Here is a 115343-nt window from a genome sequence, read left to right as displayed (position 1 = left end):
TCTGCCCGAGATATTGCGTCAGCTGGAAAGATGGTATGATGTCGATTTTAGTGCAATACCAGCGGAAGCAGAATCTGACCGAGTATTTGGTATGATAAAAAGGGACGTGCCACTTCATGATATACTGAGAAGTCTGGAAGACAGTTATAATATGATTCAATTTAAGATAAATGGAAGGAGGGTTATGGTATCAAAAAAATAATATACGCCAATATACCATTGCCTGATAATAAATAACCGGAGGTGCTACGAACACTCCCGGTTGGTGTCAGGTAATATAAAAAGATGTATCTACTAAATTTTAATAAACCTAACAAATACAAAAGTATGAATAATATTGTTTATGCTATACCCATGCCTGTACGGAATTTTTGCAAGCATTGGTTGGGCAGCCTACCAAAGATAATATGGCTAATTATGAAGTTGACTTTATTCTTTATCCTACTGTTTACTTTTCATGTTCAAGCAAATGCCTTAGCGCAAAAGATAAACCTTGATCTCCGGGATGCTTCTTTTCGTAACATTATGGTTCAGATTCAGCAGCAAACGGATTATTCCTTCGTTGCAAAAGAAGGCTTATTAAAAAAAGCAAAACCTGTATCTATCCAAATTAAATCGAAGGATATTATTGAAGTATTACCCCTTTTATTCGAAGGGCAACCTTTTACCTATCAGATCAATGGTAGTGTTATCACTCTGAGAGAAAACCGTTCTGCCCCGAAAAAGGAGGAACTATCTCATTCCATGAAAGTTTTCCAAAAAACACTACGCGGAACCGTGACCGACGAACAAGGAAATCCATTGTCCGGTGTGAGTGTCGTTGTGAAAGGAACGACGACGGGCACCAGTACCGATCAAGAGGGGCGGTACGAAATCGAATTACCCAGTGCGAGTAGCGTACTTGTGTTCAGCATAATAGGTTACACACCACAAGAGATACCAGCACAAGGAGATACAGAGCTATCTGTAGTGTTGAAAGAGCAGCTCGGCGATTTAGAAGAAGTAGTCGTGGTAGGGTACGGCACACAGTTAAAAAGAGATTTAACGGGCGCCATTTCAAAGGTTGAAGGCAGTGATTTAAAAAATATGCCGATTCGAAATGCGGTAGAAGGATTGCAAGGTCAATCTGCAGGTGTGCAGGTCACTTCTACCGGTGGCAGTCCGGGAACACCGCCAGCGGTGCGAATTCGCGGGATTGGTACCGTAAACGATAACAATCCACTATATGTAGTAGATGGGCTACCTCAAAACGATATCGGATGGCTGAACCCAAATGACATTGTCAGTATGGAAATCCTAAAAGATGCTTCCGCAACTGCAATCTATGGTTCTAGAGCGGCAAACGGAGTCGTTATGGTAACTACGGCAAAAGGAGATCAGCGTGGTGACCAGCTCAGCAGTATCATTTCATTCGATAGTTATCTGGGGTTTCAGAATCCGATAAAAACCTATGATATGATGAATGCCTCGGAATTTATGGAGTATAAAAACTTAGCAAATATCAATGCGGGGTTAGATCCTTATTTCTCCGAGCAAGACAAAGCTGACGTATTAAAGTTTTTAAGATCGAACACAGGGTCAGAAGAAGGAACAAACTGGTGGAAGGAAATCAACCATAAAGATGCCCTCGTACAGAATTATGATATCGCTCTTTCTGGAGGAACCAAAGATTTGGCATACCGAACCAGTCTTAGTTATATGGATCAAGAGGGTATTATCAATGGTTCCGACTATGATAGAATATCATGGAGAACCAACTTTAACCATAATATAAGGGAATGGCTGACTTTCTCCGGGAATTTTGGACTGATCAGTGAGGGGCGGGGCAACGTATTAGAAGGTAGCCCAGGATTCAATACTGCCTTCATTGCTTTTGCAGCCGATCCAATTTCCCAAGTATATAGGACGAATCTTACAGATATTCCTGACTTCCTGCTCGATGGATTCTTCTTAGATCGGATCGATCCAAATAATCCGTGGTCGATGTATGGGCCTATACTCATGACAAATAAAGAAAATCCGGTTGCGCAGACTGACATCTACAAGAATAACCGTTGGAAAGGTATCGGGATAAAAGCAAGTGGGGCTGTTGATATTAAAATTATGCCTTGGTTAAAATACCGTAGTAGCTTTGGAATTGATTTAGGACGGGGGGTGTCCAATTCCTTCCAACCGAAATACTATTTAAATGGAAACCAATTTAACAACGATGCTACCGTTGGTGTATCTAACTCATTGAACAACTATTATGTTTGGGAAAATACGTTGACATTCGAGAAAGAAATCGATGATCATAAAATGTCCTTAATGGCCGGAACTTCTGCGGAACAGTGGAGAGGAGAATCATCAGGAGCATCTAAGCAGGGGTTGGTGTCCAACGACCCGAGCCAATGGATTATCGATGCCGGTTCCATCAACCCGCAGGCGTCTGGTACAAAGTGGGAGGATGCCTTAAATTCTTATTTCGGACGCGCGTTCTATTCCTATAAGAATAGGTATATGGTCACCGCAAATTTACGCCATGATGGGTCTTCAAATTTTGGAGAGGGCAAAAAGTGGGGGACATTTCCCTCGGCATCTGCTGGATGGAATTTTTCCGAAGAAGATTTTATGGAGCCGGCATCTTGGTTAGATGCGGGTAAGCTACGTGTAAGTTGGGGGATGATAGGAAATCAGAATATTAGCCGCGGAGCTTATTTAACAACTTACTCGGGCAATATGGGGTACTATCTTTTTGGACCACGAAATCCTCAACTGATCGGTGGTAGTAATTATATCGGTAATCCATATATCCAATGGGAGCAAACCGAACAGTTTGATATTGGTTTAGAATTAGCCTTCTTACAAAATAGATTACATTTCAACTTTGATTATTATAAAAAGACCACGGATGGCATGTTGCTAAATGTACCTTTGCCGGCTTATCTAGGGTTTCCGAACAGCCCTTGGTCTAACGCCGGAGGAGTACAGAACTCAGGTCTGGAGTTTGACTTAGCTTACAAAGATAAAGTAGGTGACTTTGGTTACTCGATTGCAGTAAACGCTTCGACCGTGAAAAACAAAGTGCTTAGTCTAGGTGGTGGCGAACCGATTACCGGAGGTGGCTGGATATCCTACTCCACGACGTTGACCGAAGAAGGTAAGCCTATAGGCTATTACTACGGCTTCAAGACTGATGGTATATTCCAAAGTCAGGCGGAAGTTGATGATTATTTCCAAGAAGGAGCACGTCCCGGCGATTTACGTTTTGTGGATATCAATGGCGATGGAGTCATCAATAACCTTGATCGTACCGATATCGGTAATCCGTTCCCCGACTTAATGTATGGTTTTCGTTTAGGAGCGGATTATAAAGGGTTTGATTTACAAATTCTAGGACAGGGAACCCTTGGTAATGATATTATGAACATAGCGAAAATTGATATGAAATCCGGCGTGGGCTGGTACAATGCTCCTAAAGATTTAATGGCTGAAGCGTGGTCTCCTACGAATCCTAGTAACTCACAGTTTAAAATTAGTGCGGCAAATCAAAATAATTTGCAGGTATCGGATTGGCTTGTCGAGGACGGTTCGTATTTGAGGATAAAGAGCATACAGTTAGGCTATACGCTACCATCCACGTTGTTTAGAAATGCGCAGTTTGACCGGTTGCGTATTTGGGCAGGAGCTTACAACTTGTTCACCTTTACGAAATACACGGGACTAGATCCGGAAATCGGTAGTGGTTCGCCACTGAGCATGGGAGTAGACCAAGGGTATTATCCTATAGCAAAGTCATATATGTTTGGTGTTAATTTAAGCTTTTAAGTGATGAAAATAAATATTATAAAAGCCTTGGCTCTATCGGCTTTATTAATACCGATAGGGTGCAAAAAAGATTACCTTATAAGAGACCCTTATGGTGTCGTGAATCAAAGTGAATATTTTAGAACAGATGGTGCCGGCCTAAAATTACTAACCAGTTGTTACCAACCTATGTTAGACACTTGGGGATATACGATCAATAAAGTTGCCATCGGAGACGAGGTTGTTGATAATGCAGGAGCAGGCGGCTCTGATCCGGGCGATCGGCCGCAGACCACAGAGGTGGGGCGAGGAAGGCCATTAGCGTCCAACGCTTTACTGTTTGAAACATGGGCCAATCGATATAAGGGAGTAGGCAATTGCAACATTGCTTTGGAGGGCTTTAAGAATGAAGGAGAAAATCTTATTCAAGACGGCAATCCAGTCCCGGAATCGACCGTTAAACGCTACGTTGCGGAGATCAAATTTTTGAGGGCTTGGTACTACTTCGATCTGATTACAGTTTTTAAGGAGGTGCCGCTAGTTATTCAAGTAGAGGAACCCTCGGTGAGGAAAGAAAAAGCTTCCCTTGCAGAGCTTAGGACACAGGTCTACCAAGATTTGGATGAGGCCATAGCGGAAAGCAACCTTCCTAGAAGTTCTGCGCTAACGAGTGCCGAAACGGGTAGGGTAAGTAAAGATGCGGTATTCGCGTTAAAAGCCCGGGCGGCCCTGTTTTTCGCGGGATTGATGGAGCAAAACATACTTTCAGGAAACGCAAAAGAAGAGTATGTACTTGCAAGGGATGCCGCGGGTGAAGTGGTGAAAAATGGAGGATTGAGTTTATTGCCCGATTTTCAGGATTTATTTCGGGGCGATTATCAGGTAGGACCGTTCTCCGATGAATGCATATTGGGCGTCATGAGAAAGTATGATCCTGGCTTTGGCTTGATCGGAGATGCGTTTGTCATTATGAATACCGGCAGAAACAATGTAGGAGGGTGGGGTGGAAATACGCCGACCAAAGATCTTGCCGCATCGTATGACCCCGCAGATCCTCGAAAAATGTTCACCATCATTAGCCATAATGATATTTTCAGAACATCTGGAGGGGGGCAGGAAGTACATAATTACCGGGGATATTTCAATGATTTTGATTTACAGCATAGCAGAAAAGCATTTGTTCCTCAGCAATACCGTCAGGACAATGACCTGCAACGCACTAATTGGCAGCCCTATTGGATACGATATGCCGAAGTACTTTTGGTATACGCCGAGGCGATCATCAAATCAGGCGGCAGCAGCGCAGAAGCACTGCCCTACCTTAACGAAGTACGAAAACGTGCATACGTCACCACATCAAAAACAGATGAACCGGCTGTCTTCCGTTTATTTGGCGAAGAACTGAAGCCTATTTCAGAAGCCGAATTCAATAGTACTTATGCAATTAAAGCTTCTGATGATGTTCTGGAAGCAATCAAAAAGGAGCGGCGATTCGAGTTAGCTTTGGAAGGATTTAGGCTATATGATCTTATCCGCTGGGGAACTTATGCAAATACGATGAAAGCTTTTTATCAAAAATATGGCTTTGCCGATAAAGGACGGGACGCCAATGATAGAAGTTGGCCATTTCCTATTCCGCAAATAGAAATTGACAGATCAAATGGCGTGTTAACGCAAAACGAAAATTATTAGAAATGGATAGAAGAAACTTTATAAAAAATACTGCGGTATTTACGGGGTTCAGCATTGTTTCGAGCCACGTATTAGGAAAAGCGTTAGGACACGTTGCGCCGAGTGACAAACTGAATATTGCCGGAATTGGTGTCGGTGGTATGGGTAGACGTAATCTCGCCAATATGAAAACTGAAAATATTGTTGCTCTTTGCGACGTCGATTGGAAATATGCCCAAAAAACGTTTGGTGATTACCCGAAAGCTAAACAGTTCAAAGACTGGAGAGAGATGTTCGACGTGATGGGAGATAGTATTGATGCAGTTATGGTAGCCACACCTGATCATACACATGCCGGTGTGACAGCGCATGCAATAACATTGGGAAAACATTGTTATACTCAGAAACCACTTACGCATTCCGTATATGAATCCCGTCTGCTGACCAACCTTGCAAAAAAATATAATGTAGCCACGCAGATGGGAAATCAGGGTAATTCCTTTGATTGGTGTCGACAGATCGCTGAGTGGATTCAGTCAGACGCTATCGGGGAAGTTTATGAAGTACATTGCTGGACTGATCGGCCTATCTGGCCACAAGGTTTAATGAAGCCCGCAGATACTATGCCCGTTCCCGATAGCCTAGCATGGGATCTTTTCATTGGACCCGCCGAAAACAGATCGTACAACAGTGTATATACTCCGTGGAATTGGCGGGGTTGGTGGGATTTCGGTACAGGTGCATTGGGCGATATGGCATGTCACATTATGGATCCCATTTATTGGGCTTTAGACTTGAAATACCCAACCCGAGTAAACGGCAGTTCGACATTGAGTAACCTTTATTCTCCACCCCATGCACAAATGGTACAATATACCTTTCCTGCTCGCGGTAAAAAAGGAAAAGTCAACATGCCGGAAGTAAAAGTATATTGGTATGATGGTGGCTTACTGCCCGAACGGCCAGAAGAGTTGGCTCCCGGCCAGATGATGGGAGACGAAAATGGTGGAATTATTTTCGTTGGCAAGAAGGGTAAAATCATGACCGGTTGCTATGGTATGAGCCCCACGCTATTACCGGTAACGGAAATGCAACATTTTACTGAACCAACTCCATGGATTCCACGTGTTGCGGGAGGAAATGGTGATATCTGGAGTAGCAATGCGCATGAGCAAGATTGGATTCGGGCGGCCAAGGAATCACCACAGAATAGAAAAGAAGCCAGTTCGCACTTCGGTTTTTCGGGGCCATTCAATGAAATGGTCGTTATGGGGGTATTGGCAGTTCGATTACAAGGACTGCATCGAGATTTATTATGGGATGGAGACCGGATGGAATTTACGAATATTCAGGAATCTGACAAAGTGAAGATTGTTTCTGTCGACGAGTTTAGCGTAATCGATGGCGATCCAAGATTCAATCGTCAGTTTGTTGAGTTAAATGCGAAGAATGCGGCCGAAGAATGGATAAAACACACCTATCATAACGGCTTTAGTTTGCCCGATATGCCACAAGTTTAACAATTATGGAAACAAACAGAAGAAAATTTATACAACAGCTCGGCATTGCCAGCGCTGGAACGATTGCTTTTTCTATGACTTCTGCACCCGTTTTTGCACATCAAAAAGTAAAGAAAATGGGGATTATAGGATTGGATACCTCCCATAGTGAAATGTTTACAAAAGACATTAACGAGGGGAGCTTAAAAGACCGAGGCTATCGCGTGGTTGCAGCCTACCCGCATGGAAGCAAGGACATCCCGTCTGCGCTGGATATGAAGCCTCGCATCATCGATGCGGTTAAGAAGATGGGCGTAGAGATTGTAGATTCAATTGACGAACTTTTGAGACAGGTGGATTACATACTATTGGAATCCAACGACGGGAGGGTACATCTGGAGCAGGCGGAGAAAGTAATAAAAGCTAGGAAGCCTTTATTTATAGATAAACCTATGGCGGAAAATCTGCTGAACGTGCAAGCAATTTTTGTGTTGGCAGATAAATATAATGTTCCCGTTTTCTCGTCCTCTTCATTGCGTTACGACAAGTTGGTTCAAGAGGTGAAAGAAGGCAAAATAGGTAAAGTTCTGGGCGCCGATGTCTATACGCCGGCAGAAATAGAGCCTAACCACATCGATCAGGCATGGTACATGATCCATGGGGTAGAGATGTTGTTCAGCGTTATGGGTACTGGATGTCAGGAAGTATTTAGAGCTTTTCACCCAGATTTTGAACAGGTTGTGGGGATATGGGAAGACGGCAGGATCGGATCGGTAAGGGGTATCAGAAAGGGAGCGGCGAATATTGCAGGAATAGCATTTGGCGAAACTGGGATATCTCCTCTAGGGCCGTTCGCCGGATACGGCCCCTTGGTAGCCGAAATTCTAAATTTCTTCGACACAGGTAAGGTTCCTGTACCAGCAATAGAAACCATCGAAATTTTTAAATTTATGGAAGCCGCTCAGCGCAGCAGTAGAACAGGTGAAAAGATACGTTTGGATACAGTTTCTTGAGCGTAGGTATCACTTTTTGAGATAAAGGAGACCCTCAATGGAGCGATCTAATTCGATAAAGAACTTACGATTGCTCCATTTTAATTACTTTTATACTTCGCAAAAGAAGATAATCTGAATATATATGCCAAAAGCTAATCATTTTGATGCTATTGTAATAGGTTCGGGGATTTCTGGTGGTTGGACGGCTAAAGAATGCTGTGAACAGGGGCTTAAGACCCTTGTTTTAGAGCGCGGAGAGAATGTTGCACACATCAAAGATTACCCTACAGCCAATCTCGATACCTGGCAATTTCCACATCGTAACCGTGTTCCGTTGGATATTTTGAAAGAAAATCCAATAGCGTCCCGATGTTACGCCTTTAGGGAAGACGCGATGCATTTTTTTACGAAGGACAGCGAGCAACCTTATATACAGGAAAAACCATTTGATTGGATCAGGGGGTATCAAGTCGGGGGGAAATCCTTAATTTGGGCGAGACAGGTACAACGATGGTCGGATTTCGATTTCGAAGGTCCCGCACGGGACGGTTTCGCAACAGATTGGCCTATTCGCTACCATGATCTCGCTCCTTGGTATAGCTACGTAGAAAAGTTTATTGGTGTATCCGGCAAAAAGGAGGGAAATCCGGCAATGCCAGATGGTGAATTTTTACCACCATTTGAACTGAATGCAGTAGAACAAGCAATTCAGGACAAAATCAATTCTTTTTATTCGGACAGGCAGGTGATCAGCGGACGTTGCGCACATATCACCGAACCAAAGCCGATACATCTTGCGCAAGGACGAACATCATGTCAGGCACGTTCTTTATGTAGCCGTGGATGCCCTTTTGGTGGGTATTTCAGTTCAAATGCATCGACACTGCCTTGGGCAGCAAAGACAGGGAATCTTACATTGAAATCAAATTCTATTGTCGAATCTATTGTCTACAATGATGAAAAAGGTAAAGCCACCGGAGTGCGGGTTGTCGATCGTAGAACCAAAGAGGTAATCGAATATTTTGCTCCAGTAATATTTGTCAATGCGTCTGCTTTAGCTACGAATCTAATCTTATTGAATTCGCGGTCAAAGCGGTTTCCCAATGGCCTAGGCAATGATAACGACATTCTCGGTAAATACATTGCGTTTCATAACTATATGGGGACGCTATCGGGGGAAATGGAGGGATTTGAGGACAAATATCACTATGGAAGGAGGCCGACCCAGCCTATAATACCAAACTTCAGGAATGTAGTTAGACAAGAAACTAGTTTTTTACGCGGATACGCATCTTTTTTTTCAGCTTATCGTTCCCAAGGCTATCCTCCAGCGGATACATTGGGTGCCTCTTTTAAAGATTCACTTTTGATTCCCGGAGGGTGGAATGTCAGTATGATGATGCAAGGAGAAACGATACCAATAGCTGAAAATCACGTCCGACTGAGCGATACTCAAATAGATTCTTATGGTGTCCCTCAATTGGTTACTTCTATAGGCTATCAAGAAAACGACTATAAAATCCTGGAAGATTTTTTAGATCAAGGCGCGGAAATGATGGAGGTATCGGGGGTGAAAAATATAACCAAGATGCGGACGAATAAGAATCCAGGCTTGGACATCCATGAGATGGGGGGTGCGCGTATGGGAAATAATCCCGCTACATCCCTCGTGAATAAATGGAACCAGCTACACGCTTGCTCCAACGTGTTTGTAACAGACGGTGCCTGTATGACATCCACAGGAACACAAAATCCCTCGCTAACATATATGGCACTTGCAGCTCGAGCCGTTCACCATGCTATTCAGGAGCGCAAAAAAAAGAACTTGTAATCCTCCGTAAATACACACGGAAAATCTGTATTTATTCATCTTGTTGTTGCGCATAAGCAACCCGCGTCTTGGATAAACTTTCTGGAAATTGGGTTCGGATATAGTCAATCATCTGTTCCCGGACAAAACATCGGAGGTCGAAAGCCTGCCCCGAGTTACGGCAACTCATCAGACATCGGATTTCCATCGTACGTTCTTTAAGATCCGTGACTTGTAAAACGTTGACTTTCCGATCCCATAGTGGATGGCCTTCAAGAAGTTCGGTTAGTTTGTCGCGCAGTTGCTGTACCGGAACCGTAAAATCGGTGTAAATAAAAACAGTACCCAGTATTTCAGCCGTTGTTCTTGTCCAGTTTTGAAAAGGCTTTTCAATAAAGTAATTAATTGGAAGCACTAAACGGCGCTTATCCCATATATTGACGACTACATAGGTAAGGTTAATTTCTTCAACTCGACCCCATTCGCCTTCTACGATTAATACATCATCCATGCGGATAGGTTGCGTAAATGCTATCTGAAAACCGGCCAAAAGGTTACCTAAAGATTTTTGTGCAGCAAATCCTATGATAATACCTCCTATACCTACTCCGGTCAATAGGCCAGCGCCGACCTTACGCATGCTCTCGAAACTAAGAAGGATAATCGCTAGCGTAACAATGATGATAATTGTTATAACAAGTTTTCGAATAAAAACGATCTGTGTTCGTATTTTTCGTTCGCGAAGGTTATTTTCCTTGTTTACGTCGAACCGATGGTATAGATAATCCTCGAACACCTTGATAGCCCGTATTAGGATGATAGCAAAACAAACAATCAGAAAGATCTCCGTAGCAGTAGATACGATTTGATGGGTGGTCGAATTCAAGCGCGCAATCGGTAGCAGGCCGTTGAAGAAAAGTAAGGGGATGAAAACACTCAAGATCTGGTTGAAGTGCTTTACAAACGATCGGAATAAAGAATATGATGTCTGGGCAACCGCTGCCTTTCGGACGAGTGGAATGAGGAGCGCCTTGATGAGGAATCCGAGAAAGATCGACAGTAAAATGAGTATAAAGTTCCATAACCAACTAGGCATTGTTTGTGAAAGATGGACCAAATTTTCTGTCATCATGTTGCTTAACGATTTTATAGATACTACCATAGTGTTACACTGAATAGAACGGTGGTATCCAGATATCGTTTCCTTTATCTTTTATTTCCTATCCAACGTCCGTCGTTAGCTACCGCCAACCCAACTCAGGCGCCACATGTTCTAAAATGGCAGAAAGCACGTGTACGTTATAATCTACTCCTAATGTATTGGGAATAGTTAAGAGCAGAGTGTCAGCTTCTTGGATAGCCTCATCCATGGCCAGTTCTTTGATCAGTTGATCTGGTTCGGCGGCATAACTTCTTCCGAAGATAGCCCGTTTGTTGGGTTCGATCATACCTACTTTATCTTCCCTATTAGCTTCATGACCAAAATAATACCTGTCTTGATCGTTCACTAGTGCAAAAATTGAACGACTTACAGACACCCTAGGTTCTCGTGTATGCCCGGCTTCTTTCCATGCCTTTTTAAATAACCTGATCTGTTCGGCCTGTTGTATATGAAACGGCTTTCCGCTTTCGTCGTCTTTTAATGTAGAACTTTGGAGGTTCATGCCTTTTTGAGCAGCCCAAATAGCGGTAGCGTTTGAACCTGCTCCCCACCAGATGCGATCGAGCAATCCTTCCGAATGAGGTTCTAAACGTAATAGTCCGGGTGGGTTCGGAAACATGGGGTTAGGATTAGGTTGAGCAAACCCAATACCTTTTAATTTTTCTAGAAATTCTAAACCTTTCTCACGCCCCATGTCGGCATCAGTTTCACCTTGGTTGGGCTCATATCCGAAATAACGCCATCCATCGATTACTTGTTCCGGTGACCCTCTGCTGATACCCAATTGTAAACGACCACCTGAAATTAGATCAGCAGCTCCTGCGTCTTCGATCATATACAAAGGATTTTCGTAGCGCATGTCGATTACACCAGTGCCAATTTCAATCTTGTGGGTTCTGGCGCCTATGGCGGCCAATAGGGGGAAGGGGGAAGCCAACTGCTTGGCAAAATGATGTACCCGGAAATATGCTCCATCTAAACCGATTTCTTCTGCTGCTACAGCCAAATCTATAGATTGGAGCAAGGTGTCGCTCGCCGTACGGGTGCTATATGCTGGATGGTTGTCCCAATGTCCAAAAGATAAAAAACCTATTTTTTTCATGATTCCACGGTGGATTTAATGAGGTACTAAAATAATAAAATAACTTGTGGGATGATGAAGCTAGAATAAAAAATCCTGAAGCGGGGAGCTTCAGGATTTTTACTAACTAACCAATTATTAACCTAAATTATGAATTACCAAAATAAGTGCAATTCCTGTGCCTAAGCTGTCGACATAAAGTTGATTTAACATATCTTAACAAAAATCAATAGCTATCTATAAAATGCCCTTATCATTTTAACCTCGACATTTATTTTTACTATCGTTTCCTGAAAAGTCGTCCTATCAATACCGCTCCCAAGGTAATCAACGCTATTTTTCCAAATGATAATTTTGTTTTCGCCTGAGCTTGGCCATCTTCAGCCGATACCCATGCGATTGCTTGTTCCAATTGATTATGACGGAATCCACGTGCTTCCCCAGGAGCTACAACACTGAACATATCTGTGAATTTCCGCACACCTTTCTGATCGGTCACAATACCTATTTTTTTCCATTCGGAAAGATGCTTTATGCCAGCAAGCATATCCTGTATCCATGCCGATGTAGTAAAGTTCTTTACGTCGGTATCCAAAACGAGGAGGTAATGGATTTTATTGAACTTGTGTGACAGCTCTTCCAAACCCGGAAACAGTACTGTTTTAAGGTCTTCGCCTGTCACTTCACCCTTAGCTCTCACTCCGAAAACATGTTCGGGCAGATCGTTTATTTTTTCTAACATATTGATCCTTTTGTTTTTAAACTAACAGTTGGCGAGGATAAAATGTTTCGATAAGCTATGTCAAAAAATCCTACAGACTCTTTTCTCTAAGTAGTAGTAACGGAACCTCTACCTTCTCCGTAAGCCGCTTACTAACGCTTCGATGGAACAACCCCTCGAAAAAACCATAGCTTTTCGGAACGGTAATCACTAGATCCGCATCCTTATCTTCAGCAAAATCTGCAATCTCTTCAACTACGTCTTCGCCTTCCTCATAATGGTACTCGGGCTTAAAATCATCCAACAGCTTGTGCATTTTATATTGTTCCGGGATTGTATCTGGATTGAAGCGTTTTCCTTCCAATGCCACATTAAGCACCAATAGCTTGGCACCCAGATTTTCAAGCCACCAACCGATCTCAGATACCGGTGTGGTTCTCGTCACCTGTTTAAGGTCACAGGCAAACACGATCTTTTTTACACCTTCAAACTCAGCATCTTTCGGAACGATCATCAATGGCGCCGGACAGGATGATGCAAGGCTCACTGTATTGCTCCCTACTATAAACCTTTCCAAACCGCTTTTGCCCGTTGTGCCTACCACGACCAATCCAGCATGCCATTGCTCAGCAAGCTGTTCCACCCCAAGCTCCAATGGTAGCCCGTTGGCGAACAATTCTACCGCTATCCCAGACTCGCTTCCTAATATCAGCCTAATTTCCCGTTCCACAATCTCAAGTGCTAGCATGCTACCCTCATGCGCAAGTATTGTATCCGTTTCAGCCACAGGAATATCCGTGGCTGTGGGAGCATTGTCATATGAATGGTAGAGTAAAATCCGTGAAATCCCAATTGATTTGGCTAGCCCTGCCGCATACCGTGTAGCAGTCATCGCTGCCTCGGAAAAATCTGTAGTGATAATAATTGTATCCATAGCTGTTAATATTTTATTGTCCATTTTCTTTCATCACTTCCTTCCCTTCGTCAACTATATCGGCTCTTGATGTTTTTATTTAGCAGATTTTCACTGAATAAAGTTACTTTCCGTTTCTTACTCTACGGTATATAAAACGTTAAATTTGTGTAAACAGCATATAGCCAAATAGAACCACGTATATTTGTATAAAAAACAAAATTTAAATGGAGACTTAACATGATAACATTTAAACAAGAAGAAGATCAACGTAGAGGAAAGTTTGTCATTTTGGAGGATGACATTCCTGCAGGAGAGATGACCTACGTATGGGCTGGTGAGAATAAATTCATTATTGACCATACGGAGATATATGAGGCATTTAACGGTAAAGGCTATGGTAAGCAGTTGGTCATGAAAGGAATAGACTACGCTCGAGAAAAAGGGGTAAAAATCTTACCGCTATGTCCCTATGCGAAGAAACTTATGGAGCGTGACGACAGTCTAGATGATGTAATTTTTCGATAGTATACTAAACCCAGTCTGGAATTTACATCTACGAAACCAGAATAAATAAATCCGGAGACGAGAAGTCTCATCAGTATGTGCTTTTGACATACGGGCAACCATGTTCAGGGATAATTTTTATACCTTTAACGGAGTATTGCCAAAATTGGCCTCCTTTAATTTAAATAATCATACCATGTCCATATTATTTAGTCCGATAACCATCAAAGGTGTAACATTCAAAAATAGGATCATTGTGTCGCCGATGTGTCAATATTCCGCTGTTGATGGCTTCGCCAATGACTGGCATTTTGTTCATCTAGGAAGTTTTGCAGTAGGAGGGGCAGCCCTTGTTCTTGTAGAAGCCACTGGTATCTCCGCTGAAGGTAGGATTTCGTCTGCGGATCTAGGGTTGTGGAAAGACGACCATATAGATAAACTGACGCAGATAAATACTTTTATCAAGCAGCAGGGCGCCATCCCTGGAATCCAGTTAGCACATGCCGGCCGGAAGGCTAGTACGATGATTCCTTGGGAAGGTCGGGATGAAGTAAAACCAGAAGCCGGCGGCTGGCAGACTGTTGCTCCGTCTGCCGTTCCTTATTCCGAGAATTATCCAAAGCCCCTAGCATTGGATTTGGAAGGGATTCAAAAGGTTATTTCTGATTTTAAGAAAGCTACCGAAAGAGCTCTAAGAGCAGGATTTGAAGTAATTGAGATACATGCTTCCCACGGTTATTTACTCCACCAGTTCTTATCTCCGTTAGCGAATCGGCGTACCGATTCCTATGGAGGTAGCTTTGAAAACCGAATCCGACTGTTGCTCGAAGTGGTGGAAAGTGTTCAATCTGTTTTACCTCGGAAAACTCCACTTTTCGTGCGTATTCCAGCAACGGATTGGGCAGAGGGTGGATGGACGCCGGAAGATGCTTCGTCATTGGCAAGGATCTTAAAGGAAAAAAATGTCGATGTCATGGACGTGACGAGTGGCGGTGTCGTGAACCATCAAAAAATTGCTGTAGGGCCTGCATATCAAACGCCTTTTGCCGCAAAAATAAAAAGAGAAACCGGCGCATTGACTTCTACGGCGGGACTGATCACAAACGCTATACAGGCAGAATCTATTTTGGTCAATGGAGAGGCAGATTTAGTTATGCTCGCCAGGGAGTTTTTACGAGATCCACATTTCCCGTTACGGGCAGCACACGAATTAAAGGTAGATATAAGCTGGCCAGTGCAATATGAACGAGCTAAGTGGTAGCAATAAACGGTATACGAAGTCGATGTATCAGACGGCTATGCAGGAATAGGAAGAAAGAGCAAATCATAAAAAAATCCTGAAGCGGGGAGCTTCAGGATCTTTTAACTAACTAACCAATTATAAACCTAAATTATGAAAAGTAATATTACATAATCAACCTCCGTGCCTCTAATATTTATGACAGCTTGGTTTAACAACATTTTAACAAATTAACCATTTCCTTGACATATTCTTTTGTGATACAGCCTCTCCAACTGTCAATATTTCTTGTCATCAAGACAAAAATACAGATGGTGGCATTTTTTGTCAGGGACGCTGGGGAATCTTCACAACCACTTTATCGTCTAAGCGGTTGCTGGTTTTAACCAAAAGACCGTCTACCCAGATGCACAATGCACTTTGATCTCCTTCTTTTTGCAGATCCCAATCTTTTTTCCAGATGATGTCGATTGTTCTGCCGTGGTAGGCAATGTTGCCTAAGTAAAAATAAGACCAAGTATTTTCAGGCAGTAGCGGCTGTATAATAAACTGGTCTTGATGCAAGGGGTTAAACCCCAATAGATCCGCTATGATGATATCCGGAAACGTCGAGTGGAAGTAATCTTTCTCACCACCGAATGTTCCCCGTTCACTTGGAATGTACCATTCCCCGATATTTGGTTTTTCGCCATGCGTAGCTACTAATTTCTGCACGTAGTCGTAAAGCAATTGCCTATCAATCTCTGTAACCTGCTTTTTGTAATTTCTCAGATAGTTGGCATACGCCTTATACACGACCGAATTTTGAAACGGCCAACCACGTCCATTCCAGGCATAGGCCTGTTCGTTATAATAAGGGTGTTGCTGTTCGGCGGTAGTCATACCTCCGGTATTGTGAAAACCTTTTTCAGAAGCGAATATCTGCCAAGCTCCTTCGTATTTTCCATTATCCGAAAATGGGATCATATTGAAATACCAAGGCGTATAACCCACTGATTCGCGAACGCGTGCTTCGAAGTCGCGTGCACCAAATTTATTGTCTCCAGCGGTATAACTATAGAAAAACTGATCCTCTTCATTCCACAGCACGTCGAGCACTTTTTGTTGAATATCCTCCGCCTTTATTTTATATTCCATTGCCATTTTTTTGGCTTCCCGATCAGCAAAATTATGATGCGTTAAGGTGTATAGGTTAGATAGCGAACGTAGATTGGCATAAGCATAAGCGTTTAAGGTAGGCCTTACCATATAAAAATCTGGATAGCCACTGCGATAAGCCTCGGGATACTGTTTGGCATGCGGAGACTGAGCGGCATTTTTGGTTGTTCCCCAACCTAAATAATAGTTACGCCAATTGGCATCGGTATAGAGGCTATAAGCGCCATCACTCTCTATAAGTCCAAGTACCGTAGATAGACTGAATTCCATACCATCGTAGAGATCTAGAAATTTGTACATACCTGCCGTTTTTGCATGTGGGTCAGTTACCGTAAACAGCGTATCCCAGACCTGTTGATGAGCAGCCAAGTGGGGCAGGATGCCATACAGCCAGTCATTGTCGGGATGCACTTTAAGAAAAGCCTCTATACCATTGACCATCCAACTGGAGTAATGGTGACTTTCTGGACGCGACGTATAGGTCAGGAAGTTCGCGTTTTCCCGCTGGTTTAGGCGGGAGGCTGATCCCCGCATATAGTAATCTGCGTAAGATTTTAAAAATTCCGGATTCCGAAGCCAGCGCACATCGTAAAACTGATGTCCAGCGGGGCAGGGGATAGCACCGCTGAGCGTGGCCCAAGGTTTATCGCCGAAAAACTCTGTAAATACCCAATATGTTTGTTCATCATAAGGGTCAACATACGCCTTGAGGTGTTTGGAAATCATCCACCAGCGGTAATTATAGACTTTTGTGACGTTGTTATCCGAACACAAAAACAGTGGAATATTATCACGGAGAAACGCCCTGTTATTTTGCTTGTCGATATGTCCATCAGAAGCAGGTCGGCCAACATAACTGTTAAACTCGTCGATTTGCTTGTCCAGTATGCTGATTGCCAAATTTTTACTGTTTTTTAGGTCTGCATATGTTGATTGTCTGGCTGTGGAACAGGCTGATAGGAATAATGCAAAGATCAGATATACGAAATAGTTTCTTATCCGTATTAATGCTTTAAAGGTTTTATTCATGGTGTCTTACGTATTTCCTAACAACAGGATATCGCTAATATCTCAATTCTTGGTAAAATACGCAAATATCATCCGTTAAGAATAACTACAGCAGACTTTACATGAATTCGACATAGGCATCTCACTGCATGTTCCATATTGAAACAAATTTCTTGACCTATGACAAGTTAAACAGCGGCAGAAATCGTTAACTTGTGATCTATCTTAGAATATGTAAACTATATGCTTAAAATAAATGTAAAAACAGACTGTGGACATTCTCCGAAACGCACGTTTCTCCGAGATTTTAATATAGCTTTCGGAAAAGGAGATGCTAAATTTATTATTGCCCAAGTGGCAGATGATATCGTTTGGGAGGTAATGGGCGAACGAGCTATTGAAGGAAAAGACAGCTTCTCCAAAGCGATTAACGAGATGAAAGGGAAAGAGGTTGTCGAAATAACCATAGAGAAAGTCGTAACACACGGTAAGGAAGGTGCCGTGAACGGTATGATGAAAATGAAGGACGGCAAACAGTATGCTTTTGCAGATTTTTATGAATTTAAAAATACGACGAGCACAACCATTAAGACCATGGCTTCTTATGTGGTCGAAATATAGTCGTTAGCACAAATCCACCATTGCACCAATCTTCTGCAATAGAAGTAAACGGTCAGGTATCATTTGTTTGGAAGTCATCTTGATGGCTGGGCAAAGTAGGTGAATTTATCTTTCGATTATGATATTATACTTCGATAGCAGCCCGGAGAGTCCTCCAAGCGAAAATTTAGCTTTCTTGATACGGTTTGCTTCCGGATCTATTGAATAATTGTATGCTGTCCTGAAGTCAGCCTTTTCTAGTACTGTTCTATCGAACGAAGTATTTGCCAGATCGCAATTGTCAAACACAGAATCTGTCAAATCGCATTCTGCGAAATCAGTTTCCCGTAATTGGGAATTACGGAAAACGATTTTTCTGATTTTCGTTTTGAAAAAAGAAGAATGATCCAACAGGCAGTTGTCAAACGAGAATGAGAGGCCAAAATGGTTACAGGTGCCAAATTTTAACCCCAACATTTTGCAACCTACGAATTTTGTATGCTGGAACGACGTTGCTTCCAGTGTCACCAAACTCAAGTTACAGTTTTCAAATGTACAATCTATAAACCTAATTCCACTTAGTGTGCTTTCCGCAAAATTACAACTGTTGAAAATGCAATTTTCATATTCGCCTTTGTTTAACGAGGCATAGGTAAAATCCTTTCGCTCAAAGCTTTTGTCGTTCGTATATATATCTTGCATTTACTGTTCCAAAGTATGTTTTCAAAAAATCTTGCTGACCAAATATAGATAGAGATTTTTTATTTAACGAATGTGGAAGAACACACGGGAATTAATGAAACGGAATATGTTACCGTGATGGTTTTTTATTTTAGAAATATAATTCTATTTTTGGCGACATTATTTATCTATACATTTCATAAATCAATGAGAAAAATTTTACTTATGCTGTTCGCAGCGACTTGTTTGGCGGCAATGTCGCATGCACAGGAATTTAACTTTCAGAAGGGGGATATACTTCTGGAAGGAAACGCTGGATTGTACTCCACGAAGAGAAAAGGAGATTCGCAGTGGAAAAGTACTAGCTTAACCTTAAATCCTAAAGTCGGATACCTTTTAACCGAAAAATTTGCAGTGGGACTTGACTTAGGATATCGGCTAGATAAAAATATAATGTCGGGCGAAATGTCGGGTGATAGCAAAACGCAATCATACCGGTTCGGGGCATTTGGTCGTTATTATTTCTTAGAATTAGGGAAACGTTTTAAAACTTATGCGGAGGGAGCTGCATCTTATGGCTTTACCAATTACGATAATTATACTAATTATGATTATGATAGGTTAGATAGCTATGCCGCCAGTGCAGGTATCGGTGCAAACTTTTTTATTACACCTAAGATAGCTATCGGTTATTCGTTCGCAAATCTGATTTCCTATTCTATAGACAAACCAGATATGCCTGATGCTGATAACGTCAGCAGGTTTAACGTGAATGTGAATTCATTTCGTAATTTTTTTGAATCCGGTCAGTTTTCCTTGACTTTCAAGTTCTAATTATCTCATATTTTATAGACACATGAAGAAATTTACAATTATATTGGTGGCTTTGATGAGCTTTGTCGCTATAGTGAAAGCGCAGGAGTTTAATTTCAAGAAAGGTAATTTTTTGGTAGAAGGTACATTGAGTGCCTCGGTACAAGAGGGAGGGATGGAAAATTATGACAAGCGCTCCGCTTTTGGGTTCCAACCACAAGCAAGTTATTTTCTAACAGATAAGCTAGCTCTGGGTTTGTCTTTTGGTATCGGCAATGGGAAGTTTGAAGAGAGCATTGACGCTACCGAAGGAACAATCGATTATAACCATTATTCTGCAGGAGTTTTTGGCCGTTATTATTTTTTGGATCTTGGCACACGCTTTAAGACTTTCACGTCGCTGGAGGGTCATTTTATGGATATGAGCTATAACGATGATATTTTTGATTTACCTAATACCAAACAATACGCTATTAGAGGTGGTATCGGGATGAACTTCTTTATCACAAGAAATGTCGCTATAAATTATACTTTTTCGAATGTTGTTGGATTCAGTTCCTTAAAATCGGGCGAGAACTCAACAACGAACAGTTTCTCTTTAAGCTTGAATGATTTTCAAAACTTCTTCAATTCTGGATCCTTCTCTTTAAGTTTCCGTTTTTAAGTCGTAAAACCCTTCTACATTTGACTCTTGTTAACAAAAAGTAGAGGGGAATAAAAATCAAAGCCTGCATATGCAGGCTTTGCTAATTTTTTGATTCTCGCGGTCCATTTCCTTTTCATCACGGTATCGAGCCTTACAGATTCCTGTAGAGAGACTGTTTCCGAGCATCGTCCAGAGTTCGACCCCGGTGTCGGCACGGGGATTTTATTTCAGAAACTCAGCATACCAATGTCCAGACGCTTTTACGATCCGTTGTTGTGTAGAAAAGTCGACATATACAAGTCCAAAGCGCGGGACGTATCCTTCTGCCCACTCAAAGTTGTCTAGAAATGTCCATACGAAATAACCCTTAACATTCACACCCTCTTGTTTGGCGCGTAATACTTGCTGAATCGCGTCCTGTAGGTATTGTTTTCTCTTCGGGTCGTCTATTTTGCCGTTCACCACATTATCAGGAAAAGCTGCGCCATTTTCGGTTATGATCAGTGGAGGAATGTTGTGATATGCACTAAATTTTTTTAAGGTATGGTAAACCGATTCGGGATACACTTCCCAGTTCATTGCTGTTGTTTCTACTGCACGGTTTTTAGCGTTGACGATTTTCGCCTGTATATAAGGTACAAAGTAAGAATGCTTGATGATTTCCCTGGTATAGTTCTGTAGACCTATAAAATCCATATTAAATTTCAAATCCTGTTCATCGTTCTGTTGCATATATTTTTCAATCCTATTTAGTACTTTAATGCTACCTGTAGGGTAGCCTAGACCAAGTAATGGCTCTATAAACAGCCTGTTGAGCAGCAGATCTGCTCTTTCAGCAGCAAGGGCGTCTTTTTCGCTGGCGGAGAAAGGCTGCACATGTGAACATGAAAATGTTGTGCCTACGTTGCTGTCTGTTTGCAATGATTTGATTACCCTTGCTCCATGTGCTTGGGCAAGTGCCGTGTGATGGGTAGCAGCAAGGAACGTGTCAAGACCGTTTTTGCCAGGAGCATGAATCCCGAAAAAATAACCAGCCGCACAAAAGACGGTAGGCTCGTTCAGAACGATCCAGTCTTTTACCCGGTCACCGAAATGTTTTACGCAGATTGCTACGTAGTTTCCGAACCATTCCTTTACATCCCTATTCGTCCAGCCACCATTTCTGTCCAACGCGTGAGGTAGATCCCAGTGATACAGCGTGACCCACGGTCTTATTCCCAGTTCCAGCGATCGATCGATCAGTTTATTATAGAAATCGATCCCTTGTTGGTTGATCCGGCCGTTTCCTTCAGGAAGGATCCGGCTCCAGGCAATGGAAAACCGATGGTTATATATGTTCAGTTTTCGCATCAAAATCAGATCGTCTGTATATCGGTGGTAAAAGTCACATGCTATATTGCCATGTTGACCGTGTAATAGGCTTTTTTTCTTCTGTACAAAAACATCCCAGATAGAGGGGCCTTTGCCGTCTTTGTTGTGTGCTCCTTCAATTTGATAAGCAGCTGTAGAAATGCCCCAGATAAAATCATCATCAAAGGCTTCCTTTTTTAATGGCGCCATCTACCGATTCTGTTTTAAATACATGCTATCTCTCTTTTTATATGCCTAATCTTGATGGGATCTGAGGGGAGAATAGAAGGATCTAAACTGAGGGATCAGCAGTTGGAAGATAAAACGTTGAAAGAAGTTGAAGATAGTTCTCATAATATGATCGTTTTGCGTTAAAAACTAACTTAGTATGTATAAAGCTACTATAATGTTATGATTTGGAAGTTAATGTTATATTAAATTTTTGCAAATATCCTTAGATAGTTATAAGCATGTAAAGATGGCAGGAATATAAAAATGGATCGAAATTTGGTCTTATGGGATTCGTGTTAATAAATTTATTCGTTCAATGGTACTACAAAAACTGAAGTATTTGGGAAAAGCGTTGGCGCTTTTCAAGGTTTTCAAAACATATAGTCTTACTAATAAAGATATAGCCGATGCCGATAATTTAGCGGAACATCTTTCCGATAGAAAAGCGGAATTTAAACTTATTTTAGCGATGGCTAACGATTCGATTAAAGGCCGTTACAAAATAGGTAAGCTAAATCTTGGAATTATCGTAGCGACTGTTGTGTATGTTATTGCTCCACTTGATGCCATTCCTGATGTCGTACCGGTTTTAGGATGGGTGGATGATGTCGCTATTATTGGCTACGCGCTCAGCAGGCTGAAGTCCGAAGTAATCAAGTATCAAAAATGGATCGCAAGCACGGAAACAGGAATAGATCGTTCTATCAACCGTGTTCGCTAGATATTACGGTAGCAAACTCATCGCAGATCAGGCGCCCATTAAGTGCTTAGCCCCATATGCAATAAATTCTTGATTCACTTTTATTTAAAGTCAAATAATAGTCGTTAGAACAATTTGCTTAAGCTGTTGTTTTCCAATTATGGAAAATATAAGACAATTGGTAGAGAAAATCAACCGGCTTTTTGTTGAGGGAAATATGGAGGGCTTCATGGACTATTTAGCGGAAAACGTAGTTTGGGAAATGTATACTTCGTCTTCCGGACATACGATAATCAATGGTAAAAAAGAAGTGTTTGACATGGGCGGTAGCAATATGCCTGAACATACGAGCTTTGAATTCGGCACTATAGTAATCGAAGGTGACAAGGCATCTGTGCAAGGTCAGAGCACAGGCAAACTGCAAGATGGTACTGAATATAAAGGGCATTTTTGTGATGTTTACCATTTCAGGGATAATAAGATATCTAAAATCGAATCTTATGTTATCGATAACAGAAAATCGTAGGCGAACTTTACAACGGAAAGGATAGAAGTGGAGCGAAAATTCTCTACCTCTCGAAAATTCCTATTTCAGTGGAAGTTTCGCTTGCTTGGAGCGTTGGCAGATCAAGGTTTTAGTACTGTGTTTTATGTTACGAGCTCCACACTTTATTCTTGCAAACTCACACTTTTTTTTCGATGTACGACTGTGGAAATTCTTATTAAACCATTTTTAGGTTTATCGGTCATACCGTTAGTTATTGGTTCTTTAATTATTTTCCGTAGGAAATCGTTCCTCTTTTTATGTGCAATGTTGGCTTTTATTGGCAATGTATCTGCTCAAATCATCAAACTTGGGTCTGACAACCAGAACAAAGATCAATTACTGATCATCCAGAAAGATAAATTGAAAATGTTGATAGATTCCAAGGGAAATATTCAAGACAGGAATCTTCCTTTCTTGAACAACGGGGTCAACACAGTAAATGACAGGTCAATTGATTATGACAGTCGTGGGCGGGTGCGTGAGATCGGAGGTCTACGGGTTTCTTACGATATCCACGACCGGGTGAGTCAGATTGGGGACGAAAGAATAAGCTATAATATCCATGGACGCGTTAGCCAAATAGGGGATGATCGCGTCAGTTACGATATCCACGACCGGGTGAGTCAGGTTGGGGACAAAAGAATAAGCTATAATATCCATGGACGCGTTAGCCAAATAGGGGATGATCGCGTCAGTTACGATATCCACGACCGGGTGAGTCAGATTGGGGACGAAAGAATAAGCTATAATATCCATGGACGCGTTAGCCAAATAGGGGATGATCGCGTCAGTTACGATATTCACGACCGGGTGAGTCAGATTGGGGATAAAAGAGTACACTATGATATCCATGGACGCGTCAGCCAAATAGGGGATGATCGCGTCGATTATGACATCAGCGGTCGGGTCGTTAAAGGTGGAACGAATAATTCCTTCCTGCTTTATAAATTGATTGAGAAATATAATCACAAGTAAACTCAGAGAGAACCATCTAATATATTATAGGTTTTTAAAGTATATGCGCTAAAGTTAAGAAGAATAGGCTATCGTTGCACTGCGAAAGTGTTTTTTATTATTACGATTACCGTCTACGTAAAAAAATCCTGAAGCGGGGAGCTTCAGGATTTTTAACTAACTAACCAATTATAAACCTAAATTATGAAGTACAAATATAACGACAATTGCCTGTATTTCGTTTCTTGTAAGTGTATATTTAACACATATTAACAAAGATTTCGTCATTTATACAATATTTCCTTTACTATCGGCAAATCCGCTTCTATGCCACCTGGGAACTCCCATTTCAATGGTAGCTCATTTTTGATCTCACTATTCTCATTCGGGATTTTGTAATTGGATACGAATATAAAAATTATTAAGGAAGATTTGACTGAGAACAAAAAACCAAAGCCTGCATCCGCAGGCTTTGCTAACTAAACTAAACATCGGGAGATATCTCACGACATGTCCCCCTATTGAAACAAAAATCTAAAATTCTTTTATGGATAAGTCGTTTCCACTTTGCTTACTTTCCAGCCATCCTTTCCCTGATTCAAGGTAATGTAGTCTACGCGGGTGAAGTTATCAAATGCCATTGTTGCTTTGGCCACGCAGACCTTTCCATCCTGCGATAGGATCTCGTAGCTGCTCTTGCAGTCATATTTGTTACCCCTGTTGACCTTCAGGTATTTGATGTATTCCTTTTTGCCCGCGCGGTCGTTGTTGTTCACGTTGCGGTATTCAAAATCATCTGCAAAAAGGAACTTGTTCAGGTCGATGCTACCCACTGTAACAGCATCCATATAGGAGCCTATTACCATGTCCGATTCCACGTTTTTTAAAGGATTGGCTTTTTCCGAAGCAAAGGAGCTTAGGGATGTTACCATGATCAATGCTGCTGCGATAGTTTTCAATGTCGTTTTCATGTCTGTAGTTTTTAATGTGATGTATATATTATTTTTTCTATTTCTTATTTGATATCTCAAAGGTAATGCGGTGGGCAGATTTACCGAATAACGATTAGACCAAGCTCCGGCATTTCTCGGTAACTGCGGTGAAAAAATCGGTGAATGCGCTATGCATATATCTACTTGTCTGTTCATGCCAAAAGGATTGCAAGCCAGTTGCCAAAGTATTCAATGCGTTGTTTTAAAGGTGTTTGTGTTTTTTAGGGGGATTTCAGGTTGTTCACTGGCGGACAGATAGTGTTCGGTAATGAACAAAAAAAATCCTGAAGCGGGGAGCTTCAGGATTTTTAACTAACTAACCAATTATAAACCTAAATTATGAAGTACAAATATAACGACAATTGCGTGCCTTTCGTTTCTTGTAAGTGTATATTTAACACATATTAACAAGTGTTTCGCCCTATGTTAATAATTCTCTAACAATAGGCATATCCGCCTCCGACCAATCGTAGTTTTTAAGTCACCATAAGAAACCCGGATGGTCTGCGTGTACTCCGGCAATAGCTAACGAACCACCTGCCCATTTACAAAGAAAAGGGTAGAGGTAATCTCCCATTTCAGGGGAAGCTTGGTTTGATAACAAAGGCATAATCTACTTCCTTTTGAACAAGAATAGCATATAATTATAATTTGTCGATGGAGAAAGTGGAACACCTAGTTTCAAACTGTTTTTGGTCAATTCAAACACATCTAATACGACGATTTCATTTCCGCTTCCGAGCGTCAATTTCTTTGTCGCCACATCGTAAAAGTAGTTCTGGTTTTTTGTATTTAAGACAAGGTCGATACCGTTTTCGCATAGAGTTCCGTTATCATTGATCGTCAAGCGGTCTTTTAAAAAGATGAACGAATCATCCATGTGGCAATCTCGCCACGGGTAATATATGACGTTGATGCCAGGTGCTGCAGGAGGGTTGGTGCCTGGATTGTCATCGGTCATTGTCGCTATCCAGGTAGTGTTAGATAAGTCGTCTTCAGGGGTGTCTTCGTTATCATCCTTAGTGCAACCACCGAATAATAATGCGGCGATGGATAAATAGGCTATGTATTTAAACGGCATTTTAAAATTGTGCTGTGATATCATTTTTGATCTCATTATTCTAATACGGGATTCTGTATTGGTCATGTTTAGTTTTGTCCTGAAAATATATTCGTAATTGGATACGAATATAAAGATTATTCAGGAATATTTGAGCGACAACAAAAAAATCAAAGCCTGCACTTGCAGGCTTTGCTAACTAAACTAAACATCGGGAGATATCTCACGACATGTCCCACTATTGAAACAAAAATCTAAATTCTTCTACGGATAAGTCGTTTCCACTTTGCTTACCTTCCATCCATCTTTGCCCTGGTTCAAGGTAATGTAGTCTACGCGGGTGAAGTTATCAAATGCCATTGTTGCTTTGGCCACGCAGACCTTTCCATCCTGCGATAGGATCTCGTAGCTGCTCTTGCAGTCATATTTGTTACCCTTGTTGGCCTTCAGGTATTTGATGTATTCCTTTTTGCCCGCATGGTCGTTGTTGTTCACGTTGCTGTACTGGAAATCGTCTGCAAAAAGGAACTTGTTCAGGTCGATGCTACCTACGGTAACAGCATCCATATAGGAGCCTATTACCATGTCCGATTCGACGTCTTTCAAAGGATTGGCTTTTTCCGAAGCAAAGGAGCTTAGGGATGTTACCATGATCAATGCTGCTGCGATAGTTTTCAATGTCGTTTTCATGTCTGTAGTTTTTAATGTGATGTATATATTATTTTTTCTATTTCTTATTTGATATCTCAAAGGTAGTGTGGTGGGCAGATTTACCGAATAACGATTAGACCAAGCTCCGGCATTTCTCGGTAACTGCGGTGAAAAAATCGGTGAATGCGCTATGCATATATCTAATTGTTTGTCCATGCCCAAAGCATTGCAAGCCGGTTGCCAAAGTGTTCAATTTGCTGTCTTAAAGGTGTTTGTGTTTTTTAGGGAGATTTCAAGTTGTTCGCCGGCGGACAGCAGGTGTCCGGTAATGAACAAAAAAAATCCTGAAGCGGGGAGCCTCAGGATTTTTAACTAACTAACCAATTATAAACCTAAATTATGAAGTACAAATATAACGACAATTGCGTGCCTTTCGTTTCTTGTAAGTGTATATTTAACACATATTAACAAGTGTTTCGCCCTATGTTAATAATTCTCTAACAATAGGCACATCCGCCTCCGACCAATCGTAGTTTTTAAGTCAACGTGAGAAGCCCAGATAGCCTGCGCGTGTTCGGCAATAGCTAACGAACCGCCTTTCCATTTCGCGTTTAATTTTATACAGGCGCTACTCATCCTTACAGATGTCAACATCATTAAGCTATCTAGCTAATAGTACAAAGATTAACGCTAAAATTGCAGGGATTCCCTGTTTCAAAAGGATACTTTTTGAGGCCGTGGCTGCACCATAAAGAGCAGCTACAATAACGCAGCTAAGAAAAAACACCCTGATATTGAAGGACCACGCCGGATCTTGGATCAGAAACGACCAGAGAAGCCCGGCCGCAAGGAAACCGTTGTATAGGCCTTGGTTGGCCGCCAGTTTTTTTGTAGGCGTAAAAAGGTGATCCGGTAACGACCCTCCGAAAACCTTTTTTCCGGTAGTTTCCCAGGCAAACATTTCTAACCACATGATGTAGATATGTTCTAAAGCTACTATAGCTGTGAACACGGTTGCGAGTATTTCCATTTTAATCAACTAATTTTCAACGTTATCAAAATCTTTCTGAGCTGCCTGCATTGATGCTATATCCCATGTCGCTCGACGCTATACAAATGTATATAATAAAATAACAGTATTATCTTGAGGACAGATCAGGGAGATTATTTCTTTCTCATCTTCGTCTTCCTGATATATTTGTAAGTAAGACGCAGCTCAATAGCGAACTGGTGATATTGCTTTATATATAAAGCATAAATTATGTAAAATTGCTTTTTAAAAGAACCAAAATCGACATCTCTGTAGTTTTCCAACCGTTCTGCAAACTTCTGAGGTGCCTTTATTTGCTCCTGGAACCGAACGGCCGTAATATGTGCAGGTATGTGCCAAAGTATTCAATGTTTAAAGGTAAATTGGTTGCTCCCTCAAATTTTCTTATATTTATCGATAATCAATGCCAACTATCTCATGACAAATAAACATTCAGAACAAACTCTTAAGTACTCTATCGTTTATCGTGTAGTTTTGGTTTGTCTGCTCATTAGTTTATTGGCCGTGATATTCTTCTTGCTCATGCCCATATTCGGATATCCAATGTGGGCATTCACAGGCTCCAAGTTTATAGCCATCTTACTTACGGTGCCGTTATATAAGCTTTTCAACTACACCCGTTATGTTTTCCGTTGGCGTGCGGTTCTGTATCCAGGTGGAATCGATATTTTTGATCCGAAGAGCGGAAAACTATCTTATAGCTGGGGCACAGACTTGGTGAGCATGGGAGATTTCAATTTGAATCTGCTCGTCATCTTTCGTAGAGGCGATAAAAAGCGGGATTATTCTTATAAAATTAGTAAATGGGTAAGCGGGCAACGGTTAATTGTCCAATCCAACATCGTGTATGCTACGAACGGGAAGAACGAAAAACTCAGAATCAGTGAGCAACAGCGGAAAGAGGCGATGGAGGAGACGCAGCAGATCTTTGATGATTTTTTTAAAAAACATAAGTATAATTTGCTCTTTCTAGCATATTGTTTTTCATTGGGCACGGCAGGTCTCGCATGTGTCTATATCCTAATCGATATCGTATATTTTGAAGTATGCACTGCCGCTGTTTTATGTGTGGCGGTAGCACTGCAAATTACGCTTGTCATCCAATATAGGAGTCTATTCACTCGGAAGCCGTTAACGAGGCTTGTGGGTGCAGTATTTGTGTCTGTAACTGCTTTTACGTTCATCATGTTTGATAATGTGCACGCCCAGCGTGAATTATTCTTTTTCCGATGGGGTATCGTGTTCGGCTTAGTCGTTACACTATTTATTATAGGTTTTGTACTGTATCACGATATCCCCATATACTTGAAATACGATTGGATATTATGCTTAGGCGTGTTTATATTATTCAGCCTATACAGTACTTCTGCTTTAAAGCTTGCGAATATGTTTAATACCGGGAAAACTTTGGGATGGGAGCAGGGAACGGCACATTCGGCATCTTCTCTTCGTATTATTATACCCGGAAACGATCCTGATTATATCAAATTTGATAATACTGTTTGGGGAACGAGAGACATGGGGTTGTTCTTTTCAGATGAGATTAATGAAAGTGTGACCGATGCTCGGGTCGAAATACGGGTATTTGAGGGCAGGTTTGGCATACCGTGGTTTTATAAGAATTATCACAAAGATCAGAGCGATAATATAAGGTTAATAAAGTAATTAGAATTCACAATTCACAAAGATAGAAATGTTTAGTGAATTATGAGAAACTATATCCTTCACCTTCGCCTTCTTTATCTTCTACCCTAAAACGCACCGAATAATGCTCTTCTGTATCCCTATTTGGAGAAAGATTTCCTGTTACAGTGTTCCTACGGGCAACACTATATTCGAATAATTGATTGTTCTTTAAATTAATCTCCGGTTGCCATGCGTGCTTTTGGATTGTTTGACTGCGTGTATAGATCAAACAAACACTTAAGGCTAGGATGAATATAACCAGTTTTAGTTTCATATTGAAAATTCCTACTTTGATTTTTACGACCTTTTATAAAAGTGCAGGGATATTATCGAGTTCATTGTTCTCGTCAGGAATCTCAGCTAGAACAGCCTCTGCTTTCGCATATCTTCTCACTATCTCGATTGCCAGAAGTGCGAGCGGAATGCCAATCAAACTAGTTACTATGCCAAGTGTGGTAACGCTGAATATATCCTCTATAGAGTCGATATTTCTCGACATACGAAATGAAACTTGGCCAAGGACATTATTGACAATCCATAATATCCACCAGAATGTGATAATATTTAAAGAAAGCTTTTCTTTAGTCTCAGGGTGATGATCTTCTAATAGATAACCCGTATTTCGATACATTTCTTTCATGATCTGGTACGGTTTGTAAAGGTTTATAACAGGTAAAAACCAACAGATACCGGTATCCTTATTGGAGTGCGAAAGATATTCATCTTTTTGACTTAAATTATAATAAGCTCTCCTAAACCACCTAATGAACATCACTGCTGATACGATGAAACAAATTAAATATGTTACCCCAAAGATTTGTTGTCGAGTATCGTTCGTGTTTGCAGCTTCTTCAGATATTTCAGGAGAAGACAGTAAAGCATATTGCAAATAATCGAGGAAAATGGAAACGAACTCGAGTATGAGGATAATCCATAACAATGTGATGGCATTTTTGGCTCGCTTTGCATTCGGGCGGAGCATACCGCGCGTTTCCGTTGGTTCGGTTAATGTATTGGTCATGATTAGATTGTCTTGAAAATATATTCGTAATTGGATACGAATATAACAAAAAAATCAAAGCCTGCACTTGCAGGCTTTGCTAACTAAACTAAACATCGGGAGATATCTCACGACATGTCCCCCTATTGAAACAAAAATCTAAAATTCTTTTATGGATAAGTCGTTTCCACTTTGCTTACTTTCCAGCCGTCCTTTCCTTGGTTCAAGGTAATGTAGTCTACGCGGGTGAAGTTATCAAATGCCATTGTTGCCTTGGCGACGCATACCTTTCCATCCTGCGATAGGATCTCGTAGCTGCTCTTGCAGTCATATTTGTTACCCTTGTTGGCCTTCAGGTATTTGATGTATTCCTTTTTGTCCGCATGGTCGTTGTTGTTCACGTTGCGGTATTCAAAATCATCAGCAAAAAGGAACTTGTTCAGGTCGATGCTACCTACGGTAACAGCATCCATATAGGAGCCAATTACCATGTCCGATTCCACGTTTTTTAAAGGATTGGCTTTTTCCGAAGCAAAGGAGCTTAGGGATGTTACCATGATCAATGCTGCTGCGATAGTTTTCAATGTCGTTTTCATATCTGTAGTTTTTAATGTGATGTGTATATTATTTTTTCTATTTCTTATTTGATATCTCAAAGGTAGGGTGGTGGACAGATTTACCGAATAACGATTAGACCAAGCTCCGGCATTTCTCGGTAACTGCGGTAAAAAAATCGGTGAATGCATATATCTCATTAGGGTATACACCTTCGTCAGGCGAGGTATTTTAAGAACTAATATGTTATTCAATTGTTATAACAAGAAAATTAAGAAATGGCATTACAAGTAATACGAAAAAACATATTTTTTAGACCCGACTCAAAACGGGTTTTGGCGCGCTACTTTAACCTCGGTGCGGAACGCGCGACTAGAATCATATCGCGTATACTGAATTCCACTAAACAGCAAAAAACGGATTTGTTCAATCAATTGCTACGTAACTTTTCAAAGCGTCATCGCAGTATTGTCAGTATTTGGGAAAAGAGTTTTTCTTACACGATGGAGCTTTTGCATGATTCGCCGCTAGCTTCAAAAACATACACATATCAAGATAAGCTACTTATCGGAGCCTATTTCACGATGGAATATTCCATAGAAGCTGCGGCTTTTTTCAATCCGTCTATTGTAGAATCCCCAGATCAGACACAACTTAATGAAGGGGAGAAGCGCGTTATCATTAGCTTTAGAGCCACAGGAGAGGGCCACGTGTCCTCACTTGTCTTCCGGTCGGGTGTAATCGATAATAATATGGACATCCACATGGACGATGTTGGCGTATTGCTTGAAAAACCGAAGTCATTTAAAAATTACCGCTATCAACGGGAGGACTTTATGGAGAAGCTGTCACAGATACACGATCCAACGGAGGAGATGGTGTCCATCTTAATGTCAAAATTTACGGAAAGCTTTACCTACGAAGAGTTAAGGCGTTATATCACGGAGATTAAAGAGGAAAATCAACTGGACGTCGAAAATATGATATTAATGGATCATGTTGCCTGGTTGGCTTCCTCACATTATGAAATTACGTTTTCATTGGATACGGCCATCTCCGAACGTGTGATATTTCCAATTTTGGGTACGGAAAAAAATGGTATTGAAGACGCACGCTTTGTTAGATTTATTTGTGACAAAGGTAAGTGTACCTATTACGCTACATATACGGCGTATGATGGTATTACCATTTTACCGAAGCTGTTGTCGACTAAAGATTTTATCCATTTTAAGATACAGCCCATTAACGGTAAGATCGCTAACAAAGGAGCCGCATTATTTCCTCGTCAGGTCAACGGAAAATATGTCTTATTATGCCGGGTAGACGGTGAGAGTAACTATATCGCTTTTTCGGACGATCTCATTAATTGGCACCAAGAAGTGACACTTTTATGCGAACCAACATTGCCATTGGAATACGTGCAGCTTGGAAACTGCGGATCTCCTATAGAGACCAGCAAAGGGTGGTTGGTTCTGACGCATGCCGTCGGGCCTATGCGCGAATACACCATTAGCGCACTTTTGTTGGACCTGGAAGACCCAACGAAAATCGTCGGAAAACTTCAGCGGCCGCTAATCTTTCCAAATACCGAAGAACGGGAAGGATATGTTCCTAATGTGGTGTATTCGTGTGGACAGATCGTGCACAATGGTTACCTAATCATCCCTTACGCTATGTCCGACCATACCTCTACTTACGCTATAGTTAACTTGAATGAATTACTGCAAGAGTTGACAAAAGGATAAATCAATCAAAAGACGTACATAGATATAAAAATGCTTTCCAAAAACTGATGGTGCTCTCTGCCCCTTGGTTTTCATTTATCCCGTATCTTTCCAATCCATCCGAACAGCCTTTGCTAACAGGATCATAAAGATGCAAGCCGAGATCATTTCCACCAAAAAACCATTGAAACGTCTGTATCATTCGGTTTTTGTAATGCTCATCATCCGTTAAAAGGTATATCTGTTTATATAAAAGCAGCATGGATGGGATCTCAATAGGTTGCTGGCCAAATTTACTTTTGCCCTCCCGGTATGGATACCAATTCGAATTACCTACGGTAGAAAGATGGCCCGATGAGAAAAGCAGACTGTCTAAGAACAGGGCTGACGCCATACCGATTTTATTTGCTGTTTCGTTTCTGAGAACGGTTGCGGCGCGTAACAAACTTAAAGGCATAACAGCATTATCGTAAGCAATGATTTTTTCGAACCACTGCCAGTCTGCAGTGCTGGCCTCATTAAATTCTTCCTGAAGAAAAGCGGACAATACCGCTATATGATTTAATACACCAGGATCTATTGCACTATGTTTTTCGTAATAGTGGAGTAATCCTAATAAACAATAGGCTACAGCCCTGTTAGAACGGAGTTGCAGGCAATTTGGAAGCGCTTTCAGAAAAATTTCCTGTGCCAACGGCGCAAATTCGCTATGAGGATCGATTTTTAAAAAAAAACCCAATGCCCATATAGTGCGCCCATAGCTATCTTCCGAACCTACTTTATCCAAAAACGTATTGTCGAAAGAAAGAAAATTGCGGAATTGGCCATTCTCCAACTGCATGTATAGCATATAAGCCAGATAAGTGTTAATCGATTCCCGTAACGCCGCAGTCGGCTGTTGCTGATAAGCCATTGTGACGAGAATAAGCGCCCGTGCATTGTCGTCCAGACAATATCCATGATGATAATTTGGAATGGTATATTTAGCATGCTGTATGATTCCCACCTGATTTGTCAGCCGTTGTATATGAGAGAGATCAAGTTGCGGAAGGGCAGGGATAAGTTCTTTTAATAACGACCAGTCCCATACTGGATGATTCGGTGTTGCAAATTCAGTTAGATAGCCTTTTTGTTGCATAATGTACAATGATTAGTATCAGTAAGATAATTTCTTTTGCGTAGTCGTCAACATTGCCGAAAGTTTTTCAGGAAGATCGGAAAAAGTGACACTGGGCTGCGTTTCTGTCTGTTTATCCAATATTTCTTGCAACAGCACCAATTGTCGGAAACCAATAGTGCTCCAGCTCATTTTTTTTCCATATTGAGCAGCATTTTTTCTGTAAAAGCGTAACAAGTCCGGGTTGTCCAGTAACTGATTGATAATTTTTGAGAGTCCTTGCGAATCTCTGAAATCGAATAAAAGTCCGCGTTTGTGAGCCAACAGATCTTTAGCATACCAATAAGGAGTTGATATTACGGCTGCACCCGCTCCCAAAGCAAACGACAACGTGCCACTGCTAATCTGTTGTTCATTGGGATAGGGAGTTACATAGATATCGCACGCGCTTAAATACTGTACCAACAGATCTTCCGAAGCGAAGCAATTGATGAAGTTTATTTTACTTCCGATACCCAATTCTTCAGCCTTTTGTTGTAATTGCTCGCGATAGCTTTCCCCTGATTCTTTAAGTACATTCGGATGGGTCGTTCCCAAGATAATATATTGGAAATCTTGGTCTTTCACGTGTGAAACCGCTTCAATAGCTGTTTCAAATCCTTTATTTTTTCCGAGAAAGCCGAAACTCAACATGATTTTTTTATCTGTGAGTCCGAGTGCCCGTTTTGCTTTTTCCTGTTGATAATCAAATGTCGGCACACCATGTGGAATATGTGCGATTTTATCGCCTGGAATCTCATAGATTTGCTTCAACATTTTAATTGCATATTGTGTCATGACGGTGATTTGCTGGCTCACGCGAGCAAGTTGTTGCAAAGTCTTTTTCTCTTCTTTACTGGGTTCTTTTAATACCGTATGAAAGTTGCAGACGATAGGGATATCGAGTTGCTGCGCCAGCGTGAGAATATGGCTTCCGGCTTCTCCACCAAAGATGCCATATTCGTGTTGTATAATGCATATATCAAACGTATTGTTGATGAATCGCGCTGCTTCTATATAACTATTTAATTGATCACGTAGGATAACATGCTTAACTTCCGAAGGAAAAGAAGATTCACTGCCATCTGCTATACTAACAACAGAAGGATAACAGGCTCCAGTCTGTAGCAAAGATTTATAGGTATCATGTGTAAAAGTGGCGATGCCACACTGTCTAGGAGGATACGTTCCGATTATGGCTATTTTCATTATTTCCAGTCGATTTATGAGGTAATATTCTATAAATATAGAACAGGTGTTTAGTTAAATATGTTCTTGTAAAACAGATAATAACAAACAAATGCCGTATAAATACATGTAATTACGTATAAGTCCTAAAAAAAAGACGCCTACGAAAAAAAAAATCCTGAAGCGGGGAGCTTCAGGATTTTTAACTAACTAACCAATTATAAACCTAAATTATGAAGTACAAATATAACAACAATTAGCGTACCATTTGCATTGCTTAGTGTAGGTTTAACACATATTAACAAATGGACGACTTTTATACCATGCAAATACTTTGGCGCCGATTTTGATATGAACTAATCGAAAGGAGAAGCACAACTCATCCCAGTTAAATGAAAGCGTTATAAGCAATATAATACCTGATGAAAATAAACCATAGTCTAGCACCATTAATTTTGTCTGCACTGTTTACATTTTCATGCCATAACAGAACTATTGAAAATAATATCATAAGGATAGATTCTGAACAAGAATGGCTACAAGAATTAGACGGAGAATGGGCTGTTCAAAATGACTGGCGCGATAGCACATTGACGTTCAGCAACACCAAAAATAAAAATTTTAAACAGGAAATTTTTCCGGCTTACAATACAATAACATTCAACCATAAGAATAATACAATAGAAGTGAAAACTTATGGCGAATTTGGCTGTGGAGTAGGGGCTATTCAAAATTTGACAATAAGCAACTCAAAATGGAATTTGAAAAAGGGTGTATTGAATCTGAAATTTGATTACAGTGATTATTCCGGCCAACATCACCTGGAAAATGCGTACAGTATAGAAAGAACAGAAAACCAACTGATATTAAAAAAGGTAGACAGCATTCATTTAGACACGAACAAAGAGATTTCCACTGCTCAAACAGATTTGTTAGCAACACTTCCTGTACGGGATTTTCCTATTACCGACAGTACAAACTTCGACAATTTTAAAACATCCGGGATGCCTGATAAGGGTTTTTTAAAGCGGATCAATTTCAAAACCAAACATACAGATGCAAAAAAATTCAGGCTAAACTATAAAATCCCTTACGCTGAAAACTTTACTTCAATTGTGGTTGGTTATCAAAGTGGCGACCACGAGCTATTTGCATTATTGATTACGCTAAATAAAGAAAACGAAATAATAGACATGCTGGAAATTGCTTATGATGAAATTGCTGAATCCGCATTTAGGAAAACGAGTAAAATTGAAAAAGACAAAATAGTGGTGACAAGCTGGAATTGGATGGGCGAGGAACCTGTTGCTGAAACCGAAACGTACATTTTACAAAACGACGGTAGGTTTAGACTTCTCTAAAGAAAAAGTCGATTAATTGTTTAAGATGGTATCCCCGTAGATCAAAAAACATCCACTAGATATTTGTTGTAGTATCATGATATTAAATTCTTCTCACATTCATTCTATAAGATGTCAACTAATAGTTATAATGCATTGCATTTGGGTACTACTCAACTATATAACAAACGGGTCGTATATAATCACAAACGCCGCCTTAGTATTACCTTCTGTCTGTCGAACAGCGACAAAGATTCAAAGAACGTTACCTAGCGACTAAAGCCCTTTACTATAATGAACAGCCAGATATCGATGTGTTAATAAAACGAATTGGTCAATATATAGATAAACTGTAATACTAGCGGACACAAAAAAATCAAAGCCTGCACATGCAGGCTTTGCTAACTAAACTAAACAAAAATCTAAAATTCTTCTATGGATAAGTCGTTTCCACTTTGCTTACTTTCCAACCGTCCTTTCCCTGGTTCAAGGTAATATAGTCTACGCGGGTGAAGTTATCAAATGCCATTGTTGCTTTAGCCACACATACCTTTCCATCCTGCGATAGAATCTCATAGCTGCTCTTGCAGTCATATTTGTTACCCCTGTTGGCCTTCAGGTATTTGATGTATTCCTTTTTGCCCGCATGGTCGTTGTTGTTCACGTTGCGGTATTCAAAATCATCAGCAAAAAGGAACTTGTTCAGGTCGATGGTGCCCACGGTAACAGCATCCATATAGGAGCCTATTACCATATCCGATTCCACGTCTTTCAACGGATTGGCTTTTTCCGAAGCAAAGGAGCTTAGGGATGTTACCATGATCAATGCTGCTGCGATAGTTTTTAATGTCGTTTTCATGTCTGTAGTTTTTAATGTGCTATGTATATTATTTTTTCTATTTCTTATTTGATACTTCAAAGGTAGGGTGGAGGGCAGATTTACCGAATAACGATTAGACCAAGCTCCCACATTTCTCGGTAATTGCGGTAAAAAAATCGGTGAATGCGCTATGCATATATCTACTTGTCTGTTCATGCCAAAAGGATTGCAAGCCGGTTGCCAAAGTATCCAATGCGTTGTTTTAAAGGTATTTGTGTTTTTTAGGAAAATTTCAGGTTGTTCACCGGCGGACAGCAGGTGTTCGGTAACGAACAAAAAAAATCCTGAAGCGGGAAGCCTCAGGATTTTTTATTTAAGGATTTGCAATAGGATACATAAATGATGTATCACTTAATCTTTTGATTATTCTTTTACCCCTATTATCTTGATACAAAAAAGAAACACCCCCGCTTGTTCCATAGAGGTCAATTTTGTTGAGCAACTCTATATCCAATCCAAGCCACATCGCATTAAATATACTTAGTGTATCGCCATGAGATACGATGATTATATTTTCTTCCTCATTAGTGATGATCTCTTCATAGAACGGTAGTAATCTTTTCCAAACATCATATCTCGATTCCGCATCAGCGAAGCACTTATCATAAACCGTCAATTCTTCTTGTTCTATATTGTCCTTGAGCCATTGTACAGATTTGCCGATAGCTGCTCCAAGCCCTCGTTCTTTTAGCGATGCTGTTAATTTAGGAAACAGCCCTAATTTTTTTCCTACAATTTCAGCTGTTTGTACCCCTCTCTTCAGAGTAGAAGAATAGATAACGAAGTTTTCATGGTGAATCGTTTGCTTCAAGTGACTAGAAATATTTTCCGCTAAGCGCTTCCCTTTTTCAGAAAGTTCCCAATCCGTCCATGAACCAACCATTCCATTGGTATGATGCACAGATTCGGGATGTTGAATAGTTATAATATTTTTTCTTTTTATAGCTGTCGTGTTTGATTGCATTTTCTACTCATGTTTTAAACGATGAATCACAATGTAGTGAATTTTATGTTTATGTTTGTTTATTTATTAACAAACGTTGAACTATGGAAATTAAAGAACTCGATCTTTCTAATATTGATCATACTATTCGCGAAGAAATTATAGCATTATATAGACAGCTAAGTCCGGGAAAAACGTATCAGGATATATCCCAAGTCTTGCGGGCGGACAATGGCGTTTATCTCATAGGAGGTTTTCAAGACGGGAATCTAGTTGGTATTGCGTCAATGGCTGTCTATTGTGTTATATCCGGACATAAAGGTTGGATAGAAGATGTCGTTGTCGACAATGCATACCGAGGACAAGGTATCGGTAGGAAATTGATAGAATATCTGCTCAAGTATTCTAGAGAAATGAATTTGACGGAAGTGCTTTTATTTACAGAAAGCCACCGTATTGCAGCACGTAAGCTTTATGAAAATCTTGGGTTTAGAATAAAGGATAGTTCTATTTATGTACTGAAGCATTAATACGTACATGCAAAAGTGCTCAAAGCACTGTTCACCGGCGGACAGCAGGTGTCCGGTAACGCGCAAAAAAAATCCTGAAGCGGGGAGCTTCAGGATTTTTAACTAACTAACCAATTATAAACCTAAATTATGAAGTACAAATATAACGACTAAAGCACCCATTTCGTTTCTTGTAAGTGTATATTTACCACATATTAACAAGTGCTTCGTAGTATATGTCGTATTTCCTTTACCATAGGCACATCTGCCTCCGCCCAATCATAGTTTTTTAATTCATCGTGAGAAACCCAGATTGCCTGCGCGTGCTCGGCAATAGTTAGCGAACTACTTAAGTAACTATCTCGTTACCTCATAAAACTTAACTAGCCTCAAATAAGCCGGGCATTTTGTTATATCTTTCTTCCACAAATCCACTTCAATAAACTGTATCCTTAGAAATTGCTCTACGTCCTGCAGTATCGCATGCGGTTCTAGTTTAACGGGCGCGGTGAATTGCTTACCCTGCAAAGCCTGTTTTAATTCATCTATTGTCATGACGTAAAGGTAATCGAACCTACTGACATTTTTTAACATTTTTGCTACCGCATAATTACTAAAATAATTAGTAATTTTGAAGAATGAAAGAAAAAGAGATTACTATCAGGGGTAAATCTACCGTTATTCAATATGAATTAGTATCCAGAAATGGGTTTGTACAATCTGTGGTAGAATGGGGAAACGGTAACCAGACGACATTTTATAAAGGAATGTACACTCCAGGAGTATGGTTTGCGAAAGATATACCTCAAGATCTTATTGATCTAATGGCGGAGATATTCGATAGTGAAGAAGCTACTGTAAGTAATGATTATAGGTTTGGCTATAGAGAATAAACCCTCACGCCGGGCAACATCCTTTAAAACCAAAAGCTAATTTGGTAAATTTATTGTTTCAGACCAAATTGACTATTTCGGATTTGCTTTCATGATGCTATCGGGTATTTATCTTTTTATCCTTCGGTATATACCCAAAATGGCTTTAGATTATGTTGTGATTGAACAATACTATCGGTATCACGTTCAATGTGAAAGACAGATTAAATAAGGGTTTGCAATTCATAGTTCAATTAGACGACGTGATGTCGGTTTACACTCAGAGCAGGAGGAAAATTTCTCCTGCTCTTTTTCCAAAGCGAACCCCATGCCGGGCGACACGGGGTTCTTAACGCCACCCAGAGATAATTATACTACGCTGTTTTAGGGCGGCGCTAACCGAATTGTTTAAATTTATTGAATATTTACAGAAAATCAAAACGTCGTGAAATTTTTATGGCTTGGGAAAAGAAGAACCCCACGTTCGGTAGACATGGGGTTCGGTGTGTCGCCTGACACCTACATCAAGCGACTACATTTTTTACCTGCTCTAATATAGAGATAACTTATTTAAGTCGGAAATATGTAATATAAATAACACCCCCAACATCTGATGTAGCTCTTCGTGGATTTCTCTTTTCAAGCAATTTTCTTTGCTTTCGCCATCCTCGATCTTGCAGCCCGGAAACTCCCATTTCAGCGGAAGCTTCATTCGCTTGGAGCGTTGACAGATCAAGACTTTGTTATCATGTTCTATAATGGCACAGCTTACGTGAAGCATAAAGTAAAGATAGAGCTTTTTAGATTAATCAACTCCCCCTTTTTTCTAAACTAGTATTCTGTATTTATCTGAAAAACAAATTGATAAGATTTTAGAACTCCCCCTAAAACCTACCTATACATCCTTCTCGTTTCCAGGAAAAGCTCAATCTGGTTCAGTACCTTTGGAAGATCTTTTAGGATATCCTGCGACCAGAAACGGAACACCGTATACCCCATATTCCGCAGAGTACGGTTTGCGAGTTCGTCCTTCTGCATGTTGCGTTCGATCTTTGGTATCCAGAACAGACGGTTGGATTTAATCTGGTCGCGTCTCTTTTTCCATTCGAAGCCGTGCCAGAATTCACCATCCACGAAGATGGCAAGTTTATATTTCTTAATGACGATGTCGGGAGAGCCCGGCAGGCTTTTGTCATGCAAACGGAAGCGGAAATTCTTCGCCCAGAGAGCACGCCGCAAGATCATTTCAGGTTTCGAGTTCTTTCCCTTGATGGCGGACATGATATGGCTACGCTGCTTAGTAGTATAGAAGCCAGCCGATTCCTCAAAACGCGGAACCTTTATTATTCTATGTTCCTCCTCATCGTAGCTTTGCATGACGTAAATTTACGTAATTACTTGCATTTAATGGAAGAACGGATTCGACGTCTGTTTTGTTTTTCTGGAAAATGGGATACAGTTAAATCTCGGTATTAACTGCTAATGACATATCCTTCACATAGTTTTCTCCCATATAGCCATTCCAACCCTCACGGCTCCGCATCACTACGACAAAAACGCAGATAACCGCATGCTCTTTTTTCAGCGGCTCATAACCTTCGGCAATGCTATCCTCATCAAGGAATAGTCCATGCACATCATTCCATGCAAGCCATTCGATAAGTTTCTCGCGGGACATAGCGTTTACTTCTTTCAGAAGTGCATCTTCTGATAACTCCATCAACTGGTATCGCCAATCAGTAAGCCTCTGTTCTTCAGGAACGATGGGATAGGGACTATGGGCGTAGTAGTGTTTTGTCATAGCATATTTCAGTTTAAATAGCTCATAATTTTTTCAAGTATAAATATACTAAAAATTTTAGTTTTTATAAAATATTTGTATGTTTGTTTCAAGAATGCTCACTCGAGAGAAGAAAATACGACAGCTTTTTTTGAAGAATGTTGAGATGTTTGTGGATGTGGATAAATTAGGAAGCGAAAACCATTACTCTCTCGTGTACTTTATTTAGTTTTGTTTCACTCTTAATATTGTAATTTATGAAAGTTGTTTCCTTTTTTGCCGGTGCAGGCGGTCTCGATCTTGGTTTTGAACAAGCGGGGTTTGATGTTGTTTGGGCAAACGAATATGATCGAGATATTTGGAGCACGTATATAGATAATCATCCAAATACAGTATTGGATAAACGAAGTATTGTTGATATCCCATCTGCTGAGGTTCCAGATTGTGATGGGATTATTGGTGGACCGCCATGCCAAAGCTGGTCAGAAGCCGGTGCGAAGAAAGGAATAGCAGATAAACGAGGACAGCTATTTTATGAATTCATACGGATACTCGCAGATAAAAAGCCAAAGTTTTTTTTAGCAGAGAATGTTTCCGGGATGTTGTTAACCACACATAAAGAAGCGTTAAATAATATTAAGCAGATGTTTCAGGATGTAGGGTACACACTTTCTTTCCAGATGTTAAATGTTGCTGACTATGGTGTGCCCCAAGATAGGAAAAGAGTTTTCTTTATCGGCTTTAGAAATGATTTGAATATCGAATTCGCATTTCCTAAACCCACTCATATTGGTAAAAAAGTGACGCTTAAAGATGCAATAGGCGATCTGGATAATTCTGTTGTTCCCGCAAAGCCCGGCAACCTTAGTAACCTTGAGGACTGCATAGTGCCAAATCATGAATACATGATCGGTGGTTTTTCTTCTATCTATATGTCGAGGAATAGAGTTAGATCATGGGATGAAGTTTCTTTTACGATACAGGCAGGAGGCAGGCACGCACCGCTACATCCGCAAGCTCCTAAAATGGAGTTTGTAAAACAAGACGTCAGAATATTTGTCAAAGGAAAAGAAGAGTTATATCGTAGGCTTAGTGTTCGAGAATGTGCGAGGATACAGACTTTTCCCGATACGTTCGTTTTTGACTACAAGTATGTTGCGGCAGGTTATAAAATGATTGGAAATGCTGTGCCAGTTCAAATGGCTAAAATTCTTGCAGAGAGTATCGAAAGGCAGATAAAGAATATATCGATCAATCGTCCGCGCGTAACAAAAAGGGTAATAGGTCTAAATGGCGATGCGGTAAAGAACAAACTGAATATAATTTTAGATGGCATAACTGTTTAATTCAATTTTAAGGATGGCTAACAAACAAACGATAAACGGTAAAGCTTTCGAATATGCTTTACTAACGGAATTTCTGGAGAAACTTAGCTTGGTTACTAAGGTGATCGTGATAGAGAATGATCCTTACCGCGCAGCTAAAGGGTATTTCGAAGGGTTTTCAGAAAAGGATCAAGGCTCCTTTAGATTGTATGCCAGTTTTGCTGTTAATTTTTTAATTGATCTAGAACCTCGGTTAGCGAATGGTATTGATGGAAGCGATATCTTGACATTAGAACTTGTCTCTGATAAGCAAGGACAAGCCGGGGATGTAAGAGATGTGTTGGCTATTAGGTTAAATCAACATTGGGAAATTGGGATATCTGCCAAGAATAATCATAGAGCAGTTAAACATTCAAGATTATCACATAAGCTTGATTTCGGAGAGAAATGGTTAGGGATACCCTGTTCTGAACAATATTTTGCTAATATTCGTCCTATTTTTCAGGAACTTGCTGTACTCCGAAAGCAAAGTGGTGCTACCAAAACATGGAAGAGCCTCGGTAATTATCATGATTCTGTATATGTCCCAGTTTTGGATGCATTCAAAGAAGAGCTTATCCGCTTAGACAGAGAGAATCCGGGAGTTGTTGCCAGAAACTTGGTGCAGTATTTAGTTGGACAGCAAGATTTCTATAAAGTTATCAAATCTAAGGGACAGGTGGAAATTCAAGCCTATCACCTATACGGAACGCTCAATTTGCCGTTTGGCACCGTGAAGTCTAAGGCCAGGGTTGACCGACTAAAATTGCCTACGAGATTGATTGAAATCGTTTATCAAGAGAATTCTAAAAACACACTGCTTGTTACGCTCAATGATGGTTGGCAGATTTCATTTAGAATTCATAACGCTAGCTCAAGGATAGAGTCTTCTTTGAAGTTCGATATAAACCTAATTTCTTCTCCACATACACTATTCACAAATAAGTTATTTGTAAATTAAGGTGTTTCTTCCGAAACAGGACGACGGGTTGATATTTTATTAACTGTTTTTTTGACTTGAATTGAGCGCACTATAATTTCAATAGCGCATTGAAATTTATTCTTTATTTGGATATATCTCTTCTACATCAATCAAAAAGTATTGTAACGGCTCTTAAGTGTCATTGTACGTTAGATCCTTCACGTTACGAACTATTAACGTTCCTACAACTTATGCCACAACAAGCAACTATTATTCCGTCGGTGGATTTCGTTTGAATGAAATTATCCCCTATATTTACCGTTACACAACAAGCCATTAATAATTTAATAATACACACTATTGAATAAGTTGACGCTACAACCCGATAGTCTGATCGCAGGCCAAGAATACTATTTTGAAAAAGGACGTGAAGCCTTAAAAAGATGGTTGGATCTTAACCTCTCAACTGAAGATATTACATCTTTGGGAGAGTTGGTTCTAGATTATCAAGCGTTTGTTAGAGCTACCCTCAACGGTGAGCTTGAAGAGGCGAGAGAAGCAATCTTTGAGGTGATTTCTTATTGCGACACGCATGCCCGAGATAAAAAGAAATACAATAAATATAGCGATAATCGCGTGTTGGCAAAGGCGGCCATCAGAATGGGACCTTGGGTTAAACATGTTTTCAACTACAAGTATCATACGCCGAATACAAACATAGGCGTGAGGTATGCCTTACAAATGCTATCGATACCGCTGGAAAACATCAATATACTGAGCGTCGACCATCGAAAATTTATTGCAGATTATTATCTGGGAGAGCAATACAATGAATCCACATTTGTCTCCGGATTAATATCACAGGTTGACAGCGAAACGAGGCGTCAAATACCCAATGAGGATAATCTGACGGTGTCAATTGCTAAACAGATATATAAGGAGAAGGAAAACTGGTTTCCAAAAATCAATAATTTCGCAGCGCTCAAACCGATCTTGGAAAAGCATATTTTCGACAATCAATTGGATATTGCTATAGGTCACAACAATCCGAAAGAATTTTATTGGTTGGTAGATAGTACAGGCTTGTTCGATTCCTTGGACGCTCACTACGAGATTCACAAAGATAAAGATGGCAAAATATCGGTAGATCTTCATTTCGAAGGCGCGTCAAAAGGCAATAAGGAGTTATCGAGCCTTTTTGGTGAACTTCCAGATTACTTAGAACGTAAACCTTGGCAGGGAGTACAAGCCATCAGCCATACTCGGAAATTTGATCTGAATACCCTGGATCTTATTGAAGGACTGTTGGAATGCTACAATGAACTCTACGATAGCACTGCCGATACCTTACTGAAAAAATTAAAAGAACGATTTCCTCATAAAGCATTAACTATGGACTTGACACCCACTGAACAAAAAGCGTCAACATTGCTTGCCTACAAGAAGCAGATCATCCTTCAAGGCCCTCCAGGTACTGGGAAAACCCGCGCGGCCAAGCGTATAGCGGAGGTTCTTTTAAAGATCGATGGCGATAAAGTTTATCAAAAGCCGAAAAAAATTGATGAAGCAGATTTAAAGCGATTTATAACTGTTGGTTTAAAATTACGGAGTGTTTCCGATTACTCCGACTATGAGGTTATGGAGATCACCGATAGTAGCTTTAAAGTCAAAACGCTGAAAACAGAGAAAGTCTATCCCGCATCTTTCGCGAGGATAATATCATACTATGAAGATGAGAAATGGTCAAAAGTAGGTACAATCAAGTGGGGTAATGACTCCTATGAAGCTGCCCTTGCCAAATATGTACAGGAACAACTCGAACTGGAAGAACAGGTCGAAACCCTTCAAAACACCGAGAGACTACGTATTTTACAATTCCATCCTAGTTATACATACGAAGACTTTGTTCGCGGCATTTCCACGGACACTAATGGAGCCAGTATTATGTACAAAGCTACGAACCGAATCTTGGTCGATATGGCAGACAAAGCGACCTTAGATCCCACGCGTAATTATATCCTTATTCTAGACGAAATCAATCGGGCGAATCTGTCCTCGGTATTAGGCGAACTCATCTATGCCCTTGAATACCGGGGGCACGAAGTGGAATCTATGTATGCTCTCAACAACTCCAATAAAATATCGTTGCCGGGAAACCTTTATATTATCGGTACGATGAACACCGCAGATCGCAGCGTCGGCCATATAGACTATGCAATACGGAGGCGTTTCGCGTTCGTCGATCTACTGCCCGAAAGATTAACAGATACTGATGAGATCTGGTTCAACACAACAGGATACGAAAAAGTAGCGAAACTATTTAACCGGAATAATGTCAGCAACGAATTTGATGTCAAGGACGTGCAATTGGGGCATAGCTATTTTATCGTTAAAAAAGAAGATACCGTCGATGCCAACAGTCGAGATGAATTGTTCAAATTAAAAATGGACTATGAGATTAAACCGATACTTCGCGAATATGTTAAGGATGGTGTTCTGATCGGTAAGATCGAAGCGGAAGACGTATCGGTCTATATAGACAACTTATAGCCATGGGGTTTATATTAAGAGAACATGTTAGCGGCGAGATTCTCCAGAATGACGATATAGCCGAAAATATTTTCGATGCCGCTTCGTTGAAGCTTTCGTTGGCCGCTAGCAGTTTTTTGCAATACCGTAATCTAAGGAGCAAACTCTTTCGACCAAGACAAAATTGTTATGAAGTTTCGCACTTTAAGGAAGAAAACAGAATCGTCATACAGCCCGGTTATTTTATCGGCGTGGATTGGTTGCTCAGAGGCGAACGGTATATACAGGTAGAACCGAAGGTCAATTCGAAAACAACGAAATTCTTTAACGACCAAACTAATGTGGCCGAAGAAGATGTTGAGTCTGCTGAGCGTAATGAGGAGCAAGCGGAGCAGGAGTTGACCGACATCAAAGGCGAGTTCAAAGAAATAAACTTTCTCAAGATGATTCTCGAGGTGATGGCCGACGCCACTGTTTCAAAAGAATGCGGCGACCTCGTCAAGATAGAGTGGGACGAGATATGTGTTCCCATTTCCCAAGAGCAGGACCAACTTACACCTTTTCTGGTGGTGCAGTACTTACAACTTCTACAGCGCATCGTACGAAAGGGACTTAAAAAGTCCTATTACAATGTGCAGGAAAATCTTAGCAATCGTGTCAAAGGCAAAATCTTGGTCTCTGAGCAGATAAAAAATAATATCCTGCGTAACCGACTTACACAAACCCATTGTTCGTATCAACAGTTTGGAGAAGACAGTATCGAAAATCGATTTCTCAAAAAAGTGTTGAGCTTTGTCGCTAGCTACGTGGAGAATAATAAGGACATCTTCAGGAGCAACGAAGGTGCAATCTTACACCTTGTAAACTATGCTCGTCCGTCTTTTGAGCATGTCGGTAATCAAATTGCCGAAGAACAGCTCCGCCATTTAAAGCATAATCCGTTCTTCAAGGAATATAAGGAGGCGATCCAGATCGGTCAGTATATCCTAAAGCGGTTTGCCTTCAATATTACCCAAACGACGGAGAAAAAGGTAAAAACGCCTCCTTTTTGGATCGATATGCCACTGCTCTTCGAGCTGTACGTTTATCAGAAACTACTGCAAGCAAATGGGAATGACACCGGAAAGATCCGGTATCAATTTTCCACTTATGGCAACGCTTTGGATATCTTAGTTAAAAACGGAAATTATTCGATGATCATTGATGCCAAATATAAATTGCATTATAAACACAGCCATATACATCAAGACATCCGACAGGTAGCTGGTTATGCACGTTTAAATAGAGTCCGCGAAGAGCTTGAAATTAAAGATGATCGCCATATCGATTGTCTGATCATATATCCCGATTTGGAGAATGGTATCGATTTGGAGGATACGGATAGACTCCAAGACGGATTTTCAATCGAGGTTATCCGGAAATGTTTCGAGGATAGCAATCGTCAAATAAAAGCATACCACAGGGTATATAAATTAGGAGTGAAATTACCTATTCATAATTTTAAATAATACTATGCCACCAGAATTGTTTACACTGTATTTTCATCTGGCCTTTGTGGTTATTCTTTTTTCTGTAGTGTATTTTATCCTAACAAAGCCGTTTGCCAAACGAACAGATGAAAAAAAGGAAATGGACGCTGTGAGTCGTTATTTATTATGTATTGGATTTTTATTAATTATTTTCTCCTTTTTTGCTCCCTATTTTATTATTCAATACCTAACTCTGCAAGGTGGTGATGAGAGCGCAAGTCCAAAAAGCATCTATGATATTTCTGGTCCTTTAGGCGATACGATAGGAGGGGTTATGAACCCATTTGTTGCCATGGCGGGCGTTATTGTCACTGGACTTGCTTTTTATATGCAATATAAGGCAAATAAAGTGGTTCTTATCGCCAACGATCAGTTAAAGGAACAGTTTAAACTGCAACAATTCGAATCGCAGTTCTATGAAATGTTGCGCTTGCACAAAGAAAATGTAAACGAAATGGAGATTAACGGCTATGAATATAGTTTTTTCAACGACAGTACAGAAAAAGTGAAGGATAGTAATATTAACAAAAGACGAGAAGATAAGGTGACTTATGGGAGAAAAGTTTTTGTTACCATGGTTAAAGAAATATGCGCAATTTACTTGGTTGTAAAAAGAGCATTCGTTTTATCATACCCTAATAAGATTAAGGAAAATGATGTAATGATCTTTATGACAGACATAGATCGGAAAAAGTATTTTCGGTTAGCTTATGAAATATTTTTGGAAGGATACGATTCTTATTTGGAATCTATAATACACTTGAAAGCGAAGTTCGACGAAGTTTTTTTGAACAATTTAAAATTAGAGTTGAAATCATTGAGATCTGAACACATGAAAGGGGAGCTGTCGACAGATATTCACGATTCTAAGAGAAAGAAGAATTACCTTTATGGCGACAATAGTTTAGTAATAAGACATTTTCAAGGTAAACTTCCGACAGTGGATTTGAAACTCTATTTCAATTACAAACCTTTTTCAGGACATCAGAGTCGTTTGGGTCACTATTATCGGCACATGTTTAACCTTGTAAAACACGTGGTACATCAATCACCTAATTTGCTTTCGTACGAAGAAAAGCGCAAATATCTCAAAATTTTCAGAGCACAGTTGTCAAACCACGAGATTGTATTGCTTTACTATAATTGGTTAGGTGGGTATGGAAAAGCTTGGGAAGAGAAACGGATTGAGGGGAAAAAGCGAAAACGTTACTTTACTGATTATAGGATCCTGCACAATCTTGACAAGAAGCTTGTTATGGCTGAGTTTGATCCTACTCGAGAATTTAAAAAGAAAAGATACCGAGAGTTCGTCTATAAGGGTAATAACCCTTCTAAAGATAAACTATTCGCCATTGATGGCATACAAAGTATACTAAATGATGTAGAAAATCAAAGAATTAAAAATGGCGTAGAAAATGTTTAATTCTGTATCCACTTTTTTTAATCAAATAATAATTATATTTTAGGGTCTATTATTAACTTTGCTTTCTTAATTTTCGGCGTTTTATACTTTGGAAACCTCAATGTCAAAAATAGATGTAGTAAACCAACAGCAAGATTTTCTAGCAGTTGATATCTTTAGTGGTGCCGGAGGACTGAGTCTGGGGGCCGAGATGGCAGGCATCAAAGTTTTGGTGGCTGTAGAGAAAGATAAAAGTTCTGCCCTTACCTTTAAAAAGAATCATCCGCATAGTAAGGTTATCATTGACGACATTCGGAAAATTGATCCATTGAAAGTAGCCCCCAAAGATCCATTCATATTGTTTGGGGGACCACCGTGTCAAGGTTTTTCCTCATCAAATACCAAAAGCAGGAATTTGGATAATCCCAACAACCATCTCTTCCATGAATTTGTTCGATTTGTCCGTGTTTTAGAACCAAAATGGTTTTTGTTCGAAAATGTAGAGGGGATAACTACGTTTGACAAAGGAAATACAGTTGTACAGATTAAAGAGCTCTTTGAAGAACTAGGGTACTCTACCAATGAAAAGGTACTTTGTGCAGCAGATTATGGTGTGCCGCAAAACCGTAATCGATTCATCATGGTTGGGAATAGAATAGGAATTGATTTTGTCTTTCCAAAGCCTTTTGAGCAGAAAATTACTGTTGGCGATGCCTTTGAAGATTTACCTTCATTAAGCAATGGCGATTTGAAAGACAAGTTGCCTTATGGAGCTCCTATTTCTAAGGGTAACCAGTATGCTAAATTGATGCGGTCGGGGTTAAAGAAATGTAGGCAAAACCTTGTGTCTCGAAATAAGGAATACGTAATCGAACGCTACAAGTATATAAAACCCGGACAGAATTGGCAAGCTATTCCGGAAGAACTGATGCAAAATTATAAGGATAGAAACAATTGCCATAGTGGCATCTATCGAAGACTCGATCCTACCAAGACTTCTGTTGTAATATCCAATTATCGCAAGAATATGTTGATACATCCTTTTGAGGATAGGGGACTATCGGTGAGAGAAGCGGCTAGGTTGCAGAGTTTTCCTGATAATTTCTGTTTTGAGGGTACTTTGATAGAAATTCAACAACAAATAGGAAATGCAGTTCCGCCTCTTTTGGCAAAAGAAATATTTAAAAAGATTATTGAATGTAATACCGAATATGGATCTAGGCGAGTTTAAAACTATAGAAGAATATTTTTTGAAGTTGGATGGAAGTAAACCTCATATCTTTCCTTCTAATGAAAACTATGTGACGAGATATGCATATATGTCGGATCAATTCAATACAAAAATTCATCCTTATGTACAAATGGGAGCGATTTCTTATGATGGAGGATATCTTAACGATCATGGACCTGACCATATAAAGAAGGTGATTTTAAGAGCTTCTGAATTGTTGAAAGATACTAGTGAGAAACTGTCAGAATATGAGATATATATATTGCTTATGGCAATTCATATCCATGACGTGGGTAATATATTAGGAAGAAATGGACATGAAATTAGATCAATTGATGTTATTAAAGAATACGGAATCCAAGCTGGACAAGATAGAATAGAGTGGGACTGTATATTTGAAATAGCTGAAGCCCATGGAGGAGATATCAAGGATAAAATTTCAGATTTGAATGAAGATAGGATATTAGATTTTGATGTCAGAAAACCGCTTTTAGCCGCGATTCTAAAATTTGCGGATGAGCTTTCGGAAGACAGAACTCGTGCAAGTAAACTGCAATTGATGGCAAAACAGATTGTTCCGGAAGCTGAGATTTACCACAAATTATCTTATTCTCTACATTCTGTAAAGATTGACAGTAGAGCAAGAGAAATAAAATTATCTTTTGATATAGAAGAAGACGATTTATGTAAGGAATATGATATGGTTCGGAAAAATGGTGATGATAATGAAAATATCAAAGTTTTTTTGATAGATCAAATTTACAAAAGGACCTATAAGACTTTTTTAGAAAAAATTTATTGTATGAGATTTATGAGGCCACTTATTCAAATCGATAAAATACGTGTTGATATTGTTATTACATTAAATGAAAAGGATGCTCGTGGAAAACCCAAGAAAAATACAATTTTTTATGAGTTGCAAGAAGTTGGTTACCCATCTTATCATAATAATGGAATAGAAGATATATGTCCAGAGTTAATTGGTGCAACAGGTGCAATTGTTTGCGAACAAAGTAAAATTGGAGGAATAAAAGATGTTAGTAGCTCACACTAAAAATCCGTTTCAATATTTAACTCCTGAACAAATTTCAACAGACGAAGCTTTAAATCTTTTTGTTGACGTGTTTAGAGACTATTATAATATTCTAAATAATGGTAACACCTTTATTCACGGTCCTAGAGGATCAGGGAAAAGCATGATGTTTCGAATTATGCGGCCAGATTGTCAGATGAAAAAATCTGACAAATCTTTGAGTGAAATAAATTTTTATTCTGTGCACATTCCGATCAAAGAAACATCTTTGAATATAACAGAACTCCAACTTTTGGAGAATGTGCATGGAAATATTTTGCTGAATGAATATTATTTAGTTTTATATTTTTCAATAAAAATATTTGACTCCTTAGAAAAAGAAGATTTAAAGGCTTATGATAATCAAGATGAAATAAATACTTTTAAAAGTACTTTTGAAAAATTGTTTTATAAAGCGGGATTAGATAGAGAAGATGCGTCTATTAATCCAACTAGTTCTTTTAATGATCTTTTTATGCAAATAAGGGAGAAATGTGAAGATCTCCAAAATGATTTTGTAGTAAAATATCTTTCTAAATTATTAGTTGGAGATAGTAATCTACCTTATGGAGGACCTATTGCTAGATTTCAAAATTTCCTTTTACCATTAATAAAAGCACTAAAAAAAACATCATTTCTACGTGTAGCAAATTTTTATCTGTTGATAGATGATGCTGATGAATTAAATATAACTCAGACAAAAATATTGAATACATGGGTATCAGCTCGTAATACAGAACTTGTCTCATTTAAGATTTCCACCCAACTTAAGTATTTGACATACTTTACAGTGACAGGATCAAAAATAGATTCCCCACATGATTATTCTGAGATAACTCTTAATCAGGTTTATACGTCTGACCAGAAGGAAAGTTATAAAAAGAATGTCAAAGAAATTATAGAGAAGCGTTTGAAGACAATCTCATCTATTGATTGTCAAGCTGAGGATTTTTATCCAAGTAATATAGAGCAAGATGAAAAAGTCAAAGCTCTTCATGATGAATTGTATGCTCAAGAACTTCAAAAAACAGGAAGTACGAAAAAGGCCTATGATTTTGCATATAGAAATGCGAGACCTGAATATATGACTAGGATGAAGAACCAATATACATATAGTTATGCAGGATTTGATCAATTGGTTCATCTGTCTTCTGGTATAATAAGAAGTTTTTTGGATCTTTCTTCCAAGATGTTCACTTCTACATTGAACAATTCATCAGATAAAGTTGTTAATTATATACCGGTTAATATTCAAGATAAAGAAATAAAGGAATACTCATATTCTTTTTTTAATGATGAATTTGAAAAATTATTGGAGGACTGTGATTTAGACGAAGACAGATTAAATAAGCATAAAAAATTACGTAATTTAATTGATTCCGTGGGAAAGGCGTTTCGGATTATCTTGGAGTCAAATAGCTCAGAAAGAAGAAAGTTTTCATTCTATTACGATGGAAACCTTAATACTGATATTAAAGACGTTTTAAAATTAGGTGTAGTTTATGGATATTTTCATTCAGCAACACTTTCTTCTAAAAGTGGCTTAGGAAGATCGAAACTTTATATATTGAATAGAATGCTCTCTCCGTATTATAAATTGGATCCGATGAGTTTTTCCGGTTATCTTTACCTTACAGAGGAGATGTTAAATTTAGCATGTAATAAGCCAAGTGTTTTCTTAGCAAATATCCGAAATAAAAAATATGAAGCTGACCTAGAGGAAAAGCCTCAACAAATGGACTTATTTGAAAACTATGATATTTTAGAAAATGAATAGATTTAAGATTTCAGATTTAAGAGACAATGTTGGAGAAATAGACTTATTCATCACTTCCATCTCATTTGAGGATAGATGTAAGGTCGTATATGATGAGCTTTTAAATTGCAATCTTATACGTCGTAAGTCTTGGGTTGCATTTAACAAAAATGAACAGGAGTTTTTTGAAGGAAATTTTGCTCATTTTCAATCTAATGATAAGGTTGAGTTTATGGAGTTTAGTTCAGATAACCCTTTAGTTTCATACAAAAGTCTGATAGGTAAATTTATATTCAACGAAAATATAGGAAATATCCTAGTTGATATATCTACCTTTACCCATGAAGGGTTATTAATTTTGTTTAAATATTTAGAAATATTTAGAGATTTTTATAAAGGGGTTCGCTTTATATACTTAGGTGTCGAGGAATATTCTTACAAGGAACAAGAAGGTAATAAATGGTTGTCAAAAGGGACCAAGACCATACGCTCTGTTTTGGGGTACCCTGGGGTTTTAAACCCCGCTAAGAAAAATCATTTGATTATTCTTTTTGGATTTGAGTATGAGAGAACGGTTAAACTGATTGAGAGCTTTGAATTCGATAAGGTCAGCATTGGAGTAGGACCAGAGGGCAGTTTGAATTCGAAGCATTATGAATTAAATAGAAAATTGCACTTGGATTTAATCAATAGATATCCTTTTTGTGAACCTTTTGAATTTTCTTTAGATGATTCTATAAAATGTCAACAGGAGATAGAGAAGCAGATTAATAAATATCCAAACTATAACGTCGTTATTACTCCATTAAACAATAAAATATCAACTTTAGGGGCAGGTTTGGTTGCATTACAAAATCCAGTCGTTCAATTATCTTACGTCAGACCTCACGAGTATAATATAAATGCTTATTCTAAACCAAGCGATGATTGTTATTTGTTTTCATTAGAATATTTTGATTTAATAAAAAAAGGTAGCTGAAAATCAACTCACTAATGAGATTAAAAATGGATTTGAAGTCTATTTTTCTTGATGATGATCCAAGACTTTCAATGCCTCATCGAGCGTCTTATTCTCCAATATTAATTGATTGAAAACAGGAATATAGGTGTCGGTATACATGATATTTGGTACAATGATATTCTCAATTAGATTCTCATTGAAATCAATACCGTTACAGAATAAACCAGTTTTAAATCTAATTTCACCATTTGCGTAATCTATTTCGAAATTGCCGAAAGGGAGACGGTAATTGATTTTATTGATAGCGCCAATTAAAGATTCAATTTTGTCTTCTGGTGCTCTTAGACCTATAATGGAAAGGAATACGAAATATTTTGATTTTTCATTAACGTCTGCAACACATTGGAAGTTGCCATTTGATCCGGCTATCCCGAAGAGAATAAGATTTTCATCTTTTCCTTTGGAATAAGACCACTGTTGATTGTCTAAAAAGCTCTTTAAACTGGCAAGCATGAGTATTTTTGTCTATATTTATTGTCCAATATATTTTCTTTCTGTTTTGCCGAAGTATATACTTTTGACATTAGATGAATAGCGTTAATATTGTCAAGACGATAATATGATGCTTCTACATTTGATCCGATATTCATATCGAAACTTTCGTGTAAATTCATGCTTATTTTGCTCCTCATACTAAATGATCCTGTATACATGAAATGCACATCTGCCTTAATCCATGAGGGATGTTTCAATCTGTTGTGTAGAGAACTAGAGGTTATAGTATCGAGTATGGCATCTTTAAGTTTTCCTGTAGAAGGGCAGTCTTCTTTGTCAAAATATGTTTCTTCGGGATAGTAGTTTTTCGGAATATCATGAACTTCCTTTATAGGACTACTAAGCAAAGTATGTCCATGATGTATATCGGTTACGAAAATAGGTTTTTGAGGGATACTTTCAAACAACAAAGTATGAGGAATTTCTCTATTTAAAAACCTATTCAGAGCATGGGCATTCACTTGATAGATTAACCATCTATTTGTTGTTTCATCTCTATCTACCCAATCAAAAATATATAGATCAAAGTACTTTCGATCTTGATATAATGTTATAAGGGGCCCTTCAAAATTGACAATATCTCCAATTCTGATTAGCTGATCCTGTGATAGCTGATTGTTATTGATATATGACAAATTTTCCATTCTCATCAAATATATTAAATATTTCTATTATTTTATTTGATAGGTCAGCATCTTCATACTCATGAAATGTAAAATGACCCGAAACTGAATTAATATCACCAGCTATGCCATCCCCATGATCTAAATTAAGAAGAGCAATTTCTTTGCCATAGTCTTGTACCTGCTTTTCACGTAGGTTACCTCTGAGCTTTGCAGTGAGATTGTTATACTTTTTGGCCGCAAGTTTTAATGATAGAAACATTGAAAGTCCATAACCTTTACACATCTGATCGCTGTCATCCAAAATTCTCTGCGGTGGGGTTTTAATCAAATTCAATGGCATGAAATCACTCATTCCTTCTTGTCTTTTTACCCAGCGGTAAGCAAACATTTCTACCTCGCTATATTTTGTACTGCAAGGACAGTCGGGGAATCGTTCTAAGTACTCTCGATATTTTAATTTTTTGTTTGACATTGCTTTTAATCAATGGTTTAACATTGTAAATCCGTTCCTAAATTATTACTTCTTCTAACTGATCAAAATATTTATAATGCCATGCTAAACCTCCACGGAGTAATTCAAAATTTACATTTATTGAGTCTTGCGCCCATACAATACCCACCGTGCGCCCGTATCTATCTATGTCTTTTACATCCACTGATATGACTTTAGAAAAACATAAATCTGACGTAAATTTTTTAGCAGCATTAGCAAAGTCTTGCCCATTCTCTGGGCAATCAATACCGTAAAGTCGGATTCGTACTTGTGTATTTGTTGAATCAAGTATTGTAATAATATCCCCGTCCGTAACACGAATTACTTTTCCACTCAGATTTTGTGAAAGACATAGGTGAGGAAGTATAAAGAGGAAGTACGCTAATAACCTTTTCATATCTGTATTTTCCCGAACAGTTTCTCAAATTTTTCAAGAATATCCAAATTCATACCGTCGCAAAAATTTATGAACTCTGAAGCCGTGGCTCTTTTTTTATCGTCGGTTGCAAATTTTGATATCTTGTTTCTGGGCATTCCTATAGCAGATTCTACGTCACTCTTAGGTTGTGTGTGGACTAGAAAGAGCTGCGCCGTCGGCGATAAATGACTAAACTTGTCTACAAGAATTCCTTTTTTTCTATTTGGAAATATCTGAGTAATTGAGTTATCAAACTCTTTAAGTGGGACACCAGCGTAATAATTCGAGAGAAAGAGTATCTTATAAAATTCGTCGGCGTATAAAATTGCTGTATCCTCATTGCTTAATGCATTTAATCTATCTTCCGACAAGCCTATCTTCCGCGCAATTTTTGATTTATTCGATTTGTTCTTATCTAAATAGTTTCCCAATGCTGTCTTCATGTTTATGCAAATATTTTACGATAAATGGTTGAAATATTTCTTTATGTCGTATATGTTATGTATGTTTGTGTCAGTTAAACAATAAAGCGACAAAATTTTAGTGGTTAATTCCACCGTTAACGATGTCACTCATGAACGAAACCGTCAATTTCCCCATGAGTAGATCGTGAGCTCGCTTTCTACTGAATTTTCGTATATTTGCGATATAGTTCAGTAGGGCGGCGCTCATGTTAGTCTTCTGGGGAACTGCAACTTCGGTTGTAGGGGTTGCTTGACGGTACCAGTTCAGAAGCTTTGAGTTCCGCCCTACTATTTTTAGGCGATAAAAATCTTAAAGCTTCAAGAGTGAGTCGTTCAATAAATTTTAAATTATGATTGAACGATTAAAAAAAACCAAGCAAAACCATCCAGACCCGATCAAGGATCGCAGTCTCCGGTTTTCCCGTAAACAACTTTACCAGAACGTAAAGCGTTCGCCTGAATAACGTTACCGACAAACAGATCGCGAGGAGAGGAGGAGTATGCTTTTTGTTAAAATCCCTAAAGCCCGGTTTGGGGTGAGACCTCATAAGTCTCAACAAAAGCAAAATACCATCTCAGACTTCGCGTCTGCTACCGACCTCTGATTATCAAAACAAAATGTTTGCCCAGGTCAATTGATCGGTTGTTAAATTCAGCGTCGCACCTAAAGTTATCAACTTTTCTAGTTCCTTGCAAATAAAAATCCCGTAAAATAGGATTATTGTTTTTAGATAAAATTCTTGAGGTCGGTTTTTTCTCAGAATGCGGCGATGCCAAGCGTATCGTAAAAACAACGTAGAGACCGTATAATCCGCATTTTTTTCGATTTAGTTGTGAATCTGTGTCGCTTGAAGTGCAGTTTTTTACTGCACTCGAGCGTCACTTTAAAAATCAGAAAAAATGGAAAAATTATACGAAAGGGAGAGCTATCTCCTTTCCTCAAGCAGATCTTTACGGCATAGTCGCCGCTCAAACATCCACGCGAAATCAGCGTGTAAAGCTAGAAAACGACTAACAAATCAAGAATTTATGCCATCAGAGTATTATACCAGTTATATACCTTTTATAACAGCCACACCGAAAGAGGATTTCATTCCCGTCGGTAATACCAATAGACAGAAAATAGCAGGGGGGGAGCTACTGCCCACTTCCAGTATAGTATTATATATAGCCGAAACAGTGAAGAGCAGAACCATACCTTTTGTGTTGGTATGGTTTTGTTTCATGTTGTTTAATCTATCAGACGCCTGGGCGCAGTCCGCGGAAACGCGGGCTGCCGAAGGGCAAACCGAAATCAAACCGTTGCAGATAGGAGATACCATACCGGAGGAGCTGTGGAACATGCCTTTGCAGGTGGTGAATCATCCGGAAGGAAAGGATACGATTACGCTAAATGACTATCGAGATAAGAAACTGATCATACTGGATTTTTGGGCGACCTGGTGTAAGAGTTGTATCGAAGGATTTCCAAACCTTAGTAGATTGCAGAAGGAGTTTCCGCAACAGCTTGATGTGCTGCTTGTGAATACGGTTCAAACAAAGGATACACCAAGCAAGGTACAGCAACTTTTAGAACGCTACAAAAAAGTGCATGACTACAAACTGGATCTTCCTTATCTTTTGGAGGATACACTTTTTCAGCAGCTATTTCGTCATAAAATAATTCCGCATGTTGTATGGTTGGATGGAGATCTGCGGTTTATAGGGTCAAGCCACAGTTATGAAGTAACCACAAAAAACATCACAGATTTTCTGGAAAACGGACGTATAGATTTCTTTCAGAAAGACGATTACGGCACGGCAAACCGCGGTGAGTCATCTTCCGATGACATCGAGGTTTCCCGATTTTACCGTTACCAAGACGGCCCTCGATCTAAAACACTGAAAACAGACACTGTTGGGGATTATGTAAACTACAATATAGTAAACCAGCCATTGTCCTATATGATTGAATTGGCTTGGGGTATGCGGAACGTTCCGAAGTCGTTATGGATATTTCCGGAAAGTCCAGATGGAGACCGGTTAAGAAGAGCCATAAGAAGACTAAGCTCAAATCCGCCGATTGATCTATTCTGTTATACGTTCAAGACGAGCAATGATAACAGCTTTGATGTGTTCCGAAGGAATTTTCGCCAGGATCTCCAAGACTTTCTGGGCTATCAAATAACGGTGCAAGAAGATAGCGTAAAGGTAAGGGTACTGAAACCTACGCAACGTTTAGCACAGTTCAAAACAACAGGAGGTATACTACAGTCCCAGACTAACCCAGAAAATATGCCCATGTATTTGCAGAATGTACATATTACCGGTTTGCAGATGTATCTATCCAATCTATTTAGGGAGCCGACGCTCGTTGGTAAACACGATATAGATGTAGCGATAGATTTTGAGCTTCCAGATAATCTGTATGAACTGAGCGATACGGACTTGGAAAGCCTGGTACAAGCGATGGGTTTTGACGTGATCCACGAAACTAGGTTAGTGACTACATATCAATTCACGGAAATATTATAGGTTATGATAAAATATAAGATCATCTTATCAGTCCTGATTATTTCTGTACTGATGAGTGTAGGGAGTGCAATTGCACAGCAGGGAAAAGGATTGAAGCGGGGAAGGGTTTGGAATAGCGAGAAAAAACCAGTAAGAGGCGCCGTAATCGGTTCTGTAGTGACGGGGTTCCGGGCGCAAACGGATGATAAAGGCTTTTTTGAAATGCTGACGGTGGAGCGGGATACGCTCACCATCAGCCACGTTGGATACGAGAAGGAAACCATTACTTCCTTCTTGCCCGCAGAACTTTTAAATATCGTCTTGACCACACGGGACAATGTGATCGACGAAGTAGAAATTAATACCGGGTATCAAACGCTGAAACCAAATGAGATTACTGGCTCCATACAGGTTATCGATAAAGAAGTGCTAAACGAACAGATGGGCGTCAACATACTGGACCGATTGCGAAACGTATCATCGGGACTACTTTTCGATAACGTTAATTTAGAGGATAACAATCGGCAGAAGCACAATTTCACAGTAAGGGGATTGAGTACGATCAATGGTCCTATTGATCCGTTGATCGTATTGGACGGATTTATATACGAGGGCAATATCGAGAACATCGATCCCAATAATGTGGAATCGATCAGTATACTCAAAGATGCCGCCGCAACTTCTATATGGGGAGCCCGTGCGGGAAATGGCGTCGTCGTGATAACGAGCAAAAAGGGTAGCGCACGGGATGGTATACAGATTTCTTTTCAGCAATCACTATTAACTGGGCAGAAGTCCGACTACACGAATTTGTATGAAATGGATGTTTCGGATTATATAGCTATCGAAGAAATGCTATTCCGTAACGGATACTACAACAACCAACTGAACCGCAATCCGGAAAGATCCGTAACACCAATGATATCTATTTTAAATAAGCGGCAGAAAGGAGTGATTACGGCAGACGATTCTTTAAGGATGGTAAATGGATTGTTGGGAAATAGCAGTAAGAAAGCATATCAAGAACATTTTCTACAGACACCTGCACTTATGCAGTCTTTTCTGGGAATAGCGCGCACGACGGATAATATGCGCTCTAATCTGGGGATAGGGTATACCAATAATCATGGAGAAAACAAGGATCGCTCCAGAAAACTAAACCTTCATTTTAACAATAGCTTGCAACTGTCTGAAAAGTTGCAGGTCGATGTGAATCTTCAATTCACGAACCAGAACATGCATTCAGGAACGCCGGGTTTTAGGACGTTCACACATGGGAGCAAATCGGTTCCTTATACAGCGTTTACCGATCAAACTGGTGCGCCGGTTCCATTTGATCTTTCCTACGATAGGGAGTTCATGGCGAGTTACTCCCCAGAGCACTTGATGTCTTGGGAGTACGTACCGCTGGAAGACTATAAACACTCCGTGTCGAACACGGATCTAACCGAGTGGTATACCGTTGCCAATATGCGTTACCAGCCGTTTAAATTTTTGAATTTTAATTCCGGCTTTCAGATTCAGGCGCAGAACGTAAACAGCTATGCTGATCACGATATGGATAGTTATTATACACGGACATTGATTAATCAATTTACGGAAATAGATCATGATCAGAATACGGTGACCTACAACATTCCAAAAGGCGGTATCCGGAAAGAGGATAGGAGCACCGTTTCTTCTTATACATGGAGAAATCAATTGGATTTTACAAAAACGTGGGCAGATTTCGATGTCAAATCCATACTTGGTGCAGAAATTCGACAAAATAAAGCACAAGGGAGCAGTATGCAGGTATATGGGTATAATAGTGATCCGCTTCGAACGGTTCCAGTAGATTATAGTAAGCCCTATGCAACGTTGCCCACCGGGGCTTCTTACAGTATTCTTGGGAGTCCAACGTATTCACAGACACTAAATCGCTTTGTTTCGCTGTATTTGAACGGAAGTATGATATATAAGCGGAAATATGGTTTCTACGCTAGTTTACGAAGGGATGGGGCAAATATCTTTGGCGCGAAAACGAACGATCAGTGGGTTCCCTTTTGGTCAGCAGGTGGTTCTTGGGAATTGTCGCAGGAAAATTTTTACCGGTCGGACCTCCTGCCGTATCTGAAATTGAGAGCTACGTACGGGTAAAGTGGCAATGTGGATTTAAGAAAGACACCATTGCCAATTGCTTCGTCGTTTTCTGCGTCGTTGACAAACTTTCCGACATTGATCATCAATTCGATGAATGATCCGACCTTGCGATGGGAAAAAGTGAGAACCTACAATATCGGTGTTGATTTTAAGTTTAAGGGGGATGTAGTGACAGGCACGCTGGAATATTATGAAAAGAAGGGAACGGATCTTTATGGCGCTGCTCCTTACGATTATACAGTGTATGGTCGTTCCGGTACGATTACAAAGAACATTGCGGAAATGGTAGGAAGGGGGATCGAAGCGCGTATTTTAGCTCATCCAGTAAAAACAGGTGCGTTTTCATGGCAACCGGAAGCGCTGATCAATTTTAATAAAAACAAGACGACGGCTTATCATCAGCAGAATTTTACAGGCCTCATATCATTTGTAGGAGCGGGTAACGCTATTGTACCGATCGTAGGTAAACCGTTGAATGCGATAGCAGCTTGGAAATGGGCAGGTCTTGACGCCGAGGGTAACCCGCAAGGCTTTCTAGCCGGACAGCCAAGTACGAATTATCTGGGCATAAGGGCCGAAGCGGCGGAGTTGGATGAAGAGGCGACAAATCTGTATTTTGTGGGTTCTTCGGTACCACAGGTGTACGGATCGTTGATCAATACGATTCGCTATAAAGATTTTCGTCTTTCTTTCAATTTTTCGTTCAAAGGCGATTATTATTTTATGCGACCGGTCACGACCTATGCTACGCTATACAGCATGGGACAGGCGCAACGTGACTTTGATGATCGGTGGCAGGAAAAAGGAGACGAACTTCAAACGGATGTCCCGGCCGTTAATTATCCGCTGAATAGAGATCGTGATGGATTTTACGCGGGTTCGGAAATTAATGTCCTCCGAGGTGATCATGTCAGGCTCGAGTACGTAAATATTGGTTGGAATACTTCTGTTCGCCTTGGACAGCGAAATTTCAACACCGTTTTGAATATGAACTTAAGCAATCTGGGCGTCGTCTGGCGTAAAAATCCTTTTGTCAGTGATCCGGCCTACCCAGAGAGCATAGCTCCGGGCAAACGGATAGGGTTAAGTTTAAAAATTGAACTGTAATGGATTGGATTATGAATTATCTTTTAAAGAATTATAGAGAGATGGCAGCGATATTGCTCAGCACGCTATCTACCTCTTGTAACGACTATCTTAACGTGAAATCAAATATGGAACTGGAGACCATTGAATCGTTAGAAAGTCTGGAACTGTTGATGGACGGTTCGCAGTTTATGAATTTTAATGTGAATTCTTTTGGCGAAGCTTCTGCAGATGATTATTGGCTGTCAGAAAATACATTTCAAGCGCAAAATGAGATTGTAAGAAATATATACACCTGGAGCCATAACAACTATCTCCATAACAACGACTGGGCAAAAGGTTATCTTCCCATTTATCACGCCAATTTGGTTATCGACAGGTGTAAGAAAGAGCAAGATAAGCTAAATACGGAGGAAAGGTGGCGAACGGTCTATGGGACAGCACTTTTTTTTAGGGCTTACCAGCATATGTGCCAAGTGTTCACTTACGCAAAAGCTTATCAAGAAGAGCAGGCAGATCACGATTTAGGAGTTGTTCTGAGGCTTTCTTCTGATCCGTCCATAGCATCCAGGCGTGCAACGAACCGAGAAACTTATGAGCAGATTGCCGGTGATCTGAAGTTATCGCTTGCGTATCTTCCTGAGCGCTCCCATCATCCTATGCGTCCTTCGAAATGGGCATCTTATGGAGCACTGGCGAGGCTATATCTGTCTATGAATGACTATAACCACGCGAAGCTGTATGCCGATAGCTGTTTGCGTATTTCGCAGAATTTATTGGATTTTAAGGACACAGACGGATTAAATATAAATGCTCGGTTTCCAATCCCGCGGTTTAACAAGGAAACTATTTTTTACGCGCAGCTTACCACGAGCCAGCCTAACTTGAATCCAAATGTAGGATTGATTGATACACTGTTATACCAAAGCTACAAAGAGAATGATCTTCGAAAGCTATATTTCTTTGAGGACAACGACGATGGCTATGTTAGCTTTTGCGGTCATTATACAGAATCCCAGAATCTGTTTGGAGGGATAACGGTTAGTGAGATTTTTCTTATCAATGCCGAAAGTTGCATAAAGTTAAATCGCGTACAAGAAGGGATGGAATGGCTCAATAAATTTCTGGCGAACCGCTATATCGATTTTATAAATTTGAATTTTTCTACGAAGGAGGAGGCTTTGAATATGGTTTTGGAAGAAAGACGAAAAGAATTAGTTATGCGGGGACTCCGTTGGATGGATGTAAAAAGACGGAATGCAGCAGGAGAGCAGATAACGTTGCGTCGAAAAATAGGCGGTAGCCAATTGTCCCTGTCTCCCAATGATAGTAGATTCGCGCTGCCTTTACCATTGGATATTGTGAATCAAACCAATATTGAACAAAATACCTACGATTAGTCACTTCAAGATAGTTTAGTGAAAAGGAGCCCGATAAGGCTCCTTTTCTTTTTAGTTCCTGTTTAGGGACTCAAATGGTTGTCCTGAACTTTGGTCAGGATCTGGAATGAAACTTGAACTACTTGTCGATAACGCTTGAATGCTTAATTTTGATGGATCAAGCTCTCTAGTGCCCGGAGTACCGGATGCTAATGCTGACTCGTCAACGACCATGGCGCAGGCATTTTGGTTACCCGTGTCACAATTTTCATTGTTTGGCTCTTCAGTCCATAAAGATTCATTTTCTACATCAGTGCTATTAGCTGGTGATCCATGAAAATATATGGTGACCGGAGCCAACATTTTACCTTCTTTGCTCTCGGTTATTTTAAAAGCCGAGAATCCTAAGATCGTTACTGCTGCCACTATGGCGGCATATAACTTTCTTGTATGTTCCATATTATTTGTTTAAATAACTGCTGATCGCTCTCCATCTTTTACGGGGCGGAATGATCACTGATTCCCCGGCGGCATTTTTTACGCTTACACCACAAACGTATAATTTAGGTTTAGCTATACCGGCCTACCCGGGAAGGGCGCAAATCTCCTCGGAAACCTTATCCGTATGAAAAAACCACCATCGTAGAGCGGGATAGCGATTGTCGATAGCGTGGGCTGGCTTCTGCCTGCGTGTGCATATTGCTCTTTTCCATGGTCTGTGGGTGCAGGCGATCCACAAAGGAATCTCCCCAGTATAGACAGGCCCAATAGCACGATGTTTGCAAGGAGGTGCCAATCCCACGATAGTCCGCTGAATACAGAGGCACATCCACAAGGACGCTTGGCATAGAAGCCAGCTACGCCTAAGCCGATGTAAATCGTAAAAGAAAGCATAAGAAAGGCGGACAGGACGTAGGTATATCCTTTTCTCGATAACACGAATAGTAATGCTAAACCCAATTCCGCCATAGGCAATGCCCAATACAATATGTTTGCCCACCCGTCAGGAAAGGGCTGCTTGAGCAATGCACGATGGAAATTCGGTAAGTCCCAAAGTTTGTCGAGTGCGACATACAACCAAAACAGCATCAGGAAGATGTGTAAACTATGTGAAGTGATATGTGTTATCCGTGTTTTCATTTCTTTTGTATCAAGCGCTGGTCATGATGAACCAGTGTCTGATACAAAAGTATAGCACGAAAAGACGCAGCTACTGACAAGAGATGATACCCCGAACTGATAAGGAGTGATAAGAAAGGCTTGTACAGGGATGCAAATACGCGTACGTATCCCGCATACGGCGACTCGGCTATTTTTTACATAAGCAGAAAGCCTATAAAGTTTTAAGATAGGATAGCGGGCTTAACCCTTTGTTTTTCTTGAAGAAATGATAAAAAGCTTCTGGCGAATTGTAATTGAGCTCGTAGGCACATTCTGTGGGGGATAATCCCGATTGGAGTAGATCACATGCTCTTTCGAGCAGTAGGTCGTCCCGGAGCTGTTGTAACGTTGTACCAAAATACCTCTTATGTAACCGGTTGATGGTGGCGAGGGTAGGCGCTAAATCGTCTTCCAGTTTTTTCAGCTCGGCGCTTTGCCCGTCGTGCGCTATATACAGGGCGAGAAGTTCGCGGGCTTCTTCCGCGATATGCCGTTCGTAATGGATTTTAGTATCCTCCTGTACGATCTTTATTCTCGAAAGGTCTATAAGGTCTAGGAGTTTGCCCATGACGAAGTGATCGTTGTTAAGCTGTGTGGGATGCAGGTTTTCGCACAGCCGCTCGATGTGATACCGCGTGCGTGGTCCCACCAAGAAATCTCTGCTGGCGAGGGGGAATTCCGACTGCTGACGGTGCGCATCAAGCAAGGGATGGATAAAATCATAGGATCGTTCATTTCCTTTTCGGAAAATAGAGGCGCGGAAATAAAAGCCAAATATTGTTGTGACGCCTTGTGGTAGATGAAATTGGTACTCATCGGTTGGGAGATAGAGATAAACGGCGCGTTGCCCGGCTACCTGGCAAACAGCATTGGTCTGCTGATCATTGACACTTATCGTGTTATTGTTCGAAAGTACATAGAGGATGTGCAGATCGGCATGGTCTGTTTCAAACGGTATGCAGCGTTCTTTTTGGAGCAAGACATCAATATAGTACAGGTATCCCTGATGTCCGTCAAACTCTTGTAATAGAGCTTCTTCACCTTTATTCTTCCAGTAGGTCGCTTCGGCGTTTCGCATCAGCGTACGGGGCTCGCTTTCCGTTAGATCGCTTAATGAACGCACTTGTTCAAAGTACGCATGCAAGCACAGATGCATGCTCTTTTTCATTAGAATAGTTTGTTTTTGAAAGGTAGTGAAGTTTGCATGAATTGCGTATGCCATCTTTTGGAAGGCAATCCATGCAAGTTTCATAATACCCGGTTTAAATGCTAAGGTAGAGAATTTTTGGATTCCCTTGGAAACGCTGTTCGGCTAGTTTCCAAGGGAAAAGGCTGATTGTTTTAGATGTTTCGCTTGTAGCGTATCCAGATGGCAAGATCAGGAATCGTTACGCTCGGTTCTGAACCAAGAGTGTATGTAACTTGGTCCATGCCATTTAAAATAAGGTCTTTGAGGTCTGTGCTGTCATCCTCCGCACGTGTCTCTTTGTAAAACTGTACGGGCATACGCTGTTCATAACGGTCGGCAATCGCATGGGCAAGTCGTTGGGTAAAATCATCCGGCATGATCGCCAGTTGCTGTTCTTGGTTGGGATGCAAGTCAAATTTGTCTCTTATCCATCCCTTAAAATCGCTACGGATGTAGGCGACTTCGGCGGCCAATTCAGCCGCCGGAAGCGCGATCGTAGAAGTCTGCAGCAGGGCAACGCCTGCATTGTCAAAAAGCTGTTTCATATTATTTTTGTTTTAAAATCTGTTAGCCAAATAAGAACTTCCGATAATATGAAGCAAGCCGGTAGCACCGAAAAAACTCCCAGATAATAGTTTTTCGATTTGGGAGGAAAGAAAAAATTCCCAAATAATTGTTTTCATCTTTAGGGAGATTAGCCATGCCGATAGACCAATGGCTAATTTTTCTGTTTTAGAACGATTTTTATTTGTGCTTTTAAAGAAATTTATTACTTTAGTAGTTGAACTGAATAATGACGTGTGCGGACGTACCGCAATAACCAAAATATAATAATTTGAAGTCTTTTATTGTTTTTCTTTTTGCATTCATAGCGGCAACCCTATTTAATTTAAGGTTGTTGCACCCGGGAGTGCTGGATAGGGTTAGCAGTGGGAATTTTATGCCCTTAACCCTGGGCGTCGCCGTACTTTTTTGTGTTTATGCTGTTTGGATTGGGACGCAGCATATATGGATACAGGCGAATAGATATGACTGGACCATCAATAAGCAAACCATAGGCTGGGTGTCTAAGAGGCTGTGGCCAATCTATTTGATACGTGTGGTGCTGCCGGTGTTGATTACTCATATACTTATAGTTTGGTTGGCTGTTTCAGCCACCGATGATCCCGTGGGTTATTTATTTTTTCATATTGTAACCTATGTACCGATCTTGTTCCTATTCATCGGGGGCTACAGTTTATTTTTATGGTATCACCCCGGTTATATATTAACAACGAATTTTTTCAGGGCGAGGGAAAAAGACAATACAGTAGAAGAACCAGACGATGAGCAGGGAGATCTTTATATATACATGCCGTTTTACGATATAATGAAGCAAACGCAGATAGGGCCCGTCAGGGAAAATGGGCAAGTACGTTTTTTGGATATTTTCGCCATTTACGGTAAACGGGGAGGCCGATTTGTGTTCCTCACCAACGGCGAGAAAGTATTTGCCGACAAGATTATGCAAGAGCTAGAAGATAGGGGGCTGGATCGATGGATATTAAAGATATCACGGAACTATAGCATCAATATGTTGCTGGTACTATATACGATAGATACGCGTAATAAAACGTTGAAACTGCAGCCGGAGGTATATAACAGTCTTTTAAAGAACTTGAGACCGGCCGAAATTAAGGCAATATGCACCATTGGTCCGGGAATGAAAAATACTTTGGTAGAGGATTTTTTGGCTGATAATGAGACAATGGATTACGAAAGTTGGGATGACTTTATTCCATTGCATTAATTTTTTTCATCCCTATTTGTAAAACCTATTCAACAGGAGTGGGCCGGTCATGTGTTGGCCTGGCAGAAAGCTGTTCGGCTGTTGCTTTTTTTAATATTTCCAATTATGCAAAGCGGACTGAATCATGTAATCGAATTACTAACCAACATTAAGAACTTATTGAGTGAACTGGTCAAATTGTTTCGCGAACTTGTCGATATCAAACGGCAACAGCGCGTGCCGCTGCAGGAGCGCCACATCTGGACAAAAGAACAGGTACTGGAGAAGATGAATATGACCGAACCGACCTACAACCGTAATCTGAAAAAAGAAATACTCGATCCAATGCGTTTGAGCGGTGGCGATTTGTATTTTGAAGAAGATTTAATCGAAGCATTGAAGAAAAGTAGGAGAAGCGGAAAGATATAAGTTTTTTTCGCTTGATCAGTACGGCGATTTATTTATACATGTTGGTGCCAGTACGCGTGTCCTGTCGTTTTTGTCAGATGACTGATCGATGGTATGCGGTGCGGCATCGACATGTTATTCAAATCCTGTCAAACGCTAATTTGGAGCTGGGTAAGCTTATACGATAAAGACAGCGCAATGCCTATGCGGTATTTATACGGTAACGATTTGTTTTCTACTGTAATGCTCGGGGGTTATTACCCGAAGTGAAAAATAGGAGAACCAATCGCGACCCTGTCTTGTCTTGTTTTTAAAGGCTCTTGTACGTAATGGAACAGAGCAGTGACAACAGATGTAAAGTATATTTTTAAATAAATAGATGATTATGATATCAAAAAAGCCCACAATCCGGAGATCCAACTGGATGTACATATGTTTATTAGGTTTAGTATGCGCGTGGTCATGCGGCGATTCAGGAAATCGTCAAGCGAACGATGGCACTGCAACAAATACTACTGAAAACGCCACCCAGGGTAGCGCGGCGCCCGGAGATCAGGCTGGCACTCCAGCGGATGCGGATGTAGCGACCACGGATGTGTCGGTCAACCCCAGCGATTTCGAGGGAACCTACGAAGGAACGGTTCCTTGTGAGGATTGTGACGGCATACAAACGACCATCGTGATCAATAATGATCGTACGTATAGAATAAGCAGTACCTATCTGGGTAAAAATAAAACGCTAGAGGATAACGGACTTTACGAATTGATCCAAAATGCATCCGTCATACACCTTAAAGGTAAAGATACCGACTTGAAGCTTAGAATCGACGAAGATAGGCTATTCGAGTTGGACGCCGATGGCAAGGTGGTGCAGGGACGTAACGCACCGCAGTACGTCTATACGAAAAAACAATAAGATCAAAGCTGTCGCAGCAAACCTCTTTATCTTGATCGCAAAGAAAAGTACCACCTACTTTTCCAACAACTGCTGGTACGAATCATCCAGCTGTTAACCACCATTAAAAACTGATGGAGCATGCTTGTCATGCTTTTTTTGCATAATCAGCGTGGCTATGTACTTGTACATGTTGATGCCTGCACGTGACTTATTGATGTTGTCCCATGACTGAGCGATGATGTTGCCTGCGGCATCGACATTGTCCGGTGCGGAAATGGTTTGCTTCCCTGACTTGGCCGTTATGATCTTTGCGTTTGCGATGCATGCACAGGACTTGTCGCCTATGTACCCTGACTTGTTGATCAACTCCGGGGACTTGGTCGTGTTGTTGCCTGACTTATGATGTTTGTCCCTGTACTTGTCGATTATGTGCCTTGACTTGTTCGCTATGTACAGTGACAAAGCGGCTAACTACATGGAGGTAGGCGCTATGTACATGTACATAATCGCGCTTTTTCCGGTTAATTTTTATCAAATCTTATCAATTTCTATCAAATCCTATCAAAAGTTCATTTGAGGCAGTGTTACTTTATACGTTTGTACTGTTCGATCTCGCGAGGAGAACATAAAAAGACAAAAAATGGCTACAAAATTTAAAGCGCTTATCGGCTTTACACGAATGAAAGACGATGAGCTCATGGTAACCGCTGCAACGATCATCGGTGCCATGACAGACAATGTACATTTCGAACAACCGACGCCGACATTGGAATCGGTACAGCAACTGGTCGATGATTTCTCGACGAAGCTGTCAGCCGCAAGACGACGCGGTTCACCAGAGGAAACGGCCCTCAAAAATGAAAGCCGCCTGCCGTTAGAGGCTGCGTTACGCCAGTTGGCGTATTATGTAAACGGAACGGCGGATGGACACTTATCTACGCTGTTGAGCTCTGGGTTCCCTACAAATGGTGCTAACGGAACCGTACAGGTGCCGTTGAAAGTAGAAAGCCTAAAGCTGAGCGATGGGAGGCAATCCGGACAGGTGAGGTTAGATTTTGAGAAACAGCGGAACGTGTTAATGTATGAGTATCAATACCGGTTGCAGGGAGAGAGTGACTGGAGTGAACGTCTCGTAACAAGTTCTTCCCGAGCAAATATCATCGCACCGCTGATGGTAGCTGAACGATACGAAGTTCGGGTACGTGCTTTGAATACGCAGGGCACAGGGGATTGGAGTGACAATGCAAATATTTTGGTGAGATAAGATGGCATTGAAAAGCACCTTGGTTCTCCGACGGACTTACGGAGAACAGGGAACCAACGGAACGATTTATTTCGACGGCGAGCAGGTTTGCCATACCATCGAGCTACCCGACCGGAATAATATACAGCGTTTAAGCTGTATCCCGGAGGGATGTTATAAGCTGGAAAAGCGGAAGTATACCAAGCACGGAGAGCAAATCGGTATCCCGGCTGTTCTGGGACGCGAAGCCATCTTGATCCACGCCGCCAACAACGCCATGAAGCAACTAATGGGCTGCATCGCACCTGTCACCGAGCTCACCGGCGAGGGCACGGGTATTGAAAGTCGTAAAGCGTTGGATAAACTTAAGGCCCTGGTCTACACTCTATGGGAGCAGGGAGATGAAGTGTTTCTTTTAATCCGGGAGGGGCGATGAAAAAGGTCATCCGAAAAATCAGCCAGGCAGTACAGGTGGTACTGCTGGCGCCCATCAAGCTTCCGGCGAAGGCGATGAGCGTGTTGAAGTACATCGCGGTTGGATTAGGTATCATCGAGCAGGTGATGGACGGGAAAGATAACCCTGAAGCCGAAAGAAAGGAGGGCAGCGATGAGGCTCATGAGTAATGTGCAGTATGGAACACTCGGTGGCACGATCTGCTCGCTTTGGAACAGCTTTGACTGGAGCAACCTTTTGCACACGACATTGGTAGCTGTCATAGGTGCTGCGGTCAGCTACCTGACCAGTCGGCTTCTCGAAGGCAAGCGACGAAGGCGACGACGGTAATTGGTAAGTTTCTTTTTTTGGTTTATGTTGTTGAGAACTCCCGGGGTGTATGCCTCGGGAGTTTTTTTATGGTAATATCAGAAGGTTGTCTTTCTATTAAGAATTGCCATATAAATTAGATTCTCCACCATTGATGGCAATAGTCCGTATACCATCTTTACCGTACTCGATAGCGGCATTTTTAGTCATACCAGCTACAGCGTGCTTAGTCGCTACGTAGGGTATGTGCCGTTATGTAGCGCCCTACTCGAATAGGTTGGGCGCTGTTGTTAACGCATACAAGGGTATGTTAGTCATCCAGTCCTCTTCTCGATAATTGCTCATAGAGGTTCGTATAGCTGTGTCGGGCTTATACTTGTCGTAATAAACGCGAAGGCTTTTGGCCTGCAGGTTTTCTTCGGCTTTTACCTCTATCGGTATGATTTTGCCGTTTTTTTGAATTAAAAAGTCTATTTCGGCTCTCGAATTTTCCAAAGACCAATAGTAGATACTCATGTCTCCGCGGGCGGTTAATTCTTGCAATACGTATTGTTCTGTCAATGCGCCTTTAAATTCCTGGAATAACGCTTGGCCTTCTAGCAAAGTGCGCACATCTAAATCGGTCATAGCTCCTAATAGACCTACATCTACCAAAAAGATTTTAAACGAATTGAAATCCTCATAAGCTTTAAGCGGTATACAAGGCTTAGTTACATTATGCACGCGGTGTACTAGACCACAGTCAATCAACCAAGCGATTGCGAGCTCATAATCCTTGGAGCGTGCACCTTGCCGAATAATACCATATATAAATTTTTTATTCTCTTTTGCCAACTGTGCTGGAATAGAGTTCCATAGCATGCGTATGCGTGGTACGATCGAACTAGGAGCATGTTTGGAGAAATCTTGCTCGTACGCGGCAAGAATTCTTTTTTGTATCTCGCGTACTTGCTGGAAGTTTTTGTTTTCAGCAAACGCAGTTACCGCTTCAGGCATCCCGCCAACGTAATAATACTGTCGCAGAAGTTCCACATAGCGAGATGAGAATCCAGCAATGAGTGTCCAATCGGGACTCTCCAACAGGCTTACGAGCGCACGTTCTCCTAATGCTGCAGCAAACTCGGAAAATCGTAGTGGGTATAAATCTAAAAATTCAACCTTGCCTACCGGAAATGACGTATGGCGCGTCAATGCTACTCCCAACAGTGATCCGGCACAGATAATATCATATTGAGGAGCATTCTCGTAAAAATATTTCAACGAGGTAATTGCCTCGGGTGATTCCTGTATTTCATCAATGATGATTAAGGTATCCGCATCGATAGGCATACCGGTCTCAATCTGAAGGCCTAACAAAATGCGGTCGATGTTGAAGTCTAGCTTAAACAAATCACGGATTACAGCATTACTCTCCATATTAACATAAGCTACGTTTTTATATTCTGTTTTACCAAAATGTTTCATTAACCATGTTTTGCCCACCTGGCGTGCACCACGGATAATAAGTGGTTTATGCGATTTTCGCCCTTTCCACTCAAGTAGCTTTTCGTAAAGATCACGTCTCATGAAAACAAAAATACAAAAATATGTACGACTTTTTGTATGATCACTACACTTTTATGTACGACTTTTTGTGTAAACACTACACTTTTATGTACGAGTTTTGAATTTCGTGCGTGAAAAACGGTGCCCGATGAGTGGGTATACGCTGTCAATAGCTGCCCTGCTGTTGTTCTGCTCTACTTTGTGGGTTTTAATATCGTGAATAATCTGATTAATTACACGAAGACGGGGGGGGGTGATTTGTAGTTTCAAAACTGCAAAATGGATACACTTCTAAACTTTCAGGATATTTTGTTGCAAAGTGTTACGAATGATTTTCGTAGATATCTTCATGAAAAGATCAATTGGAATCAGCGCATGATCGGTATCAAGGGGCCGCGCGGTGCTGGAAAAACAACGCTATTGCTCCAGCATTAGCCAAGAGATCGCATCGAACGTGCGCCCGTTGCAGGTATTTGCCCAATATTTGGAAAAAGGATATCTGCCCATTTTTACGGAAGGTGAAATGGAGTACCTTCCCAAGCTCCAACAGATCATCAATGCTGTGGTAGATACTGACCTCGCGTATATCGCATCTTATAATGCGGGGACAGCGGTAAAAGTGAAAAAGCTACTCGGCGTTATTGCGGAGTCTGCTCCTTTTAAACCAAATATCTCAGCCTTATCAGGTAAGTTGAACATTTCGCGTGACCGCGTATTGGAGTATATTTACCAGCTTAGGGATGCGAGGTTGCTGAATGTTCTTTCTGTAGCAGGCAAAGGCGTATCTAAGCTTCAAAAGCCAGACAAAATCTTTTTGGAAAATCCAAACCTTTCCTATACTATAAGTAACAGACCGGATAAAGGCAATTTAAGAGAAACTTTTCTCCTGGGACAATTGCTGAATGCTGGATTTGATGTGTTTGAGCCAGATACTGGCGACTTTTTAGTTAATGATATCCATATCGAGGTAGGGGACAAGAACAAATCGATTAAGCAAGTGCGAGATATGAAATCTTATGTCGTCGCAGCGGATGATATGGAGATTGGTTTTGGAACCAAAGTACCACTGTGGTTATTCGGGTTTTTATATTAGCAAGCTGATGGCCGGACGAAGATCCATTGATACATATGATATCCGAGGGCGTTTGTAAAATGAGAATTTTGGAACGTGCGATTAATCCGTTGCTAAATAAGCATGGGCTGGTATAACATGTATTGTCTTGCCGTTCTGCATAAAGTGGTCTGTCTGTGAAAAGTTGACGGCAGCTGAACGCTATGAAGTGCGGGTGCGTGCGCTAAATACGCGAGGAACCGGGGACTGGATTGATAACGCAACGATCGTGGTAAGATAGTATGGCATTGAAGAGCACCTTGGTTCTCCGACGGACTTACGGAGAACAGGGAACCAACGGAACGATTTACTTCGACGGTGAGAAAATCTGCCATACGATCGAACTACCTTGGCGTAATAACTTACAGCGTTTGAGCTGTATCCCGTAAGGATGCTATAAGCTGGAAAAGCGGAAGTATACCAAACATGGAGAGCAGATCGGTATTCCGGCTGTCCTCGGGCGGGAAGCGATCTTGATCCATACCGCCAACGATGCGATGAAGCAATTGATGGGCTGTATCGCGCCTGTCACGACGCTCACGGGCGAAGGTACGGGTGATGAAAGCGGTAAAGCCTTAGCGAAACTTAAGGCATTGGTTTACAGTTTATGGGGTCAGGGAGATGAAGTGTTTCTTTTAATCCGGGAGGGGCGATGAAAAAGGTCATCCGAAAAATCAGCCAGGCAGTACAGGTCGTACTGCTGGCACCGATCAAACTGCCGGCTAAGGCTATGAACGTATTGAGGTATGTTGCAGTCGGATTGGGTATTATCGAGCAGGTGATGGATGATGGGAAAGATAACCCCGGAGCAGAGAGAAAGGAGGGAAGCGATGAGGCTCATGAGTAATGTGCAGTTTGGTACACTCGGTGGCACGCTCTGCTCGGTCTGGAACAGCTTCGACTGGAGCAATCTCTTGCATACGGCGTTGATCGCGGTGGTGGGTGCTGCGGTAAGCTACTTAACTAGCCGCTTGTTGGAAGGTAGACGGCGAAGGCGTAGACGTGATTGGTAATTTGTTGGTTTAATGTAATGTGAACTCCCGCGGCGCAGGCCTCGGGAGTTTTTTTATATTTTTATCAGTATTTATCGTACAAGATGTCACTCATCATGACGACATTTCTCGCTGGGTTTTGTTTGTAAATCTCAAAATCACCATACAGAATCGTGTATTCCTTTGTCTTTCTGTAATTATCGTCCTGTATTTTTTTGATCTCGTCGGCCGCATCCTTGTTAAAAATCAGTAGTTCGATCGTATAAACGGTTTCTGCTTCCATGGGGCGATCCGGCATAATCGTTATGGAACCGCCTTTACTGTAATCAATCTGGACATACCTGTCTTTTCCTGTCCATTCGTAAAACTCATCCGTAGTCGTAGGGCGATTAAAAGAAGAAGCGCCATATTCTTTATGGAGTACGTCAATCAAATGTTGATATACGGTGTCTGAAGTAACTTCAACAGTGGCCAAAACCGCTACGGTCTTACTGTGACGTGTTAAAAAGGCAATCTGACGAAAATATAAATCTTGATAATACGCTATACTGTCGGACACCTTGCTGTAATAGGCTTTACCATATAAGGATTGATCGCCGTTCCATTTGTTTACTTTGTGACCAGTTGGATAATCAAATGGGTCGGATAGTCCTTCTTCAATAAAGCTTGCTGTCGCATTCTTAGAGCTATCAATATTTCCTTTCAGTAGGATCTGCGGATCTTCTTCGAAGTTGATTTGCGCTAAGTTTAAACCATGTTTTTCAACGGATACTTCTTTCTCTCCTTTTTGACCACAAGAAATCATGAACGTCACTAGTGCTATAGCAATAAGATTCTTCATATCATAAATTTTGACCGAATCTACATAAAAAAACTTTTCCAAGCGCGTAAGCTATTCGTGTAGGTACGCGCCTGAAACTTTAACAACAACATGTTAGAAACCAAAAGCAAGCGCGCCACCATCTACACTAAAATCCTGTCCGGTGATATAGGTTGCCGCCGGCGAGGCTAAAAAGCAGGTCATAGCAGAGAGCTCTTCAGGACGTCCAAAACGATGTAGCGGCATCCTGTTCAGTATCTTTGTCTTTCGATCAGGATCCATCACTTGCTGGCTCATGAGGGAAGGAAACCATCCCGGCGAAATAGAATTGACGAGTATATTGTCACGGCTCCATTCGACGGCTAAGCCTCTCGTGATCCCCAAGACAGCAGATTTCGACGAAGAGTAGGGCACAACCTCAGAAAAACCTAGATAGGAAGCCATAGAGGCTATGTTGATAATCCGACCCACATGTGGAGATTGTTTTAAGAAAGGGTAGGCAACCTGTGCACATTTAAAGACGCTGTTTACGTTCACCTCGTGGATAGCCTGCCACTGTTCTTCGGTGATGTCCTCCGCTCTACAACGCTGAGTTATTCCAGCATTGTTAACCAATACGTCTATACCGCCGGCATTTCCGATGTCGCTAAATTTCCGAAGAATGTCTGCTGCGCAAGAAACATCCAGGACATCGAAATGTACATTATCGGGAATAGCAATATCAGTCTCTACTTTAGGTTTTCCTGTTCGGCTGAGGGCAAATACATCGGCGCCACAGTTTGCCAGTGCAATGGCCTGACTCAGCCCCAAACCGCTGGAAGCGCCAGTTACGATGATTCGAAGCCCTTTTAAGGAAAATGTTTTCTCAAGATAATTCATAAAAAAACGGTGTCAGTTAAATTATATCGCCTGTAAAGAGCTGTCCTTAAAGGAGAAACCCCATCCGGGTCGATTATGTGGTAAAGCTAGTCCATTATTGATTTCTAGCGGATAATCTATTAACGGATCTATCCAATCGAATGATTCGGCACCGGTTCCATTGCTTATCGTACATAAAAGAGGTACATCATAATCTTTGTAATAATGTGGTAACACCGGGATATGGTTGCTTTTCGCTAATGCGGCGCTGTCTCGCCATGCCTCGACACCGCCCAGCCGTAGAATATCTGGCTGCCATATATCGATGGCGTCAAGTTTAATTAATTCGCGCAAAGGGATCGCGCTATATTCTCTTTCGCCCATGGCTAAGGATATTCCTGCCTGATGGCGTAAATATTGATAGCCTTGGAAATCCGTGTGGTCGATCGGTTCCTCGAACCAGTGGATACCGAGTTCACGGGCGGCTCTCGCCAGGGATAAAGCGTCGGGTACCTCCATCCCTTGGTTAGCATCCATCATGATTCCGATATCTTGGCCTACAGCTTCCCTAACAAGCCTTAAGCGTTCTAAATCTTCTTTCCAATCTGGTTTTCCAACTTTTATTTTTACCGCTTTAAAACCTCGTTTTTTATAATCGGTGACTTCAGCAATAAGTTCATCGATGGTATACGAGCTCCACCCGCCGCTTCCGTAAATAGGGATGGGACGCGCTGCTCCTCCAAGAACTTTCCAAATGGGTTGTCCTAATATTTTGCACCATGCATCCCACATCGCTATATTGAAAGCGGATTGTGCCCACCGGTTGATTCCCTCCAGTCCGAAATATTCGTTGTTTTGATTTATACGCTCAAAACAGCCTGTCATATCATGTACATGTTCGCCTATAACCATCTCGCCTATATCTTTCAAAGCACCCATAATTGCTCTAGGGCTGTACTGAAAGCTGAGAAGGTAGGATTCTCCCGTTACTCCGGACGCGGTTTCGATCCGTAAAACTAGAAAGGAAATTTCGGTAAGGGTGTGCGTAGCGTCTGAGATCGGCTTGCTCAAGGAAGCATTAGCCTTGTATAACGTGAAGTTCTTAATTTTTGTCATATAAATAAGCTGCGGGGTTGTAAAAAGATTTACAAGATATATAATATACTAAAATTAGGTGTCCTGTGGTGTCCTGTTGCGGCACCTCCGTCACCATAATATAGGATTGACCTACACCGTGCATCAGTATATGAAGTGACAATCAGATACCCTCCTTTATTGTAACGTCAGATATTACGCTGATTAATCTGCCATCTTAGAGGAGATATATCCAATCGCCTTTTCAAGCGGCTCGTCCCGTCCGTTGCGTATGCCGTCTATAGTCGGTTTTACCTCTATATCCGGAATAATGCCTACGCGCTGGGTTTCTGTACCGTCCGGATAGTATACACCTATCCCTGAAATCATTGTCCGCAATCCACCTGGAAGCCAGATCTCGGACACGTTTCCGTCTGCTCCTGCTGTCGTGCTGCCCATGATGGTCGTGTTTTTGCCTGCCCGAAAGGCCATGGCTGTATATTCGGACTGGCTGACGCTCATTTCATTGACCAGAACCACAACGGGGCCATCGTAAGATACATCTTCATTCGGTATCTCTAAGCTCTCCGACATCGTAAATACGCCTGGGTTAGCCACACTTCCACCCGTAAATTTTACAAAAGGGGTCGGAGTGGAAACAAAATAAGAGCCCAAAGAAAAGGGGACAAAGGTAGCGGGGTAGTTGCGGATGTCGATAATGATACCCGAAGCGTTCTTAAAGTTTTCCTTTATCGCAGCAATGTCTTCCTGCTCAATGGTCTGTAAGGTGATATAGCCGATATTGTTGGCGAGCATTTTGTAGCTTTGAGGTGCCACCTTCATCTGCCTGGTGAATTTCTTGAGGCTGTCTACGTTGTAAAGCTCCAATATTTTCGTTTGCTTGGTGCCTTGAGCGCCTGTAAACTCGATCTCTACCGTTTGTTTATTGGAGCGCAGTAATTCCGGCCCTAAGTTACGGAGCTGTGTAGTTTTGTTGGAGGCGGGGTAGTATGGTAAGCGTTCGGCTACGATATCGGCTATTTTTCTACCATCGATCTGATGGATGACGTCGCCGATGGCTAGTCCGGTTTCATCCTGCATTTCGGCGTAATTAAACTCCGTGACTGTGAGTTGATCTTCGATAAACTGCGTGCGTACGCCGGGGAAGTAGAGCCCTTTCCATTCGGCAACCTTATCGGTATGGCCGGATAGGTTGGCATGGGTATCACGGACATCAGCGATGATCTGAAGGGTAGCTAATTCGTAGGCTAACTCATCCTTTGCATCCAAAAATATCGGTATATATTCTTTAAGTACGGTATCCCAGTTTTTGTCCGTCAAGTGTTTATAGGGAAAGAAATAGTTGATCATGTTCCAATAACGGAAGAGGGAAAGCAACCGGAAACCGTCGTCGGGGTGGGTCATTTGGCTGTACGCATCTTCATTTTTAAAATTCGGATTTCCGACGCCCTGCGCCATTTCTATATAATAATGTTTATCGGATACACGGTTTTTATAGATGTATTGCAATGCCTTTTTTAAATCGTCTTGCTGGTTTCTAATCCAGGAGAGGTCGGGTTTTAAATGCGCGTACAAAGGTGCTTCTATGCAGGATTCGCAGGCGGGTACTTCACCCAGTGAAGCAATCCAGTTGATCAACAGCTCGTCGCGGCTGCCTTTGCTATCTACTGCCATGTATTCCGGCAGAAAACGGAACAGCTCGTAATCCCAATTGTAATTCCCTTTGGCAATTTCACGATGGTGATATTTTAAGAAACCCCAGATCTTGCCCAATAGTGTTAAGTTGTCGAGTTGTGTAGCCGTTAAAGGAGAAAGTACAATAGAAGAACCCTTGTTGAATGCGGTATCTAGTTTGGCTTTGGGTAGTTCCACTTCAATTTCCGGTAGCGTCTGGACATCCTTACCATCGATCGTGAGAACGAAATCATCAAACCAGGCTTCGCCTTTACCCGTTAATATACCTGCTACAAATATCGTTTCGGCTTCTTGTGGGTAGTCTAGGATGATCTCATAGCGTGTCCAATCGTGAGTTCCGATGATCTTCTGGTCTTGCATGTTGTCGAATGCTAGAGATTTTCCTTGTCCGTCGATGCGTAGTAATAAACCAGCATGGCCATCTTGCACATCTTTTGTTTTCATATAGCCTGCCAACTTAATTTTGCTGCCTTTGTATTTTGCAGGTATCCGGTAGGCTATGCTGCCAAAGGCAGCGCCACTCTCGTCAGCGGTAATTTTTCCGGCATATTTTCCCGAATGGCTGAGGGAATCCGTACTTAACCCATAACTTCCCCATGGAAACCAGCCATCGGGTAGGCCTTTTTCTTCTTTTCTGTGCTCAAAACCAAGGTTGAATTTCTGATCTTTCTGAGCGTAACAGGACAATGTTACAAAAGAAAAAAATAAGAGTAGAACTTTTTTCATCGGATACTTTCTTTGGATGTCAGTTTATAAGACGTTGTTTGAATGCTAAATATACTATTTTTCAAATATAAATGAAATTAAAAGTGAATAAGCACGAATGCAAACTATCCGATATCACAAAAAAAGTATAAAGATCTTTTAGAAGAAAGATATAGAAGGTTACAGATAGATTATACCAAATAGACAGGATGTTGATTTGTAGTTTCAAAACTGCAAAATGGAGGCACTTCTAAACTTCCAGGATACCCGGATTATTTTAATGAGCGTTTCAGTACAGCGAGCGAAGTTAGAAATGTCGCGGGGATGGTCGGTTCGGGTGCCCTCAACAGTAAGATGATTCTATCACAGCAGGCATTGCGAAATGGTTTTTTGAATATGTCTGCAGACAATACCGCCATCCATGAGTTTGTACACCTCATCGATAAGGCCGATGGAGAGGTGGATGGCATTCCGGAGTATCTTATCCCGAAATCATTGGTCGAGCCTTGGATCAAAGAGATGCATAAAACCATCCGCGAAATCCGAATGGGCGAATCAGATATCCGGGAGTATGCGGGTACCAATGAAGCAGAGTTTTTTGCTGTTGTATCCGAGTATTTCTTCAAAAAGCCTGCCTTGCTACAAGAGGATCATCCGAAGTTATACCGCATGCTGGACCATATCTATGGTGGGGCTGAAGAATCCTGAAAGCTGCGTCAGGCATTGCTTTGCGATGCACCTGCTCTATACGATAGCTGTAAGTTCGAGGGGATTGGTCTTCAAAGTTTAGATATAACGCATCTTGATATCGCTCATCCAAAAGCTGATAAAGCAGGGTGCTTTTCCCACAACGTCTTATGCCGGATACGATTAGTGCAAAGTTGTCTGCGTTTTGGTATCCATTGCAAATGGATAAAAGTTTCCATTGCAAATGGATGCCTAATCTTGGATTCATCTTCCAGATACCATATTGTCCTTGGCGGGCATCATTCTCTTCGGTCATTCGGCCATGGACCGGATTTTCGGCTATGGACTAAAGTACCCTGATGATTTCAAGCATACGCACCTCGGCTGGATCGGAAGAAAAAAATAATAAAAGTAGGCTTTATGACTTACGTTCCACATATTCCTCTTGATAGGGAATGTGTTTGTCTGTAACTTCGAGTAAGGCGGAATAGCCCGCTGATAAGGAAAGAAAATTAAAAGATAGAAGAAAATGAAAATAGAAATCTGGAGTGATGTGATGTGCCCGTTTTGTTATATCGGAAAAAGAAATTTCGAAACAGCATTGGCACAGTTTCCCGAAAAAGAACATATAGAGGTCGTTTGGAAAAGCTTCCAGTTAGACCCTACGATTCCCGAAGTAGCTAATGAAACACAGGAGGAATATTTGGTGAAAAGAAAGGGAATGAGCATAGAACAAGTAAAAGGGATGCTGGAAAACGTAACGCAATCTGCAAAAGAAGCAGGTTTGGATTATCACCTCGACAAGTCGATGATCGTCAATTCGCAAAAAGCGCATCAGTTGATCCAATTTGCTAAAACCAAGGGTTTGGGCGACGAAGCGGAAGAGCGCTTATTCAAGGCTTTCTTTACGGAGGGAAAAAGTATCGCAGACATCAAAACGCTGACCCAGTTGGGAAAAGAAATTGGATTGGATGAAACCGAACTGCAAACCGCATTTACGGATGATAAATATGCTTATTTAGTAAATCAGGACATCCAGGAAGCCCAACAGATTGGTGTAAGGGGTGTGCCGTTTTTTGTCATCGACAGAAAATATGCGGTATCCGGAGCACAGCCGGCAGAGGCTTTCCTTCAAACACTCGAAAAAGCCTTCCCCGAGTGGCGCAAGCTCAATCCTGAAAATAATTTTGAGATCGCAAAAGGGCAAAGTTGTACGACGGACGGCAAATGTGAGTAATCGATCAAATGCTATGGACTACCTCGGCAACGATTCGGGTCTACGCATACGGTATTTTGTAGCCGTAATGGAATGCATAAAAGCTTCGATTGCCGCTATTTCTTCTTTACTTAAATTAAGTTTTTGCATCAATGGATCTGTGACGGGATACTCGACCGGACCTACATCAGTTGGTTTATGAATGGTTATGGAAACGGTGATGAAAAAACAAGGGATGTGAATTATAACGATAGTTTTCAGCGCTTTGGACTTGGAGCGCATATGAAGTACACGCTGGCTAATTCGTTTCTTTGGGGCAATATCTCGTGGAATAGAGAAATACAGACATTTAAACAAGATCATAACAGCGAACTTACTTATATCCTATTTAATACTTATCAGCTAAATACTTTAACAGGTGATCTGTTATGGCAAAAACAAATCGATATGGACAGTAAATTAGGTCTGTCGTTTCAAGGTCTTCTGCAACATGGAACAGATGATAACCCACAGCTTGGTGCTATAAATTATGTGCACGATCTGGAAAAATTTATGTTGAAGGCGAATTATCGTAAAGGGGCGAAAGAATTTGTTTTCGGTATTGCGCATGAATATATGCGTAAACAGGATGGGGTCGTAGATCTAGATCTCGACCATCAGCATATCAACATTGACTTGGCGGCAATGAATACGTTCAATCTATCTAGCTCGTCACTTTTATTAGGACTTAAAGCTGGATATATGCTTGCTTACCAAAATAATATCCACTTTTCCGCGATTAATCAGAATTATTTTAATAGTAAGTGGATATATAATGATTTTCTATACAACGGGGTGAATAAGCTAAAACTAGGCATCTTAGCCGACCTTCGTCTTCGCTCGCGGGAAAATTATACCATAAGTTTATTTTTTGATAATGAAGTTCTTCTAAGAAATGGTGACCCCGATCTTGAAAATTGGACAAACTATTCCATCGGAAAGTATTATACGTACAACAGGTTAGGGTTCCGCTTATTACTGAACTAATAACATCCATAGCCTAAGCCAATTTTATTCTCGCTCTTTCAATTTTTGCAGTTCTTTTTTCTCTGCCCGGATGTTAAGAAACTCTACCAGAACCGAGAATGCCATAGCAAAGTAGATATAGCCTTTCGGAATATGTTGGTCAAACGCTTCAGCTGTTAGCGAAACCCCAATAAGTAGCAGGAATGCCAATGCGAGCATTTTGACTGATGGGTAATCATTGACAAATTTGGATATGGCTGAAGCAGAAAGCAGCATAATAACAACCGCCACAATGACTGCCGCTATCATAACGCCGATCTGATCTACCATGCCAACGGCTGTGATGACCGAATCAAGTGAGAAGACTAGATCGAGAATAATAATCTGTATAATGACGCTCCGGAAGGTGATGGGCCTGTTTCGACTGGCAGCTGTTTCGACATGTCCTTCTACCTTATGATGGATCTCGGTCGTTGCTTTATAAATCAGGAACAAACCTCCAAAAAATAAGATCAAGTCTCGTCCGGATAAGGTCAGGTATCGGTACCAGGAAGGATTTTCTATATTAAATGTATCGCCTAGATGAAGGAATGGTTCGGTCAGCCCCATAATCCATTTGATGGAAAATAATAACCCGACACGCATAACCAAGGCAAGCAGTAAACCAAGTTGTCTCGCTTTTTTTTGTTGTTCCAAGGGGAGCTTACCACTCTGTATAGAGATAAATACAATATTGTCTATGCCCAATACGATTTCCAAGAGTGTCAGCGTAAAAAACGAAATCCAGATTTGAGGGTCGGTGATCCATTCCATAATGTGTGATTGTAATCTATTGTAATAATACAAATAATCACCCAAAAAAGTTTAGTGTTGATGTCATGATCTATTATGGCATAATCAAAACAGTATCCAGCGTCTGGTGTTTATTAATAAAAGAATAGACATGATAGGACGCTTTTATCTAACATATCTGGTGATAGTACTGTTGGTAAGCTGCGGACAAGACAGCGGAAAGCAGGCGCTTGCTGATCGTGAAAAGGCGCTTGAAAAAAGAGAACAAGATTTAGCATCGATAGAGGAAGAATATCGCACGTTGTTAAAGATGAGGGATAGTCTGCGCGCTAGAGAATCGACACCATTGGAAGGAGATACCTCTTCAACGCATGAACCATGGCCAGATAGTGTATTAGGAGAATGGAACAGTCGGATGGTTTGCCGTGCTTCACGTTGTGCAAACTATGTTGTTGGTGATCAGCGTCATGAGGTCTGGCGATTTTATTCAGACTCCGTTGGATCGTATGTTCAGGTTGTCAACAACGACGAACATATCCGGATATTTGAAGGACAACAGAACGGTAACGAAATTACACTGAATATCTTACCGGATACCAATATGACTAAAAGTAGTGTAGCCAGACGCGTTCAGCTCGATGATGTAACATCTGGTATAATGAAAGGTACACTGGTCTTAACAGGTAAAAATAATTGTGAAACTGTATTTTCCGTAGAGTTGACACCCAGAGCAAAATAATAATACACAATGCTTGCTATACACCCAATCACGCTTCCGATTACAGATCCACTAATCAAATTTCTGATTGAACTGGTTATTATCCTGTTTATTCCCCTTTTACTGAACAAAATTAAAGTTCCACACATATTGGGATTAATTATCGCTGGAGCCTTGATCGGACCGAACGGTTTTCATGTGCTGGAACGAGATAGCAGTGTTATCGTAATAGGTACCACGGGTCTGCTTTATATTATGTTCCTGGCAGGATTAGAAATCGATATGGGCGATTTCAAACGGAATAAATGGAAGAGTCTGACATTTGCATTATATACTTTTATATTTCCCTTTATTCTGGGTTTTATGGGAGGCTACTATGTGTTGCAATTCTCTATTCCGACATCCATTTTATTCGCTAGTTTGTTTTCGTCGCATACCCTTATCGCGTATCCGCTGATTAGCGGTATGGGGATTGCGAAAAACTTATCGGTAAATATTACGGTAGGTGGTACGATGATAACGGATGTACTTTCGCTTCTCGTGCTCGCCGTCATTGTTGGGATGTCTCAGGGAGAGGTAGGTACGGCCTTTTGGGTAAGACTTGGTGTTTCTATGGCTTTGTTTTCGGCGATCGTGTTAATGTTGTTCCCGATCATTGCCCGATGGTTTTTCAAACGGGTGGAAGACAAGATTTCACAATATATCTTCGTGGTTGTGATGATATATCTGGGGGCGCTTCTCGCCGAGATTGCGGGAATAGAGGCTATTATAGGAGCATTCTTTGCGGGTTTGGCGCTCAACAGACTCATTCCTCATACTTCTTCATTGATGAATCGGGTAGAATTTGTAGGTAATGCCATATTTATTCCTTTCTTTCTGATCAGCGTGGGTATGCTGATTGATTTTAAGGCTTTTATAAGCGATTGGGAAACGCTTGGGGTGGCGGGAATTATGCTCGTGGCATCAATAGGCGGAAAGTATGTGGCAGCATATTTGACACAACGGACTTTTAAACTTACTGCCAACGAAGGACGCTTAATCTTTGGTATGAGTGCAGCGTCTGCTGCGGCAACATTGGCTTCTGTAATGGTCGGTTACACGATTATCATCGGCGAAACTGCCGACGGAGAACCAATCAGATTATTGAATGACCATGTATTAAATGGAAGTATCTTGCTCATTTTAGTGTCGTGTACAATATCGTCATTCGTGTCGATGTCGAGCGGGCAGAAAATAGCGGATGTGGATAAGGACAATACGGTGACTGGTAAAGGTGTCGAAAGAGAACGGATTCTACTGCCGATCAACAATGAGCAGATGACAGAAAAAATGGTCAATCTCGGACTGCTTATTAAAACAGAATCGAATAAAGAGGGAATATTTGCGCTAAATATTATCAATGAGGATAAAAAGGAGTCGTCTGTCAAAAATGCGGAACGTATATTAGATGCGGCGGTAAAAATGGGAGCAGCAGCCGATGTCGTTATTACACCGATAACCCGGCATGATGAACAGGTCGTATCTGGTGTTAATAATGTAATTAAAGAGAAAAATATCACTGATTTAATCATTGGTTTGGAACGTGAAAAGGGATTTTCTGCGTCGTTTATTTATAATCTCTATAATGGTTACCTGACGAACGAGCATGTGAATTTATTGATATACCGTGCTATTCAGCCAATATCGACGGTAAAAAACTATGTTGTTATTATTCCGCGTGACGCCGAGGAGGAACCAGGCTTTTTTCACGCGCTGTTAAAAATCTGGAACATTGCGCGTAATTCGGGTGCTACGATGACGTTTCATGCTAACAGGCGGATGTTGGGCGTTCTTGAACGTATTTTAAAGAAATCAGCAATCGAAGCGGAGTTGCAAGTAATGGAGTCTTGGAACGAAGCGGAGAATGTATTGCTTGGATTGGAGACAGATCAAGGATTAATTGTGCTCATGGCTGATAGAAATCGATTCTCTTACACTTCTCCAATGCATGCGATACCGGAGTTCCTAAATAACAATTTGCTTCACAATAATTATATCTTGATTTATCCGTATTCGGAAGCACGAGAAAATCCGATCGAAAGGAGAGCCGTAAATAATCTTGATGATTTCGCCGCGATCGGTAGAGTTATTGGGAAAGTTTTTGGATAGAAAACGCGGTGCGATCTTTCCGAAATGGAAAGAGATTGAACGGCAATTTAGAAATTACGCTGTTGGTACTTACCCTGTCCATTTACATAACCATTTTCGTGCGATTGTAATTTATGGTAATCGTACAATTAAACAGCCCGAAATGTTTAATGCATAACACGGATTCGCCAACACTATAGCAACTTGTTTTCGGTGGCAATCTTCACGAGTTCAATCATGTTTTTGGCTTTGAATTTTTGCATCAGGTTTCTACGGTGCGTCTCGACAGTAATGACCGAGATGAAAAGGCTTTCGGCAATCTTGGCCGAGGTCTGTCCATGTGCAATGGCCTGTAGGATCTGTTGCTCCCGCTTCGTTAATCTAGGCAGTTCAAACGTACTAGTCGAAGGGCTGGAAATGATTTCCTGCACCTCTTTGCTTAGGGCGAGTTCGCCCAGCAGCGCTTTGTCGATGCATTGAATAATCTCCTGCGCATCTGCGTTCTTCAGGATATAGCCGTTTCCGCCGTTTTCCAAGAAACGGAAAATAATACTGCGTTCTGCTTGGTTACTTATCCCGATGACAATGGAACTGGGAGATTTTTGCTTGATGCTTTTACATAGATCCAGACCGTTTGCATCACTTAATACAATATCTAGTAGGATCACATCTATCGTGTTTTCCTGGATAAAGTCCAGAATGGCAACGCCTTTGGTAAAGGAAAATATTTGGAATCGGCCGTGCTGCTGTAGCAACGACTTCAACCCCTCCAGGATCATCGGATGGTCGTCGACTAGGGCTATATTGATGGGTGTATTGTTATACATGGCATTCAACATTAATAGTGGTACCTTGTCCTCTGGCGGAGACAATATCGACTGTGCCGCCGATCAGTCGGCCCCGGTTTTCGATATTTCTCAACCCCAGTCCATACGTAATGGTTGACGGATCAAAACCTATACCATCGTCTTCTATGGTAAGGCTCAGTAGGTTTTCGTTTTGACTGATCTGTACGATCACGTTCGCTGCTTGTGCGTATCTGGTGACATTACTAATCGCTTCCTGTGTGATGCGGTAAAGCATCAGCTGTGTTTGGAACGGAATGTCTTCCGATAGGTTGAAGGATTCGAACTGTATGGAGAAATTTTTTTGTCCCATGGATTCGCAAAGCTCCCGCAGTGCGGTTTCCAATCCGAGATTTTTGAGTGTTTCGGGCATCAGGTTTCTGGAAACTCGCCGCATCTCCGCAATGGATTTATCTATTTTCCGCAGGATATCCGTCGGGTTTTGGGAATCCCCCGACGAAATGGACATGCGGATGTTGGCCAACATGCCACCCATGCTGTCGTGCAGATCCTGCGCGATTCGTTGCCGTTCTTGCTCTTCGCCTTGCAGAATGGCCCGTGTAGCCTCGTATTTCCGTTGGTTTTCAAGATGTAGCAAGTCCTGCTGATGGCTAAGGCTGATCTGTCGGTTTAATTTCTGCTGCTTGCGGTAGTTTATGAAAATCAGAAATGCGATAACCAGGCTCAGCCCAAGCGCAATGGCAAGGATGGTAATCCGTAAGTTTTTGTTTTTGGCTAGCAGCTCGTCTTCCTTCTTTTCTTGCTCCAACCGATCGATTTTTTGTTGTTTTTCTGTTGTTTGATAGGCGATCTCGTATTCGTTCATTTTTTCGAGCAGCTTCTCCTGTTGGATGCTGTCGCCGAGATTGCTGGACATCTTCATCCAATGATACGCCTGTTTGTAATCGCCCAAAAGCTCATTCACGTTGGCCAGTTGCGTATAGGTAATTCTCCTGTTAACGGTTTCGCTACTCAGTACCTTTTCCTGTAATATATGTTCGAGCTGTGACTTGGCTTTCTGATAATCCTGCTGCATCAGATACACGTTATATTTCCGGAAATACAATAGATGTAGTAACCGGACTTGCTTTTTTTCCTTCGCCATCTTCACGCCGCTCTCCAGGCTAAGCAAAGCTTGTTCATATTCCTGCTTCGTGGTATAGTACATGGCTTCCTGATAGTAATAATTCGGATACTGCCGCGAGTCTGGATACTGTTGTATGATAGCTAGGGCTTTGTCCAGATAGATTTTTGCAGATTGGCTATCCGGTTTGTAGCAGTAATTGCTGATCAAATTGAAGTAGGTGAGCAGGTGCACGGTTTGCACGGGTATCTTTTCAAGCTCCACCAAGGCTTTTTGATGATATTCTTCGGCCTTGTCGAATTGGCCTACGGACATGAACGTGATGCCCAACTGCGTATAGCAATAGGCTAGGAGTGTACTATTGTGGTTTTTTTTGCTCGCGGGGATACACTGGTCAGTCAGCGTTTTTACCAGTACATCGTAACCTTTTTCGTCGATCTGGAGATAGGCGTAGTCATACCATGCCCTGATGAGCAGATCGGCGTGCTGTGGATCGTTCTCCAACGCTTCGATGGCATGTCTGTAAAATTCTTTTGCTTTGGCCTTTTGGCCAGCGTAGGCATGATAGAGACCTTGATAATAGGCCAGCATGCCTTCGGGTAGGTTGTGCTTTGCAGGGGATTGAATGACCTGTTGTAGGGCTTCGCGACTTTTCAAGCTATCGCTCTGTGCCCAGTATTCTGAAAGTAGCAGATAATGGCGCAAGCGCACGGTATCGGTCTTGCCGTTATGGATCTGCTGCGTGATCTGTTGCAAGTATTTCTCTTCGTCAAGCGGTATCCATTGTTGCGCCTTTGGCGAGAAGGCCAAAAGTAAAAAAACAATCAATAAGAATATATTCTTTGTCATGCTTTGCATTTGAATCGCAAATATCAAAATAAAAAAGACTGAATCGTCCATCTGCGGAAAAAATCATGGTATACGAGGAGAAAAAAATCATGGTTTATGATGATTGCCATGCCAGGAAAATCTATGGACATTTGTCCAATAAATTTTATGAACATGAAAAAGGTGAACGCAAGGATTGCAAAATGGGGAGCTATGTCCTTATTGGCTTTAGGAACACTAGCTACATCATGTAGTGATGACGACAAGGTAGACGATGGTGACAATGGTAGTAACTACAAAATAACGGTGACGCTTAACGACGTGAATCCTGATGAGGATTTTGTGTCTGTAGCTGTTTCGGGAGGTACGTTGGCCGGAAAAACGGACGTATGGAAAGTAAACGGTGTAGCGAAAACGGGCGAGTCGGCTATCGGACTGGATAAAAATGATTTTGTCGGTTCGACCAAGACATATGTCATTGAAACGACACAACCGATCCGCGCATTTGCAGGTGGGGTTCAGATTATCAACTATGGAGCAAACATGCCGTTAAGCTTTAAAATTGAAAAAGCAAACGAAGTTGTAGTCAATGAGAGCCTTACCCTATCGGGAGATGGTGCTGATTTCACGAAGCAATATTCGTTTTAAAGAATTTATCAACGATTTCGAACAGACGCATCTCGGCCGGATTGTTAAAATAAAAAGGTCGTCCGGTATTTTTTGGGACGACCTTCTCTTGTTGTTTTCTCTTAAACCAACGCTGCCTTAACGGTTTCGGCTAACGGTGTGGTAGGGCGTCCGATTAGATTGGATAATACTTTCCTGTCATCGAATAGATCGCCTCTAGAAGCGCCAATATCCCAGCTGGCAATAGCGCCTGCAATGGCTTCGGGTAAACCTAAAGACGTGAGCACACCTGCGTACTCCGCTTCGGGTAGGTTATTGTATGGGATGTTTTTGCCGGTTTGTTTGGAAATTTCGGCAGCAAGATCCCGTAGGGTGTAAGCTTCGTCCCCGGCTAATTCATATACTTTGCCGATATGGCCTTCACTGCTCAGGACGACTGCCGCTGCTTCTGCATAATCTGCGCGTGCAGCGGAAGAAATCTTACCATCGCCTGTGCTGCCGACAAAAGCACCTGCTTTTAGTGCGCCGGGAATCGAACCTGTATAATTTTCGGTATACCAACCGTTTCTTAAGATGGTGTAGGGGATGCCTGAAGCGCGAAGCAATGCTTCGGTTTCGACATGTTCTGCTGCTAAACTCAATGTAGACGTTTCTGCATGGAGCAAGCTCGTATATACAATCCATTTGACGCCAGCTTGACGCGCAGCTTCGATAACACGTTGGTGCTGTATTTTGCGTTGGCCTACTTCGTTTCCAGAAATGAGCAACAGATGCTCGATACTACTTAACCCATCGGACAATGTCTCCGGCTTGTCGTAGTCGAACACGGTAGCCGCAATGCCTAGATCTGCTGCTTTCTCGGGCGAGCGTACTAAGGCAACAAGGTTCTCAGCGACTACGCGCTGTTTTAATTGCTCTACTACCAAACGACCTAGTTGTCCGGTAGCTCCGGTAATTCCTATCTTCATATTGTACTATATTAAACTTATTGTAATAAAAAATGTTACATTTATATTGAAAAAAAATTATTCGAATTGTTGTACAAAGTTTTCGAGCGTTTTGTGCGAAAGTGTAGCACATAGAAGTGCATCTGTTTCTGCAAAAAGCTGCTCTAATTCAGCATTGACATGTCTCCCTACAGGGCATTTTGGATTAGGATTCTGATTTTTTTTCCCCAGTACACTCGTGCTTTTTACAGCTTTATAAATATCGGCCAAGCTTATTTCCCTACTCGGCACACCCAGCATGGATCCACCTTCTTTACCTTTCTTACTGATAACCCAGCCCTGGTCCTGCAGCACGCCTAATTCTTTACGGACAATCACAGGGTTTATCTGAATGCTACCTGCAATCCAGTCGGAACTCAGCCATTCGCCCGGCGCTTTGGCCAGGAGCGTTAAAATATGGAGAACCGTCGCAAACCTTGTGTTGTTCATGGAAGCAAAGTTAGTAATAAAGTTCTAATTGTAATAATTATTATTACATTTTGATATTTGACAGACAAATGATGTAAAATTCCGTTATTTTGCATCGTGTTATCTCAAGTTGGTGGCTTGTCGTCGTGGAAAATCAAGCCCGTATATGTTTTTGGTTTTATCTTTATATTTTTGCTGATTTTGGCTGTTGTGGCGGTTCGGATCATATTTGACCGGATGGATCAGGTAAATCGTCAAAATGAAGAGATAAAAGCCTTGGATCAATCTATTCTGCTAAAAAAGGAACTGAACCTGCTGGATCAGCGTTTGGATATACTTTTGCATGCACAGGCAGGACAAGACGGTCTTCCGACAGAAACACATAGCGATAACGATACGTTGTTTCATGGGCTATTTCATTTTACAGCCGCTGAGCAACAACATGGTGTGATTCCTTTCAGAAAGGTGAAGTGGCGAGGTGAAACATTACCTGTTTATCTGGATCTCGGTCAACTTCATCTATACTTGGGAGATACCTATCGGTATGCACGGGGATACATAACCGTGTATACGGCCGAAGGGTTTTGTCTGATGAGCCCGGATTCAGCTCAACTGGGAACTATGAATCCCGATGGAGGGAGCTGGTATGAAAAGTTGAATGGTACAGTTCGACATTCTGCATACCTGGATTTGCCTGTTCGGGAATTTGTTTATCCGCTAAATTACTTTGGATCGGAAGACTATATGGTCGTTTCGGTGCCTATATTTGAACAGGATCGCGCCATCCGGGATGTGCTCTTTATCAGTCTGCTACTAGGAACAACATTAATATTCACCGTAGGGGCGTTTTCAATAAGCTTGTATTTTCAGCGTAAAAAAGAACACCGTTTGGCCTTAGAGCACGCCAATATGCAAAAGGAACAAGCGCTGGCGCGCTTCGAACGGCTCAGGGAGCAAATGAATCCCCACTTTCTGTTTAACGTACTCGGTTCACTGCAGCAATTGGTCAAGAAAGATCAAGATCGTGCCCAATTGTTTGTTGGCAAAATGGCAAAGATGTATCGCACAATGCTTCGGCAAGATCCGGATGTATATGCGTCATTGGAAGAAGAGCTATCGCTGGCCAAAGCTTATCTTTTTCTTCAGGAAATCCGTTTCAAGAATGCATTTGCGCCTACCGATATGCAGGTTGATCATACGCATCTTAAGCGTTTACTTCCGCGTTGGAGCTTACAGATCGTCGTGGAAAATGCCATCAAGCACAATGAGTTCACCCCGTTAACGCCGCTATCCATCCAAATCGTCGTAGACGGGGAACAGCTGGTAGTCCACAACAACTATAGTCCCAAAAGTAATGTGGATATGGAAAGTGGGGGATATGGATTGCGTTATATCCATTCGGTATATCAAGCAGAAGGTCGGAAGGGATTTAATTATCGTGTAGATGCGGGATATTTTACAGTCTATCTCCCGTTTTTATAAGAATGAAGGACATGCTCGTCGGTTAAATATGCGTGTTCACGCCCTTACTTCTCGTGTTCACGTCTTAAAGATTGCGTTTGTGATTATTTGTCAGCACTTTTAGGCCCTGATTATCTATTAACCGTATCAGTATACAATGCACATGAGATACAAAAAGAAGATTTACAACGGCGTGGGACTGGCGTTGTGTTTGATGGCGCTTGTACAGTCTTGTGCCATTTTGCCAAATTTTAGCGGGTATAAAAAGCAGGACGATAAGGCGAGTAGGATAGATACGGCGGTATCTACCACTTCTTACCAAAAGCTTAAGGATGGGGCACGTATCGATAGCGGTATGTTTACGGTTCTTATAAAGGATGAAGACTATTATTTTGGGATTCCCAAAACGGCATTCGATAAAGACTTTCTGTTGATTCATAAAGTGTCGTCTGTACCATTGGCTATCAACGAGGCTGGGGTGAATAAGGGGATGAATTTCGAGAATAAAGTGATCCGGTTCATGCCCAGGAAAAATGGAAAAGAAATTTGGGTAGGGGAATACGACCCAAAAATCGATGTGAAGCATCAGGATGCCATAGCCTATTCTGTAGCAGATAATTATAGGGCTTCGTTTATCGAATCATTTAAGGTAGTATGCTACGACGCGGACTCCACAACGGCTTTTATCAAGGTCAATAAGGTATTTGATGGTTCTGAAAAGAGTTTTCTGGATGTATTTGCTAATTTGGGACTCGGTACTTCGCCGAATAAAGCCATCTCGTCGATAGAACAGATGAAATCGTTCGATAATAATATCGTTATCAAATCCATCTATTCGACCAAGGTGACGGAAGGAAACGCGTCGATTCCGATTTCGATTTCGGTCACAAGCAATATCTATGGATTGCCGGAGCAGCCAATGCGTCCACGGTTTTCCGATCCCAGGGTGGGTTTCTTTACGACTCCACGCTGGTACTTCTCGGATAAACAGCAGGAATTGGAAAAACGTGAGTTGGTGACGCGGTGGCGTTTGGAACCTAAAGAGGAGGATCGCGATCGGTATCTTCGTGGGGAGCTAGTCGAACCACAAAAACCTATCGTTTTCTATATTGATCCCGCTACGCCAAAACAGTGGCGTACACAGATAATTGCTGGCGTGTACGATTGGCAGGTAGCTTTTGAGGCTGCTGGGTTTAAAAATGCGATCGTAGCGAAGCAACTGCTGGATACGGTATCCTTTGATCCCGACGACGCCAATGTATCTTCGATCGTGTATGCTGCGTCTTCGCAAGCGAATGCGATGGGACCGTCTGTCGTGGATGCCCGTTCGGGAGAGATTTTAGAAGCGGATGTCATCTGGTGGCACAACGTGATGACGGTGCTCAATAGCTGGATGCGTATACAGACGGGTATAATCGATACGGCAGCCCGCGGAAATACATTCTCGGACGAAAAAATGGCACACGCCATCCGTTTCGTTTCTTCGCATGAAATAGGGCATACGCTTGGATTGATGCATAATATGGGCTCTTCCCATGCTTTTCCCGTCGATTCTTTGCGCTCGCCATCGTTTACCGAAAAGATGGGGGGGACAGCGACATCGATTATGGACTACGCTCGTTTTAATTATGTGGCACAACCGGAGGATGGGGTACAGGTGATTACGCCGGTGATCGGGCTATATGATAAGTATGCTATCGAGTGGGCCTATCGCTGGTACGATGTGGATACACCGTGGGAAGAACTACCTACACTGCGGCAGGCGATAGAGAAGCATCAGCATGACCCGAATTATTGGTACGGTGAGCAGCAGGATAGCAAAAATGTGGTAGATCCAAGGGCGCAATCTGAAGATCTGGGCGACAATGCGATGCTGGCAGGTCGATATGGCCTGCGAAACCTGAAGCGTATGATGCCACAGATTATTGAATGGACGACGGCAAAGGGAGAGAACTACTATAAAGCGGGTAAATTGTATATGGGTGGAATAGGACAGTGGTATACCTATGCGGATCATGTGGTCAATAATATAGGTGGTATTTATCTGGAAAACCCGGTATTGGGTGATGGAAAAAGCGCCTATAGCCCGGTATCTCGCGCGACACAGGAAGAAGCTTTTGCGTACTTGGAAGAGCAGGTTCTTCGGATACCTTCTTGGTTGTTCGTACCCGAACTGATGACCAAGACTTTCCCGCTGCGTGATAGCCCGGCAGGAGTATTTGAATACGCACCTTATAATCTCCAGCGCGAGTTTCAATATAGCTTGCTATACAGCCTGGTAAGGGATGAACGGTTGTTACGTATGATCGAAATGGAAAAACTCTTCGGTTCGGAAATGACATGGACAGCGATGGAGCTCTTCGATGCGTTACGCAAAGTGATTTTTGAGGGCACCATACAGAAAAAAAATCTGGATTTGGATACGCGTATGTTGCAGCAGAATTATATCGATGTGCTGATGGTATCGAGCAATAAAACCATGGAAAAAATTAACGAGAAGAAAATACAAGAGGTGAATGCCTTGTTAACAGCCGTAAATCCATCGCTCTGCCCGTGGCACGAGCACGGCCAGACCGAGACGAGGCTGCGGAATGTACATGTAACAGGTATGGCCAGAACATCGGATATGCTGACCTTGAAAAGAGGGGAACTACTTCGGATTTACGAGTTGCTGAAGAAGGCCAGCAACACAGGCGATGCAGCGACGAAGGCACACTATGAAGACCTTCTGCTACGTATTGGTGTCACTTTAAATATGAATAACTAACAAATATTTCTAATGTATAGAATAGTAATTATTTTGATGATATGCTGTGTGCATATAAGCCGGGCACAGGATATAACAAGGTTGGAAGGGCGCGTGCTGGATGCGGTAACCAACCAGGCAATTGCGGGTGCCGCCGTTACGGTGGACCGCTCGACGGTATCAGAGCAGACAGGGGTCGCAGGACAGGTCCAACAGTCGGTATTGGGGGCCATAACCGACAGTAAGGGCGAATTTGTGCTGGAGTTACCAAATGATGTAAAAGTCGTGACCATTTCTTTTATGGGGTATGAAAGTTTGCGTGTGGGAACTTATCAGGGACGGAAAACGTTTCTGCTTCAACCAGACGATAAAGCCTTGGAAGAGGTGATCGTGACGGGTTACAGTGATATCAAGAAGCGGAAGAATACCACAGCTTACACGAAAATCGATGCTGAAAAAATCAAGCAGTCGGGCGTGGCGAGTATCGAACAGATGCTGGAAGGACAGATACCGGGTATGCAGTTTTCCAATTTAAGCGGTGGACCAAACGGCGTATCGCAGATCCGTATCCGGGGTACGGTTTCGATGAATGGTACGCAGGATCCATTGTGGGTGGTTGATGGCCTGCCTGTAGAAGGCACTGAGCTACCGAATCGCCTGGATAAGGACGATATAAACACGCTAAGAAATCTGCCCATCGCGGGGTTAAATCCGGAGGATATCAAAGATATCACGGTATTAAAAGATGCTGCGGCTACAGCAATCTATGGTGCACGTGCCGCGAATGGCGTAATCGTGATCACCACCAAACGTGGACAAGCGGGGCCAGCAAAGGTCAGCGTTTCTGCGAATACGTTTGTGACGCAGCGTCCCGACTTCGACCGGTTAAATTTGATGAATGCCTCACAAAAAGTAGATTTTGAACTGGAAATGGCGAAGCGCGCTGATCTGACTTACCGGTCAAACAAAGGTGCCATAGCTCGTTTACTAACGGCATCTAATGAATGGGAGAGCTACCGTACGGGAGGTTTAGGTGCATTGTCACAAGATACGCGAACGGCTATTGATGCGCTACGCAATCAACAGGGTTCTTGGGCAAACGACTTGTTTAGAACGGCTGTCAATCAGCAATACGCCGCCTCATTAGCTGGTGGTGGTGAGGTTCATCAATATTACCTTTCTGCAGGCTATTTTGACGAAAAAGGAAGCACATACAACGTGGGGCTGAAACGCTATACGTTGACGTTAAACAACGATTTCCGTATAAATAGCCGAATGAAGGCCGGCGTAAATCTGATGGGGGCGGTTAGTGACAGGCACAATCCGGTACAGGATCAGGATGCATTCACCAATCCAAGTTATTATGCGCGTACCGTAAATCCATACCTCGCTATTCGAAATGAGGATGGCTCGTATGTGTACGATCCGGATATTGAAGGTTACGAGGGTGATACATATATACCCTTCAACGCGATGGAGGAACGCGATAATACGCGGTATAGTTTAGCGAACAAAAGCTTAAAAGCGATTTCTTTTTTGCAGTATGATATTCTCCATAATTTGAATATTCGCTCCGAGTTGGGTTTGCAGTTCGAGGAAATAGGTACGGAACGGTTTATGGATGAAGAAAGTTACTTTAGACGTAAACGCTATCGTTCTACCCGGTATGGCGGAGATAAATTCTTTTTACCCGATGGTGGTCTGATCGAAAACACGTCTACCAGTGCTTTTCAATATAATTGGAAGTCTTTTTTAAATTACAACACGACCTTCGGTGAACGCCATGAATTAGATCTTATGGGCGGTACGGAACTTCGACGGAGTAAAAATACAATGATATCCACCAAAGGCTTTGGCTTTAATCCGGTAACATTAACAACTAAACCTCTAATTTTTCCGAATACAGGATATGAGAACAGTGAAATTTTTCGCCAATATGCGAAGGGAATTAACGAGACTTCGTATGCTTCGTTTTTTGCGAATGCCACCTACACATTGGACCGGAAATATAATCTATTCGGGAGTATTCGTTACGACGGGTCGAACATGTTTGGTGTCGATCCAAAATACCGGTTTCTACCAATTTGGTCGCTCGCTGGATCGTGGATTGTAACCGAAGAGTCGTTCATGGAAGCCATACCGACGATATCGAATTTGCGTTTGCGTGCATCTTACGGTATACAGGGAAACATCGACCGGAATACCTATCCTTTTTTCGTAGGGAAATACAACAACACGACGATATTACCGGGTTCAAACGAAGGAACGATCGTGATCGATATACCGGCAAACGACAAACTGAGATGGGAAAGAACACAATCTTGGAATGCAGGGCTGGACATGGGCTTGTGGTCGGATCGTTTGAATGTGACGGTAGACTACTACAATCGGCATAGTACGGATGTGATTGGTGTTAGCCAGCTTGCGCTAGAAAATGGCTTTGCCAATATCCAGCGGAATTGGGCAGCGGTGAAAAACGAAGGTATTGAGCTGATGATTTCCAGTAGGAATATCGTGCGTGATCGCTTTGAATGGGGAACAGATTTTAATATTGCACACAATAGCAATAAGCTGACAAAAGTATTGGCGGATCCGAAGGCGTACGTTCCTGAACATCAGGAGGGCTTCCCGATCAATTCCGTATTCGTATTGCCGACTGCGGGGATAGATGCCGATGGTTTGATGCAGTTTCGGGGAGCGGCTGGCGAAACGGTAGCGTTCGAGGAGTTTTATGGTCTCTCTGATCCGTGGGCTGATTTTCTACCCGGCTATATGGTGTCTACAGATCTTACAGCGACGAGTTACCGAAGCAAATTTCGCTATTTGGGGAATGGGGATCCGAAGTTTGTAGGGGGTATGACCAATAGATTCCGTTTCGATCAGTTTGACTTAGCAGTATCAGCCGTATTCAATCTGGACCGGTGGATGCGTGATACGCCACCGTATAATCCGGCAAGTCTGGATCGGGGTATGAATCAATCCAATAGGGTAATGGATGCCGTAAATGGAAACGGTCTACCTGGTTTGGGTAGCACGAATATAGATGATAATGCCCGTTGGATTGCATATAGCTGGATGATGGATAATGATCCTGCTAGATCCTTCGGATATTACGATATCTGGGCAAAAAATATGAGCTACGTGCGCATCAACAGTATACGCCTGGGGTATAGCATGCCAGCAAAAATCGCTAAACGTATAGGTGCGGGTAGCGTTCGATTTAATGTGGAAGGCAGAAACTTATTCGTTTTCGGTGATTCGTATGACGGTTATTTCGATCCCGAAACATTTGGAAACTTCTATGCGCAGCCGATAACCAAATCGTTTACGTTTGGTTTATCTGCTCAGTTTTAAGGCTTTTTAGTTAGGATAGATATGAAACGAAAATTAATTTACTTATATATAGTTGTTGCGGGGATACTGTTACAGTCTTGCAATAAATACTTGGATATACAGCCTGTAGGTACGGTTGTACCTTCAACCGAATCAGACTTTCGCGCGTTGTTGACTATGGGTTATGCAACGTTCCCATCACATAAGTCTTTGTTGTTGTTACGGACGGATGAACTGATCTTGGATCCGTATTCCGATGACGTAGATGCGTTACGGGATATCTATATTTGGAATGATGAATCACCGGCGCCTACGACATTGTCGTATCCTTGGGAACAGTTTTATAAAAGTATCTTTTATGCGAATTTGTTATTGACGGAAATAGATAGCAAACTCGGAGATAATGACGTGACAAAACAAATGAAGGCGGAAGCCTACTTGTTGCGCGCATATGGTCACTTCGAACTGCTAAACTGCTATGCTCCCGTGTATAACGAAGCAAATAAACAGCACAAAGGGGTGCCCATCGCTGAGAAAATTGATCTGGAACAGAATTTTCCAGTAAGTACGATGGAGGAGGTATATACTTTTATTACGGCCGATATACAGCATGCCATGGCGCTGCTGCAGACCGCCGACCAACCTTCGAACCACCGCTATCGTTTCAGCAAACGGGCGGTTCATGCTTTCGCGGCGCGTTTACATCTCTATCGTTCAGAATGGGGACAGGCGCTATCGGAAGCGCAGGCGGCTTTGGCGATAGAAGGCGGGCTGGTAGATTTAAACATAGACGAGGCTTTGTTGCCCAATGATTTTGAATCGGTGGAATCTATACAAGCTTTAGATAATCCGATGACAGCGCAGGTAAATAGTAGCACCAGTGTTTCGGAGGATATGCTGGCACTCTACGATAGGGTGAACGATAAGCGTTTTGCACGCTATTTTGAAGAAAAATCCGGCGGCGAGTATAAATCGCGTAAGGGGGGCAACAATAAATTTAAGGTCAGTTTTAGAAATGGCGAGCTTTATTTGATTGTTGCGGAAGCGGCCTTACATAGTGAACGTAAAGAGGTGGCTTTGGAAGCCTTACAGACCTTGGCAAAGCATAGACTAACGGGAACAGCAGCCACCGAACAGACGGCTGATCTAAAAATGCGTTCCGTCTCTGAACTATTGAATTTCGTGCAGGTGGAAAGAGCACGGGAGTTAGCGTTAGAAGGGCTGCGCTGGTATGATCTGAAACGTTGGGGGCGCCCCGAAATTCAACACGTGTTTCTGGATAAGACATACACGTTACAAGCGGGAGATCCGCGATATACCATTCGCTATCCAAAGGAAGCGGTAGAGAACAACCCAGAGCTACTCTAGCATACGCGTAGTGGTAACTATATGAAAAATCCCTTATGCGGTCATCGTAGCATAAGGGATTTTTTCTATTTTTACCGTATGGCTTGGCAAATACTTGTTGTAGAGGATGAAGAATGGGCGTGGGATAGTCTTCGCGATATGTTGGCGCTGTTGTTACTAGCCGAAAATCCCAAGTTGATTCGGTTGGATACTGTCCGTGATGCTGTGAACTGGTTACGTAATAACAGTCCGGACCTGATCTTTATGGATATACATCTGGCAGACGGTATCAGCCTAGATGTGTTTAAACAAGTACCGGTATCGGCGCCTGTTATTTTTACCACAGCCTACGACGAATATGCGCTCGATGCCTTTCAGAACCAAGGTTATGCTTACTTGTTGAAACCTTTTGATCAAGAAGATATGGAACAGGCTATCGCAAAGGTAAGAAAATTGCTGCCTTCGGATGAACCACATTATAAAAGTCGATTTCTGGTCAAATATGGTATCCATCTCAAATCGCTCCCCGTAGATGATATCGCCTACTTTATGGCGGAAGATAAAACGTTATTTGCGGTCGAGAAAGCTGGGGGACGCTATATTATCGAGGATACCTTGATGGGGATAGCCACAAAACTGGATCCGGCATTTTTTTTCCAGATAAACCGAAAATTTATGGTGCATATCGATGCCATCGTATCAATGCTGAAAATAAGCCGTGGTCGTGTAAAAGTAAAACTTGTCCCCGAACATGATGAGGATGTGATCGTTAGTCAGGAACGTTCCTTTCTCTTCCAGGAATGGCTGGGGCGGTAGACGAAAAATAAAATTAATATGAAAACATTTCTTCCGATAGCTAATGGCCTCGCTTTGATCATCACGATCTTTGTCAATTATTTAGGTAATGCAGGAATCTTTAACGGTAATACCATGGCGACGGTGTCGGAGAGATATGCCAATTTTTTCACACCGGCTGGATATGCATTTTCTATCTGGGGGATTATTTATCTCGGACTATTAGGCTTTGTTCTTTATACGGGACGCGGCCTCTTCACGAAAAAGGAAACGGATCCCATACTTTTCAAAATACGTTGGCTTTTCGTGTTTACTTGTCTTGCGAATTCTCTTTGGGTGATGACGTGGTTAAATGATTATATAGGCCTTTCTGTTATCATCATGGTGTTTCTTCTTGTTGGCCTGTTAAAAATCATTTTGGTTACGCGAATGGAATTGGATTATCACCCACTCAGAAGATACCTTTTCATATTTTGGCCTTTCGCGCTGTACGCTGGTTGGATCTCGGTTGCATTGATTGCGAATATAGCTGCTTGGCTCACGAAGATAAATTGGGATGGCTGGGGCATTTCACCCGTGACATGGACGGTCATCATGATAGGTGTCGCGGGCTTGGTGAATGTGTTTATGATTGCTACGCGCAACCTTCGTGAATATGGCTTGGTTGGTATCTGGGCGCTGATCGCGATCGCAGTAGCTAATAATGCAGATAATGGAAGCAGTACCGTTGTTTATGCTTGCTATATTGTCGCATTTGTTATCCTCATAGCCATTGTGGCCAATGCGTTGAAAAGCCGTAGGATTTCTTTCTAAAAGCTATGTCGCCAGCCTATGTTCAACCATAGTGTATTTATGGCATCACGTTCCATAAGATTGCTTGCACGGTAATCGAGTCCGGCCTCTAGCTGATCGTCTTTGGAAATGTTATAACCCAATGCACTGGAAAATCTAATTTCCACATGTCCTGTGCCATCTTGAAAGGAACCCACGTATTCATTGTCGAAGGCGAGATAATACTCTTTAGGATCGATAGTGATACCATTTAGTGGCTGCTCGACGCCAATACTATACCGGAAGCGATATTTTGCACCCTCCTCACGCTGAAAGGTCTGGTCAGCTCGGATGCGATGTTCGAGTTGTACGACGTCTAATTGCTGTTCGGTAGTGTATTGTTCGATAATGCGGTGTACAAAACGACCGTCGCTATTGTCCCAGCGAAAGAGATAACCCGCCCCGAAATTTTTCAAAAAGCCTTTTTTTGCTGTAGCAACGAATTGGATGCCTGTATGATCAAATCCTGATCTATTGCTGGATTCCTCTAGCGGGTTCTGATACAGCAGGAAACGGTTCTGTATCTTGGCATCGATTGACACGAACTGGCTGATATCAAATTCAGCGTTGATTTGCGGTGTCGTTCCAAACCGGTTCTGTGCAAAGCATAGTGTAATAAAAAAATACGGCAATATAATAACAACCCATACCACCCCAAAGAATATCCGCATTATATATCTATTTAACAGGAGAACAGTTTCTCAGAGTTAATAGTTGCGAGATTAGAAAATAAATTGTAGGGCAGCTATCCTTGTGGGGTAAACTGCAGGAGTTGATCGTAAACTATGAAGACAAAGATGCGGAACAGACTCTTCGTGCTGCACTAAAACCCACTTATACGTAGATTGCTGATAAAGACCTGTGCATTGTTACGATAGTTTTCCGTAGATACGAAAAAGTGTTTTGGTGCTCGAGGATCTAGTACGGTAGCATCTAATACTTTATGTTCGTCCACGTAAACTTGCATTCGGCTGCCGTCTATAGACATCGATACGTGCATGATAGCATTGGCGTAGTTGCTCAATGGAAACTCAATCCTACTGCTATTCTGGTTATTATTGCTGGTGGTGTTTATTGTTTCATAGTAATATTGTAAGCTGGTATATACATTTGTCTCATTTGCCACACCATAGATATATTTCCGCGTGCTGTTGTTTTTGGAGAAACCGAAGTCTATCGATCGTATATCCTTAGCTTCATTGGCACGGGTTAAAAGATCAAATTCGAGCGTAAATTTTTGCGGTAGATGTAGTAACGTATCCAACTGGTAGGAAGCTTGATTGGCCAATTTTAACCATTTTCCCGGAGCACCACTGATTTCAACTACTGTGCCGGTACTGTTGGTTTGCCAATATCTCGCCATACGGCCCGGCGTATCGTAATCCAGGCTATCTTCGAACAATAGCACATGGCCGGCTGTGAAGGGTTCGGCATTGGTCAGGATATCAAATGTTCCCGTAGTTTTAGGACTAGCAGTCCCCGAAATATCAGCTTCTGATTTGTTTCTTTCCTCCTTTTTTTCATTCATCAGTTCGTCGACGGACTTTTCAACTTTACTCTCAACTTTGCGTTGTATTTTTTTTAAAATCTGTGCGTGGCTACTCAATGTTATGCCCAGTATGGTAATTAAAATGGTGACCTGTTTCATAGATTTTTATTTAATGTACGATAATCACAAAGCGCCTTCGTCGTGCTTCGATAGTTAAATGTAGGGTTATCGGGGGATAAAAAGGAGAAGGAAAATAGATGCTTGAGTATCCGCTACTATATTTCGAGTATTCGCCCCTTTAGAGTCGATCGAGGTATGCGAGGACGTCGGCACGTCTGCTTTGTGCTATGGGAAGAATTTCCTGATTCCGCAGGATAAGTTGGTTCGTCTTCTTTTTCAACGAGGTGATATATATTTGGTTGACGAGATAACTTTGGTGGATACGTAGAAAACCGAATCCACTTAGCTTTTCATGGTAATATTTCAGTGGTTGTGAAACGAGTAGGATGCGATTATCGGTTAGATGGAAATTACAATAGTTGTTGTCTGCAGCCAGGTATAGGATTTCACCAAGAGACACAATGTGGATCGTCTTTTGGCTCCTAAGTACCAGACGCTGTTCTGCTTCATTTTTCTGGCTGAGGTTTCGTAGAGCCTGTTCCAATTCGAGCTTTCGGAATTCATCGTTGATGGATTGCAATACACGGTCGACTGCGGTATACATGTCTGAAGGAGAAAAGGGTTTGACAACAAAATCTAACGCATTGAAACGGAACGCTTTGGTGGCATAAGTAGAATAAGCGGTAATAAAGATAATACGAGGGGTATAGGTTATCCTGTCGGAAATACGAGCGAGCCAATCGAAAGAGTTCCCATCTGGAAGGTTGATGTCTAAAATACAGAAGTCGATCTTTGCGGAAAGAAGATATTGCTCAGCTTCTGTAATTTGGTAGCAAGAGATAATCTTTATCTGTGGATAAGCCTCTTCAACGATCTCCTTTGTCATTGCCATGGTAAAGTGATCATCTTCGAGGAGTAGGCAGGTCATTTTAGGTTCCATAATCAACGCTTTGAAATTTTTGAAAGATCGAACGTAAACTCGACGCGTGTACCTGGATACGGACTATCAATATGTACCGCGTCCATGTTGAAGCTAATGAATTGAGGATGTTGTTTGTTGATTTCGTTGATCCTTTGGGTAACCAATTGTGTTCCCATGGATTTATATAGGCTATTGGAACAGTTCGGCGAGTTTACCGATATGCCTTGGCCGTTGTCCCAGATACTAATAATCAGTTTTTGTTCCGTTATGCGGATAACGATTTCAATATGAGGGTCATCTTGATCCGTAACTCCATGTTTAATGGCATTTTCGACGATAGGCTGAAGGAGCATCGGAGGGAGTTGTATAACGGAAAGATTTGCCTCAGGATCGATCTGTAACGAATACTGAAACGGCTTATGGGAAGCTAAGCGCTGCAGGTAAAGGTAATTACGTAGCAGTTCAATCTCCTCCTCAAGTGAAATCCAATCGGTATCGGAATGTGCTAAGGTCGTTCGGATTAGACGAGCGAAATTGCTCAGATATTCCATGGATGTGTTTTTATCGTTCCGATAGAGATAATGTTGCACATGCTGCAACGAATTGAATATGAAATGAGGATTCAATTGTGCGAGTAACAATTGGTTTCTCGTTTTGGAGTGCCTGAGCTCACGCTTTACATGTTCATTTTTCAAATAGAGATATGCAGCTAAGCAAATCAAAAGGATGAAGAGGATGCTTCCGGTTATAACTAGGGTGAGCTGTTGCCTCTTGGTACTGTTTTCTTGCTGCAATGATTGGATCTGTCGTGATTTTTCGACACTTTCATAAGCTTCTGTTATCTCCACAATCCGCTGCTCCAATTCTTGTTGTTGTATGGAATCTTTGAGCTGATCGTATTTCTCAAAGTATTGTAATGCGCCGCGATAATCATTTTGCAAAAGAGAAAGTTCTTTCAGGTTTTTAAGGACTTGTAACAGTTGTGCGCCTTGTGCAATAGGAAGTACGTGCAGATAAGCTCTTTTACCTTCATGTAACTTGCCGGATTGTGTTAGCGCGTAGCCTAGGTTATTGTAGGTGACGATAGAGGGGGATTGCTGCAACTTCTCCCTGATTTGGAGACTCTCCGTACTATGTGTAATGGCGGAGCTCCAATTTTTAGCTTTGATAAACAGGTTGCTCAGGTTGGTGTGGATAATGGCTTCCATCGCATCTTGATGCAACGCTCGTGCCGTTTGCAACGCCGATTGTAAGTAGGGTAGCGCTTCGTCATCCCTGTCGTCATCCATCAAGGTGTTAGCGAGATTAATCCTAATCTGTAGCTTCTTAACGGAACTTTCTGTAGCGAGGCTATCCGCCTGCTGAAGATATCTTATGGCCTCTGCGAAATTTTTGACTTGTGCCTGTAATACGCCTATTCCCATGTATACATCGGCTAGAAACGATGGTCGGTCGTTCGATTTGGCAAGTTGTAAGGCTTTTAAGTAAGATTGTAATGAACTGTCCAACTGTTGGTTCATATGCAACGCCCGCGCTATACCGAGGTGTGTTCGTAACAGTAATGTATCAGGCAATCTCTGGGATTCCGCGCTTGATAGGATACTTTTATATAAAGATCTACTTTCTTCTATTTGGCCTTTCTTAAGCAATAGATCTGCGCTATCGATTAACGTTACCTTGCTGTGGTGTTGCCCAATAAGGGTCTGTACATGCATCAATAGGAGCAATAAGAAACCTCCTAATTTTAGGAAAAATAAACTAGCGCTTTGGTTATGCATGTTGTTACGAAAAAATAATTCAAAATATATCGTGTATAAACAAAAATAATAAGATTGTTGAAAATTGCTAATATCTAATTTACCCACAGGAACTCGTCATTCCGCTACTGGAGAAATTCTTGGATAAGGCTTGGTAAACTATTTTACACTTCAGATAGCATGGACCGTTGCAATGGGATTTCGAAGGTGTCGTGTAATTTAGCTTCCACATCATCTGGCTGCGTCAACGTGTAATATGCTCCCACCAGCTTCAATCCTAAATCTGTTCTGACAATGCCCATTTTGAGGAAACCAAATTGATCATCGCAATAGGCGACCAACTGGACGTCATTGTCTACCGTTTGTATCGGCATGACCAAGGGGTTATCGCGAAGTGCTATCGAGTGGAGGACAGCATAACCACCTGCACCGGCAACAATGTAAGGTACCATGCTACCATCTGGGTATGTTTTGTGAAAGCGCTGGTAATTGTGTACGTGGCCGCTAAACACGGCATCGGGTATTACAGAAGCTTCTGCGAAGGCGTCTTCGAGGAAATCGATCATGGCTAGACTCGATCCGTGGTTCGAGTCGGCTGAGTACGGAGCGTGATGTATGCATACAATAATCGCCTGCTCGTCACGCCGGATGGCGGCATCTCGTAATTCCTCTACAAACCATTTGCGCTGCTCATTGGTAATCATACCGTGCTTGGTAACGTTTGGGTACAGACCTATAAAACGTGCAAGCGGCGTCTCCAATGTCCAATATACGTTGGGCTGTATCATGCTCTGCCGGTTGACACTGGTGTCATAAGTTATAGGACGGCTGTCGGTATCACAGAAAACATCCATAAAGGCGTCAAGGCTTTGGTAGGGACTGGACGCACTTGGATTGATGTCGCCATCGTGATTGCCGGCAATAGCAAAGATTGGAGCTGGATAATTTTTATAAGGCTTTAGAAATTGTGCTGGATATTCGTTTGCTTCGCCATAATTATAAACGATATCGCCTAAATGAAAAAAGAAGGCAGGTGATGAATCTTGATGTCCTGCAATTTGTTGGGTCAACGTCTGGGCAACTGTTGCCTGAAAATCGGAATGGCGGACACTGCCCGTGTCACCAACCATGTGGAAAAACATACTATTTTGTATTTCACTCGTACGTTTCCCGATGACCTTTTCGATGTTTAAGCGATATGGGTATTCGCCTGTAGGAACCGGTAGTGATTTGAAGTTGTGTGAATCATCATTGATATGGGCCAACACAACGGGGACATTGTATTTTTTATTTTCCATAATGCAAACATAACAAATCAATATTAGCTTCATGTTAAATGAGCAAGACTTAACATGATAATGCAGACTTATGACATAAAAGTAACCGCCGTCTCAAACATTTTGGCTATGTTCGCAACTTTTGGATTTTAAATCATCACTACAATTTTTTATGATCGCGGAATTAGAAGATAAGGATATTAAACAGGTTTATGAAACGTCCATTATCCAACAAACAGCCTATTGGTCGGAAGTAAAAAACTTACAGGGATTGCATACCAAGGCATTCAATTTTAGAACGAAGCAATCTGATCTATATACGAATAGTAAAAGTGACGCCTACTTTATAGGAGATTTATTGATTGTAATCCAGCCAATTGATAAAGAACACAGTATCGCCTACGTGCCTTATGGGCCTGAAGTAGAACCCTCGGAGGAAAATCAAGGCTCTTTTTTGGAGCAACTATCTGAAAGCTTACGGACGTTTCTGCCAGTGAAATGTATTATGATCCGGTATGATTTGCCTTGGCAATCGCTGTGGGCAAAAGACGAGAATTGTTATGACCTGCATGGCAATTGGCTGGGCGTCCCCGAGAAAAATATACAGGAGATTCGACTTAATTATAGTACGAACCATTGGCGGTTGAGAAAAGCCAATACCGATATTCTTCCTTCCAACACCATGTTCATGGATTTGCGGAAGGATAAGGACACGCTCTTCGGAAATATGAAGCCAAAAACACGGTATAATATCAACCTGTCAAAGAGAAAAGGAGTAAATGTACGTTCGTTGGGTATTGAAAGTTTGGAAATTTGGTATAATCTATATCGTCAGACGGCGACCCGAAATAATTTCTTTTTGCATGATATTAATTATTTCCGGATTGTACTTTCGGCCAGGGCAAACGATACTTCGTCGCCTGCGGATGTGTATCTACTAGTCGCGGAAGTCGAAGATAAACCGTTAGCGGCTATGTTTTTGGTCATCTCGGCTAATAGAGGGACATACCTCTATGGCGCTTCCGCTACAGAAAACCGGAATTATATGGCTACTTACGCACTGCAATGGCGCGCGATGGAAATGGCGAAGGAGCGGGGCTGTACGGAATATGATTTTTTTGGAACGGCACCAAATCCCGATCCATCTCATCCGATGTACGGACTTTATCGGTTCAAGAAAGGATTCGGTGGAGAGATGTACCATCGTATGGGGTGTTGGGACTACCCGTTGGATATGGAGAAATATAGCTATTATACTTCGATGGAATTTAAAAACCAACGTTACCATTTAAGTTAAATAGCTATATAATACAACTATACAATAACTGAACTGTCCATTCTTAACATTCAATGTCGCATCCGGAAATTTGACAACTGTAGAAATCCAATTTTTGTACTATCCTTGATGTCAAATTTCAGAAGCGACGAGGTTTTTGTGTACTTTTTTACGGGAAAAAAGTACAAGACTATCCTTCCAATTCCATGATCTCTTCGGCCAGCTCTTCCCAATTTTGTTGGAGCTGCTGAAAAGAGGCTTTGGCAGAATTATACGTTCGGGTAGCTTCTTGAAGTTTCTGGGCATCCGAATAAACTTCTTCTTTTGCTAAATGTGTTTCAAGCTCCTTCACCGACTTCTCGCTTTCTTCTATTTGTTGTTCGAGTGTTGCCAGCTCTTTGTTTTTGCGTTGAATGAGCCTGTTCTTATCTTCTGATGGGGGAGTCTTTTCTTTTTTGGGTTGTTCTTTTTCCTTTACCGCTTTCTTTTCTGTCTGAGGCTCTTTTTTCACCACGCGTTTTGCACTCCATTCCTCATACTCTTGATAAGTTCCTGGATATTCCTTGATTTCTTTATCTTCGATAAACCAAATTTTATTAGCTACCTGATCCAAAAAATAACGGTCGTGCGAAACAACGATAAATGTACCTTCATACTGCTGTAAGGCTTGGATAAGGATATTGACGGAGGCCATGTCCAAGTGGTTGGTCGGCTCATCGAGCACAAGGAAATTCGCGTCGGCTGTCAATGCTTTTGCCAATGCTACGCGCGATTTTTCCCCACCTGAAAGCACCTTGATTTTTTTGAATACATCATCTCCGGTGAACAGGAAGCAACCTAAAATGGAGCGTAATTCTGTTTCGGTATGTTTGGGAGCAAAGTTGACCAGCTCCTGTATAATACTGTTCTCGAGATGTAACGCCTCGAGTTGGTGCTGTGCAAAAAACGTTTGGGATACATTATGTCCTTTGATACTCTTTCCTTCGTACTCCTTATCAGCATCTGCCACAATGCGGAGTAATGTTGATTTCCCTTTACCATTCGCACCGATCAGCGCTATTTTATCTCCTTTTTCAATGATAGCGCTCGTATCGCGTAAAATTTCCAGATTGGGGTACGATTTGGAAATGTGTTCCAGGGTAACCACGTGCCGTCCGGAGGGTTTGGAAAATTTGAAGCTGAAATTCACCTCCGGATTATCATCGTCCACATCGTCCACTTTTTCCATACGATCAAGCGCTTTGATGCGGGACTGCACCATTTTGGCTTTACTCGCTTTGGAACGGAAACGTTCGATCAACCGTTCTTCTTGCTTGATCTTCGCCTGCTGGTTTTTAAACTGATTGCTCTGGATTTCCTCCCGCAGGGATTTCTCCTCTAGGTAGAAAGAATAGTTGCCGGCATAGATGTTCAGCTTGCCTTTACGGGATTCCACGGTTTTATTGATAATGCCATCTAGGAAATAGCGGTCATGAGAAACAATGACAATCGCTCCTTCAAATGCATGAAGATAGTTTTCCAGCCATTTGATAGACGGTAAATCCAAGTGGTTGGTCGGCTCATCCAATAACAGGATATCTGGTGCTTGTAGGAGGATACGTGCAAGCATCACACGCATACGCCAACCACCCGAAAAAGTCGCTAATGGCCGCTGTTGTTCGTCTTCCGAAAACCCCAATCCGGCAAGAATTTCATGTGCCCGAAACTCAATATTATAGCCATCGAGCGCTTCAAACTCCATCTGCTTATCGCTAAGTTTATTAAGTACTTCGTCAGAGTAGTCGGTTTCCAGTTTTTTGAGCAATACCTCGATCTCCGAATGCAATTTATTCTGCCGTTCAAAAGCTTCCATGGCGACATGTAGGATACTTTTATCGGAATGGTACGACAAGAGATCTTGGTTGAGATAACCAATCTTTAAATCTTTTGCCATGGAAATCGTACCCGAAGTCGGGGTATAATCGCCTACGATTAATTTCAGCAAAGTAGATTTACCCGTACCATTTGCACCGATTAATCCTGCCTTGTCTCCCGGTTTTATATGCCAATTGGCCTCGTCATATAATGCGCGTGAACCAATCTCGAATGTTAAATTATTAATTGATATCATTTGCTGCAAAAGTAATGAATATTTCTGCTTCTTTGGCTACCTTTGCTGATATGTATAAATTAGTTAAACCTATATTTTTCACGATGGATCCCGAAACCGCACACCATAGGGTGACGGGCGGGTTGCGCACGTTTACTAAAATTTGGGGCGCAAAATCGTTGCTTAAGTCGCTTTATACGGTAAACGATTCTCGTTTAGAGCGTGAAGTATTCGGATTGAAGTTTAAAAATCCGGTGGGACTTGCTGCTGGGTTTGATAAGAATGGGGAGTATATTGAGGAGATGGCAGGTTTGGGCTTTGGGTTTATCGAAATAGGAACGGTAACGCCGCGTCCACAGCCCGGAAATGAGAAGCCAAGGATGTTCCGTTTGGTAGAAGATAAGGGGTTGATAAACCGCATGGGATTTAACAATCAGGGAGCTGACGTAGCTGCGGGTCGCTTGAGACGGCTGAAAGACCGAAACAACTTGATTATCGGGGGGAATATCGGAAAAAATAAGACAACACCCAACGAGGAAGCTGTAGATGATTATACATACTGTTTTAATGCCCTTTTTGAATATGTGGATTATTTTGTCGTAAATGTTAGTTCTCCCAATACGCCAGGTCTACGCGATTTGCAAGAAAAGGAGCCGTTAAAGAAAATTTTAAATACACTTCAGGATTTGAACTACACGAAACATATCCAACGGCCAATTTTACTCAAAATAGCTCCTGATTTAACGAATTCCCAATTAGATGATATTGTGGAAATTGTAACGGAGACAAAAATAGCAGGTGTTATTGCGACGAATACGACCATTTCCAGAGAAGGGCTATATAGCGACCCTGCCTTGGTGAAGGAAGCAGGAGGGGTAAGCGGAAAACCGCTCACTAAACGTTCTACTGAGGTTATTAAATACTTAGCGGAACGATCCAACCGTTCTTTTCCGATTATTGGCGTAGGAGGGATTCATTCGGCGGAAGACGCCATCGAAAAACTCGAAGCAGGAGCGAGCCTGGTGCAAGTATATACCGGGTTTATCTATGAAGGACCTGCCTTGATTAGTAGAATTTTAAAGAAATTGTAGGTGCTCACATTTTGAAGTCAGCGACTTCCTTTTATGTATAATGTCCGAAGAGCACTTAACTCTTCGGACAGATTGGAGCTAGTCACGAACTACAGATCATTAATCCCGATCCAAAAACTTCCGATCCTCCTCCGACAAATTCGTGTAGGGAGATGGATTTTCTAGTTCCGGGCTAGCTGATGTGGTTGTGTTATTGATACTGTACTCTTTCGGATGACTCTTTTTCCGACGGAATACAATTCCCCCAGTAATAACACCCAAAATAAAGAACACACCTAAAATCAATAACTTAGAGGTACGTATCTCACCGAAAAACCAAAAACTTGCTTCTTCTTTGTTATTAAAGAGAATCACCAGTACAAATGCTGTGATAATACCGAATATGATGGTTTTGGGTCTCATACTTAAACAACTTAAAACTTCGCACCTAATGTCAACACCACATTGGTACGTTGGTGTTTGATATCTGCTACCGGGCTTGTACTTCCCCAAAATTCTTCATCAATGACATATGGACTAACCTTATAGTCATTGATGAGGTGAACAACCGCTAAATCAAGATAAAGGGTATTCGTCAATTTTGTGCCTAGCCCTAAGCTACCGCTGTATTGCTTATTATCGGCGTTTTTATACGGGTTGCCAAAATAGTTGATGCCTGCACGTCCACTAATGGTGTTGGTGATGAGGTATTCACCGCCCAGACGTAGATTAACTACACCTTTATAAGCATTTTTAAAATCTTCGTCCCACAGCGCATCGTCTGAGGAGTTTACTTGTCCGGCACTTCGAACCTTAATACTACCGTAGTTAACATATTCGGCATCCGCAGATACCAATCCGCGACTGAAAAACTTGGATACGCCAAGTCCAAATTTCCAGGGTGTTATTAAACTATAGGTGAAATCATCTGTAAATTCCGTTTCACCGTAATCAAAAGCATTTTCTGCATTTTCATTATCGTAATAATCGACACCGATATAACTTTCTGTATATTGGTCGATCGTATACCAAGTAGGAGAGGTAATGGTCGCTCCAATGTTCCAGTCGACCGTGGGTTTATACATAGCGCCGATTTTGAAGTCTATTCCCGTTCCTTCTGAGCGTTGGTAGTAATCGTCCAACATCTCATAATTGGCACCTAAAATCAGATGGTCATCCAGTTGGGGATCTAGGAACCTGGAGTTGGGATTGTCCCTTTCTACCGTTGCTGCATCTTTAGTCCAGCCATACTCCGAGAGCTGCGCGGAGTTTTCGTGTATAAAGGAGGAGAAGCCGATGTTACCACCAATATAGAATACGTTGTTGTAATTACCACCAAATGCCAGCGATGTTTTGAAACTATTGCCTGTTGTTAATATGTCACTGATCTGATCTTTATTTCCAGACTCGTTGGTGATAGGAAAATAACTGTTGTCCGTATTGGCAAATCTTTCAATAAGTTTCATGCCATATAAGCTGTTGGCAAGGCTATTGTCTCCAAACGCAGCGATATCATCGGTATACGCACTCACAATCGTGTTGTTTGGGTTTACACCTTCATAACGAACGTGATTCGAAAATCTATTCGTGTTTTCATAACTTATCCCAACATTGAAATTTTGCCATCCATAATAGCCTTCGTTCTTGGGGAAGTGGAAAACGGCTCCCGCGTGATCAACGCCAAACCTGCCCTTGTTCTTGCTAATGCTATTTCCGAAATACGTACCTTTATTAGCGGCATTGTCGTAGTTAAATGTGACGGATATATCGGACTGTCCGAAGAACCCCAATCCCGCAGGATTTCCGGTAATGGAACTAATATCACCGCCTAATGCTGTTTTCGCATTTCCTAATCCTTTGAAGCGGGCTGTACCACCATTGGTCTCTTGCGAAAAAATCAATCCATTTCCAACAGATTGACTATGAGCAGAAAGCGCTACTCCTGAAACGAATAAAGATGTAAAAAGTATGTTTTTTATGTTCATAGTTTATTTTAAGAAGTAGAGACGCAATTTTTTGCGTCTCTACATGTATATAAATATAAATAAGTTTATCTTGTTCTTCCGCCGCGGGAGCTACCTCCGCCGCCACCAGAACTCCTAGACGATCCGCCTCCGCTTGACATTGATCCCCCCGAAGAACCTCTCGAAGGCGAGTACGAAGGTGTGCTTCGTGTTGTCGGTCTGGACGGTTGAGTCGTAGTAGGTCTAGACCGTTGCGTTGTCGGACGAGTGGTTGTCCTTGACGTTCCCGAACGTGACGTATTCGTACCTGTTGTAGGGCGAGTAGTCGTTCTTGTTCTATTTCCTATGGCTTCTCTGTTGGTTGTACCGCGTGTGCGTGTGCCGACACGAGAAGAGTTTGTAGGTCTGTTGGTGGGGGTTCTAGTAACATTGCCGTTTTCAGACCGAACACGGCTTGTATTTCCTACAGAGCGGGTTGTGCGTGTACTTGTTGCAGCGCGTCCAGTTACAATACGACCATTTCTATCTCGAGCTACGCGAGAACTGGAAACACGTGATGTATTACCTACACGTGTATTATATCCGTCGCGAGCGGCAATACGTGACGGCGCACCGCCTGGTCTTACGCTATATCGGTTTCCACCATAATAATGATTTCCGTATCCGTAGTAAGGGTGTCCCCAAGCATTATAGCCCCAGCCGGCATAAGGGTATCCACCCCATCCCCAGCTACCGTATCCATAATAAGGACTGCCCCATCCCCAACCATAGTAAGGGCGACCCCATCCGAAGCCTAGAGACCAACCTGATCCCCAGCCCCAGCTAGACCATCCGAGGCCAAAACCTCCATAGCCATACCAAGGGTCAAACCAAGGATCGAAATAAGGCATGCCCGGTGCACCGTAATGAAAACGGTTGATGCGGTTCGCATATACCAAATCGTTATCATACTCAAATCCTTCTACATATTCTTCGTCAGAATACTCGTCAGCATAGTAGTCATTTTGCGCATATTGCTCCTCCTGCGCTTCTCCATCGGTATAATAATAATCCGGACTCAGGTAATCTTGGGGAGCTTGGGATTGATTATTATACACATCGTCTCGGTGGGCTACTTGCCTACTTGTTGAACACGAGCTTAATGCAAAGATGGCTGCAAGTGTCAAACTACCGAATAATAATCTATTTTTTTTCATGATATCCTCTACTGTTAAACTTCGCTAATACAGTCTTTATTTATTATCTTAGACCCGTTTTTTAGACAAGGGTTTAATCCTATGCCAAAAATATAAATAAAACTTTAGGGCTACCCGAAGTTTTTCATAATAATACGAACAAATTACAATAATTGGTACAGAAATAATAATTGAAATAAATAATGGGAAAAGG

Annotated in this window: 112 protein-coding genes and 1 pseudogene (2 of these 113 cut by a window edge); 60 read left to right on the top strand and 53 right to left on the bottom strand. The window is 41.6% G+C overall.

The annotated features are described in order from the left end of the window. The 6 genes from H8B21_RS08855 to H8B21_RS08830 all read left to right on the top strand — a co-directional run. Window positions 1-202, top strand: partial view of a FecR family protein gene (locus H8B21_RS08855; protein WP_190313415.1) — the end only. Its footprint begins 962 nt before the window's first position; only the last 202 of its 1164 coding nucleotides appear in the window; the start codon falls outside the window, past its left edge; its stop codon occupies window positions 200-202. Between the two features lie 125 nt (window positions 203-327). Beyond that, the gene (locus H8B21_RS08850) at window positions 328-3807 is read left to right on the top strand and encodes a TonB-dependent receptor (protein WP_223814932.1); all 3480 of its coding nucleotides are present in this window, start codon (window positions 328-330) and stop codon (window positions 3805-3807) included. Between the two features lie 3 nt (window positions 3808-3810). Continuing rightward, the gene (locus H8B21_RS08845; RefSeq protein ID WP_190313414.1) at window positions 3811-5478 is read left to right on the top strand and encodes a RagB/SusD family nutrient uptake outer membrane protein; all 1668 of its coding nucleotides are present in this window, start codon (window positions 3811-3813) and stop codon (window positions 5476-5478) included. Between the two features lie 2 nt (window positions 5479-5480). Next, window positions 5481-6977, top strand: coding sequence for a Gfo/Idh/MocA family protein (locus H8B21_RS08840; RefSeq protein WP_190313413.1), 1497 nt, complete (start codon window positions 5481-5483; stop codon window positions 6975-6977). A 5-nt stretch (window positions 6978-6982) separates the two neighbouring features. Further along, on the top strand, window positions 6983-7969 hold the full coding sequence (locus tag H8B21_RS08835) for a Gfo/Idh/MocA family protein (RefSeq protein ID WP_190313412.1): 987 nt from the start codon (window positions 6983-6985) through the stop codon (window positions 7967-7969). Window positions 7970-8093: 124 nt separating this feature from the next. Beyond that, complete coding sequence (locus H8B21_RS08830) at window positions 8094-9782, top strand: GMC oxidoreductase (protein ID WP_190313411.1); 1689 nt, start codon at window positions 8094-8096, stop codon at window positions 9780-9782. A gap of 31 nt (window positions 9783-9813) precedes the next feature. Here H8B21_RS08830 and H8B21_RS08825 read toward each other — a convergent pair whose 3' ends face one another. The 4 genes from H8B21_RS08825 to H8B21_RS08810 form a co-directional block, all read right to left on the bottom strand. Further along, entirely contained in the window at window positions 9814-10923 is a 1110-nt protein-coding gene (locus tag H8B21_RS08825; protein ID WP_223814931.1) for a mechanosensitive ion channel family protein, read from the bottom strand. A 79-nt stretch (window positions 10924-11002) separates the two neighbouring features. After that, window positions 11003-12025 carry an LLM class flavin-dependent oxidoreductase gene (locus H8B21_RS08820; RefSeq protein WP_190313410.1) on the bottom strand — a complete coding sequence of 341 codons (1023 nt, stop codon included), beginning with the start codon at window positions 12023-12025 and terminating at the stop codon, window positions 11003-11005. Window positions 12026-12284: 259 nt separating this feature from the next. Then, window positions 12285-12746, bottom strand: a complete 462-nt coding sequence (locus H8B21_RS08815) for a SpoIIAA family protein (RefSeq protein WP_190313409.1) — start codon at window positions 12744-12746, stop codon at window positions 12285-12287. 70 nt (window positions 12747-12816) lie between these two features. Beyond that, window positions 12817-13683 carry a universal stress protein gene (locus H8B21_RS08810; protein WP_223814930.1) on the bottom strand — a complete coding sequence of 289 codons (867 nt, stop codon included), beginning with the start codon at window positions 13681-13683 and terminating at the stop codon, window positions 12817-12819. A gap of 195 nt (window positions 13684-13878) precedes the next feature. Here H8B21_RS08810 and H8B21_RS08805 point away from each other — a divergent pair, with 195 nt between their 5' ends. After that, the gene (locus tag H8B21_RS08805; RefSeq protein WP_190313407.1) at window positions 13879-14166 is read left to right on the top strand and encodes a GNAT family N-acetyltransferase; all 288 of its coding nucleotides are present in this window, start codon (window positions 13879-13881) and stop codon (window positions 14164-14166) included. 175 nt (window positions 14167-14341) lie between these two features. Beyond that, window positions 14342-15406, top strand: coding sequence for an NADH:flavin oxidoreductase/NADH oxidase (locus H8B21_RS08800; protein ID WP_190313406.1), 1065 nt, complete (start codon window positions 14342-14344; stop codon window positions 15404-15406). A gap of 306 nt (window positions 15407-15712) precedes the next feature. Here H8B21_RS08800 and H8B21_RS08795 read toward each other — a convergent pair whose 3' ends face one another. Continuing rightward, window positions 15713-17572, bottom strand: a complete 1860-nt coding sequence (locus H8B21_RS08795) for an MGH1-like glycoside hydrolase domain-containing protein (protein WP_223814929.1) — start codon at window positions 17570-17572, stop codon at window positions 15713-15715. A gap of 222 nt (window positions 17573-17794) precedes the next feature. Between H8B21_RS08795 and H8B21_RS08790 the strand changes: the two genes are divergently transcribed. Further along, window positions 17795-18172, top strand: a complete 378-nt coding sequence (locus tag H8B21_RS08790) for a nuclear transport factor 2 family protein (RefSeq protein ID WP_190313405.1) — start codon at window positions 17795-17797, stop codon at window positions 18170-18172. Between the two features lie 105 nt (window positions 18173-18277). Here the strand turns inward: H8B21_RS08790 and H8B21_RS08785 are convergent, their stop codons facing one another. Continuing rightward, on the bottom strand, window positions 18278-18853 hold the full coding sequence (locus H8B21_RS08785) for a pentapeptide repeat-containing protein (RefSeq protein ID WP_190313404.1): 576 nt from the start codon (window positions 18851-18853) through the stop codon (window positions 18278-18280). A gap of 186 nt (window positions 18854-19039) precedes the next feature. Here H8B21_RS08785 and H8B21_RS08780 point away from each other — a divergent pair, with 186 nt between their 5' ends. Together H8B21_RS08780 and H8B21_RS08775 are read left to right on the top strand one after the other, a co-directional pair. Further along, window positions 19040-19666 carry an outer membrane beta-barrel protein gene (locus tag H8B21_RS08780; RefSeq protein ID WP_190313403.1) on the top strand — a complete coding sequence of 209 codons (627 nt, stop codon included), beginning with the start codon at window positions 19040-19042 and terminating at the stop codon, window positions 19664-19666. 22 nt (window positions 19667-19688) lie between these two features. Then, the gene (locus tag H8B21_RS08775; RefSeq protein ID WP_190313402.1) at window positions 19689-20309 is read left to right on the top strand and encodes an autotransporter domain-containing protein; all 621 of its coding nucleotides are present in this window, start codon (window positions 19689-19691) and stop codon (window positions 20307-20309) included. A gap of 204 nt (window positions 20310-20513) precedes the next feature. On the opposite strand, the gene H8B21_RS08770 is transcribed toward H8B21_RS08775, so the two are convergent. Continuing rightward, window positions 20514-21851, bottom strand: coding sequence for a GH1 family beta-glucosidase (locus H8B21_RS08770; RefSeq protein ID WP_190313401.1), 1338 nt, complete (start codon window positions 21849-21851; stop codon window positions 20514-20516). Between the two features lie 337 nt (window positions 21852-22188). Between H8B21_RS08770 and H8B21_RS08765 the strand changes: the two genes are divergently transcribed. From H8B21_RS08765 to H8B21_RS08755, 3 genes are all read left to right on the top strand, one after another. Further along, window positions 22189-22593 carry a YkvA family protein gene (locus H8B21_RS08765; RefSeq protein ID WP_190313400.1) on the top strand — a complete coding sequence of 135 codons (405 nt, stop codon included), beginning with the start codon at window positions 22189-22191 and terminating at the stop codon, window positions 22591-22593. Window positions 22594-22732: 139 nt separating this feature from the next. Next, a complete protein-coding gene (locus H8B21_RS08760; RefSeq protein WP_190313399.1) occupies window positions 22733-23098 on the top strand; it encodes a nuclear transport factor 2 family protein in 366 nt (121 codons plus the stop codon). A gap of 183 nt (window positions 23099-23281) precedes the next feature. Then, a complete protein-coding gene (locus H8B21_RS08755; RefSeq protein ID WP_190313398.1) occupies window positions 23282-24094 on the top strand; it encodes a hypothetical protein in 813 nt (270 codons plus the stop codon). Between the two features lie 524 nt (window positions 24095-24618). Here the strand turns inward: H8B21_RS08755 and H8B21_RS08750 are convergent. The 5 genes from H8B21_RS08750 to H8B21_RS08735 all read right to left on the bottom strand — a co-directional run bounded on the left by H8B21_RS08750 (window position 24619) and on the right by H8B21_RS08735 (window position 27806). Beyond that, a complete protein-coding gene (locus H8B21_RS08750) occupies window positions 24619-25221 on the bottom strand; it encodes a nuclear transport factor 2 family protein (RefSeq protein WP_223814928.1) in 603 nt (200 codons plus the stop codon). Window positions 25222-25546: 325 nt separating this feature from the next. Then, window positions 25547-25675, bottom strand: coding sequence for a hypothetical protein (locus H8B21_RS20735; RefSeq protein ID WP_262891550.1), 129 nt, complete (start codon window positions 25673-25675; stop codon window positions 25547-25549). A 3-nt stretch (window positions 25676-25678) separates the two neighbouring features. Then, window positions 25679-26170: a hypothetical protein gene (locus H8B21_RS08745; RefSeq protein ID WP_223814927.1), complete on the bottom strand. Its 492-nt coding sequence runs from the start codon at window positions 26168-26170 to the stop codon at window positions 25679-25681. A gap of 219 nt (window positions 26171-26389) precedes the next feature. Further along, entirely contained in the window at window positions 26390-26992 is a 603-nt protein-coding gene (locus H8B21_RS08740) for a nuclear transport factor 2 family protein (protein WP_223814926.1), read from the bottom strand. Window positions 26993-27437: 445 nt separating this feature from the next. Continuing rightward, a complete protein-coding gene (locus H8B21_RS08735) occupies window positions 27438-27806 on the bottom strand; it encodes a DUF1304 domain-containing protein (protein ID WP_190313396.1) in 369 nt (122 codons plus the stop codon). Between the two features lie 438 nt (window positions 27807-28244). Between H8B21_RS08735 and H8B21_RS08730 the strand changes: the two genes are divergently transcribed. After that, window positions 28245-29492: a hypothetical protein gene (locus tag H8B21_RS08730; protein ID WP_190313395.1), complete on the top strand. Its 1248-nt coding sequence runs from the start codon at window positions 28245-28247 to the stop codon at window positions 29490-29492. A gap of 40 nt (window positions 29493-29532) precedes the next feature. On the opposite strand, the gene H8B21_RS08725 is transcribed toward H8B21_RS08730, so the two are convergent. The 3 genes from H8B21_RS08725 to H8B21_RS08715 all read right to left on the bottom strand — a co-directional run bounded on the left by H8B21_RS08725 (window position 29533) and on the right by H8B21_RS08715 (window position 31109). Then, a complete protein-coding gene (locus tag H8B21_RS08725) occupies window positions 29533-29787 on the bottom strand; it encodes a hypothetical protein (RefSeq protein ID WP_190313394.1) in 255 nt (84 codons plus the stop codon). Between the two features lie 33 nt (window positions 29788-29820). Further along, window positions 29821-30534: a DUF4328 domain-containing protein gene (locus H8B21_RS08720; RefSeq protein ID WP_190313393.1), complete on the bottom strand. Its 714-nt coding sequence runs from the start codon at window positions 30532-30534 to the stop codon at window positions 29821-29823. A 149-nt stretch (window positions 30535-30683) separates the two neighbouring features. Further along, window positions 30684-31109 carry a nuclear transport factor 2 family protein gene (locus H8B21_RS08715; RefSeq protein WP_190313392.1) on the bottom strand — a complete coding sequence of 142 codons (426 nt, stop codon included), beginning with the start codon at window positions 31107-31109 and terminating at the stop codon, window positions 30684-30686. A 237-nt stretch (window positions 31110-31346) separates the two neighbouring features. Here H8B21_RS08715 and H8B21_RS08710 point away from each other — a divergent pair, with 237 nt between their 5' ends. Then, window positions 31347-32813 (top strand): glycoside hydrolase family 130 protein, encoded by a 1467-nt coding sequence (locus H8B21_RS08710; RefSeq protein ID WP_190313391.1) that lies wholly within the window; start codon window positions 31347-31349, stop codon window positions 32811-32813. A 1-nt stretch (window position 32814) separates the two neighbouring features. On the opposite strand, the gene H8B21_RS08705 is transcribed toward H8B21_RS08710, so the two are convergent. Continuing rightward, complete coding sequence (locus tag H8B21_RS08705; RefSeq protein WP_190313390.1) at window positions 32815-33930, bottom strand: hypothetical protein; 1116 nt, start codon at window positions 33928-33930, stop codon at window positions 32815-32817. Between the two features lie 18 nt (window positions 33931-33948). Continuing rightward, window positions 33949-35157: a glycosyltransferase family 4 protein gene (locus H8B21_RS08700; protein WP_190313389.1), complete on the bottom strand. Its 1209-nt coding sequence runs from the start codon at window positions 35155-35157 to the stop codon at window positions 33949-33951. 401 nt (window positions 35158-35558) lie between these two features. Between H8B21_RS08700 and H8B21_RS08695 the strand changes: the two genes are divergently transcribed. Further along, the gene (locus H8B21_RS08695) at window positions 35559-36497 is read left to right on the top strand and encodes a hypothetical protein (RefSeq protein WP_190313388.1); all 939 of its coding nucleotides are present in this window, start codon (window positions 35559-35561) and stop codon (window positions 36495-36497) included. A gap of 412 nt (window positions 36498-36909) precedes the next feature. Here H8B21_RS08695 and H8B21_RS08690 read toward each other — a convergent pair whose 3' ends face one another. Both H8B21_RS08690 and H8B21_RS08685 read right to left on the bottom strand, forming a co-directional pair. Continuing rightward, window positions 36910-37335, bottom strand: coding sequence for a nuclear transport factor 2 family protein (locus H8B21_RS08690; protein WP_190313387.1), 426 nt, complete (start codon window positions 37333-37335; stop codon window positions 36910-36912). A 334-nt stretch (window positions 37336-37669) separates the two neighbouring features. Then, window positions 37670-38320, bottom strand: coding sequence for a histidine phosphatase family protein (locus H8B21_RS08685; protein WP_130140448.1), 651 nt, complete (start codon window positions 38318-38320; stop codon window positions 37670-37672). Between the two features lie 83 nt (window positions 38321-38403). On the opposite strand from H8B21_RS08685, the gene H8B21_RS08680 reads away from it, so the two are divergent. Then, window positions 38404-38829: a GNAT family N-acetyltransferase gene (locus H8B21_RS08680; RefSeq protein WP_190313386.1), complete on the top strand. Its 426-nt coding sequence runs from the start codon at window positions 38404-38406 to the stop codon at window positions 38827-38829. 336 nt (window positions 38830-39165) lie between these two features. Here H8B21_RS08680 and H8B21_RS08675 read toward each other — a convergent pair whose 3' ends face one another. Then, complete coding sequence (locus H8B21_RS08675; protein ID WP_223814925.1) at window positions 39166-39363, bottom strand: DUF6965 family protein; 198 nt, start codon at window positions 39361-39363, stop codon at window positions 39166-39168. Between the two features lie 83 nt (window positions 39364-39446). On the opposite strand from H8B21_RS08675, the gene H8B21_RS08670 reads away from it, so the two are divergent. Beyond that, window positions 39447-39701 carry a hypothetical protein gene (locus tag H8B21_RS08670; protein ID WP_190313384.1) on the top strand — a complete coding sequence of 85 codons (255 nt, stop codon included), beginning with the start codon at window positions 39447-39449 and terminating at the stop codon, window positions 39699-39701. A 529-nt stretch (window positions 39702-40230) separates the two neighbouring features. On the opposite strand, the gene H8B21_RS08665 is transcribed toward H8B21_RS08670, so the two are convergent. The 3 genes from H8B21_RS08665 to H8B21_RS08655 all read right to left on the bottom strand — a co-directional run bounded on the left by H8B21_RS08665 (window position 40231) and on the right by H8B21_RS08655 (window position 41403). Further along, window positions 40231-40461 (bottom strand): NUDIX domain-containing protein, encoded by a 231-nt coding sequence (locus H8B21_RS08665; RefSeq protein WP_190313383.1) that lies wholly within the window; start codon window positions 40459-40461, stop codon window positions 40231-40233. Window positions 40462-40571: 110 nt separating this feature from the next. Next, window positions 40572-41057 (bottom strand): very short patch repair endonuclease, encoded by a 486-nt coding sequence (locus tag H8B21_RS08660; protein ID WP_190313382.1) that lies wholly within the window; start codon window positions 41055-41057, stop codon window positions 40572-40574. 82 nt (window positions 41058-41139) lie between these two features. Next, a complete protein-coding gene (locus H8B21_RS08655) occupies window positions 41140-41403 on the bottom strand; it encodes a hypothetical protein (protein WP_190313381.1) in 264 nt (87 codons plus the stop codon). A 314-nt stretch (window positions 41404-41717) separates the two neighbouring features. Here H8B21_RS08655 and H8B21_RS08650 point away from each other — a divergent pair, with 314 nt between their 5' ends. The 9 genes from H8B21_RS08650 to H8B21_RS08605 all read left to right on the top strand — a co-directional run bounded on the left by H8B21_RS08650 (window position 41718) and on the right by H8B21_RS08605 (window position 54244). Then, a complete protein-coding gene (locus tag H8B21_RS08650; RefSeq protein WP_190313380.1) occupies window positions 41718-42806 on the top strand; it encodes a DNA cytosine methyltransferase in 1089 nt (362 codons plus the stop codon). 13 nt (window positions 42807-42819) lie between these two features. After that, a complete protein-coding gene (locus tag H8B21_RS08645; RefSeq protein WP_223814924.1) occupies window positions 42820-43785 on the top strand; it encodes a HaeIII family restriction endonuclease in 966 nt (321 codons plus the stop codon). A gap of 321 nt (window positions 43786-44106) precedes the next feature. Beyond that, entirely contained in the window at window positions 44107-46296 is a 2190-nt protein-coding gene (locus H8B21_RS20590; RefSeq protein WP_223814923.1) for an AAA family ATPase, read from the top strand. Between the two features lie 2 nt (window positions 46297-46298). After that, window positions 46299-47783 (top strand): 5-methylcytosine restriction system specificity protein McrC, encoded by a 1485-nt coding sequence (locus tag H8B21_RS08630; protein WP_190313379.1) that lies wholly within the window; start codon window positions 46299-46301, stop codon window positions 47781-47783. A gap of 4 nt (window positions 47784-47787) precedes the next feature. Continuing rightward, complete coding sequence (locus tag H8B21_RS08625; protein ID WP_190313378.1) at window positions 47788-49227, top strand: putative phage abortive infection protein; 1440 nt, start codon at window positions 47788-47790, stop codon at window positions 49225-49227. A 100-nt stretch (window positions 49228-49327) separates the two neighbouring features. Beyond that, window positions 49328-50437, top strand: a complete 1110-nt coding sequence (locus tag H8B21_RS08620) for a DNA cytosine methyltransferase (protein WP_190313377.1) — start codon at window positions 49328-49330, stop codon at window positions 50435-50437. Next, window positions 50418-51491, top strand: a complete 1074-nt coding sequence (locus H8B21_RS08615; protein ID WP_190313376.1) for an HD domain-containing protein — start codon at window positions 50418-50420, stop codon at window positions 51489-51491. Before H8B21_RS08620 ends, H8B21_RS08615 begins: the two co-directional genes overlap by 20 nt. Continuing rightward, window positions 51472-53286 (top strand): ORC-CDC6 family AAA ATPase, encoded by a 1815-nt coding sequence (locus H8B21_RS08610; protein WP_190313375.1) that lies wholly within the window; start codon window positions 51472-51474, stop codon window positions 53284-53286. Before H8B21_RS08615 ends, H8B21_RS08610 begins: the two co-directional genes overlap by 20 nt. Then, a complete protein-coding gene (locus tag H8B21_RS08605) occupies window positions 53279-54244 on the top strand; it encodes a hypothetical protein (protein WP_190313374.1) in 966 nt (321 codons plus the stop codon). The genes H8B21_RS08610 and H8B21_RS08605 overlap by 8 nt, the downstream gene beginning before the upstream one ends. A gap of 39 nt (window positions 54245-54283) precedes the next feature. Here the strand turns inward: H8B21_RS08605 and H8B21_RS08600 are convergent, their stop codons facing one another. Genes H8B21_RS08600 through H8B21_RS08580 form a run of 5 tightly spaced genes read right to left on the bottom strand, consistent with a single transcriptional unit; the run spans window position 54284 to window position 56761 of the window. Next, the gene (locus H8B21_RS08600; RefSeq protein WP_190313373.1) at window positions 54284-54739 is read right to left on the bottom strand and encodes a YbjN domain-containing protein; all 456 of its coding nucleotides are present in this window, start codon (window positions 54737-54739) and stop codon (window positions 54284-54286) included. After that, window positions 54724-55425, bottom strand: coding sequence for a hypothetical protein (locus H8B21_RS08595; protein ID WP_223814922.1), 702 nt, complete (start codon window positions 55423-55425; stop codon window positions 54724-54726). Before H8B21_RS08595 ends, H8B21_RS08600 begins: the two co-directional genes overlap by 16 nt. Next, window positions 55400-55879, bottom strand: a complete 480-nt coding sequence (locus H8B21_RS08590; protein ID WP_190313371.1) for a hypothetical protein — start codon at window positions 55877-55879, stop codon at window positions 55400-55402. Before H8B21_RS08590 ends, H8B21_RS08595 begins: the two co-directional genes overlap by 26 nt. 37 nt (window positions 55880-55916) lie before the next feature. Beyond that, window positions 55917-56297 carry a thermonuclease family protein gene (locus H8B21_RS08585; RefSeq protein ID WP_190313370.1) on the bottom strand — a complete coding sequence of 127 codons (381 nt, stop codon included), beginning with the start codon at window positions 56295-56297 and terminating at the stop codon, window positions 55917-55919. Then, the gene (locus H8B21_RS08580; protein WP_190313369.1) at window positions 56294-56761 is read right to left on the bottom strand and encodes a hypothetical protein; all 468 of its coding nucleotides are present in this window, start codon (window positions 56759-56761) and stop codon (window positions 56294-56296) included. The genes H8B21_RS08585 and H8B21_RS08580 overlap by 4 nt, the downstream gene beginning before the upstream one ends. A 921-nt stretch (window positions 56762-57682) precedes the next feature. Here H8B21_RS08580 and H8B21_RS08575 point away from each other — a divergent pair. The 4 genes from H8B21_RS08575 to H8B21_RS08560 are packed head-to-tail and all read left to right on the top strand — an operon-like array spanning window position 57683 to window position 63903. Further along, window positions 57683-59296 (top strand): TlpA family protein disulfide reductase, encoded by a 1614-nt coding sequence (locus tag H8B21_RS08575; protein WP_190313368.1) that lies wholly within the window; start codon window positions 57683-57685, stop codon window positions 59294-59296. A gap of 3 nt (window positions 59297-59299) precedes the next feature. Continuing rightward, window positions 59300-61414 (top strand): TonB-dependent receptor plug domain-containing protein, encoded by a 2115-nt coding sequence (locus H8B21_RS08570; protein ID WP_190313367.1) that lies wholly within the window; start codon window positions 59300-59302, stop codon window positions 61412-61414. A 9-nt stretch (window positions 61415-61423) separates the two neighbouring features. Beyond that, window positions 61424-62524, top strand: coding sequence for a SusC/RagA family TonB-linked outer membrane protein (locus tag H8B21_RS08565; RefSeq protein WP_190313366.1), 1101 nt, complete (start codon window positions 61424-61426; stop codon window positions 62522-62524). Window positions 62525-62535: 11 nt separating this feature from the next. Beyond that, a complete protein-coding gene (locus H8B21_RS08560; protein WP_223814921.1) occupies window positions 62536-63903 on the top strand; it encodes a RagB/SusD family nutrient uptake outer membrane protein in 1368 nt (455 codons plus the stop codon). A 51-nt stretch (window positions 63904-63954) separates the two neighbouring features. Here the strand turns inward: H8B21_RS08560 and H8B21_RS08555 are convergent, their stop codons facing one another. From H8B21_RS08555 to H8B21_RS08540, 4 genes are all read right to left on the bottom strand, one after another. Beyond that, on the bottom strand, window positions 63955-64341 hold the full coding sequence (locus tag H8B21_RS08555) for a hypothetical protein (RefSeq protein ID WP_190313364.1): 387 nt from the start codon (window positions 64339-64341) through the stop codon (window positions 63955-63957). Window positions 64342-64455: 114 nt separating this feature from the next. Further along, complete coding sequence (locus H8B21_RS08550) at window positions 64456-65022, bottom strand: MauE/DoxX family redox-associated membrane protein (protein ID WP_190313363.1); 567 nt, start codon at window positions 65020-65022, stop codon at window positions 64456-64458. Window positions 65023-65215: 193 nt separating this feature from the next. Beyond that, window positions 65216-66295 (bottom strand): AraC family transcriptional regulator, encoded by a 1080-nt coding sequence (locus H8B21_RS08545; protein ID WP_190313362.1) that lies wholly within the window; start codon window positions 66293-66295, stop codon window positions 65216-65218. 89 nt (window positions 66296-66384) lie between these two features. Beyond that, the gene (locus H8B21_RS08540; protein ID WP_190313361.1) at window positions 66385-66777 is read right to left on the bottom strand and encodes a hypothetical protein; all 393 of its coding nucleotides are present in this window, start codon (window positions 66775-66777) and stop codon (window positions 66385-66387) included. Window positions 66778-67172: 395 nt separating this feature from the next. Here H8B21_RS08540 and H8B21_RS08535 point away from each other — a divergent pair, with 395 nt between their 5' ends. From H8B21_RS08535 to H8B21_RS08505, 7 genes are all read left to right on the top strand, one after another. After that, window positions 67173-68021, top strand: coding sequence for a hypothetical protein (locus H8B21_RS08535; RefSeq protein WP_190313360.1), 849 nt, complete (start codon window positions 67173-67175; stop codon window positions 68019-68021). 105 nt (window positions 68022-68126) lie between these two features. Further along, window positions 68127-68429 (top strand): hypothetical protein, encoded by a 303-nt coding sequence (locus H8B21_RS08530; RefSeq protein ID WP_190313359.1) that lies wholly within the window; start codon window positions 68127-68129, stop codon window positions 68427-68429. A 364-nt stretch (window positions 68430-68793) separates the two neighbouring features. Further along, the gene (locus H8B21_RS08525; protein ID WP_190313358.1) at window positions 68794-69324 is read left to right on the top strand and encodes a copper resistance protein NlpE; all 531 of its coding nucleotides are present in this window, start codon (window positions 68794-68796) and stop codon (window positions 69322-69324) included. A 217-nt stretch (window positions 69325-69541) separates the two neighbouring features. Beyond that, window positions 69542-69709: a hypothetical protein gene (locus H8B21_RS08520; RefSeq protein WP_190313357.1), complete on the top strand. Its 168-nt coding sequence runs from the start codon at window positions 69542-69544 to the stop codon at window positions 69707-69709. Between the two features lie 237 nt (window positions 69710-69946). Further along, window positions 69947-70570, top strand: coding sequence for a fibronectin type III domain-containing protein (locus H8B21_RS08515; protein ID WP_190313356.1), 624 nt, complete (start codon window positions 69947-69949; stop codon window positions 70568-70570). A gap of 19 nt (window positions 70571-70589) precedes the next feature. Continuing rightward, window positions 70590-70985: a DUF5675 family protein gene (locus tag H8B21_RS08510; protein WP_223814920.1), complete on the top strand. Its 396-nt coding sequence runs from the start codon at window positions 70590-70592 to the stop codon at window positions 70983-70985. Then, a complete protein-coding gene (locus H8B21_RS08505) occupies window positions 70982-71173 on the top strand; it encodes a hypothetical protein (RefSeq protein ID WP_190313354.1) in 192 nt (63 codons plus the stop codon). The genes H8B21_RS08510 and H8B21_RS08505 overlap by 4 nt, the downstream gene beginning before the upstream one ends. Window positions 71174-71429: 256 nt before the next feature. Here the strand turns inward: H8B21_RS08505 and H8B21_RS20805 are convergent, their stop codons facing one another. Continuing rightward, a complete protein-coding gene (locus H8B21_RS20805) occupies window positions 71430-71558 on the bottom strand; it encodes a hypothetical protein (protein ID WP_317170390.1) in 129 nt (42 codons plus the stop codon). Between the two features lie 18 nt (window positions 71559-71576). Continuing rightward, complete coding sequence (locus tag H8B21_RS08500) at window positions 71577-72878, bottom strand: ATP-binding protein (RefSeq protein ID WP_190313353.1); 1302 nt, start codon at window positions 72876-72878, stop codon at window positions 71577-71579. Between the two features lie 258 nt (window positions 72879-73136). Between H8B21_RS08500 and H8B21_RS20585 the strand changes: the two genes are divergently transcribed. The 5 genes and pseudogenes from H8B21_RS20585 (at window position 73137) to H8B21_RS08480 (ending at window position 74981) form a co-directional block, all read left to right on the top strand. Then, window positions 73137-73292: a hypothetical protein gene (locus H8B21_RS20585; protein WP_223814919.1), complete on the top strand. Its 156-nt coding sequence runs from the start codon at window positions 73137-73139 to the stop codon at window positions 73290-73292. Next, entirely contained in the window at window positions 73258-73950 is a 693-nt protein-coding gene (locus H8B21_RS08495; protein WP_223814918.1) for an ATP-binding protein, read from the top strand. Before H8B21_RS20585 ends, H8B21_RS08495 begins: the two co-directional genes overlap by 35 nt. Window positions 73951-74210: 260 nt before the next feature. Continuing rightward, window positions 74211-74624 (top strand): annotated as a pseudogene (locus H8B21_RS08490) (DUF5675 family protein). Further along, window positions 74621-74815 carry a hypothetical protein gene (locus H8B21_RS08485; protein WP_190313352.1) on the top strand — a complete coding sequence of 65 codons (195 nt, stop codon included), beginning with the start codon at window positions 74621-74623 and terminating at the stop codon, window positions 74813-74815. Before H8B21_RS08490 ends, H8B21_RS08485 begins: the two are co-directional and overlap by 4 nt. Further along, entirely contained in the window at window positions 74808-74981 is a 174-nt protein-coding gene (locus H8B21_RS08480; protein ID WP_190313351.1) for a hypothetical protein, read from the top strand. The genes H8B21_RS08485 and H8B21_RS08480 overlap by 8 nt, the downstream gene beginning before the upstream one ends. A 64-nt stretch (window positions 74982-75045) precedes the next feature. Here the strand turns inward: H8B21_RS08480 and H8B21_RS08475 are convergent, their stop codons facing one another. The 4 genes from H8B21_RS08475 to H8B21_RS08460 form a co-directional block, all read right to left on the bottom strand. Continuing rightward, window positions 75046-75801 carry a hypothetical protein gene (locus H8B21_RS08475; protein ID WP_190313350.1) on the bottom strand — a complete coding sequence of 252 codons (756 nt, stop codon included), beginning with the start codon at window positions 75799-75801 and terminating at the stop codon, window positions 75046-75048. A 93-nt stretch (window positions 75802-75894) separates the two neighbouring features. Then, on the bottom strand, window positions 75895-76659 hold the full coding sequence (locus H8B21_RS08470) for an SDR family NAD(P)-dependent oxidoreductase (protein ID WP_190313349.1): 765 nt from the start codon (window positions 76657-76659) through the stop codon (window positions 75895-75897). A 21-nt stretch (window positions 76660-76680) separates the two neighbouring features. After that, window positions 76681-77754: a mandelate racemase/muconate lactonizing enzyme family protein gene (locus tag H8B21_RS08465; protein WP_190313348.1), complete on the bottom strand. Its 1074-nt coding sequence runs from the start codon at window positions 77752-77754 to the stop codon at window positions 76681-76683. A 183-nt stretch (window positions 77755-77937) separates the two neighbouring features. Then, window positions 77938-80154, bottom strand: coding sequence for a S41 family peptidase (locus tag H8B21_RS08460; protein ID WP_190313347.1), 2217 nt, complete (start codon window positions 80152-80154; stop codon window positions 77938-77940). Window positions 80155-80364: 210 nt separating this feature from the next. Between H8B21_RS08460 and H8B21_RS08455 the strand changes: the two genes are divergently transcribed. Continuing rightward, a complete protein-coding gene (locus tag H8B21_RS08455) occupies window positions 80365-80841 on the top strand; it encodes a M90 family metallopeptidase (RefSeq protein WP_223814986.1) in 477 nt (158 codons plus the stop codon). Here the strand turns inward: H8B21_RS08455 and H8B21_RS08450 are convergent. Beyond that, entirely contained in the window at window positions 80756-81088 is a 333-nt protein-coding gene (locus H8B21_RS08450; protein WP_190313998.1) for an AAA family ATPase, read from the bottom strand. The genes H8B21_RS08455 and H8B21_RS08450 overlap by 86 nt on opposite strands. Before the next feature lie 15 nt (window positions 81089-81103). Between H8B21_RS08450 and H8B21_RS08445 the strand changes: the two genes are divergently transcribed. From H8B21_RS08445 to H8B21_RS08435, 3 genes are all read left to right on the top strand, one after another. After that, complete coding sequence (locus H8B21_RS08445; protein WP_223814917.1) at window positions 81104-81226, top strand: DUF4260 family protein; 123 nt, start codon at window positions 81104-81106, stop codon at window positions 81224-81226. 123 nt (window positions 81227-81349) lie between these two features. After that, on the top strand, window positions 81350-82057 hold the full coding sequence (locus tag H8B21_RS08440; RefSeq protein ID WP_190313345.1) for a DsbA family oxidoreductase: 708 nt from the start codon (window positions 81350-81352) through the stop codon (window positions 82055-82057). Window positions 82058-82180: 123 nt separating this feature from the next. Next, on the top strand, window positions 82181-83062 hold the full coding sequence (locus tag H8B21_RS08435; RefSeq protein ID WP_190313344.1) for a DUF6850 family outer membrane beta-barrel protein: 882 nt from the start codon (window positions 82181-82183) through the stop codon (window positions 83060-83062). A 24-nt stretch (window positions 83063-83086) separates the two neighbouring features. Here the strand turns inward: H8B21_RS08435 and H8B21_RS08430 are convergent, their stop codons facing one another. Next, window positions 83087-83854, bottom strand: a complete 768-nt coding sequence (locus tag H8B21_RS08430) for a TerC family protein (RefSeq protein WP_190313343.1) — start codon at window positions 83852-83854, stop codon at window positions 83087-83089. 130 nt (window positions 83855-83984) lie between these two features. Here H8B21_RS08430 and H8B21_RS08425 point away from each other — a divergent pair, with 130 nt between their 5' ends. Continuing rightward, the gene (locus H8B21_RS08425; RefSeq protein ID WP_190313342.1) at window positions 83985-84572 is read left to right on the top strand and encodes a hypothetical protein; all 588 of its coding nucleotides are present in this window, start codon (window positions 83985-83987) and stop codon (window positions 84570-84572) included. 9 nt (window positions 84573-84581) lie between these two features. Continuing rightward, window positions 84582-86699: a cation:proton antiporter gene (locus tag H8B21_RS08420; RefSeq protein ID WP_190313341.1), complete on the top strand. Its 2118-nt coding sequence runs from the start codon at window positions 84582-84584 to the stop codon at window positions 86697-86699. 173 nt (window positions 86700-86872) lie between these two features. On the opposite strand, the gene H8B21_RS08415 is transcribed toward H8B21_RS08420, so the two are convergent. Next, entirely contained in the window at window positions 86873-87505 is a 633-nt protein-coding gene (locus H8B21_RS08415) for a response regulator (RefSeq protein ID WP_190313340.1), read from the bottom strand. Further along, window positions 87498-89456 carry a tetratricopeptide repeat-containing sensor histidine kinase gene (locus H8B21_RS08410; protein WP_190313339.1) on the bottom strand — a complete coding sequence of 653 codons (1959 nt, stop codon included), beginning with the start codon at window positions 89454-89456 and terminating at the stop codon, window positions 87498-87500. Before H8B21_RS08410 ends, H8B21_RS08415 begins: the two co-directional genes overlap by 8 nt. A 153-nt stretch (window positions 89457-89609) precedes the next feature. Between H8B21_RS08410 and H8B21_RS08405 the strand changes: the two genes are divergently transcribed. Next, window positions 89610-90083: a hypothetical protein gene (locus H8B21_RS08405; RefSeq protein ID WP_130140386.1), complete on the top strand. Its 474-nt coding sequence runs from the start codon at window positions 89610-89612 to the stop codon at window positions 90081-90083. Between the two features lie 101 nt (window positions 90084-90184). Here the strand turns inward: H8B21_RS08405 and H8B21_RS08400 are convergent, their stop codons facing one another. Both H8B21_RS08400 and H8B21_RS08395 read right to left on the bottom strand, forming a co-directional pair. Continuing rightward, window positions 90185-91030, bottom strand: a complete 846-nt coding sequence (locus H8B21_RS08400) for an SDR family oxidoreductase (RefSeq protein ID WP_190313338.1) — start codon at window positions 91028-91030, stop codon at window positions 90185-90187. A gap of 57 nt (window positions 91031-91087) precedes the next feature. After that, window positions 91088-91498, bottom strand: coding sequence for an Rrf2 family transcriptional regulator (locus H8B21_RS08395; RefSeq protein ID WP_190313337.1), 411 nt, complete (start codon window positions 91496-91498; stop codon window positions 91088-91090). A 96-nt stretch (window positions 91499-91594) separates the two neighbouring features. Between H8B21_RS08395 and H8B21_RS20800 the strand changes: the two genes are divergently transcribed. The 6 genes from H8B21_RS20800 to H8B21_RS08365 all read left to right on the top strand — a co-directional run bounded on the left by H8B21_RS20800 (window position 91595) and on the right by H8B21_RS08365 (window position 101972). After that, window positions 91595-92959 (top strand): sensor histidine kinase, encoded by a 1365-nt coding sequence (locus tag H8B21_RS20800; RefSeq protein WP_190313336.1) that lies wholly within the window; start codon window positions 91595-91597, stop codon window positions 92957-92959. 142 nt (window positions 92960-93101) lie between these two features. Continuing rightward, the gene (locus H8B21_RS08385) at window positions 93102-95705 is read left to right on the top strand and encodes a zinc-dependent metalloprotease (protein ID WP_223814916.1); all 2604 of its coding nucleotides are present in this window, start codon (window positions 93102-93104) and stop codon (window positions 95703-95705) included. A 12-nt stretch (window positions 95706-95717) separates the two neighbouring features. Continuing rightward, window positions 95718-99038: a SusC/RagA family TonB-linked outer membrane protein gene (locus H8B21_RS08380; RefSeq protein WP_190313335.1), complete on the top strand. Its 3321-nt coding sequence runs from the start codon at window positions 95718-95720 to the stop codon at window positions 99036-99038. A 21-nt stretch (window positions 99039-99059) separates the two neighbouring features. Next, a complete protein-coding gene (locus H8B21_RS08375; RefSeq protein ID WP_190313334.1) occupies window positions 99060-100385 on the top strand; it encodes a RagB/SusD family nutrient uptake outer membrane protein in 1326 nt (441 codons plus the stop codon). A 78-nt stretch (window positions 100386-100463) separates the two neighbouring features. Then, window positions 100464-101180: a LytR/AlgR family response regulator transcription factor gene (locus H8B21_RS08370; protein WP_190313333.1), complete on the top strand. Its 717-nt coding sequence runs from the start codon at window positions 100464-100466 to the stop codon at window positions 101178-101180. 18 nt (window positions 101181-101198) lie between these two features. Further along, on the top strand, window positions 101199-101972 hold the full coding sequence (locus H8B21_RS08365) for a tryptophan-rich sensory protein (protein WP_190313332.1): 774 nt from the start codon (window positions 101199-101201) through the stop codon (window positions 101970-101972). Here the strand turns inward: H8B21_RS08365 and H8B21_RS08360 are convergent. The 5 genes from H8B21_RS08360 to H8B21_RS08340 form a co-directional block, all read right to left on the bottom strand. Next, a complete protein-coding gene (locus H8B21_RS08360) occupies window positions 101969-102661 on the bottom strand; it encodes a DUF2490 domain-containing protein (RefSeq protein ID WP_190313331.1) in 693 nt (230 codons plus the stop codon). The two genes, H8B21_RS08365 and H8B21_RS08360, sit on opposite strands and share 4 nt — an antisense overlap. 152 nt (window positions 102662-102813) lie before the next feature. Continuing rightward, window positions 102814-103638, bottom strand: a complete 825-nt coding sequence (locus H8B21_RS08355; RefSeq protein WP_190313330.1) for a hypothetical protein — start codon at window positions 103636-103638, stop codon at window positions 102814-102816. 139 nt (window positions 103639-103777) lie between these two features. After that, on the bottom strand, window positions 103778-104539 hold the full coding sequence (locus tag H8B21_RS08350) for a LytR/AlgR family response regulator transcription factor (RefSeq protein ID WP_190313329.1): 762 nt from the start codon (window positions 104537-104539) through the stop codon (window positions 103778-103780). A gap of 2 nt (window positions 104540-104541) precedes the next feature. Further along, window positions 104542-106299: a tetratricopeptide repeat-containing sensor histidine kinase gene (locus H8B21_RS08345; RefSeq protein WP_190313328.1), complete on the bottom strand. Its 1758-nt coding sequence runs from the start codon at window positions 106297-106299 to the stop codon at window positions 104542-104544. A gap of 143 nt (window positions 106300-106442) precedes the next feature. After that, entirely contained in the window at window positions 106443-107576 is a 1134-nt protein-coding gene (locus H8B21_RS08340; RefSeq protein WP_190313327.1) for a metallophosphoesterase family protein, read from the bottom strand. 151 nt (window positions 107577-107727) lie between these two features. Between H8B21_RS08340 and H8B21_RS08335 the strand changes: the two genes are divergently transcribed. After that, the gene (locus H8B21_RS08335) at window positions 107728-108852 is read left to right on the top strand and encodes a lipid II:glycine glycyltransferase FemX (protein WP_190313326.1); all 1125 of its coding nucleotides are present in this window, start codon (window positions 107728-107730) and stop codon (window positions 108850-108852) included. Between the two features lie 169 nt (window positions 108853-109021). On the opposite strand, the gene H8B21_RS08330 is transcribed toward H8B21_RS08335, so the two are convergent. Then, window positions 109022-110941, bottom strand: a complete 1920-nt coding sequence (locus H8B21_RS08330) for an ABC-F family ATP-binding cassette domain-containing protein (protein WP_190313325.1) — start codon at window positions 110939-110941, stop codon at window positions 109022-109024. 50 nt (window positions 110942-110991) lie between these two features. On the opposite strand from H8B21_RS08330, the gene H8B21_RS08325 reads away from it, so the two are divergent. Next, a complete protein-coding gene (locus tag H8B21_RS08325; protein WP_190313996.1) occupies window positions 110992-112011 on the top strand; it encodes a quinone-dependent dihydroorotate dehydrogenase in 1020 nt (339 codons plus the stop codon). Between the two features lie 99 nt (window positions 112012-112110). Here the strand turns inward: H8B21_RS08325 and H8B21_RS08320 are convergent, their stop codons facing one another. The 3 genes from H8B21_RS08320 to H8B21_RS08310 form a co-directional block, all read right to left on the bottom strand. After that, the gene (locus tag H8B21_RS08320) at window positions 112111-112413 is read right to left on the bottom strand and encodes a hypothetical protein (RefSeq protein WP_190313324.1); all 303 of its coding nucleotides are present in this window, start codon (window positions 112411-112413) and stop codon (window positions 112111-112113) included. 11 nt (window positions 112414-112424) lie between these two features. Then, window positions 112425-113975: an OmpP1/FadL family transporter gene (locus H8B21_RS08315; protein WP_190313323.1), complete on the bottom strand. Its 1551-nt coding sequence runs from the start codon at window positions 113973-113975 to the stop codon at window positions 112425-112427. A 65-nt stretch (window positions 113976-114040) separates the two neighbouring features. Continuing rightward, window positions 114041-115150, bottom strand: coding sequence for a hypothetical protein (locus H8B21_RS08310; protein ID WP_190313322.1), 1110 nt, complete (start codon window positions 115148-115150; stop codon window positions 114041-114043). 182 nt (window positions 115151-115332) lie between these two features. On the opposite strand from H8B21_RS08310, the gene proS reads away from it, so the two are divergent. Continuing rightward, window positions 115333-115343, top strand: the 5' end (the start) of a protein-coding gene (proS, locus tag H8B21_RS08305) for a proline--tRNA ligase (protein ID WP_190313321.1). Its footprint extends 1462 nt past the window's final position; 11 of the gene's 1473 nt are visible here — the first part of the coding sequence; it begins with the start codon at window positions 115333-115335; the stop codon falls past the right edge of the window.

Source organism: Sphingobacterium chuzhouense (assembly GCF_014692525.1).
Lineage (GTDB): Bacteria > Bacteroidota > Bacteroidia > Sphingobacteriales > Sphingobacteriaceae > Sphingobacterium > Sphingobacterium chuzhouense.
The sequence above is the reverse complement of the archived record's forward strand: the minus strand, read 5'-3'. Positions and strand labels throughout refer to the sequence as shown.

Bases quoted from the DNA above. Each gene is read 5' to 3' on its own strand.
- H8B21_RS08690 (WP_190313387.1), bottom strand. From the start codon at position 37,335: ATGAAAACGACATTAAAAACTATCGCAGCAGCATTGATCATGGTAACA.
- H8B21_RS08550 (WP_190313363.1), bottom strand. From the start codon at position 65,022: ATGAAAACACGGATAACACATATCACTTCACATAGTTTACACATCTTC.
- H8B21_RS08460 (WP_190313347.1), bottom strand. From the start codon at position 80,154: ATGAAAAAAGTTCTACTCTTATTTTTTTCTTTTGTAACATTGTCCTGT.
- H8B21_RS08780 (WP_190313403.1), top strand. From the start codon at position 19,040: ATGAGAAAAATTTTACTTATGCTGTTCGCAGCGACTTGTTTGGCGGCA.
- H8B21_RS08530 (WP_190313359.1), top strand. From the start codon at position 68,127: ATGCAAAGCGGACTGAATCATGTAATCGAATTACTAACCAACATTAAG.
- H8B21_RS08760 (WP_190313399.1), top strand. From the start codon at position 22,733: ATGGAAAATATAAGACAATTGGTAGAGAAAATCAACCGGCTTTTTGTT.
- H8B21_RS08620 (WP_190313377.1), top strand. From the start codon at position 49,328: ATGTCAAAAATAGATGTAGTAAACCAACAGCAAGATTTTCTAGCAGTT.
- H8B21_RS20735 (WP_262891550.1), bottom strand. From the start codon at position 25,675: ATGCCTTTGTTATCAAACCAAGCTTCCCCTGAAATGGGAGATTACCTC.
- H8B21_RS08795 (WP_223814929.1), bottom strand. From the start codon at position 17,572: ATGAATAAAACCTTTAAAGCATTAATACGGATAAGAAACTATTTCGTA.
- H8B21_RS08740 (WP_223814926.1), bottom strand. From the start codon at position 26,992: ATGGACAAACAATTAGATATATGCATAGCGCATTCACCGATTTTTTCA.
- H8B21_RS08330 (WP_190313325.1), bottom strand. From the start codon at position 110,941: ATGATATCAATTAATAATTTAACATTCGAGATTGGTTCACGCGCATTA.
- H8B21_RS08665 (WP_190313383.1), bottom strand. From the start codon at position 40,461: ATGCTTCACGTAAGCTGTGCCATTATAGAACATGATAACAAAGTCTTG.
- H8B21_RS08785 (WP_190313404.1), bottom strand. From the start codon at position 18,853: ATGCAAGATATATATACGAACGACAAAAGCTTTGAGCGAAAGGATTTT.
- H8B21_RS08320 (WP_190313324.1), bottom strand. From the start codon at position 112,413: ATGAGACCCAAAACCATCATATTCGGTATTATCACAGCATTTGTACTG.
- H8B21_RS08700 (WP_190313389.1), bottom strand. From the start codon at position 35,157: ATGAAAATAGCCATAATCGGAACGTATCCTCCTAGACAGTGTGGCATC.
- H8B21_RS08725 (WP_190313394.1), bottom strand. From the start codon at position 29,787: ATGAAACTAAAACTGGTTATATTCATCCTAGCCTTAAGTGTTTGTTTG.
- H8B21_RS08520 (WP_190313357.1), top strand. From the start codon at position 69,542: ATGATGTTGCCTGCGGCATCGACATTGTCCGGTGCGGAAATGGTTTGC.
- H8B21_RS08750 (WP_223814928.1), bottom strand. From the start codon at position 25,221: ATGAACAGACAAGTAGATATATGCATAGCGCATTCACCGATTTTTTCA.
- H8B21_RS08540 (WP_190313361.1), bottom strand. From the start codon at position 66,777: ATGAAACAGCTTTTTGACAATGCAGGCGTTGCCCTGCTGCAGACTTCT.
- H8B21_RS08695 (WP_190313388.1), top strand. From the start codon at position 35,559: ATGAAAATAAACCATAGTCTAGCACCATTAATTTTGTCTGCACTGTTT.
- H8B21_RS08470 (WP_190313349.1), bottom strand. From the start codon at position 76,659: ATGAATTATCTTGAGAAAACATTTTCCTTAAAAGGGCTTCGAATCATC.
- H8B21_RS08585 (WP_190313370.1), bottom strand. From the start codon at position 56,297: ATGAAAAGGTTATTAGCGTACTTCCTCTTTATACTTCCTCACCTATGT.
- H8B21_RS08805 (WP_190313407.1), top strand. From the start codon at position 13,879: ATGATAACATTTAAACAAGAAGAAGATCAACGTAGAGGAAAGTTTGTC.
- H8B21_RS08525 (WP_190313358.1), top strand. From the start codon at position 68,794: ATGATATCAAAAAAGCCCACAATCCGGAGATCCAACTGGATGTACATA.
- H8B21_RS08310 (WP_190313322.1), bottom strand. From the start codon at position 115,150: ATGAAAAAAAATAGATTATTATTCGGTAGTTTGACACTTGCAGCCATC.
- H8B21_RS20585 (WP_223814919.1), top strand. From the start codon at position 73,137: ATGGATACACTTCTAAACTTTCAGGATATTTTGTTGCAAAGTGTTACG.
- H8B21_RS08535 (WP_190313360.1), top strand. From the start codon at position 67,173: ATGCCCTTAACCCTGGGCGTCGCCGTACTTTTTTGTGTTTATGCTGTT.
- H8B21_RS08630 (WP_190313379.1), top strand. From the start codon at position 46,299: ATGGGGTTTATATTAAGAGAACATGTTAGCGGCGAGATTCTCCAGAAT.
- H8B21_RS08425 (WP_190313342.1), top strand. From the start codon at position 83,985: ATGATAGGACGCTTTTATCTAACATATCTGGTGATAGTACTGTTGGTA.
- H8B21_RS08810 (WP_223814930.1), bottom strand. From the start codon at position 13,683: ATGGACAATAAAATATTAACAGCTATGGATACAATTATTATCACTACA.
- H8B21_RS08735 (WP_190313396.1), bottom strand. From the start codon at position 27,806: ATGGAAATACTCGCAACCGTGTTCACAGCTATAGTAGCTTTAGAACAT.
- H8B21_RS08715 (WP_190313392.1), bottom strand. From the start codon at position 31,109: ATGAAAACGACATTGAAAACTATCGCAGCAGCATTGATCATGGTAACA.
- H8B21_RS08850 (WP_223814932.1), top strand. From the start codon at position 328: ATGAATAATATTGTTTATGCTATACCCATGCCTGTACGGAATTTTTGC.
- H8B21_RS08820 (WP_190313410.1), bottom strand. From the start codon at position 12,025: ATGAAAAAAATAGGTTTTTTATCTTTTGGACATTGGGACAACCATCCA.
- H8B21_RS08385 (WP_223814916.1), top strand. From the start codon at position 93,102: ATGAGATACAAAAAGAAGATTTACAACGGCGTGGGACTGGCGTTGTGT.
- H8B21_RS08580 (WP_190313369.1), bottom strand. From the start codon at position 56,761: ATGAAGACAGCATTGGGAAACTATTTAGATAAGAACAAATCGAATAAA.
- H8B21_RS08365 (WP_190313332.1), top strand. From the start codon at position 101,199: ATGAAAACATTTCTTCCGATAGCTAATGGCCTCGCTTTGATCATCACG.
- H8B21_RS08345 (WP_190313328.1), bottom strand. From the start codon at position 106,299: ATGCATAACCAAAGCGCTAGTTTATTTTTCCTAAAATTAGGAGGTTTC.
- H8B21_RS08800 (WP_190313406.1), top strand. From the start codon at position 14,342: ATGTCCATATTATTTAGTCCGATAACCATCAAAGGTGTAACATTCAAA.
- H8B21_RS08625 (WP_190313378.1), top strand. From the start codon at position 47,788: ATGCCACCAGAATTGTTTACACTGTATTTTCATCTGGCCTTTGTGGTT.
- H8B21_RS08835 (WP_190313412.1), top strand. From the start codon at position 6,983: ATGGAAACAAACAGAAGAAAATTTATACAACAGCTCGGCATTGCCAGC.
- H8B21_RS08340 (WP_190313327.1), bottom strand. From the start codon at position 107,576: ATGGAAAATAAAAAATACAATGTCCCCGTTGTGTTGGCCCATATCAAT.
- H8B21_RS08395 (WP_190313337.1), bottom strand. From the start codon at position 91,498: ATGAACAACACAAGGTTTGCGACGGTTCTCCATATTTTAACGCTCCTG.
- H8B21_RS08350 (WP_190313329.1), bottom strand. From the start codon at position 104,539: ATGGAACCTAAAATGACCTGCCTACTCCTCGAAGATGATCACTTTACC.
- H8B21_RS08745 (WP_223814927.1), bottom strand. From the start codon at position 26,170: ATGATATCACAGCACAATTTTAAAATGCCGTTTAAATACATAGCCTAT.
- H8B21_RS08680 (WP_190313386.1), top strand. From the start codon at position 38,404: ATGGAAATTAAAGAACTCGATCTTTCTAATATTGATCATACTATTCGC.
- H8B21_RS08595 (WP_223814922.1), bottom strand. From the start codon at position 55,425: ATGGAAAATTTGTCATATATCAATAACAATCAGCTATCACAGGATCAG.
- H8B21_RS08485 (WP_190313352.1), top strand. From the start codon at position 74,621: ATGAAAAAGGTCATCCGAAAAATCAGCCAGGCAGTACAGGTCGTACTG.
- H8B21_RS08615 (WP_190313376.1), top strand. From the start codon at position 50,418: ATGGATCTAGGCGAGTTTAAAACTATAGAAGAATATTTTTTGAAGTTG.
- H8B21_RS08380 (WP_190313335.1), top strand. From the start codon at position 95,718: ATGTATAGAATAGTAATTATTTTGATGATATGCTGTGTGCATATAAGC.
- H8B21_RS08515 (WP_190313356.1), top strand. From the start codon at position 69,947: ATGGCTACAAAATTTAAAGCGCTTATCGGCTTTACACGAATGAAAGAC.
- H8B21_RS08405 (WP_130140386.1), top strand. From the start codon at position 89,610: ATGAAAAAGGTGAACGCAAGGATTGCAAAATGGGGAGCTATGTCCTTA.
- H8B21_RS08355 (WP_190313330.1), bottom strand. From the start codon at position 103,638: ATGAAACAGGTCACCATTTTAATTACCATACTGGGCATAACATTGAGT.
- H8B21_RS08370 (WP_190313333.1), top strand. From the start codon at position 100,464: ATGGCTTGGCAAATACTTGTTGTAGAGGATGAAGAATGGGCGTGGGAT.
- H8B21_RS08400 (WP_190313338.1), bottom strand. From the start codon at position 91,030: ATGAAGATAGGAATTACCGGAGCTACCGGACAACTAGGTCGTTTGGTA.
- H8B21_RS08765 (WP_190313400.1), top strand. From the start codon at position 22,189: ATGGTACTACAAAAACTGAAGTATTTGGGAAAAGCGTTGGCGCTTTTC.
- H8B21_RS08650 (WP_190313380.1), top strand. From the start codon at position 41,718: ATGAAAGTTGTTTCCTTTTTTGCCGGTGCAGGCGGTCTCGATCTTGGT.
- H8B21_RS08410 (WP_190313339.1), bottom strand. From the start codon at position 89,456: ATGACAAAGAATATATTCTTATTGATTGTTTTTTTACTTTTGGCCTTC.
- H8B21_RS08825 (WP_223814931.1), bottom strand. From the start codon at position 10,923: ATGGTAGTATCTATAAAATCGTTAAGCAACATGATGACAGAAAATTTG.
- H8B21_RS08415 (WP_190313340.1), bottom strand. From the start codon at position 87,505: ATGTATAACAATACACCCATCAATATAGCCCTAGTCGACGACCATCCG.
- H8B21_RS08440 (WP_190313345.1), top strand. From the start codon at position 81,350: ATGAAAATAGAAATCTGGAGTGATGTGATGTGCCCGTTTTGTTATATC.
- H8B21_RS08315 (WP_190313323.1), bottom strand. From the start codon at position 113,975: ATGAACATAAAAAACATACTTTTTACATCTTTATTCGTTTCAGGAGTA.
- H8B21_RS08685 (WP_130140448.1), bottom strand. From the start codon at position 38,320: ATGCAATCAAACACGACAGCTATAAAAAGAAAAAATATTATAACTATT.
- H8B21_RS08670 (WP_190313384.1), top strand. From the start codon at position 39,447: ATGAAAGAAAAAGAGATTACTATCAGGGGTAAATCTACCGTTATTCAA.
- H8B21_RS08730 (WP_190313395.1), top strand. From the start codon at position 28,245: ATGACAAATAAACATTCAGAACAAACTCTTAAGTACTCTATCGTTTAT.
- H8B21_RS08675 (WP_223814925.1), bottom strand. From the start codon at position 39,363: ATGACAATAGATGAATTAAAACAGGCTTTGCAGGGTAAGCAATTCACC.
- H8B21_RS08480 (WP_190313351.1), top strand. From the start codon at position 74,808: ATGAGTAATGTGCAGTTTGGTACACTCGGTGGCACGCTCTGCTCGGTC.
- H8B21_RS08325 (WP_190313996.1), top strand. From the start codon at position 110,992: ATGTATAAATTAGTTAAACCTATATTTTTCACGATGGATCCCGAAACC.
- H8B21_RS08505 (WP_190313354.1), top strand. From the start codon at position 70,982: ATGAAAAAGGTCATCCGAAAAATCAGCCAGGCAGTACAGGTGGTACTG.
- H8B21_RS08645 (WP_223814924.1), top strand. From the start codon at position 42,820: ATGGCTAACAAACAAACGATAAACGGTAAAGCTTTCGAATATGCTTTA.
- H8B21_RS08555 (WP_190313364.1), bottom strand. From the start codon at position 64,341: ATGGAACATACAAGAAAGTTATATGCCGCCATAGTGGCAGCAGTAACG.
- H8B21_RS08360 (WP_190313331.1), bottom strand. From the start codon at position 102,661: ATGCGGATATTCTTTGGGGTGGTATGGGTTGTTATTATATTGCCGTAT.
- H8B21_RS08605 (WP_190313374.1), top strand. From the start codon at position 53,279: ATGAATAGATTTAAGATTTCAGATTTAAGAGACAATGTTGGAGAAATA.
- H8B21_RS08770 (WP_190313401.1), bottom strand. From the start codon at position 21,851: ATGGCGCCATTAAAAAAGGAAGCCTTTGATGATGATTTTATCTGGGGC.
- H8B21_RS08815 (WP_190313409.1), bottom strand. From the start codon at position 12,746: ATGTTAGAAAAAATAAACGATCTGCCCGAACATGTTTTCGGAGTGAGA.
- H8B21_RS08465 (WP_190313348.1), bottom strand. From the start codon at position 77,754: ATGACAAAAATTAAGAACTTCACGTTATACAAGGCTAATGCTTCCTTG.
- H8B21_RS08575 (WP_190313368.1), top strand. From the start codon at position 57,683: ATGGAAAAATTATACGAAAGGGAGAGCTATCTCCTTTCCTCAAGCAGA.
- H8B21_RS08475 (WP_190313350.1), bottom strand. From the start codon at position 75,801: ATGAAGAATCTTATTGCTATAGCACTAGTGACGTTCATGATTTCTTGT.
- H8B21_RS08570 (WP_190313367.1), top strand. From the start codon at position 59,300: ATGATAAAATATAAGATCATCTTATCAGTCCTGATTATTTCTGTACTG.
- H8B21_RS08710 (WP_190313391.1), top strand. From the start codon at position 31,347: ATGGCATTACAAGTAATACGAAAAAACATATTTTTTAGACCCGACTCA.
- H8B21_RS08600 (WP_190313373.1), bottom strand. From the start codon at position 54,739: ATGCTTGCCAGTTTAAAGAGCTTTTTAGACAATCAACAGTGGTCTTAT.
- H8B21_RS08660 (WP_190313382.1), bottom strand. From the start codon at position 41,057: ATGCAAAGCTACGATGAGGAGGAACATAGAATAATAAAGGTTCCGCGT.
- H8B21_RS08420 (WP_190313341.1), top strand. From the start codon at position 84,582: ATGCTTGCTATACACCCAATCACGCTTCCGATTACAGATCCACTAATC.
- H8B21_RS08335 (WP_190313326.1), top strand. From the start codon at position 107,728: ATGATCGCGGAATTAGAAGATAAGGATATTAAACAGGTTTATGAAACG.
- H8B21_RS08830 (WP_190313411.1), top strand. From the start codon at position 8,094: ATGCCAAAAGCTAATCATTTTGATGCTATTGTAATAGGTTCGGGGATT.
- H8B21_RS08560 (WP_223814921.1), top strand. From the start codon at position 62,536: ATGAATTATCTTTTAAAGAATTATAGAGAGATGGCAGCGATATTGCTC.
- H8B21_RS08375 (WP_190313334.1), top strand. From the start codon at position 99,060: ATGAAACGAAAATTAATTTACTTATATATAGTTGTTGCGGGGATACTG.
- H8B21_RS08840 (WP_190313413.1), top strand. From the start codon at position 5,481: ATGGATAGAAGAAACTTTATAAAAAATACTGCGGTATTTACGGGGTTC.
- H8B21_RS08845 (WP_190313414.1), top strand. From the start codon at position 3,811: ATGAAAATAAATATTATAAAAGCCTTGGCTCTATCGGCTTTATTAATA.
- H8B21_RS08705 (WP_190313390.1), bottom strand. From the start codon at position 33,930: ATGCAACAAAAAGGCTATCTAACTGAATTTGCAACACCGAATCATCCA.
- H8B21_RS08500 (WP_190313353.1), bottom strand. From the start codon at position 72,878: ATGAGACGTGATCTTTACGAAAAGCTACTTGAGTGGAAAGGGCGAAAA.
- H8B21_RS08775 (WP_190313402.1), top strand. From the start codon at position 19,689: ATGAAGAAATTTACAATTATATTGGTGGCTTTGATGAGCTTTGTCGCT.
- H8B21_RS08450 (WP_190313998.1), bottom strand. From the start codon at position 81,088: ATGAATCCAAGATTAGGCATCCATTTGCAATGGAAACTTTTATCCATT.
- H8B21_RS08720 (WP_190313393.1), bottom strand. From the start codon at position 30,534: ATGACCAATACATTAACCGAACCAACGGAAACGCGCGGTATGCTCCGC.
- H8B21_RS08610 (WP_190313375.1), top strand. From the start codon at position 51,472: ATGTTAGTAGCTCACACTAAAAATCCGTTTCAATATTTAACTCCTGAA.
- H8B21_RS08545 (WP_190313362.1), bottom strand. From the start codon at position 66,295: ATGAAACTTGCATGGATTGCCTTCCAAAAGATGGCATACGCAATTCAT.
- H8B21_RS08790 (WP_190313405.1), top strand. From the start codon at position 17,795: ATGCTTAAAATAAATGTAAAAACAGACTGTGGACATTCTCCGAAACGC.
- H8B21_RS08590 (WP_190313371.1), bottom strand. From the start codon at position 55,879: ATGTCAAACAAAAAATTAAAATATCGAGAGTACTTAGAACGATTCCCC.
- H8B21_RS08430 (WP_190313343.1), bottom strand. From the start codon at position 83,854: ATGGAATGGATCACCGACCCTCAAATCTGGATTTCGTTTTTTACGCTG.